Here is a 112,334-nt window from a genome sequence, read left to right on the forward strand (position 1 = left end):
GCACCTGTTCTTCAGCCTCGATCAGTGACAGCGGATACAGATGCCGCGCGCCGACCTGTTTCAAGGTGCCGAGGCGGTAACCGAACACGCCTTGCAGCTCGCTGAGAAATTCGCGCTCGCTCAACTCGGTCAGGCGCTGCGCATCCATGCCCAGTCGGGTCCAGACCAACGCGCAGCGGTTGTCCGGCAGCGGCAGCAGCGCCATCGGCCCTTCATCGGTAAAGCGCTCGAAGGCCATGCCGTTGTGCGCCTCACTCGGGGTGATGTTGGCGATCAGCGCGCTCTGGTTGTACGGGCGCTTGCGCACGTTGATGCCCAGTTGTTCGCGCAACCCGGAGCGGCCGCCATCGGCGAGCACCGCGAGGTCGCATTCCAGGGTGGTTTCATCGTTGAGGGTCAGGCGATAGCCATCGGCCAACGGCTCCATGCGCGTGACTTCCGCCGGGCAGCGCCAAGTGATCACGTCTTTGTCGAGGTGCTGCCACAGGCACTGGCCGAGCCAGGCGTTTTCCACCACGTAACCGAGCGCGGGCACGCCCTCTTGCATCGCCGACAAACGCGCGGTGGAGAAACGGCCCCGGTCGGAGACGTGAATCTGTTTGATCGGCTCGGCGCGGCGGGAGATTTCCTGCCAGACGCCGAGGCGCTGGTAAATCTGCCGCGAGCCGAAGGACAGCGCCGAAGAGCGTGCGTCGTAGCTCGGCTGCCAGCTGTCGCCGGGAGCGAACGGTTCGATCAGGACGATTTTCCAGCCTTGCGCCTTGGCTCCGGCCTGCAAGGCCAACGCCAGGCTGGCGCCGACCAGACCGCCACCGATAATTGCCAGATTGACTCGACTCATGCTGCGTGTGTCCTTGCCTGTGCCATCAGCGCTTCGATCTCGGCGACGGTTTTTGGCACACCGCTGGTGAGAATTTCACAACCGGATCGCGTTACGACCACGTCGTCCTCGATGCGCACGCCAATGCCGCGCCATTTCTTCGGCACGCTCTGATTGTCCGGGGCGATGTAGATGCCCGGTTCCACGGTCAGCGCCATGCCGACTTCCAGCACGCGCCATTCGCCGCCGACCTTGTATTCGCCAACGTCATGCACATCCATGCCCAGCCAGTGGCCGGCGCGGTGCATATAAAAAGCCTTGTAGGCTTCGCTGGCGATCAACTCGTCAACTTCGCCCTGCAACAAACCCAGCTTGACCAGACCTGTGGTGATCACCCGCACCGTGGCTTCGTGCGCCTGGTTCCAGTGCTTGTTCGGGGCGATTTCGGCGAATGCTGCTTCCTGGGAAGCCAGCACCAATTCGTAGATCGCTTTCTGCTCGGGCGAAAACTTGCCGTTGACCGGCCAGGTGCGGGTGATGTCGCTGGCGTAGCAGTCGATCTCGCAACCGGCGTCGATCAACACCAGATCACCGTCCTTGAGCAGCGCGTCATTCTGCTGGTAATGCAGGATGCAGCTGTTGCGTCCGGCGGCGACGATCGAGCCGTAGGCCGGCATCTTCGCTCCGCCCTTGCGGAATTCGTAATCCAGTTCGGCTTCGAGGCTGTATTCATACAGTCCTGGACGGCAGGCCTGCATCGCGCGGATATGCGCTTGCGCCGAAATCCGCGCAGCCTCGCGCATCACCTTCACTTCTGCCGCCGATTTATACAGGCGCATGTCGTGCAGCAGATGATCCAGGGCAACGAATTCATTCGGCGGCTGCGCACCAAGGTGCGCCTTGGAGCGGATCACGTTGATCCACTCCATCAGGTGCCGATCGAATTCCGGGTTGCTGCCCATCGCCGAATAGACCCGGTCGCGGCCTTCGATCAGGCCCGGGAGGATGTCGTCGATGTCGGTAATCGGAAACGCATCATCGGCGCCGTATTCGCTGATCGCGCCTTCTTGCCCGGCGCGCAAGCCATCCCACAATTCGCGCTCGGCGTTGCGTTCACGGCAGAACAGGATGTACTCGCCATGCTCGCGCCCGGGCATCAGCACGATGACGGCTTGCGGCTCGGGAAAACCGCTGAGGTACTGGAAGTCGCTGTCCTGACGGTAGACGTGCTCGACGTCCCGGTTGCGAATAGCGACCGCGGCGGCGGGCAGGATCGCGATGCTGTTGGGTTCCATCTGCGCCATCAGGGCCTTGCGGCGACGGCTGTATTCCGCTTTGGGGATATGGGTCATGGGCAGATGGCTTTCCCTGGCACGCGATTAATGCAGCGACGGCTTGGCGGCTGGCGGCACGTCGGCTTTCTTGGTTTCCGAGAACAGCAGCAGCGGCGCGACGCGCAGGTACTCCATGACTTCCATGTAGTCGGTTTCGCCGTCTTCGGATTCTTCCAGCGCATCCTGGACCTGGGAAATCGCCGCCAGATCCTGCAGCACTTCGTTGGCTTCCGTGCTGAGCATGCTGCTGTCGCGGCAGTTCAGGCCGAAACCGCTGAGGAAGCCCTGGCACCATTCGCCCAGAGCAGCGGCGCGGTCGGCCAGCGGTGCATCGTCGGTCGGCAGCAGCAGAACGACGGTGACATCGTCGCCGGTCAGCTCGCCCTTGACCATCTCCTGCAGGCCAATCAGGGCGTTGCGGACGTTGTCCTGGATATCGCCTTCGAGCAGTTCGGCGGCGTCGATCAGCCAGCCTTCATGATCGAAGCCGGCCCCGGCGCAACTGCGCCCGAGCAGCACGCCGTGCAGTTCGGCAGGCGAGACGTTGTGGCCGCTGGCAGTCAGCAGGGTGGCAAAGGCTTGGTACGGGGAATTCGCAATGGTCATGGGCAGCTAGGCGCCAGACGGCGCTATGTCTAGAATGAAGGCCTTGTATCCTACATCGACAGCCCCGCCAAGACCATTAAAGGCTGTCCGCCAGTCACCCCCATCAGACGAACACGTGGACCCAATGGAAGACACCGACCTGCAAGCGCTGATGGCCAGACTCGAACTGCTGATTGGCCGAGTCGAGCAACTTAAGAGTCAAAACGCACTCTTACTAGCTCAGGAAAAAACCTGGCGCGAGGAACGCGCTCACCTCATTGAAAAAAACGAAATCGCCCGGCGTAAGGTCGAATCGATGATTTCGCGCCTCAAGGCCCTGGAGCAAGACTCATGAGTTCAAGCAATAGCGTTACCGTGCAGATCCTCGACAAAGAGTATTCGATCATCTGCCCGCCGGAAGAACGCAGCAATCTGGTCAGTGCCGCCCGCTACCTGGACGGCAAGATGCGCGAGATCCGCAGCAGCGGCAAAGTCATCGGTGCCGACCGCATTGCCGTGATGGCCGCGCTGAACATCACCCACGACCTGTTGCACAAAGAAGAGCGCCCGGATATCCAGGCCAGCGGTTCGACCCGCGAACAGGTGCGCGACTTGCTCGATCGTGTCGATCTGGTCCTGGCCGACGATCAGAGTACCGCCAAGGGCTGATTCGACTGGCAGCTTCAGGTATACTCGCCCCACTCCCTGGGGTGCTTGCCAGTTGACGATGTCCCGGAGCCGATTCGCACTACCCTGGAAGTTGCACGTTGGGCTGGTGTGCATGTCCGCTAGACGGAAAGCCTTAAAGTCTACTGCTTCTTCCACCTTGAACTTTCGGGTTCAAGGGCTGAGTTGACAGCGGTTCATCCGGGGAGCCTGATTCGAATCCGATGTCGGTACATGCCGACATCGGATTTTTTATGCGTACGTTTTTGCATCCACCTGCCGAAGCCGAACCATGACCGAACCCGCCCTGCTGCCCCGCCCGCAACTCCGCCGCCTGCTGCGCAAGGCGCGCCGCGCACTGACGTCGGGCGAACAACGTCAGGCTGCCAAGGGTCTGTTCCGGCAATTGGCCCAAGACCCGCATTTTCGCCGGGCGAAACATATCTCTCTGTATTTGCCCACCGACGGTGAAATCGATCCGCGCCTGCTCCTGCGCGAAGCCCAGCGGCGCGGCAAGGCAACTTATCTGCCTGTACTCAGCGCCTGGCCACGAACGAAGATGGTTTTCCAGCGTATTCGCCCCGGCGAAAAGCTCACTCCCAATCGTTTCCGCATCCTTGAGCCCCGGGCCAATCTGGCTCGACAACGCAAGGTCTGGGCGCTGGATCTGGTGCTGTTGCCACTGGTGGGGTTTGACGATGTTGGCGGGCGCCTGGGCATGGGCGGCGGATTTTATGATCGCAGCCTCGCCTATCTGGCCCGGCGCAAGAACTGGCGCAAGCCGACGCTGCTGGGCCTGGCCCATGAATGTCAGAAGGTCGAGCGTTTGGCGCAGGCGAGCTGGGATGTCCCGTTACAAGGCACGGTCACCGACAAGGCATGGTATTTCGCAGAGTAGACGCCGCACAGAACAGCGGCGTCGAAGAGACAGGTTCAGCGTTTGAAAGCGGTCGACTGTTGCACCTGTTGCGCCACTTCGATCGGCGCGTCGGCCTTGTTGGCCCACAGGCTCTGCGCGTAACCGGTGGTTACCACGCCCAGGCCAAACAAAATTACCAAAGTCCATAGCAAATCCGGTTTGCGTTTCATCGATTGCCCCCCTCAAGGCACATCATCACGATGACAGCAGCGGTTTCCGTTCGTAGGCCGTGCAGCAGCGTCAAGCTTTAAAGGCCGGCATTTTGCGGCAACGTGAACCTGTGCGCAAACGCTGACGTCAACCGACTGTCGGTTTGTCATAAAATTGCCCGACAACCTGCCCAATGACCGCTTCAGGAGCAAATGACATGGCCTACTGGCTGATGAAATCGGAGCCCGACGAACTCTCGATCAAGGGTCTGGAAAAGCTCGGCAAGGCGCGCTGGGACGGCGTTCGCAATTATCAGGCGCGCAATTTCCTGCGGGCGATGGCGGTGGGTGACGAGTTCTTTTTCTATCATTCCAGCTGTCCGGAGCCGGGAATTGCCGGAATCGGCAAGATAATCGAAGCGGCGTACCCCGATCCGACGGCACTTGAGCCCGACAGTCACTACTTCGATCCGAAAGCTACGCCGGAGAAAAATGCCTGGAGCGCGATCGATGTCGAGCATGTCGAGACGTTTGCGCGGGTGTTGAAGCTGGATTATCTGAAGCAGCAGACGGCGCTGGCCGAGATGCCGCTGGTGCAGAAGGGCTCGCGGTTGTCGGTGATGCCGGTGACGGCGGAGCAATGGGCGGCGGTGATTGCCCTGCGCTAAAGCGCAAAAGATCGCAGCCTTCGGCAGCTCCTACAGGGGGCTTGCGTTCCAAATGTAGGAGCTGCCGAAGGCTGCGATCTTTTGATTTTATGTCTTACTGGATGATCAGGTTGTTGAACAACAGATCCTCAACCACTGGCTTGCCGGTCTCGTCATTCATGACCTGCTGGGTCTGCTTCAACGCTTCCTGACGCAGCTTTTCCTTGCCCTCGATGCTGCCCATCGCCTCGGTGGTCTGCTGAGTGAACAGCGCCACCAGTTGATTGCGGATCAGCGGCTCGTTGGCCTTGACCAGTTTGGCCGCCTCTTCGCCAGTGACGCGCAGGGCCACGTCGGCCTTGTAGACCTTGAGCTTGGCGGTGCCATCGAGGCCGTAATTGCCGACGAACGGCGGGCTCAGGGTGATGTAATTGACCTTCGGCGCCTCGCCTTCTTTGGCTTCTTCCGCCAGTGCTGCCACAGGCAGAGACAGGGCCAGCAACAACATGATCCACGCTTTCACAATTCGCTCCTTATCCGGTTTGCGGCCTAGCATAGCGACCCGCCGCGCAAGCACAAGCTTATGGCTGACTATCAGGGTCGGGCATGCTCGTTGACCCGTTGATTCACACACCTACACTTATCGGCCATCACTCCCAAAGGAATAGCCCTGATGAAAGCCGTGCTGTGCAAAGCCTTCGGCCCTGCCGAATCGCTGGTGCTGGAAGACGTCGCCAGTCCTGTCGCCAAGAAGAACGAAATCCTGCTGGACGTGCACGCCGCCGGGGTCAATTTCCCGGACACGCTGATCATCGAGGGCAAATACCAGTTCAAACCGCCCTTCCCGTTCTCGCCGGGCGGTGAAGCGGCCGGGGTGGTGCGCGAAGTCGGGGAAAAGGTCAGTCACCTGAAAGTCGGCGACCGGGTCATGGCGCTGACCGGCTGGGGCAGTTTTGCCGAGCAGGTTGCGGTGCCGGGCTACAACGTCCTGCCGATTCCGCCGTCGATGGACTTCAACATTGCCGCTGCTTTCAGCATGACCTACGGCACCTCCATGCACGCGCTCAGGCAGCGCGCCAACCTGCAAGCGGGCGAAACCCTGCTGGTTCTCGGTGCATCCGGTGGTGTGGGCCTCGCCGCGGTGGAGATCGGCAAAGCCATGGGCGCCCGGGTGATCGCCGCCGCCAGCAGCGCCGAGAAACTCGCGGTGGCCAAGGCTGCCGGGGCTGACGAGTTGATCAACTACAGCGAAAGCAATCTGAAGGACGAAATCAAACGCCTCACCGACGGCCAGGGCGCCGACGTGATTTACGACCCGGTTGGCGGCGACCTGTTCGACCAGGCCATCCGCGCCATCGCCTGGAACGGCCGCCTGCTGGTCGTCGGCTTCGCGAGCGGACGCATCCCGGAACTGCCGGTGAACCTGGCCCTGCTCAAAGGCGCGGCGGTGCTCGGCGTATTCTGGGGCTCGTTCGCCCAGCGCCAGCCCCAGGACAATGCAGCGAACTTTGCCCAACTGTTCGGCTGGTTCGCCGAGGGCAAACTCAAACCGCTGGTGTCGCAGGTGTATCCGCTGAGCAATGCCGCGCAAGCGATCGATGATCTTGGCCAGCGCAAGGCTGTGGGCAAGGTTGTCGTTCAGGTTCGTTAAGACTACGGCGCGATCCGGGCCCGCAACCCGGATCGCTTCAATACTGAGATCCGCCTCTTCAATACGTTAAGCCGCAGAAAGCCACCCGAGCCACCATTCCCTCTGCGCCGCATAGTTATCTCAGAGCGACATGTTCATAAAGGAACGCTCAACTGCGCAAATTTCCGCTGTTTTGCCGACGTGAAGCAATGCTATTTTCGGTAACGAAACTGTAACATTCGCATCCGCAGTCAAAACAAGAAAACTGGAGCTCTTGAATGTTTGCTTTCTTTCGTCCTGCCGCACATCAGGCTCCTTTGCCTGAAGAAAAAATAGACAGCACCTACCGACGCCTGCGCTGGCAGATCTTCGCCGGTATCTTTATCGGCTACGCCGGCTACTACCTGCTGCGCAAGAACTTCTCCCTGGCCATGCCTTACCTGATCGACGAAGGCTACAGCCGTGGCGACCTCGGCCTGGCGATGTCGGCGATCGCCATTGCCTACGGTCTGTCGAAGTTCCTCATGGGCCTGGTGTCCGACCGTTCCAACCCGCGTTTCTTCCTGCCGTTCGGTCTGCTGGTCTCGGCCGGGGTGATGTTCATTTTCGGTTTCGCGCCGTGGGCAACATCCAGCGTGACGATGATGTTCATCCTCCTGTTCATCAACGGCTGGGCGCAGGGCATGGGCTGGCCGCCGAGCGGACGGACCATGGTGCACTGGTGGTCGCAGAAGGAACGCGGCGGCGTGGTGTCGGTGTGGAACGTGGCGCATAACGTCGGCGGCGGTCTGATCGGCCCGCTGTTCCTGATCGGCATGGGCCTGTTCAACGACTGGCACGCGGCGTTCTACGTCCCGGCAGCGGTCGCGCTGGGCGTTGCGGTGTTTGCGTTCATCACCATGCGCGACACCCCGCAATCGGTCGGCCTGCCGCCGATCGAGCAGTACAAGAACGATTATCCGGAAGGCTACGACGCCAGCCACGAAGACGAATTCAGCGCCAAGGAAATCTTCGTCAAATACGTGCTGCGCAACAAAATGCTCTGGTACATCGCCATGGCCAACGTTTTCGTCTACCTGCTGCGCTACGGCGTGCTGGACTGGGCGCCGACCTACCTGAAGGAAGCCAAGGGTTTCACCGTGGATAAAACCTCGTGGGCCTACTTCTTCTACGAGTGGGCGGGCATTCCGGGGACGCTACTGTGCGGCTGGATGTCGGACAAGATCTTCCGTGGCAACCGTGGCCTGACCGGCATGGTGTTCATGGCGCTGGTGACCGTGGCGACGCTGGTGTACTGGCTGAATCCGGCCGGCAACCCGATGGTCGACATGATCGCCCTGTTGTCGATCGGCTTCCTGATCTACGGCCCGGTCATGCTGATCGGCCTGCAGGCACTGGAACTGGCACCGAAGAAGGCCGCCGGCACCGCAGCGGGATTCACCGGTCTGTTCGGTTATCTGGGTGGTTCGGTCGCGGCCAGTGCGGCGATGGGCTACACCGTTGACCATTTCGGCTGGGACGGCGGTTTCGTCCTGCTGGTCGGCGCTTGCCTGCTGGCGATGGCCTTCCTCGCGCCAACGCTATGGCACAAGCAGGTCGCCAGTCAGAGCCGCGAAGCGGTCGCCTGATCGCTGTGTGATTTACAGCGCTTGAGCCGCGCTTCCAGATTGCGGTCTGGCATGGCGTGGCTGCGCAGGGCGTGCACGGTCTGCTCGACATAATCGCGAGTGGTGCCGTAACGCCCGCTGGCGCTGGCGAACACCTGGCTGAGCACATGATCCGGCAAGTTGCCGGCATAACTCGGCAGGTGACGCTCCAGAACGAATCCCAAGGCCTGCACCTGAGTGCCATCTTCGAGCCGGCAATTGAGCCAGTGCGGACGATACGAGGGAAACGGCATCTCGCGTTTCCACAGCGCGTACAGCGCGGTATCGAGATTGTCTTCCGGCAAGCGGTAGGCAAAACCGCTGCAGGAACCGCCACGATCCAGACCGAACACCAGACCGGGCATCTCCGGCGTACCACGGTGCTCATGCGACCACAGGTACAAGCCGCGATGGTAACCATGCACGCGACCGCGCATACGCTCAACGGCCGTGCATTCCGGACGCCAGATCAGCGAGCCATAGGCGAACAGCCACACCGGCCCGCCCTTGTGGCGCGCCATGGTCGATTGCATGGAAGCGAGAAGTTGTTCGTGCGTCAGCTGCGGCCCAAGATCGAGCCGCGGAGGGTAAGCCAGATTCAGAATTGCGTTTTCAATGGCGCTCATGGCGAATAGCGTTCAGCTCCCCGCGGGTGAAGAATTACTTAATAGAACGCACCGCTGTAACAATAAGGCACATATGTTTCGAGGCAAATAAAGTGCCATGACACTGGCGGTGATTAATTACCTGATTGATATATAACCTAGCGGTATTTGTGCAATTACATAAATACCGATCGGCTATATACCCAGTTATAAGTATCAGCCGCGCGGGGCATAGGCGAACACGTCGGCGCGCATCTGATGCGCATCCATTCCCGCCTCAACCAGCGCGTCCAGCGTGCCATAAACCATCGCCGGCGAACCGCTGGCATAGACGTGCAGCGGCTTCAGGTCAGGGAAATCCTCGCAAACCGCCTCGTGCAACATGCCGCAGCGCCCTTCCCAGCCGCACTGGTCGCTGACGACCTTGTGCAGAAACAGGTTGGGCAGCTTCAGCCATTCGTCCCAGTGCTCGATCTGATAGAAATCTTCCGGACGGCGCACACCCCAGTACAGATGCACCGGATGCTTGAAACCTTCGGCGCGGCAATGCTCGATCAGGCTGTGAATCTGGCCCATGCCGGTGCCAGCGGCAATCAGCACCAGCGGGCCTTCGGGCAGCTCCGCAAGGTGTGTGTCGCCAAACGGCAGCTCGACACGCACCATCGGGTTGCGTTGCAGCTGTTCGATCAGGCTCAGCGCACTGGCTTCGCGCGCCAGCACGTGGATTTCCAGATCACGCCCGCCGTGGGGTGCCGAAGCCATGGAGAACGCCGATTTCTCGCCGCTCTCACGCTCGATCATCAAATACTGCCCGGCGTGATAACGCGGTGGCTTGCCCGCCGGTGCACGCAGACGCACGCGCCAGGTATCGCCGCCCACCTCGCGGCACTCGATGACCTGACACGACAGGCTGCGCACCGGCAGCTCACCCAATGCGAGCACGCCATCCCACAACAGCACGCAGTCTTCCAGCGGTTCGGCGATGCAGGTGTAGAACTCGCCGTGGTCGTGGACTTTGCCCGCCTGCTCGACGCGGCCTTCGACCAACAGCGCTGCACACACGTGGCAATTGCCGTTGCGGCAGCTTTGCGGGCAGTCATAGCCCAGGCGCCGCGCGCCGTCGAGAATCCGCTCACCGGGTTGTATCTCGAGGACCGCTCCGGAAGGCTGCAGGGTTACACGCATCAATCTATTCCTAACTGATTCCAGATGGCATCGATCCGTTGGGTGACGGCGTCGTCCTTGACGATCACGCGGCCCCACTCGCGGGTGGTTTCGCCCGGCCACTTGTGGGTGGCATCCAGGCCCATTTTCGAGCCCAGGCCGGAAATCGGCGAGGCGAAGTCGAGGTAGTCGATCGGCGTGTTATCGATCATCACCGTATCGCGCTTGGGGTCCATGCGCGTGGTGATGGCCCAGATCACGTCGTTCCAGTCGCGGGCGTTGATATCGTCGTCAGTGACGATAACGAACTTGGTGTACATGAACTGTCGCAAAAACGACCAGACGCCGAGCATCACGCGCTTGGCATGCCCCGGATACGACTTCTTCATTGTCACCACGGCCATGCGGTACGAGCAGCCTTCCGGCGGCAGGTAGAAGTCGGTGATCTCCGGGAATTGCTTCTGCAGGATCGGTACGAACACTTCATTCAGCGCCACGCCGAGAATCGCCGGCTCATCCGGCGGACGGCCGGTGTAAGTGCTGTGATAGATCGGTTTGATCCGGTGGGTGATGCGCTCGACGGTGAACGCCGGGAAGCTGTCGACTTCGTTGTAGTAACCGGTGTGGTCGCCATACGGGCCTTCGTCGGCCATTTCGCCCGGATGAATCACGCCTTCGAGGATGATTTCGGCGGTGGCCGGCACTTGCAGGTCGTTGCCACGGCACTTGACCAGCTCGGTGCGGTTACCGCGCAAGAGACCGGCGAAAGCGTATTCGGAAAGGCTGTCCGGCACCGGGGTTACAGCGCCAAGGATAGTCGCCGGATCAGCGCCAAGGGCCACCGACACCGGGAACGGCTGCCCCGGATGCTTCTCGCACCACTCGCGGAAGTCGAGAGCACCGCCACGATGGCTGAGCCAGCGCATGATCACCTTGTTGCGACCGATCACTTGCTGACGGTAGATGCCGAGGTTCTGACGTTCCTTGTTCGGGCCTTTGGTGACCGTCAGGCCCCAGGTGATCAGCGGGCCAACGTCGCCGGGCCAGCAGGTCTGCACCGGCAGCATTGCCAGATCGACGTCGTCACCTTCGATGACCACTTCCTGACACACCGCGTCTTTGACGACTTTCGGCGCCATGGAAATGATCTTGCGGAAGATCGGCAGTTTCGACCATGCGTCCTTCAAGCCCTTCGGCGGCTCCGGTTCCTTGAGGAAGGCCAGCAGCTTGCCGATTTCGCGCAGTTCGCTGACCGACTCGGCGCCCATGCCCATGGCCACGCGCTCGGGGGTGCCGAACAGGTTGCCGAGCACCGGGATGTCGTAACCGGTGGGTTTTTCGAACAGCAGCGCCGGGCCTTTGGCCCGCAACGTGCGGTCGCACACCTCAGTCATCTCCAGCACCGGCGAGACGGGAATCTGGATGCGTTTCAACTCTCCGCGCTGCTCAAGCTGCTGCACGAAATCCCGAAGATCCTTGAATTTCATTGACGATGGCACCCTCAAAATAGGCGTACATCCTACCTGCTCTGACGGGCAAACAGCAGCCCGTCAGTGCCCGGCATCGCTCAATTGTGGCTAGCACCCAGCAGCATCGGCGCAAACAACGGGCTGAGTCTGGCGCTGCCGGCGTCGGAAAGATGGTCGGCATCCTTGTACTGCGAGTGGCCGTCGACATCGATCATGCACAAGCCGTCCTTGCACATCAACGGCGTCGGGTCGATGACGTGCACCCCGGCATCCGCGGCATTCATCGAGCCGAACAGCTCGGTGAAAAACTGCTGGCGAGCCAGATGCTCGGCGAGCGGGCGGCCCAATCCTTCGGCCGAGCGGCCAATACGCGCCAGACTGGTCAAGCGGCTGATGTAACTCTTGTGCTGCAGTGGCACCTCCTTGAACAACCAGACCTGCACGCCCGCCTCACGCAATTCGCTGACCTGAGCCTTGATTGCCGCTGCCATGCGCTTTTCCGATTGCGCGACATTGCGCGAAGGGTCGAGGAGGAACTGCTTGTCGCCGTCGCCGTCCTCGCGGCCGTAGACATACAGACTCCAGTTCGCCGCCAACACCACGTCCTTGATACCCAGCTCGCGGACCAGCTGCATATTGCGCTGGTTGAACTGCTTGCATTGCGCGCGCAGGGCGTCGTCGATGATCGGTGGGCATCCGGTGAGGCTGTACAGCCAGACCGGCTGACCGTCACGCTGGCTATTGCCTTCGATGGCGGGCAGCAGCGCGGCGGTGTGGCTGTCACCCCAGAACATTTTCGTCGGCGCAATTTTCTGATCGCCGCCCACGCGACACGCCTTGTCCAGGGTTTTGTCCTTGCTCATGTGCATGCATTGCATCTGCCCGGCGTTCCACTCCTGGGACTGGGCATATTCCAGCGCTTTGCCGCTCAGACGCTCGGGCACGCCGTCCGCCGAACGGATGGCCGAACCGACCACCGCCAGGACGGCAATCGACACCAGGCCACCGACCAACACCGAGTTTCGACTGGCGAACACGCGTTTTTCGCGAAACGGCAGCTCGACAAAGCGCAGACTCAGCCAAGCCAGTGCGACCGCCAGCGCGATCCAGCCAAGCGCTTCAAGCGGCTGGATGCCGTCGATCGAGATAGCATTGGCATACACGTAGATCGGCCAGTGCCACAGGTATAGCGAGTAGGACAACAGACCGATCCACACCATTGGCCGCAGACTCAACACCTGGCCGGCCAGGGTCGGGCCGCGAGCGCCCGACCAGATCAATGCGCTGGTACCGAGCACCGGCAGCAACGCTGCCCAGCCCGGGAACACGGTGGTTTTGTTGAATGTGAAGATTGCCAATAGCACCGCCGCCAGTCCGGCCAGGCCGACGGTCTGCCGAAACCAAAGCCGCGGCGCGGGTTTTGCTGTCGGCAACACTGCGAGCATGGCGCCGCAGAGCAACTCCCAGGCGCGGGTCGGCAGGGAGAAGAAGGCGAATTCCGGGCGACGCTCGATGTAGACGATGTTCAGCCCGAACGACACCAGCAGCACGGCGAACAGCATCCAGCGCCAATGCCGGACATAGCGCATCAGCAGCACCATCATCAGCGGGAAGAAGATGTAGTACTGCTCCTCCACGGCCAGCGACCAGGTATGCAGCAAGGGTTTAAGATCGGAGGCCGGGGCGAAGTAGCCGTCCTCGCGCATGAACAGGATGTTGGAAATGAACAGCGACTGATAGCGAATCGTTCGTCCCAGATCGGACAGATCCTTGGCGGTCAGCAGCAACCAGCCCAGCGCCAGAGTCACCACTACGACCAGCGTCAGCGCCGGCAGAATGCGTCGAGCGCGACGGCCCCAGAAGTCGAGAAAGCTGAAACGCTGGGCACTGATTTCGCGAAACAGGATCGAGGTGATCAGAAACCCGGAGATGACGAAGAAAACATCCACGCCGACAAATCCGCCGCTGAACGTATTGAATCCGAAATGAAACAGCACGACGGGAAGAACCGCGAGCGCGCGTAAACCGTCGATATCACGGCGATTGCCAAACGTGTGCATGAAAAACCTTACCTGTTCTGGATACAGAATCCCTTGAAGGCGCGACGTTAGCAGCCGCGCAAACTTCAATCCAGATACAAATAATCGCGGGCAAAAAAAAGCGCCCCTCGCGGGACGCCTTTTCAACAGCGCAGAATATTACTTGCGCTTCATCGACAAGAAGAACTCGTCGTTGGTCTTGGTCGTCTTCAGCTTGTCGACCAGGAACTCGATGGCGGCAACTTCGTCCATCGGGTGCAGCAGCTTGCGCAGAATCCACATGCGCTGCAGTTCGTCGTCGGCAGTCAGCAACTCTTCGCGGCGGGTGCCGGAACGGTTGATGTTGATGGCCGGGAACACACGCTTCTCGGCAATCTTGCGATCCAGAGGCAGTTCCATGTTGCCGGTACCCTTGAACTCTTCGTAGATCACTTCGTCCATCTTCGAGCCGGTTTCAACCAGCGCGGTGGCGATAATGGTCAGCGAGCCGCCTTCTTCGATGTTGCGCGCGGCACCAAAGAAACGTTTCGGCTTCTCCAGGGCGTGGGCATCGACACCACCGGTCAGGACCTTGCCGGAGCTCGGGATCACGGTGTTGTAGGCACGGGCCAGACGGGTGATGGAGTCGAGCAGGATCACCACGTCTTTCTTGTGTTCGACCAGGCGCTTGGCCTTCTCGATCACCATTTCAGCTACCTGGACGTGACGGGTCGGCGGCTCGTCGAAAGTCGAGGCAACCACTTCGCCGCGCACGGTGCGCTGCATTTCGGTCACTTCTTCCGGACGCTCGTCGATCAACAGCACGATCAGGTGAACTTCAGGGTTGTTGCGGGCGATGTTCGCTGCGATGTTCTGCAGCATGATCGTTTTACCGGCCTTCGGCGGCGCAACGATCAGACCACGCTGGCCTTTGCCGATCGGCGCACACAGGTCGATCACGCGACCGGTCAGGTCTTCGGTGGAACCGTTGCCGGCTTCCATCTTCATGCGCACGGTCGGGAACAGCGGGGTCAGGTTCTCGAAGAGAATCTTGTTTTTCGCGTTCTCCGGACGATCGAAGTTGATCGTGTCGACCTTGAGCAGGGCGAAATACCGCTCGCCTTCCTTCGGAGGGCGGATCTTGCCAACGATGGTGTCACCGGTGCGCAAGTTGAAGCGGCGGATCTGGCTCGGCGAGACGTAGATGTCGTCAGGGCCGGCGAGGTAGGAAGCGTCTGCGGAGCGCAGGAAGCCGAAGCCGTCCTGGAGAATCTCCAGCACGCCATCACCGGAGATTTCCTCGCCGCTTTTCGCGTGCTTTTTCAGCAGGGAGAAAATCACGTCCTGCTTGCGCGAACGGGCCATATTTTCTATGCCCATCTGTTCGGCCAATTCGAGCAGTTCGGTAATCGGCTTTTGCTTGAGTTCAGTCAGATTCATATAGGAATGACGTAATCATTTATGGAGGGGGGAAATTAAGCTTTTGGCTTAATGAGGCCGCGCCGCGGAGAAGGCGACAGGATCGCGAACTAATTCGAAAAGGAGTGCGTCGGCGACGGCTAGCAGGGGGCATTGGAGAAACCAGTGCGGGGCCGAATGTACCACCTGAGTTTCGGAGCGTCCAGCCCTGAATACGCAAAAAGCCCCGCGAAGTGCGGGGCTTTTTTTCAGCGTTTTACTGCGACGCTCAGATGTTGGCGTCGAGGAAAGCCGCCAGTTGCGACTTCGACAGTGCGCCGACCTTGGTCGCTTCAACGTTGCCGTTCTTGAACAGCATCAGCGTCGGGATACCACGCACGCCATGCTTGGCCGGGGTTTCCTGGTTTTCGTCGATGTTCAGTTTGGCGACGGTCAGCTTGCCTTTATAGGTCTCGGCAATCTCGTCCAGAACCGGTGCGATCATTTTGCAAGGGCCGCACCATTCAGCCCAGTAGTCGACCAGGACAGCGCCTTCGGCCTTGATTACGTCGGCTTCGAAGCTAGCGTCGCTAACGTGTTTGATCAGATCGCTGCTCATGGAGTTCTCCAGGTTGTAAGCAAAAAAACGTGGCCCATCATAGCCGCCCTTCCCTTGTTCCGGAAGCCGCAGATGATTGAGTGTTGCTATGGCCCCTGATGAGTTTGGGTATAGCTCAAGTCACGCCGTGGCGGGAGCGATGAAGGCGATTCCGGTGCGCAGGGCGGCGTTGCGTACATGTTCCTGCATGGCTTTCTGCGCAGCCCCCGACGCGCGGCGGGCCAGGGCGCGGAGGATCTTGCGGTGTTCCTGCCAGGTTTCCATGGCGCGCTCGGCGCGGATGAACGGCAGTTTCTGGCTCTCGAGGAAGATCTCGGCGCTGGCGGTGAGAATGCTCAGCATCGCCTGATTGCCACTGGCCAGGAGGATGCGCCGGTGAAATTCGAAGTCGAGTTTCGCCGCCGCTTCGAAGTCGCCGCCGCGCAATTGCTCGCGCATCGCCGCGACATTGTCTTCCAGCGCATCCAGATCAAACGTGCTCAAGGTTGTCGCGGCAAGCCCGGCGGCAAAGCCCTCCAGCGCGTAGCGCAACTGAAAGATGTCCAGCGGCGAGGCTTGCGCCGCGAATGGCCAGCCCGGCGCTTCGCCGCGCGACAATTCGACCGGCGACTGCACGAACACGCCCTTGCCCGGCTGAATGCTGACCACGCCCAGTGCACTGAGCGACGACAGCGCTTCACGCAACGATGCCCGACTGACGCCCAGTTGCAGCGCCAGATCCCGTTGCGAAGGCAACGCGTCGCCGGCCCCGAAGCCCTGTTCGGTGATCAGTTTGCGGATCGCTTGCAGCGCCACTTCGGGTACGGCGCGGGAGATCGAATTCATGATGTGCGGACGCGTCAGTGCCAAGGTGCGGCTAGTTGTAAAGCTATTCGCCGAGTCCGGCAAGTCGTGCCCCAGCGGGGTTCGGCGCGCACTGCCGATGCGCCATCGCAGTGCGAAAACCGAGTTGACTGTTCAGACCAGTAAGACCGAACCAAGCCGCTGATGCCGCGGCCTGCCGGGGCGAAATCCGTCTGTTGGCACGGCCCATGCTCTGTCCGATCGCAGCAACCACTTCCCGCCGATCCGGAGATTGTCCATGACCCAGCGTTACAGCGCCCTCCTCGCTTCCCTGTTTGCCGGCCTGCTGCTGTGCCAGGCCCCCGCTCACGCCGACGGTCTGGACGACGTGGTCAAACGCGGCACGCTGAAAGTTGCCGTGCCCCAGGACTTCCCGCCGTTCGGCTCGGTCGGCCCGGACATGAAGCCGCGCGGCCTGGATATCGACACGGCGAAACTGCTCGCTGACCAACTCAAGGTCAAACTCGAACTGACCCCGGTCAACAGCACCAACCGCATCCCGTTCCTCACCACCGGCAAAGTCGATCTGGTGATTTCCAGCCTCGGCAAAAACCCCGAGCGTGAGAAAGTCATCGACTTCTCCCGCGCCTATGCGCCGTTCTACCTCGCCGTGTTCGGTCCGCCAGACGCCGCGATCACCAGCCTCGACGACCTCAAGGGCAAGACCATCAGCGTCACCCGGGGCGCCATCGAAGACATCGAGCTGAGCAAAGTCGCCCCCGAAGGCGTGACTATCAAACGTTTCGAAGACAACAACTCGACCATCGCCGCTTACCTGGCCGGCCAGGTCGATCTGATCGCCAGCGGCAACGTGGTGATGGTTGCCATCAGCGAGAAGAACCCCAAGCGCGTGCCGGCGCTGAAAGTGAAGCTCAAGGATTCGCCGGTCTATGTCGGCGTGAACAAGAACGAAGCGGCGCTGCTGGCCCGGGTCAACGACATCCTCAACAGCGCCAAGGCTGACGGCGCGCTGGAAAAGAACTCGCAGACCTGGCTGAAAGAGCCGCTGCCGGCCGATCTCTGATCGACTGCGTGGGAGACCTTCATGGCTTATCAATTCGATTTCCTGCCGGTGGTGGAAAACACCGACCTGCTGCTGCACGGCGCGCTGTTCACCCTTGAGCTGACGGCCATCGGCGCACTGCTCGGGGTTGGCGTCGGCATTGTCGGCGCGCTGGTGCGGGCGTGGCACATCCGCCCGTTCTCGGCGATCTTCGGCGTCTACGTCGAGTTGATCCGCAACACGCCGTTTCTGGTGCAACTGTTCTTCATCTTCTTCGGCCTGCCGTCGCTCGGCGTGCAGATTTCCGAGTGGCAGGCGGCGGTGCTGGCGATGGTGATCAACCTTGGCGCCTATTCGACCGAGATCATTCGCGCCGGCATCCAGGCGATTGCGCGCGAGCAACTGGAAGCGGCTGCGGCACTGGCGATGACTCGCTTCGAAGCGTTCCGCCACGTCGTCCTGCTGCCGGCGCTGGGCAAGGTCTGGCCGGCGCTGAGCAGCCAGATCATCATCGTCATGCTCGGTTCGGCGGTGTGCTCGCAGATCGCCACGGAGGAATTGAGCTTCGCCGCCAACTTCATTCAGTCGCGCAACTTCCGCGCCTTTGAAACCTATGCGCTGACCACCCTGATCTATCTGTGCATGGCGCTGCTGATCCGCCAGTTGCTCAACTGGTTCGGCCGTCGCTTCATTGCCAGGAGCAGCCAATGAGCGATTTCACTTTCTGGGACATCCTGCGCAATCTGCTCACCGGTCTGCAATGGACGCTGGCGCTGTCGCTGGTGGCGTTCATTGGCGGCGGCCTGGTCGGCCTGCTGATTCTGGTCATGCGCATCTCGAAAAACACCCTGCCAAGCAGCATCGCCCGCACCTGGATCGAGCTGTTCCAGGGCACGCCGCTGTTGATGCAATTGTTTCTGGTGTTCTTTGGCGTGGCGCTGGCCGGGATTGAAATTTCGCCGTGGATGGCCGCGGCGATCGCTTTGACCTTGTTCACCAGCGCCTATCTGGCGGAGATCTGGCGCGGTTGCGTCGAGGCGATTCCCCACGGTCAGTGGGAAGCTTCGTCGAGCCTGGCGCTCAATCCGCTGGAGCAACTGCGCTACGTGATTCTGCCGCAAGCGCTACGCATCGCCGTGGCGCCGACCGTGGGGTTCTCGGTGCAAGTGGTCAAAGGCACAGCGGTGACCTCGATCATCGGCTTCACCGAGCTGACCAAGACCGGCGGCATGCTCGCCAATGCCACGTTTGAACCGTTCATGGTCTATGGCCTCGTCGCCCTCGGCTACTTCCTGCTCTGCTACCCCTTGTCCCTCAGCGCGCGCTACCTGGAAAGGAGACTGCATGCCTCTGCTTAGAATTTCCGCCCTGCATAAATACTATGGCGATCATCACGTGCTCAAAGGCATCGACCTCAGTGTCGAGGAAGGCCAGGTGGTGGCGATCATCGGCCGCAGCGGCTCGGGCAAGTCGACCCTGTTGCGCACCCTCAATGGCCTGGAGTCGATCAACGATGGCGTGATCGAAGTCGACGGCGAGTACCTCGATGCCGCCCGTGCCGATCTGCGCAGCCTGCGGCAAAAGGTCGGCATGGTCTTTCAACAGTTCAACCTGTTCCCGCACCTGACCGTCGGCGAAAACGTCATGCTCGCGCCGCAAGTGGTGCAGAAAGTGCCCAAGGCCAGGGCAGCCGAACTGGCGCGGGAAATGCTCGAACGAGTCGGGCTCGGGGAGAAATTCGATGCCTTCCCGGACCGCCTGTCCGGCGGCCAGCAGCAGCGGGTGGCGATTGCCCGGGCCTTGGCGATGTCGCCGAAGGTGTTGCTGTGCGACGAAATCACCTCGGCACTCGACCCGGAACTGGTCAATGAAGTGCTCAGCGTGGTGCGGCAACTGGCCAAGGAAGGCATGACGCTGATCATGGTCACCCACGAGATGCGCTTCGCCCGGGAAGTCGGCGACAAACTGGTGTTCATGCACCATGGCAAGGTGCATGAGGTGGGCGATCCAAAGGTGCTGTTTGCCAATCCGCAGACGGCGGAGCTGGCGAACTTTATTGGCACCGTGGAAGCGACAGCCTGAAGATTTTCTGAGGCAGTGATGCCCTCTTCGCGAGCAGGCTCGCTCCCACATGGGAATGCGCTCACCTGTGGGAGCGAGCCTGCTCGCGAATGGCCGCGCCGCGATCTCCAGACTTTCTGTGCTGAATCAAGGCTTTGCGCCATGCGCGTTGGCGTCAGCGTTTGATCGTGGCACGATGTCGGGGTTATCGACCGAGACCCCCTGACCATGCCGCAATCCCAAGCCAAGAATCTGTCCCTGATCGCCGCAATCGACCTGGGCTCCAACAGCTTTCACATGGTCGTGGCCAAGGCCCGGAACGGCGAAATCCGCATCCTCGAACGCCTTGGCGAGAAGGTCCAACTGGCCGCCGGCATCGACGATGCGCGCCAGCTCAATGAAGAATCGATGCAGCGCGGCCTCGATTGCCTCAAGCGCTTTGCCCAACTGATCAACGGTATGCCCCTGGGCGCCGTGCGCATCGTCGGCACCAACGCCCTGCGCGAAGCGCGCAACCGTGGCGAGTTCATCCGCCGCGCCGAGGAAATCCTCGGCCATACCGTCGAAGTCATCTCCGGCCGTGAAGAAGCGCGCCTGATCTATCTGGGCGTCTCGCACACGCTCGCCGATACGCCGGGCAAACGTTTGGTCGCCGACATTGGCGGCGGCAGTACCGAATTCATCATTGGCCAGCGCTTCGAACCATTGCTGCGCGAAAGCCTGCAGATGGGCTGCGTGAGTTTCACCCAGCGCTACTTCAAGGACGGCAAGATCACCCCGGCCCGCTACGCCCAGGCGTATACGGCGGCGCGGCTGGAAATCATGAGCATCGAACACGCCCTGCATCGCCTGACCTGGGATGAGGCCATCGGCTCCTCCGGTACGATTCGCGCCATCGGTCTGGCACTGAAGGCCGGCGGCCATGGCAGCGGTGAGGTCAACGCCGAAGGCCTGGCGTGGCTCAAGCGCAAGCTGTTCAAACTGGGCGACGTCGACAAGATCGATTTCGAAGGCATCAAGCCTGATCGCCGGGCGATCTTCCCGGCCGGTCTGGCGATTCTCGAAGCGATTTTCGATGCCCTCGAACTGCAACGCATGGATCACTGCGACGGCGCGCTGCGCGAAGGCGTGCTCTATGACCTGCTCGGTCGCCACCATCACGAAGACGTGCGCGAACGCACCCTGACCTCGCTCATGGAGCGCTATCACGTCGATCTGGAACAGGCGGCGCGGGTCGAGCGCAAAGCCCTGCATGCGTTCGATCAGGTCGCCGTGGACTGGGAGCTGGACGACGGCATCTGGCGCGAACTGCTCGGCTGGGCGGCGAAAGTGCACGAAGTCGGGCTCGACATCGCTCACTATCACTACCACAAGCACGGTGCCTACCTGATCGAGCACTCTGACCTGGCCGGCTTCTCCCGCGAGGATCAGCAGATGCTCGCGCTGCTGGTACGCGGCCACCGCCGCAACATTCCCAAGGACAAATTCGCCGAGTTCGGCGATGACGGCATCAAGCTGATTCGCCTGTGCGTGCTGCTGCGTTTTGCGATTCTGTTCCATCACATTCGCGGAACCCAGGCGATGCCGCAGGTGGTCCTGCATGCCGAGGGTGACAGCCTGGATGTGGAGTTTCCCGAGAACTGGCTGGAGGAGAACCAGCTGACCCAGGCGGATTTCGCGCTGGAGGCGGACTGGTTGACGCGGGTGGGCATCGTTCTCACGGTGCACTGATCTGCGTTGCAGGAACTGCCGCAGGCTGCGGTCTTTGATCTTGCCTTTAAAGATCAAGATCAAAAGATCGCAGCCACGTTGCACTCGACAGCTCCTACAGGCCATTCCAGGCACAAAAAAGGCGATCCGTCGGGATCGCCTTTTTATTGGGCCCGGTTTGAGGAACTGCGTGAGCCTTGCCCCTCACCCCAGCCCTCTCCCGAGGGAGAGGGAGCCGATTTGTGGGCTTTTTAAATCCTGAGTTCGACTCGGTCAGCCCCCTCTACCTCCGGGAGAGGGTTAGGGTGAGGGGCTTTTGACTTCCAGCACTTAACTGCTAACGGGCAATATCGGGCTGCCCAACCGCTCCAGCAACGTGGCCTGCGCACTGCGCGGGTTCTGGTTGCCGGTAGGCGTGTTGCGAATGTAGCGGCCGTCCGACTGCAGGCTCCAGCTGTGGGTGTTGTCGGTCAGGTACAGCTCCAGCTCTTTCTTGACCCGGGTCAGCAGCTTCTTGCCTTCCACCGGGAAGCAGGTCTCGACACGCTTGTCGAGGTTGCGCTCCATCCAGTCGGCGCTGGAGAGGAACATCTGCTCGTCGCCGCCGTTGAGGAAATAGAACACCCGCGTGTGCTCGAGGAAGCGGCCAATGATCGAGCGCACATGAATATTGTGCGAGACCCCGGCAATGCCCGGACGCAGGCAGCACATGCCGCGCACCACCAGATCGATGCGCACCCCGGACTGGCTGGCCTTGTACAGCGCGCGGATGATCTTCGGATCGGTCAGCGAGTTGAACTTGGCGATGATGTGCGCCGGTTTGCCTTCGAGGGCGAACTGGGTTTCGCGGGCAATCATGTCGAGCATGCCCTTCTTCAGGGTGAACGGCGCGTGCAGCAGCTTTTTCATGCGCAGCGTCTTGCCCATGCCGATCAACTGGCTGAACAGCTTGCCGACGTCTTCGCACAAGGCGTCGTCGGAGGTCAGCAGGCTGTAGTCGGTATAGAGCTTGGCGTTACCGGCGTGATAGTTACCGGTGCCGAGGTGCGCGTAGCGGACGATCTCGCCAGCCTCGCGGCGCAGGATCAGCATCATCTTGGCGTGGGTCTTGAAGCCGACCACACCGTAGATCACCACTGCACCGGCCGCTTGCAGACGGCTGGCCAGTTGCAGGTTGGACTCTTCATCGAAGCGCGCGCGCAGCTCGATCACCGCGGTGACTTCCTTGCCGTTACGCGCGGCGTCCACCAGCGCATCGACGATCTCGGAATTGGCGCCGGAGCGGTACAGCGTTTGCCGTACGGCGAGCACGTGCGGGTCTTTCGCCGCCTGGCGCAGCAGGTCGACCACCGGCGTGAACGACTCGAACGGGTGCAGCAGGAGGATGTCCTGCTTGCTGACCACGCTGAAAATGTTTTCGCTGTTCTGCAGCAGTTTCGGGATCTGCGGGGTGAACGGCGTGTATTGCAGCTCCGGATGGCTGTCCAGACCGGTGATGCTGAACAGCCGCGTCAGGTTGACCGGGCCGTTGACCTGATACAGCTCGGTCTCGCTCAGGTTGAACTGCTTGAGCAGGTAGTCCGAGAGGTGTTTCGGGCAGGTGTCGGCGACTTCCAGACGCACCGCGTCACCGTAGCGCCGCGAAAACAGCTCGCCACGCAGGGCGCGGGCCAGGTCTTCGACATCTTCGGAGTCGAGGGCCAGGTCGGCGTTTCGGGTCAGGCGGAACTGGTAGCAGCCCTTGACCTTCATGCCCTGGAACAGGTCATCGGCGTGAGCGTGGATCATCGACGACAGGAACACATAGTTGTCGCCGGCGCCGCCGACTTCTTCCGGCACCTTGATGATCCGTGGCAGCAGACGCGGCGCCGGAATGATCGCCAGACCGGAGTCGCGCCCGAAGGCGTCGATGCCTTCGAGCTCGACGATGAAGTTCAGGCTCTTGTTCACCAGCAGCGGGAACGGGTGCGTCGGGTCGAGGCCGATCGGGGTGATGATCGGGGCGATTTCGTCGCGGAAATAACGACGTACCCAGGTCTTGAGCTTGGTGGTCCAGTTGCGCCGACGGATGAAGCGCACCTGATGCTTTTCCAGCTCGGGCAGGAGGATGTCGTTGAGGATCGCGTACTGGCGGTCGACGTGACCGTGGACCAGCTCGCTGATCCGCGCCAGCGCCTGATGCGGCTGCAAGCCGTCAGCGCCGGCCTGTTCACGGGCGAAGGTGATCTGCTTTTTCAGCCCGGCAACGCGGATTTCGAAGAATTCGTCGAGGTTGCTGGAGAAGATCAGCAGGAACTTCAGCCGCTCCAGCAACGGGTAGGACTCGTCCAGCGCCTGTTCGAGCACGCGGATATTGAACTGCAATTGCGAAAGCTCGCGGTGGATGTACAGGCTGCTGTCATCCAGGCCGGGAATGGCGATCGCCGGCACCGCCGCGGCAGTTTCGGCAACCGGCGCGGGTGGCGCAGGTTCCATTTCCGGCGGGGTTTCGGTGATCTGCTCGACCACCGGCTGAGCTTCTTTTACGGCAACTTCAGTGAGTCCTTCGGTATTCATGGAATGTTCCTGGGAGGGCTATTTCTGCTCTCGTAACAATTGAGCGGCACGAACGGCAAAGTAAGTCAGGATGCCATCTGCACCGGCACGTTTAAAGGCGGTCAGTGACTCGAGGATCACCGCTTCGCTCAACCAGCCATTCTGGATAGCGGCCATGTGCATGGCATATTCGCCACTGACCTGATAGACGAAGGTCGGCACCTTGAAGGCATCTTTGACCCGAAAAAGAATGTCCAGGTAGGGCATGCCCGGTTTGACCATGACCATATCCGCGCCTTCGGACAAGTCCGCACCGACTTCGTGCAGCGCTTCGTCGCTGTTGGCCGGATCCATCTGGTAAGAGGCCTTGTTGGCCTTGCCGAGATTCAACGCCGACCCCACCGCATCGCGGAACGGGCCGTAGTAGGCGCTGGCGTATTTGGCCGAGTAGGCCATGATGCGCACGTTGACGTGACCGGCTATTTCCAGCGCTTCACGAATGGCCTGGATGCGGCCGTCCATCATGTCCGATGGCGCGACGACCTGTGCGCCGGCCTCAGCGTGGGACAGCGCCTGACGTACCAGCGCATCGACGGTGATGTCGTTCTGCACGTAGCCGTCTTCGTCGAGAATGCCGTCCTGACCATGGGTGGTGAACGGGTCCAGCGCCACGTCGGTGATCACCCCCAGTTCAGGGAAGCGCTCGCGCAGAGCGCGAGTGGCACGCTGGGCGATACCTTCGCGATTCCACGCTTCGGCGGCATCCAGGGATTTCAGTTCGGGCGGAGTGACCGGGAACAGCGCCAGCGCTGGAATCCCCAGCTCGACCCACGTCGCCGCTTCTTCCAGCAGCAGATCAATCGTCAGCCGCTCGACGCCCGGCATCGAGGCTACGGCTTCGCGGCGATTCTCACCGTCGAGCACAAATACCGGCAGGATCAGGTCATCGACCGTCAGCACGTTTTCACGCACCAGCCGCCGGGAAAAATCATCACGACGATTGCGACGCAGGCGGGTGGCGGGAAACAGACGATTGGCGGGGGTAAAGCTCACGGCAGACTCCTGAGCCCGGGCAAACGGGCGAGCGTGACAGTTATAGACGGCCATTATGACCAACAGATGACAGTTGTGTGAGACCTGTGACGGGTAGCCGCTTTCCATTCTCGGTGTAGGAATTGTTCACGTCGAGACACATTTGGACACTTTCATGAATGTGCCCGAAGGGTTAGGCTGCGCGTTCATTTCGCCAGCACCCAGACAATGCTCCAACAATTTCTGCACGACTTTGGCTACTTTGCCTTGTTTCTCGGCACGTTCTTCGAAGGCGAAACCATCCTGGTGCTCGCAGGCTTCCTCGCGTTCCGTGGATACATGGACATCAACCTGGTGGTGGTCGTGGCGTTCTTTGGCAGTTACGCCGGCGATCAGCTGTGGTACTTCCTGGGGCGCAAGCACGGGCGCAAGTTGCTCGCGCGCAAACCGCGCTGGCAGATGATGGGCGACCGCGCGCTGGAGCACATCCGCAGGCATCCGGACATCTGGGTCCTGAGCTTCCGTTTCGTCTACGGCCTGCGCACGGTGATGCCGGTGGCGATCGGTCTGTCCGGCTATCCGCCGGGACGCTACTTGCTGCTCAATGGTATCGGCGCGGCGATCTGGGCCAGTGCACTGGCTGCTGCGGCTTACCACTTCGGCGCAGTACTGGAAGGCATGCTCGGCAGCATCAAGAAGTATGAGCTGTGGGTGCTCGGTGCGTTGCTGATCCTCGGCCTGGGTCTGTGGCTGCGGCGCCGCTTCAAGAATGCGCAGTTGGCGAAGAAGATCTATGAGGATGAGCAGATCGCCAAAGCCGCCGCGGCCGAGCAGTTGCGTCAGGCCGAAGCGACCCATCCCGCCGAGCCTAAAACGCCAGCCGAATAAGCCTCGCGCTGGCGGCTGACGCGCGCAGCCAAGGCAAATAATGAACACCCCGCCGCCGTTGCGATCCATTGAGAGAGCGCTCTGCCCCCGCGTGCGTCGCCCATGCCCCTATGGCAACGCGTGACGATTTAAGGGACATTGAGCGCCATGAATCTGGAGAGAAGCCCATGAGCAAAAAAGTTGCAGTGATCCTGTCCGGCAGTGGCGTGTACGACGGCGCCGAAATCCAGGAAAGTGTCATCACCCTGTTGCGCCTCGACCAGCGCGGCGCGCAGGTACAGTGCTTCGCGCCGAACATTGCGCAACTGCATGTAATCAATCACCTGACCGGCGAAGAAATGCCGGAATCGCGCAACGTGCTGGTGGAGTCGGCGCGGATTGCCCGCGGCAACGTCAAGGATATCCGCGACGCCGATGTCGAGGACTTCGATGCGCTGATCGTGCCCGGCGGTTTCGGTGCGGCGAAAAACCTGTCTAACTTCGCCATCGAAGGTGCCGGTTGCACCGTGCAACCTGAGGTGCTCGCCCTGGCCGAGGCGTTTGCCGAAGCGGGCAAACCGGTCGGGCTGATCTGCATCTCCCCGGCGCTGGCAGCAAAAATCTACGGCCCCGGGGTGACCTGCACCATCGGCAACGACGCCGACACCGCTGCGGCAATGAACAAAATGGGCGCCACCCACGAAGAGTGCGCCGTCACCGACATCGTCGAAGACAAGGCGCGCAAACTGGTGACCACCCCGGCGTACATGCTGGCGCAGACCATCAGCGAAGCGGCTTCGGGCATCAACAAACTGGTCGACCGTGTGCTCGAACTGACCCACGAAAACGACGCTTGAAATCAAAAGATCGCAGCCTTCGGCAGCTCCTACAGGTTTCGTGTCGCGCCGTGATATTGCGGCATACACCGCCCCTGTAGGAGCTGCCGCAGGCTGCGATCTTTTCAGGGCTTGCGGATGAGCCGGGTCAAAATCCGGTCCAAAGCATTGGCAAACGCCTGCTTCTCGCGCTCGCCAAATGGCGCCGGGCCGCCGCTCATCTGACCCTGTTCGCGCAAATCGGTAAACAGATTCCGCACCGCCAGACGCTCGCCCATGTTCTGCGCATCGAACTCCTTGCCGCGCGGATCCAGCGCCGCCACGCCCTTCTTCACCAGCCGATCGGCCAATGGAATATCGCTGCAGATCACCAGCTCACCCGGCACCGCGTGCTCGACCAGATAATCATCCGCCGCGTCCGGCCCGCTCGGCACTACGATCAGTTTGACGATGGCCAAGCCCGGTTTGATCTGCGGCTGCCCGGCCACCAGGACCACTTCGAACTGGCGCTTGAGGGCGAACTTCACCACCAGATCCTTCGCCGCCCGCGGACAGGCGTCGGCATCGATCCATACACGCATGTTCTTGCCTCCAAAAAATTCGCGAGCAGGCTCGCTCCCACAGGATACAGACCGAACCTGTGGGAGCGAGCCTGCTCGCGAATATGAGCGCAGCGAATGCTTTCAGGCAGCCGAAACCCGGCGCTTCTCAGCCACCCAACTACGCCCATACAACAGCACAATCGCCACGATCGCTACCGCCTGCGCAATCAGTGAATAGGCATCGGCGTGGATCCCCAGCCAGTCGAATTCAAAGAACGCCACCGGCCGCGTGCCGAAGATCCCGGCTTCCTGCAAGGCCTTCACGCCGTGCCCGGCGAAGACCACCGACAACGCGCACAGCAGCGCGGCGTTGATGCTGAAGAACAGGGTCAGCGGCAGTTTCGCCGAGCCACGCAGAATCACCCAGGCCAGACCGACCAACAAAACCAGAGCCGTCGCGCCGCCGGCCAGCACGGCGTTGTGCCCGGCAGGCCCGGCCTGCAACCACAGGGTTTCGTAGAACAGGATCACCTCGAACAGCTCGCGGTACACCGAGAAAAACGCGAGGATCGCGAAGCCGAAACGTCCACCGCCGCCGACCAGGCTGCTCTTGATGTAATCCTGCCAGGCCGCGGCATGACGCCGGTCATGCATCCACACGCCGAGCCACAGCACCATGACGCTGGCAAACAGCGCAGTGGCGCCTTCCAGCAGTTCACGCTGCGAACCGCTGACATCGATCACATAAGCCGCCAGTGCCCAGGTGCCCAGGCCCGCCAGCAATGCCAGCCCCCAACCCACGTTGACGCTGCGCACCGCTGACTGCTGGCCGGTATTGCGCAGGAAAGCGAGGATCGCCGCCAGCACCAGAATCGCTTCCAGGCCTTCACGCAGCAGGATCAGCAGGCCGGAGATGTAGCTCAGCGACCAGCTCAAGCCATCGCTGCCCAACAGGCCGGCGGATTCCTTGAGCTTGGCCTTGGCCGCGTCCAGACGCTGCTCGGCCTGCTCGACGGGCAGGCCGTCCTGCAGCGACTGCCGGTACGCCATCAAGGATTTTTCGGTGTCCTTGCGCACGTTGGCATCGACGTTATCCAGCGAGCTTTCCACCAGTTCGAAGCCTTCCAGATACGCCGCTACCGACAGGTCATAGGCCTGATCGTGCTCACCGGCGCGATAGGCCGCGAGGCTCTTGTCCAGCGTGGCGGCGGTGTAATCGAGCAACTGCGCCGGGCCGCGTTTGACCTGCGGTGGTTGCGCGCGCTGGGCACGGAATGTCGCCGCGATCTCTGCGCCCTCGGCAGCCTGCACTTCGGCCGGGGTCTGGCGGGCCAGATCGGCGATGTTGTAGACCTTGGCGGACTTGGCCGCTGCCGCATCGGCACTGAAGCCGGCGATATAAGTAGCCAGATCCCAACGCTGGCGATCATCGAGCTGATCGGCGAACGCAGGCATGTCGGTGCCTTCGACGCCTTGGCCAAGGGTGCTGTAGATCGCGTACAGGCTCAGGTGATCCATGCGCGCAGCGTCGCGCAGGTTGGCTGGCGCAGGGGTCAGGCCGACGCCGGCCGGGCCGTCGCCAGCGCCTGTATCGCCGTGGCATACCGAGCAGTTCTGCGCGTACAGCGGCGCACCGCGCGTCGGGTCCGGGGTAATGATCGGCGCTTGGCTGACTTCATACGCCACGGCCAGTTTCGCCCCCAACTGTCGGGCCTGACGCGCAACATCGGCGCCATCCTGCTTCGCACTGATCGCGGAGTGCAAAGACTTCACGCCCTGCTCCAGCGCGACTTTTTCGGGTTTGGCTGGCAATGCGCTAATCAAGCCTTGCAGAACCTGGGTGAACTCCAGCTGTTCACGGTATTCGCCATCGTCGATGACCTTGCCTGCCGCGACCGTCGGCGGGTAGTCGGCACTGATGTAATCGAGCAGGTGCAGCGCTTGCGGCGCGCCTTCCACGGTATCGGCCAGCAGCGGCAGGCTGCTCAGGGACAATAACGGGAACAGCAGCCAGGCCAGCAATCGGGACGAGGCAGTCATGAACGAATCTCAAATGGAAATGCGAAGTTACATATTGTTCACTTCGCAGACGTTTCTCTCAAGCTTTGTCGGTGCTTACAGGGAATGATTCATATCGTTGAAGCGATGTGCCACCATCGGCTCCAATAACGTAAATGCTCCCGCTTTGTTCAAGGAAGACCCCACTCAATGCGCCCTTGCCTTCTGCTTCCCCTGCTGCTGACCGCTATTGCGCAACTGGCGGGTTGCGCGGCTTATCGCAATTACGATCTGGAGCTGGAACAGACCACCGAGCAATTGAAGCAAGGCAATGTCGCCGGCTCACTGGCTTTGCTTGAAACACATAACCCGGACGAGCAAAAAGATCTGCTCTATTACTTCGAGAAAGGCGCGGTGTTGAGTGCGGGCGGCGAACTGCCCCAGAGTCAGGCGGCATGGCGCAGTGCCGAGCAAATGGTGGTCGAGCGCCAGGACACCATTGAAACCACCGGCGACAAACTCTTGGCTGCCATGGGTAATCACTGGGGCAGCATCATCAATGACAAGTTGCGCCGCTACGACGGCTATGACTATGAAAAAGTCATGCTGACCACGCAGATGGCCCTCAACCAGCTGGCCGTGAATGATTTCGACGGCGCCCGCGCCGACATCAAGAAGACCCATGAACGCGAAGCGCTGATCGCCCGGCAGCGCGAGCTTGAATATGAGCGCGTCGAAGAGGTAGCGAAAAAGCAGGGCGTGCGCGTGCACTACAAGGACCTGGAGGGCTATCCGGTAGTCATGCTGGACGCGCCGGCGGTGATCGCCTTGAAGAACGGTTACCAGAGCGCGTTCAGTCACTACCTCGCGGGCTTTACCTATGAAGCGCTCGGGGAAAAGAATCTCGCCGCGCCGGGCTATCGCCAGGCCATCGAATTACGCCCGGACCTGCCGTTCTTCCAGCAGGCATTGCGTGACCTCGACAGTCCCGGCCTCAAGGGTGACGAAAGTGACGTGCTGATCATCGTGCAAAGCGGCCTCGCTCCTGCACGCAGTTCGCTGCGTGTGCCGTACCCGGTGAAGCTGGCAGACGGTCAGGTCATTGTCGCCAACATCTCGTTCCCGGTGATGGTGCCCGACACTTCAACGCCGTCGTTCAATCAGATCGGCATCGATGGACGGCAGAAGAAACTGATACCGGTCAACAGCATCACCGACATGTCCTTGCGTACGCTGCGCGATGACATGCCCGGCATCATCCAGCGCACCACCTACCGAGCCTTTCTGGCAGCCGATGTGCAAGCCACCGACAACCGACGCGACCCGAGCAAAGCATCGTACGTGACCCATTGGGATGGTTTCGAACAGGCCGATACGCGTACCTGGCGCACACTGCCCAACCTGACTCAGGTGCTGCGCCTGCGCCTGAAGAAAGGCGAACACGCGATCACCCTGCCCCACGTCAACAACGCCGCGCCGCTGAAGATCCGGATTGATCAGAACCGCCAGGTCATCACCCTGCGCGCCCTCGGCGATCGGGTTTTCGCCAATGGCAGCGCGTTCGGACCCGGTAAAACAGCGGCCGAACGCGTCGTGAGCAACTTGCCGAAGTGATGGCACGACCGTTCGTTAAGCCATCAAAAAGACATTACATAGCCACCACCCAACGCTTATAATGCCGCGCCCTCGCCCAGCGAGCCGGCACCAAAGCTCCTCTCCCGTGAGGAATTGGCAGGAGGCCAGCGCCGCCGTCGATAGGTCACACCAGCCCGACCAGCACCCGCGGCTGCAAGTTTTCGTCACTCAGGGAAGAAGTACCCATGGCATTCCGCGCTCCCATGCTGCTCGCGCTCAGCGCCGTCACGCTGTTGTCCGGCTGTGCAGCGTTTCGCAACTACGATTCCGAACTGGCCCAGACCAACCAGCAACTGGCTTCCGGCAACGTCGACGCTGCTCTGACCCTGCTGGAAAAGAACAACACCGGCACCGATAAAGACCTGCTCTATTACTTCGAGAAAGGCGAACTGCTGCGCGCCAAGGGCGACCTGTCGGGCAGCCAGAACGCCTGGGGCAGCGCCGATCAGGTGGTCGGTCAGTGGGAAGACGCGGTCAAGCTCGACTCGGCCAAGTACCTGGCACAGTTCGGCAGCTTCATCGTCAACGACAAGGTGCGCCGCTACGAAGGCTATGACTATGAAAAAGTCATGCTGACCACGCAGATGGCCCTGAACCTGTTGGCGGTCAACGATTTCGATGGCGCCCGCACTGCGATCAAAAAGACCCACGAACGTGAAGCGGTGATCGCCGACCTGCGCGACAAGGAATACCTCAAGAGCGAAGAACAGGCCGAGAAGGAAGGCATCAAGACCCAGTACAAGGATCTGCAGGGTTATCCGGTGGCCAGTCTCGACGCACCGGAAGTGGTCGGCCTGAAAAACAGCTACCAGAGTGCGTTCAGCCATTACCTCGCCGGTTTCGTCTACGAAGCCCTGGGCGAGAAGGATCTGGCTGCGCCGGGTTATCGCAAAGCCGCCGAACTGCGCCCGAACACACCGCTGCTCGAGCAGGCGCTGGTCAATCTCGACAAGCCTTCGAAGTCTGACGACAGCGACATTCTGATCGTGGTCCAGAGCGGTCTGGCCCCGGCGCGCGACTCGATTCGCGTACCGCTGCCGCTGCCGATTTCCAACAACGTGGTGATCACCCCGTTATCGTTCCCGATCATCAAACCGGACACCTCCACCGCGCCGTTTGCGCAGATCGGCGTCGACGGCAAGCAGGTCGACCTGACCGCGCTGAACAGCACCACCGCCATGTCCCGCCGCGCCCTGCGCGATGACATGCCGGGGATCATCGTCCGCACCACCGTACGCGCGATCACCAAAGGCGTGGCGCAGAAGCAGATCAACGAAACCAACCCGCTGGCCGGCCTCGCCGTAGGCATTTCTTCAGCAGTGCTCGAAGGTGCCGATACCCGTACATGGCGCACCCTGCCGGACAACACCCAAGTGGTGCGTCTGCGCCTGAAAAAAGGTGAGCATCAGGTTACGCTGCCGAGCGCCGTGGGCGGTTCGGTGGTCAGGGTCACCGTCGATCAGCGTTATCAAGTGGTCAGCCTGCGTGCCGTGGGCAACCAGGTATTCGCTGGCGGCATCGCTGCCCACGTAATGCCGAGCGCTGGCGCGACCAACGTCGCCAGCCTCAAACAACCTTAAGAACGGAGTCTTTGCAATGCGCTTGAAGATCATCGCCGTCGCCGCCCTCGCCTTGCTGGCCGGCTGCGCCACCCCGCCACCGCCAGAGCCGGGCAGCGCCGCGAGCAAAGTCGTGGCCATGGGCCCGCAGAAACACATCGTCGTCGGCGCCATGCGCGTCGCCCGCGAAAACGGCTTCATGACCGTCAACGTGCAGCTGAGCAACACCCTCAACAGCAACAAGATCTTCTACTACCGCTTCGCCTGGCTTGGCGCCGAAGGTTTCCCGGTTGCCGAAGAAGAAGTCTGGAAAAGCCAGATGATGTACGGCGCCCAGACCAGCTTCATTCAGGCCATCGCCCCGACCCCGAAAGCCGTGGATTTCCGTTTGGAAATCAAGACGCCTTAAGCCCGCCACCCTATTTCTGATTGAGAGAGCTTTCTCATGTTTGCACGCTTTTCCTGCATCGCCGTCATCGCCCTGCTCGCCTCCGGTTGCGCCAACACCTCGCCGACTCTGGGCAGCAAGAACATCAGCTACGGCGACACCAAAGCGGTTGAAACCGTGACCAACGAATTCGGTTCGACCGACCTGCAAATGATCGCCGAGTCGATGACCCGCTCGCTGGCCCAGTCCGGCATCCTGCAGGGCCGTCCGGTGGTTCAGGTCTACGACGTGAAGAACAAGACCAGCGAGTACATCGACACTCGCGAAATCACCACCAGCATCAAAACGCAGTTGATGAAGACCGGTGTCGCGCGCTTCGCCAGCGACAACAATGCGATGCAGAGCCAGGTTGATCAGCTCAAGCTGCAGAACCAGAGCGGTCTGTACAAGAAAAGCACCGTGGCCAAGACCGGCAACATGATCGCTGCCAAGTACCGCATCGAAGGTTCGATCAGCTCGATCGTCAAGCGCAGCAGCGATTACAAGGACGTCTTCTACAAATTCAGCCTGCAGTTGATCGACGTTGAAAGCGGTCTGGCCGAGTGGATGGACGAAAAAGAGATCCGCAAAACCACGGAGCGTTAATCGATGCGCACATGGATTGGCATGATGGCCCTGGCTTGCGCGTTCAGCGTGCAGGCGGCCCCGAAAGTGGCGGTGACGGATCTGGCGTATCAGGAGCGCGTGGAGCAATACATCCACATCGTTTCGGCGCAGAGCAATCACCGCGAGAGTTACTACAGCGCCAGCGGATCTTCGAGCTACAACGAGATCGAAGCGACCACCAGCTACATCGAACAGGGCGAGTTGCGCAAATTCACCGGCGACATCAAGGGTGAAATCCTCCGTACCGGCATGTTCCAGCTGGTGCAGGGCACGCCGTACACCGCGTCCTCCAAGGGCGATGTGTATGACGTGATCAAGCGCATCAAGGCCGGCAACTTCAAAGGCGCCGACTACGTGCTGTTCGGCACCGTGTCCGACATCGATTTCACCCAGGACATCAACGAGCTGGCGCACACCGACAGCTATTCGGCAGTGCTGGGCCTGACGCTGGTGGCGGATTTCAGCCTGATCAACACCAAGACCTACGAGATCACCTCGGCCTTCACGGCGATGGGTGAAGCGCAGGACACCAAACTGGTGAACCATCGCGACATCAAGATCTCGCTGAACCGCCCTCGAGTGGTGCGTGAGGTGTCCAAAGCTTTGGGCGAGGACGTGGCCGGGCAATTGAGCATGCAGCTCGGTGGTGGCGGTTACGAGCAGCCGCGAGAGGCACCGCAGCGCAACAACTTGCCGCGCGATACCGCACCGGTGATCCTGCGCTGAATTGAAACTAAGGGCTTTTGTGGCGAGAGAGCTTGCTCCCTCGCCACAGTCGAGTGTCAATCCGATGTCTCAGCGACAGTAAAAAAGGCGACCTGTTGAGGTCGCCTTTTTTCTGCCTGCGCGCTTCAGGCCGCCGCTTTGCGCAGCGTCGCCATAAACGCCGCTGCGCCAATGAACAACCCGGCAAAGGTGCGGTTCATGCGCTTCTGTTGCTTGGGCGTGCGCAACAGGCGCAGCACCTTCGACGCCAGCCCGGTGTAGCCGGCCATGACGATCAGATCGACGAACACCATGGTCACGCCGATCACCACATATTGAATCAGCAGCGGCGCGTGAGGGTTGATGAACTGCGGCAACACCGCGAGCATGAATATCAAAGCCTTGGGGTTGCTGATGTTCACCAGAAAGCCACGGAATACCAAGGCCAGCGGCTTGCCGATCGGCCGCACCGCGGCGTCATCGCTCATGTCCATGGGCAGCGCCCGCCACTGCTTGATCGCCAGATAAACCAGATAGGCAACGCCGAACCATTTGATCGCGTGGAACGCCGTGGCCGAAGCCGTGAGCACAGCGCCAACACCCGCGCCGACAATCGCGATCTGCATCGCCAGACCGATCTGCAGGCCCAGCGCGTTCCAATAGCCGCGCCAGAACCCGTATTGCAGGCCGCTGGACATCGACGCAATGGCGCCCGCGCCCGGGGACAGACTGATCACCCAGCAGGCGGCAAAGAATGCCAGCCATGTTTGAAGCTCCATCGCATACCTCGGCTGATGCTTGTGACAAATGCCTAAGCTAATGCGGCTTCGTGAGGATGACTACCGATTTCTTGCTGAATGTTGCAGGTGTTGCTGATGGCCCCTTCGCGAGCAGGCTCGCTCCCACAGGAGAACGCATTTCGAATGTGGGAGCGAGCCTGCTCGCGAAGGCGTCCGAACCGACGACGCGAAAGCTACTTCTCGAACCCGCTCGACGGAAACACATCGGTCCCGCGCCAACGCCGCACCGAACGCTGGAAGAACAGGCTGTTGGGCACCTGCACCATGGCGCTGCCGGTGCCCAACTCTTCGGCTTCGACCAGCGTGGTGTAGAGCAGATTGATCGCGATCACCCGACCTTTGACGCCAGGCTTGTCGGTGGTGTCCACCAGCTCGACTACGTCGCCGAGGCGGAACGGCCCGACGGTGAAGATGAGAATCGCGCACAGCAGGTTCGACAGCACGCTCCACATGGCGAAGAACGCCACCGCCGCCACCGCGACAAAACCCGATAGCGCCGTCCACAACACCGTGGCGGAGACGCCAAGGCGCTCGAGCACGAAGAGCAGCGCGCTGCCCATGATCAGCCAGCGCAACACGCCGCGCAGTGGCATCAGCAATTGCGGCGGAAACGGATAGCGCTCACCCAGTCGAGTCAGGCCTTTGGCGACGAAACGCTGGGTCAGGTAACCGGCCAGCAGAATCAGCAGAATCTGCGCGGTGAACCAGATCGGCTCGACCCATACCGCCGAGAACGGCAGCTTGAAGGCTTCCATCAGGACAACGCCTCCAGCTCCGCCTGCATGCTTTCCAAGGTTTCCAGCGCTTCCATCCAGGCCTCTTCCAGCTCGGCTTCACGCACCTTCAGTTTCGCCTGCTCGGCCAGCAGATCGCGCAATTCGTTCTTGCGCGCCGGCTCGTAGATATCGCTGTCACCGAGGCTGGCATCGACCTTGGCGAGTTTCTCGTGAAGCTTGCCCAGTTCAGCTTCAAGCTTGTCGGCCTCGCGCTTGTGCGGCGCCAGTTGCTGGCGCAACGCTGCCGCTGCCTGACGCTGAGCTTTCTTGTCAGTCTTGTCCGGATTGACCGGCGTGTTGCTGACCGGCGCATTGCGCTGGCGGTATTCCACCAGCCAGCGCGCGTAGTCTTCGAGGTCGCCATCGAACTCTTCGACCTTGCCGTCGGCGACCAGATAGAAATTATCGGTGGTGCTCTTGAGCAAGTGCCGATCGTGAGACACCACCAGCACCGCACCGCTGAATTCCTGCAGAGCCATGGTCAGCGCCAGGCGCATTTCCAGGTCGAGGTGGTTGGTCGGTTCGTCGAGCAGCAGCAGGTTCGGCCGCTCCCAAGCGATCAACGCGAGGGCCAGACGCGCCTTCTCGCCACCGGAAAAATTCAGCACCGGCTCATCGATGCGCGCGCCCCGGAAGTCGAAGCCGCCGAGGAAATCGCGCAAGGTCTGCTCGCGCTCACCCGGCGCCAAACGCTGCAAGTGCAGCAACGGGCTGGCCTTGGAATCCAGCGAGTCGAGCTGATGCTGGGCGAAGTAGCCGACCACGGTGTTCTCGCCACGGGTCAGCCGCCCGGCCAGCGGTTCGAGCTCGCCGGCGAGGTTCTTGATCAGCGTCGATTTACCCGCGCCGTTCGGCCCGAGCAGACCGATCCGCGCACCTGGGGTGAGTTGCAGCTTGACCTTCTCGAGGATGGTCTTGTCGCCATAACCCAGGCGTGCATCGGACAGATCGATGAGCGGGCTGGAGATCTTCGTCGACTCGCGGAAGACGAAGTCGAACGGCGAATCGACGTGGGCCGCCGACAATTCTTCCATGCGCTCCAGCGCCTTGATCCGGCTCTGCGCCTGACGGGCCTTGGTCGCTTGCGCCTTGAAGCGAGCGATGTAGCTTTCCATGTGCGCACGCTGCGCCTGCTGCTTCTCGTAGGCCTGTTGCTGCTGGGCCAGACGCTCGGCACGGGCGCGTTCGAACGCGGTGTAGCCGCCACGGTAGAGGGTCAGTTTGCGCTGATCGACATGCGCAACGTGATCGACCACCTCATCAAGGAAATCGCGGTCGTGGGAAATCAGCAGCAAGGTGCCCGGATAACTCTTCAGCCACTCTTCCAGCCAGATGATCGCGTCGAGATCCAAGTGGTTGGTCGGTTCGTCGAGCAGCAGCAGATCCGACGGGCACATCAGCGCCTGCGCCAGATTCAGACGCATCCGCCAGCCACCGGAGAAATCGCCTACCTGGCGGTCCATCTGCTCGTTGGTGAAGCCAAGACCAGCGAGCAGCTTGCGCGCCCGCGCATCGGCGGTGTAACCGTCGGCACTGTCGAGTTCGGCATGCAGGCGCGCCAGCGCGGTGCCGTCGTGCGCCTCCTCGGCGGCGGCAAGCTCGCGCTGCACCTCGCGCAGACGCAGGTCGCCATCGAGCACATAATCGACCGCAAGGCGCTCGAGGGTGTCGACCTCCTGACGCATGTGCGCGATGCGCCAGTCGGCCGGCAGCAGGCAGTCGCCCGAATCCGGGTGCAACTCGCCGCGCAGCAAGGCGAACAGGCTGGATTTGCCGGCACCGTTGGCGCCGATGAGGCCGGCTTTGTGGCCGGCGTGCAGGGTCAGCTCGGCGTCTTCTAGCAGACGTTGCGGGCCACGCTGTAAAGTCAGGTTCTGAAGTCGGATCATAATGGCGGCGGAGTCTACCAGCTTCGCTCACAACTGGCGCGAGTAGCACGATGTCCTCTGACCTGTGGAGCTTTGCCCTTGATGTCTACGCCCGACCCGGCGTGGAAGATGCCTGCCTGCGACTGCAAACGGCGGGCGCCAATGTTTGCCTGTTGCTGTGCGGTTTGTGGCTGGAGCAGCGTGCAGTGGCCTGCGATGAACCGCGCGTGGATTTGCTCAAGGCCCTGACTGCGCCTTGGGATATCGAGGTGGTGCAGCCGCTGCGAACCCTGCGCATGCAATGGAAAGCGCGGGCCGTCGATGATGCGGTGGTAAAAGGCATGCGCGAGCAAATCAAATCACTCGAGCTGGAAGCTGAACGAACCTTGCTGTCGCGGCTTGAAGGTGTGGCGCAGGAATGGACGCGCAACGAGGGAGGTTCGGTGACCTGGCTTGAAGGTTTGGCCGGCACTGCCGCCAGCCCGGACCGCGACGCGCTGCAACTGCTGCGCGTCGCGGCAACCGGCACTTAGGAAGCGCTGGTTGGCGTGCTGCTGGCGTTCGACGAAGCGGCTGGCGCTGGCGCAGTCGAAGGGGTCGAGTGAGCAGCGGACGACGGTGCCGACGCGGCAGGAGCAGCCGGGGTTGCCGGGGTGGCTGGCTTGGCCGCTGGAGTAGTAGCCGGTTCGCTGGCAGCTGGCTTGGCAGCGGCAGGCTTTTTCACCGCTGGTTTTGCGGCTGGCTTGGCGGCTGGCTTGGCGGCCGGTTTTGCAGCAGCGGTCGCAGGCTTGGCAGCAGCGGGTTTCGCAGCAGGCTTGGCGGCCGGTTTCGCAGCGGTTTTTGCCGCAGGTTTTGCTGCGGATGTTGCGGCAGGTTTGGCAGCCGGTTTTACCGCCACTTTCGCAGCAGGTTTGGCGGTAGCCGGTTTGACTGCAGTCTTGGCGGCAGGCTTCGCAGCGGCGGTTTTGGCAGCAGGCTTGGCTGCCGGTTTCGCCGTAGGTTTGGCGGCTGCGGTTTTCGTCGGTGCAGCTTTGCTCGCGGCCGGTTTCGCAGCGGCTTTGGCAGGGGTGGCTTTCACTGCTGGCTTGGCTGCAGCAGGTTTGGCTGCGGTGGTTTTAGCCGCCGGTTTTGCCGCGCTCGCCGCCGGCTTCTTCGCTGCAGTTTTCGCCGCTGGTCTGGCAGCCGCTTTCACTGGCGCCTTGGCCGCTGGTTTGGCGGCGGTTTTCGCAACAGCAGGTTTCGCCGCAGCGGTCTTCGCCGAAGCTTTGTTTGCAGCAGGTTTGGCAGTGACTTTCTTCGCCGGCACTGCTGCCGGTTTGGCCGAGCGCGACGACAATACTTTGCCCACTGCTTCTTGAACACGGCCAACACCCTGGGCCAGTTTCAGGCTTTCCTGAGCATCACGCTTGAGTTGCAGAATGTAGCTGCGGGTCTCGGACTGACGATCTTTCAGTGCGTCGAGCAGCTCTTCGAGTTCTTTCACGGAAGACTTGGCTTTGTTCTGAGCCTTGGCTTTGCCGGCAGTGGCGGCGTCCTGCAATTTGGTGCGCGACTTATGCAGTTTTTCCTGCGCCTTGCCACGCTGTTTTTCCAGCTTGGCGAGCAATTTTTCAGCATCAGCCAAGGCTTGCGAGCAAGCGTTTTCCAAATGCTCGAGCAGACTGCCCGACAACTGTTGGAGTAGGTGCAACGGAGTATTTACAGGCTTCTTGGTGGCCGACATGGTTTACCTCCTGGCTGACGTGAGTGCGGCTCATACTAGACCTCTGCTGATACCGCCGCTAGGGCATGTTGACAGTATCTCTGCCGTTGCGTTGCACCGACGCCGAAATGTTCTGCACCGATGAAAAAGCAGTTCACCGATGCAGGCGTTCGCACTGGCATAATCCCCCGCATCTCAGGTCGGAGAGTGCCCATGTCGCGCTACATTATTTTGTCCCTCTGCGTGTTTTTTTCGGCGGCGTATGCTGATGAAAAAACTACCGCGAACGATGCTCATGACCTGGCTTACAGCCTCGGTGCCAGCCTCGGAGAACGGCTGCGCCAAGAGGTGCCGCAGTTGCAGATCCAGGCGCTGATTGAAGGTCTGCAACAGGCTTATCAGGGCAAGCCACTGGCATTGAGTGAAGCGCGCATCGAACAGATTCTGGCCGATCACGAATCGCGCAATGCCGAGCAGGCCTCACGCCAGTCGAGCGACGCCGCGATGGAAAACGAGCAACGTTTTCTCAGTGCGGAAAAAGCCAAACCGGGGGTGAAGGAACTGGCCGATGGCATCCTCCTGACCGAGCTCGTTGCGGGCAGTGGCGCCAAGGCCGGCCCCGATGGAAAAGTGCAGGTGCTGTATGTCGGAAAGCTGCCGGATGGCACCGTGTTCGATCAGAACACCCAACCGCAGTGGTTCAACCTCGACAGCGTGATCGCCGGTTGGCGCACCGCCTTGCAGAACATGCCGGTGGGTGCGAAGTGGCGGCTGGTGATTCCATCGGATCAGGCCTATGGCGCCGACGGTGCCGGCGACCTGATCGCGCCCTTCACGCCGCTGGTATTTGAAGTGGAACTGCGTGGTGCGACGAGCTGATCGGGCATAAAAAAACGGTGCGCTTTCGGGCGGACCCTTTTTGATGAAGGTCGTGGATCAGGCCTGAACCGGATCTTCTGCCTTGTGTGCCGTGTGCAGCACTTCGATCAGGCAGTCTTCAAGTTCGAAGCGCTCGTGCAGCAACCCCCCGAGCTCCTTGAATTTCTCTGCAACGCATTTGCCTTCATCGCACAGGTCGTTGAACGCGAGCAGCTTCTCGGTAATGACGTCGATGCGCGGGTAGATCGTTTCGGCGAGTTCCAGACCGCGCTTGTCGTTGAACGCCTTGGCTTCGCCAGTCAGCTGTTCATAGATTTCGAAGTGCCCCGCCGATACGTAATCGACCAGCACACCGCAAAATTCCAGCAAAGGCTTGCGGCTTTCGGACAGCGAATCAGGCTGCGCACCGAGTTTGTCGTAGGCGCCGATCAGCTCTTCACGCTCCTGCAACCAGCGGTCGATCAGCAGATGAACCCCACCCCAACGTTCCTGAGCATTCTGACAACTTTCGAGCATGGCGATCTCTCTTCCCTTGTGGGTCATGCTGCTCTACACCCGCGCCCCTGTTCTGATTTGACTGGGTGGACGATCGGGCAGAGCGTCATCGAGCAACATAAATCCAATGACACGTGCCGGCCAGATTATGCCCGCACGCCTATGGCTTCAAGGTACGCAGGAGATAAAGTTCATACAAGTGTTTAATCCCTGACCAGCGAGTGATGCGACGGTTCGTCGCTGACCGGTCGCTGCAGAGCGCTCCAGATCAGACGCAGCAACTGATAAACCGCAAGAATCGAGACACCGACAAAAAACAGCAGACTCCATTCCGGGATGCTCAGATCGAACAGCGTCCATGAGATTTCCGCGCAATCGGCGCCACCGTTGAACATCCGTTGCAAAGCACATATCCACGGCAAGCCGCTGAAAAGCGATTCCACGGTGGGCGAGCATTTGACCAGTTGCAGCATGGAGTCACTCTGGATCAACACCTGCCGCCAGGCGGCGGTGGTTCCGCCCAGACTCGCGCCCAGCGCAAACAGCCAGTACCACCACATGCCCACACGCCGCGGACCGTGAACCGCCGCCACGCCGCTGACAATGCACAGCAGAGTGAGGAACAGCCGCTGCACCAGGCACAAGGTGCAAGGCGTCAGGCCGACCACGTATTCGAGATAATAGGAAGCTCCCAGAGCAAAGGCCCCCGCAATGAAAGCCATGAAGAACAAGGAGCGTGAGCAGGCCAACGACATGGCTTTTCCGTAACAGTAGAGACAGACGGTTACGGTAGAGGAAAGCGTGTCAGCCTTTCAAGGCGAGGGCCTGCCGACAGTTCACCAGAGGTGTAGGGAAAACCCGACAGGGCCGGAGGGAAACGGTGAACCACCCTGTAGGACTTTGCCTCAGGCACCTGAAGAAGTGGAATTTTCACTCATTGAAAGTTCGCGAGGGAGCCAGCTCCCCCGCCTTTCAGACCTTCGCTGCAACCGGCAAAGGCGCCGCCAGCAGCCGTTCATCGAGCAGCCCCAGACCTTCCTGGAACAACTGATTGCTGCGCTCGGTATCGCCGAGCTGTGCAAGCAGACGCGCCAACTCCGCACAGGTTTCCGGATTGCGCTGCACACGCAGACTGCTTTCCAGATAATCACGGGCCTTGCCCCACAGACTGGTTTGCAGACACAGGCGCCCGAGGGTCAACAGCAGGCTTGGGTCGGCCGGATGCTCCTTGAGCCAGCCTTCGGCAGTCTGCAACTGACGCGCAGGATCACTGCCACGAACCAGGCCATACAGACGCGCCAGATGGCTGTCGTATTTGCGCTTGAGCGCGGTGCGCAGCACTTCTTCGGCCTCGACCTGAGCGCCAAGCTGGCGCAGTTGCTCAGCATAGGCGAGCACCAGCGGCGCTTCCTGACGCTGCGCCGAAGTCAGCTGCTCCCACGCACGCTTGAGCGATTGCAGACCGACCGTGCCGTCTTCTTCGCGATGCGCGGCCAAGGACAGGTTTTCACCCCAGGCGCGGCGCTCGAGTTCAGCCAGTTCTGCTGGCGGCAGCACTTTGTCTTTGCGCAACTCTGGCAGCAGACGAATTACCGCCGACCACTCGCCACGCTGTTGATGCAGGCGCTGCAATTGACGCAACGTTTGCGCGCTGCGCGGATGCCGTTCGTGCATCGCCTGCAAGGTCACCAGCGCACCGTCGGTGTCGCCGCGATCGGTCTGCAGTTGGGCATGACTCAAGGCAATCGCCAACTCGGCTTGCGGCTGACGTTCCAGCGCACGCTCGAGCAAACGGTCGCTTTCTTCGTACTGACCCTGTTCGTTCGCCGCACGTGCGGCGCCGAGGTAGTAAAGCAGTGGCTGGCGCTCGGCTTCCGCAGCGCGGGTCAAATGCCGTTGCGCACTGGCCCAGCGACCTTCAGCCAGATCCAGTTGCCCGTGTTCGATCGCCACTTGCACGCGACGGCTGCGATTGCGCCGCGACCACGGATTGACCACGCCGGTGGAGGTCATCACCAGTTCGACCAACACCTTGATGCCCCAAAACATCAGCCACAGCACCGCGATGACTGCCAGTGTTGCCCACAGGCTCGATTCATAGCGGAAGCTCTTGTACGCCACCAGCACGTAACCGGAATGCTCGGCGATCGCCAGGCCCAGCGCTGCCGTCGCAGCGATGACCAGAAACACGATTACATAGAGGCGCTTCATGGGGTCGCCTCCTGCGCCGGGTTGGCGGCAGGCTTGGCGAACGGTTTCACCGATTCTTCGACATTGACGTTACGCCGCTCGAGATACCCCTGGACCGCACTCAAGGTACCGGTCAGATCCGGGGTTTTGACCGTGACCGGTTCCTTGCTCAGCTCGCCCACCTGTTCCAGCATGGTTTTGCTTTGCGGGTTGTCCGGGTTGAAATTGCCCTTGAGCACATCGCGCGCCTCGGCCAGCGCCTGGGTGTAAACCGCCGCCTGACCGTTGAGCGCCGCCCACTGCGCCTGCTCCAGCGCCAGGCTCAGGGCCAGGCGCACCTGGCTCAGGCTTTGCCCGGCGAGCAGCGGTTTGACGTTCTTGTCAGCGTTGAAATCGATGCGGATATAGCGCGACACCTTGTCCCACCACTGCGCCCAGCGACTGGCGCCATCGCCGTCGGCGGTCAGGCCCAGCAGCGACTCGCCGCGATCCTTGTATTCAGGCGCCAGCTCGGTCAGCTCGATGACCTGATCGCGCAACGCGCCCAGGCGCAGGAACAGTCCGGTACGATCCGGCTGTTCGGTGCTGCGCAGGGCGACCAGGGTTTTCGCCACTTGCTCGCGCGCGGCGAAGGAGCCCGGGTCGTTCTGTTCACGGAGGATTTCGTCGGCGCCCTGCACCAGTGCCTGCGCGCTGCTGATGTCCTGTAATGCCGACAGGCGCAGGCTGGCCAGACGCAGCAAGTGCTCGGCCTCGGCCAGACGCCAGTCCTTGCGGCTGGCGCCGAGGACGGTTTCCAGACGTTGATTGAGGCGCTGCTGATCGCCCTGCAATTGCGTCACCAGACGCTGACGCTCGGCGAGCTCGTCGGCACCGGGCAACTGCGCCAGGCGCTCGGTCAGGCGTTGTTCGTTGAGCTTCAGACTCTGAGCCTGATCATTCAACGCCTGCACCTGACTCGACTGCTGCTGCGTGTTGTTCTGCAGGTGGCGCACCTGCCAGACACCCCAGCCACCGATGGCGACACCGGCGGCGCCGAGGAGCAGGGCAACAATCGCCAGTCCATTGCCTCGGCGCGGCTCTTTGGCCGGTGGTGGAGTTTCAACCTGGGCATCGAGCGCAGGCTGGACGTCATCTTTTGGCAAGGCTGTTTCGCTCACGTATCCATCCTTTGCATTAGAAAACGGCAGCGGAAATTCCCGTAATGCCGTCAGCAAAGCCGCGGCACTCGCGCCGCGGCAATCCACAACTGTTTGAGCCCCGGCGGCACGTGCCAGCTCGGCGACCCTCGGGCTTGGAACAAACAACGGCAACGGCGCGATCTGCGGCCAGGCATCGCCGGCCATCTGCCGCAGGTGCTCGAAACCCTGTCCACTGCTGACCACCAGCCCGTTCAAGCGTTCCGCTTCGATACGCCGTAGCAGCTCGTTTGGCGGGTAGGCTGGAAGGTCGCGGCGATATAACTCCAGATACTCGACACTAGCACCAAGCGCGCGCAGGCGCTCGGCAAGCAGCTCCCGACCACCCTCGCCACGCAGGATCATCACCTGCGCACCGGGTTGGCTGACCGCCTCGCGCAGACGCGGCAATTGCAGCAAGGCTTCACTGTCATCGCCATCAGCCGGGAAGTTCACATCGAGACCGTGCTCGCGCAGAATCTCTGCGGTCGCCGCGCCGACGCTGAACCACGGCATGGTCAACGGTGCCGAGCCTTCGCACTTGAGCAGATCTACCGCGATCCGCGCCGCCGGTTTGCTGACCACGATCACTGCGCTGCAATCACGTAATCGCGTGATCGCTTGATGAATACTGTCAGAGACCGGCAGCGGAACAATGTCCAAAAGCGGCAGGCAACTGCTGAAAATCTCCTGCCCGGCCAGCTGTTCGGCCAGCGCCGCACAGTCATCCGCAGGGCGCGTCAGCAGCAGGCGCCAGCCGGTCACTCGTGCCCCGCCTCGCCGTATACCGCTTTGAGAATGTCGTCGGCGCCCTGCTTGAGCAGGTCTTCGGCGACCTGCACGCCCAAGGCTTCAGCGTCAGCGCGCGGCGCGCGCGCTTCAGCACTGAGTAGCTTGCCGCCGCTTGGCTCACCGACCAGACCGCGCAACCACAACTGCTCGCCTTCGAGCACGGCGTAGCAGGCGATCGGCACCTGGCAGCCACCGTTGAGATGTTTGTTCAAGGCACGTTCGGCGTTCACCCGCGCAGCGGTATCGGCGTGATGCAAAGGCGCGAGCAAGGCGTGGATTTCGTTATCGGCGCTGCGGCATTCGATGCCGACCGCGCCCTGGCCACCGGCCGGCAGACTGTCATCGACACTGATCGCCGAGGTGATGCGATCTTCAAAACCAAGGCGGATCAGACCGGCCGCTGCGAGGATGATCGCGTCGTACTCGCCGGCGTCGAGCTTGGCCAGACGGGTGTTGACGTTGCCGCGCAGAAAACGGATCTGCAGATCCGGGCGACGCGCCAGCAATTGGGTCTGGCGACGCAGGCTCGATGTGCCGACAACGGCACCGGTCGGCAGCGCTTCAAGACTTGCGTAGGTGTTGGAGACGAATGCATCGCGCGGGTCTTCACGCTCGCAGATGCAGAACAGGCCCAGGCCTTGCGGGAAGTCCATCGGCACGTCTTTCATCGAATGCACGGCGATGTCGGCGTGGTTTTCCAGCAGCGCGGTTTCCAGTTCCTTGACGAACAGACCCTTGCCGCCGATCTTCGACAGTGGCGAGTCGAGCAGCTTGTCGCCGCGACTGACCATGGGCACCAGCGTCACCAGCAAGCCCGGGTGGGCCGCTTCAAGACGGGCTTTGACGTATTCGGCCTGCCAGAGGGCCAGCGCACTTTTACGGGTGGCGATGCGGATTTCGCGAGGGGACATGGAGCAATCCGTACTGAATAGATACGGCGGATAATAACAGCTCAGTCAATTCCACTTTGACCTGAATCAGAAAACGGCGTGGCCTCCCTGGCCTGCCATGCCGGGTAGAAGAAGTCGAAAGGCCCGGTGACGACCGGGTCAAAGCCCCTGCATCATCTTGCGCACGCCAGCGACATGCCGACGGCTGACAATCAGCGCATCGCCATTGAGGCCTTTGAGGAACAACTGGAAATGTCCCAGTGGTGTGCGCTGCAATCGCTCGATGCGGTCGCGGGCGACCAGCGCATTGCGGTGGATACGCACGAAGCGTTCGCCGAATTCGTCTTCGAGGGCTTTGAGGGGTTCGTCGAGCAGCACCTCGCCGGCTTCGTGACGCAGGGTCACGTATTTGTGGTCGGCGATGAAGTAGACCACCTGATCCAGCGGAATCAGCTCGATGCCTTTGCGGGTGCGCGCGCTGATGTGGCTGCGTGGGCCGCTGCCACTTTCGGCAGCGGGACGGGTCAGGGCCGAGAGTTGCGCCCGGTTGGGACGTTCAGCCCGCTTCAGGGCTTCATTCAAGTGTTCGGTTCGCACAGGTTTCACCACATAGCCCACGGCGCTGGCCTGCAGGGCTTCCACGGCAAATTCATCGGGACTGGTGCAAAACACCACGGCCGGCGGCGTCTCTCGTTCGCACAGTCGGGCAGCAACCTGCAGGCCGTCGAGGCCCGGCATGCGGATATCGAGCAGCACGATATCCGGCTTGTGGCTGTCGATCAGCGCTAACGCCTCCTCGCCATTCGTGGCACTGGGCTCCAGGACTGTGTAACCCTCGAGTTCGCTCACCATACGGCTTAGGCGCTCGCGAGCCAGGGGTTCGTCATCAACGATCAGGACATTCATATTGCGCTGGATTCCTGCGTGAGTCTCGCACAAGGATAGCGTAGACAGGTGTAGTGACCTGCGTCACCGCGATCCACGCTAAGACTAGCCCGAGCGCCAAAAAGTGCCGTACGTCGGCCAGCAATATTTGCCAGCGTCCGGGTCGTACCGCTCAGAGCCCACTGTTTCCTGCGTTTCTCGCGGTGGTTGACCGATGGACAACTCACCCGCCCCCTCTTCTTATAGTCGGTGGCCAGACCTTTGCATGATCCGCATGTGTACCGACCCTCATGTCCACTGTAGACGTTCGTCGGAACGATATTGCTCAATCAAAAAATATCCTTTTGTAAATCCCTTACAGACAGCGCCTGCCACGCCTGACACCTGAGGAAAAAAACCTGTCGACCGGTGCCAGCGACAGGATTGGCAACCCTGTTATCATCCGCGCCAGCGTTTCACGCCATTTCTTCAAGCCGATACGAGCGAATTCATGAGCACTGACAAGACCAATCAGTCCTGGGGCGGCCGCTTCAGTGAACCCGTCGACGCCTTCGTCGCCCGCTTCACCGCCTCCGTCACTTTCGACCAGCGCCTGTATCGCCACGACATCATGGGCTCGATCGCCCACGCCACCATGCTGGCCAAGGTCGGCGTGCTGAGCGATGCCGAGCGCGACAGCATCATCGATGGCTTGAACACCATCCAGGGCGAAATCGAAGCCGGCCAGTTCGACTGGCGTGTCGACCTCGAAGACGTGCACATGAACATCGAAGCACGCCTGACCGACCGCATCGGCGTCACCGGTAAAAAGCTCCACACCGGGCGCAGCCGCAATGACCAGGTGGCCACCGATATCCGCCTGTGGCTGCGTGATGAAATCGACCTGATCCTCGCCGAGATCACCCGCCTGCAAAAAGGCCTGCTGGAGCAAGCCGAACGTGAAGCGGCGAGCATCATGCCCGGCTTCACCCACCTGCAAACTGCGCAGCCAGTGACCTTCGGGCACTACATGCTGGCCTGGTTCGAAATGCTCAGCCGCGACTACGAGCGCCTGGTCGACTGCCGCAAGCGCACCAACCGCATGCCGCTGGGCAGCGCCGCGCTGGCCGGTACCACCTACCCGATCGATCGCGAATACACCGCGCAACTGCTCGGCTTCGACGCCGTCGGTGGCAACTCGCTGGATAACGTTTCCGATCGCGACTTCGCCATCGAATTCTGCTCGGCCGCGAGCATCGCGATGATGCACCTGTCGCGCTTCTCCGAAGAGCTGGTGCTGTGGACCAGCGCGCAGTTCCAGTTCATCGATCTGCCGGACCGCTTCTGCACCGGCAGCTCGATCATGCCGCAAAAGAAAAACCCCGACGTGCCAGAGCTGGTGCGCGGCAAGACCGGCCGTGTGTTCGGCGCGCTGATGGGCCTGCTGACCCTGATGAAAGGCCAGCCGCTGGCGTACAACAAGGACAATCAGGAAGACAAGGAACCGCTGTTCGACGCCGCCGACACTCTGCGCGATTCGCTGCGCGCGTTTGCCGACATGATCCCGGCGATCAAGCCGAAACACGCGATCATGCGGGAAGCGGCGCTGCGCGGTTTCTCGACCGCGACCGATCTGGCGGACTACTTGGTGCGCCGTGGCCTGCCGTTCCGCGATTGCCACGAAATCGTTGGCCACGCGGTGAAATACGGCGTCGACACTGGCAAGGATCTGGCCGAGATGAGCCTGGAAGAACTGCGTCAGTTCAGCGACCAGATCGAGCAGGATGTGTTTGCCGTGCTGACCCTGGAAGGCTCGGTGAATGCTCGCGACCATATCGGCGGGACGGCGCCAGCGCAGGTGAAAGCTGCAGTGGCTCGCGGTCAGGCGTTGATCGCCAGCCGCTAAAAGCCAAAAAAGCTTCGCGAGCAGGCTCGCTCCCACAGGGATTCGGGATGTTCACAAAATTTGTGTTCACCACCGATTCAATGTGGGAGCGAGCCTGCTTGCGAAGGCTTTCTTCAGAGCGCTACAAACCTCACTTCTTGGCAGCAATCATCGCTAGGAACGCCGGCATCGCTGCATCCTTGTCCGCCGCAATCCTCTGCACATGCGGATTCTGCTCAAGCCGCTCCAGCAACGCTTTCGCCTGTGGCATCTCGGCCAGCAAATCGATTCCGAACAGTTTCTGCCCAACTGCACAGGCCAGCGGCACGCTGTAGAGGAAATACAAATCGGCAATGCTCAGGCTGTCACCCGCCACATAAGGGGCGAACTTGCCGTGACGCCCCAGCGCTGCGAAGCCCAGCAGCAATTCGGAGCGGGTCTTTTCCTTGATCGCCTCAGGCAACGTCATGCCGAAAAACGCCTCGCCGTAACAGGCACGCCCCGGCAACTCGATGTACAACTCGATCTCCTTGGCAATCGCCAATACCTGCGCGCGTTCGAATGGATCGCTGGGCAGCAGCGGCGTGCCCTTCTGTGATTGTTCGAGGTATTCGAGGATGATCGCGGTTTCGTTGATGTAACCGGCGTCGACACCCAGCACCGGGACCTTGCCGCGCGGGCTGATGGCCAGTGACTCCGGGGTTTGCGTCGGATAGAAGGTCACCTCTTCGAAGGGCAGGCCTTTTTCCAGCAGCGCCAGTTTGACCATGTTGAAGTAGTTGCTGACAACGAATCCGTAGAGCTTGAACATCACAGAGCCTCCAGGCCGTGCGGGGTGGGCAGTGCCTGTTTATAGATCGCCACGACGTTTCCCGCCAGCAGCATCACGCCGCTGAATGCGGGTAAACTGGCGCCTTTCCCTGAGGAGCCTGCCATGAGCGAGCCGACAGATATCGTCAACGATGACGACGAAGAAGCATTCACCGAAGCAACGCTGCTCGAAGCCATCGAGAACCAGATCGAAAGCGATAACCCGCCGGCGGCCAGGGCGACGTTGAACAAGCTGACTTTGGTCGGCATGGACCGTGAGGAGATCCTCAATCTGATGGCTCACGTGCTGGCTTTCGAGATTGACGCGATGCTCGATGAAGACCGCCCGTTCGACACCGAATGGTACGAAACGGCATTGCGCAAGCTGCCAGAGCTGCCACCGGAAAAATAATAAAATCAAAAGATCGCAGCCTTCGCCAGCTCCTGGACGGATCCCATGTAGGAGCTGGCGAAGGCTGCGATCTTTTTTATGCGGGCTACACTGGAATTCGCCTCAAGACAAAATCCCCTGATCTGCGCACTGGACATGCCGCACCAGCGGGTTCACCTTAGAGGCGCTGTCGTCCAATTCCTAGAAAGTCTGGAGTCCTTATGTCGCTTACCCCTGAGTTGGTTGCCGAACTGGAAGTCCTTGCACTCTTCAACCTGGACAGTTCCCAGGAAGGTCTGAAAATTCATCAGACCGCTGCCCCGAAACACATCGCTGCTGCCAAGCGCCTCTTCGAAAAAGAACTTACCGACCAGCCCGATGGCGGGTATCTGACCAGCCTCGGTCGCGATGCCGCGCAAAACGTGCAGACCGTACTGACGATTCTGAGAGAGCAGGAAACCGCCTGATTTTCCCTGACTTTGCCCACGGGAACTCCTGCCACGGGATTTCCGCGGGCCCGCCCGATCGCTGTCGATAAAAATCTGCCGTCAAAAAACAAATTCAGCTTAAACGTCCTGCCACGCAGAGGCTAAACTGCGGCCATTCCGAGACCTCCACGTCCGAGCCTGCAAGCCGGTTTGAGCTGACATGACGCGCACCCACGAAATCCGCCCCGACCTGGACGAAGGCATCGACCGCAAGGTACTCAGCCAACTGCGCGCACGTTTTCTCAAACTCAATGAAGGGCGCCTCGGCCGGGCGCTTGAAGGCTTGTCGACGCGCCAGCAAAGCGTATTGGCGCTGTTGCCGCTGTTCTTCCACGTCAATCATCCCTTGCTGCCCGGTTATGTCTCGGGGAGTACGCCGGCCGGATTGTCGAATTATGAGCCGGACGCCAACGCGCTCGCTGAAGCGCAACGGCTGACCCGCTCCTTCTCCTACAAACCGCGTCACGGCAGCAATCCGCCGCGACCGATTCACGGTCTGTTCCTGATGGGCAGCCTCGGCACACTGGCCCAGGCCGATCAGAGCGATATGGACGTATGGGTCTGCCACGCGCCCGATCTTACCGACAGCGAACTCAGTGAACTGAGCAAGAAATGCCAGTTGCTCGAAACCTGGGCCGCGAGTCAGGGCGCCGAGGCGCATTTCTTCCTGATCGACCCGGCGCGGTTCGTGAAAGGCGAACGAGACTCGCAGCTGAGTTCGGAAAACTGCGGCAGCACCCAGCACTATCTGCTGCTCGACGAGTTTTACCGCACCGCAATCTGGCTGGCCGGGCGCACGCCAATCTGGTGGCTGGTGCCGGTCTACGAAGAAACGGCCTACGACGCCTACACCCACACCCTACTGTCCAAACGCTTTATTCGCGCCGACGAGACGCTTGATCTGGGACCGATGGCGACCATTCCGCCCGGGGAATTCATCGGCGCCGGGTTGTGGCAGTTGTTCAAAGGCATCGAGTCGCCCTACAAGTCGGTGCTCAAACTGCTACTGACCGAGGTTTACGCCAGCGAACATCCGCAGGTGCAGTGCCTGAGCCTGCGCTTCAAGAAGGCCGTGTTCGCCAATCAGCTCGATCTCGATGAGCTGGACCCGTACATGGTCGTGTACCGGCGTATCGAGGAATACCTGATTGCCCGCAACGAGCCGGAACGGCTTGAGCTGGTGCGCCGTGCGCTGTACCTGAAGGTCAACCGCAAGCTTACCGGCAACAGCCGCAGCCAGGGCTGGCAACGCGCACTGCTCGAACGCCTGGCCGGCGAATGGCATTGGGATCAGCGACAACTGGCGCTGCTCGACAGTCGCAGTCAGTGGAAAGTGCGGCAGGTCAGCGCCGAGCGTCGCGCGTTGGTCAACGAACTCAATTACAGCTATCGCTTCCTGACCCAGTTCGCCCGCAGCGAACAGACCGTCAGCCTGATCAACAAGCGCGACCTCAATATCCTCGGCCGGCGCTTGTATGCGGCGTTCGAGCGCAAGGCCGACAAGGTCGAGTTCATCAATCCGGGCATCGCCCCGGACCTGGCCGAAGACACCCTGACCCTGGTGCAGTCACCGAACAAAAAGGAACCGGGGCAGACCCAATGGGGCCTGTACAACGGCAGCCTCACGGCGCTGGAGTGGGAGCACTTCGCGCCGATCAAGCGCAGTCGCGAACTGCTTGAACTGCTGACCTGGTGCCACCGCAACGGCGTGATCGACAGCAGCACGCGTCTGGCCCTGCATCCGGGCACCAGCGACTTGAGCGAGTTCGAGCTGTTCAACCTGCTTGGCAGCCTGCAGCAGTGCATCGCCCTGCCCTTGCCCACCGTGGCCGAAGAGCCCTTGCTGCGCGCCGCTGTGCCCAGCGAAGTGCTACTGCTGATCAACGTCGGCGTCGACCCGCTCAAGCATCACCGCGATCTGAACATCCTGATGACCACCGAGCGCACCGACTCGCTGAGCTATGCCGGCGTGCGCGAGAACCTCGTGCTGACCCTTGATCAGATCACGCTCAACAGCTGGAACGAAGTGCTGGTCAATCGTTTCGACGGCCCGCACGCGCTGCTCGATTGCCTGCGCGATTACCTCAATAATCTGCCGCGCGGCCTCGTGCAGCCGTCGCTGAAGGTGCGCTGCTTCTGCCACAACCGTGCGCAATTCATTGCGCGCCGCGTCGAGGAAATCGTCGACACCGCCCAGACCCTGTTGCTCAGCGACTTGAATCACCGCTACCTGATCCAGGTGCAGCAGCACTATCACGTGCTGGAGCTGGTCCCAGGTCAGGTCAACCATGTTGCCCTCGCCACCCTGCCGGCGTTGCTCGATTATCTGGGCGAGGAACAACCGCGCTACAGCCCGCTGCACCTGGACCCGATGGCACTCGAGGATCACGATCTCGCGCTGATTCTGCCGATGGGTCAGCCGGAGTGCATTCAGGTGTTCTACCGCATCAGCGAACAGCAGGCCGAGCTGTACGTGCTGGATGAATTCAATGCCTTGTGGCAACAGCAGTTGCCGTACCACGACGAGCAGAGTCTGCTGGTGCCGTTGCAGCGCTTTGTGCAATCGATCCAGTATCGCCGTGAAGCACGGCTGCCGATGGAAGGTGGCCCCGCGGGCAGTCCCGAAACCTTGTATTACCAGCTGTCAGGCCCGGGGCGATCGCGCAGAGTCGAAACCCGGCCGGCGCCGCAGACGCCAGCCAACAAACCGTTCTACGACGTGCAGGCGATCATTGGCAAAGCCGCGCACGGCGAAGTGCAGGTCACCCTGTATTGCAATCAGCGGGAATTCAGCGAGCTGGAGCATGGCGACCAGCTGTTCAGCGTGGTCGCCCGGGAGATCGTCGAGCAGCGCCGAGAGACCGAGCGCTATCGCTGCTACATCACCGACCTCGACCTGTCGGGTCTGCTCGGTGACGGGCACAGTTCAAGCAATCTGTATCTGCGCTACAAGGCGGACCTGGAGCGCTCTTTGAACGATGCGCTCGAACAGGTTTGAGGCAGGGATTTATTCGGGAAAAGCGCCGCCGTTGACCGGTTGCGATTCCACTTCCAGCAAGGTCAGCTTCAGTGACTTGCCACCCGGAGCCGGCCAATCGATGTGCTGGCCGACCTTCAGACCCAGCAGTGCACTGCCGACCGGGGCCAGAATGGAAATCTTGCCCTCGTCGGCGTTGGCGTCCCTGGGGTAGACCAGGGTCAGATGGTAATCCTTGCCACTGCCTTCTTCGCGGCAATGCACGCGGGAATTCATGGTCACGACATCGGCGGGCACTTCATCGTGGCCGACCACGGTATCGGCGCGGTCCAGCTCGGTTTGCAGCGCAATCACGCCCGGCGCAGCCTGGTCTTTGTCGCTCAGGCTGTCGATGAGGCGTTCCAGACGTTGCACGTCCAGACGGGTAAGGGTGATGGAAGGTGCGGTCATGATCCAGGCAGACTCCTTTCTTCTGCACAAAAAAAGCAAAACCCCGCCAAAAAAGACGGGGTTTTCACCGTGCCTCGGTGGTTTGAGGCGTCCGCGGACACTATCACAGCTCAAAAAATATACAAGTCACGCCCTTTTTGCCTGGGTGAAAACCTGTGGCGAGGGAGCTTGCTCCCGCTCGGCTGCGCAGCTGTCGCAAGAGTTTGGGGCCGCTTCGCGACCCAGCGGGAGCAAGCTCCCGCGCCACAAGTTCGTATCAGGCTCGAGTGCGGCGCTCTGCGGCTTGCGCGCATATCACGCGACGCCGCTGATCATCCGCCGAGCGCCATTCGCGAATGTCTTCGACGTGGCGCGCGCAGCCGAGACAGACTTTCTGTTCGTCCAGTCGACAGACGCCTGTGCACGGCGAAGGCACCGCCGGACTGACGTTGCTGTAAAGCGGTTTCGGCGGGCGGAAAGTCGCTGCATCAGTCACGAATCACAGACCTTCGAAATCGAATTCAGCGCCAGCCTGCTGCTTGACGAGGCGCTGAAGCATTTCGCCGAGCTGCTCTTCGCTCTTGTCACACATCCAGCGCTCGCTTTCTTCGTCGTAGTCGAAGTGGAAGCCCCCGGACACCGCCGCCAGCCACAGCTGTCGCAAGGGTTCCTGGCGGCTGAAAATCAGCTGGCTGCCGTTTTCGAATTTGACCGTCAGCACGCCGGCCGAGCTTTCCAGATCGATGTCCAGATCGCTTTCGTCAAATATGTCTTCCAGTTTTTCCTGGGTTTCATCGACCAGATCGTGGAAACGGGCTTCGGACAAACTCATTGCGGCAACCTCAAAAATGTCTGATCAGGCTCAAGCGCCGAAAGATACGGACGCTGCCGGCCGATTGCAAAGTTTAACGACCAAGCACCTGTCGCCCATTCAACACCGCCCCTGTGGGAGCGAGCCTGCTCGCGAAAGCGGTGTGTCAGGCAACGAACGTATCGAATGTTACAACCTCTTCGCGAGCAGGCTCGCGCCCACAGGGATGATGCGCTTCTCAGGAGCACCGCCGGACGGGAACCCCCTCGCATAGGCAAGCTGCCGGGTGGCCGGTATACTCCGGCGCAATTAACGCATTTTCAAGGATTTCGCCATGAAGCGCCTGATCTCTTCCCTTGCTGCGCTCGTCGCGGTTGCCTGCCTGGTATCGGCCTGTGGTCAGAAAGGCCCGCTGTACCTGCCCGACGACGATCAGGACCCGGCCGAACAAGCCCAGTCTTCGCAAAAGCAGCCATCCAAGGCTCACAAGCACGACGTTTACTAAGGGATCGCCATGGACGCTTTTAACTACCGTGGCGGGGAGCTGTTCGCGGAAGGTGTGGCGCTGTCCGCCATCGCCGACCGCTTCGGCACGCCCACTTACGTTTACTCGCGCGCGCACATCCAAGCGCAATATCTGGCCTACGCCGATGCGCTGGCCGGCATGCCGCATCTGGTCTGCTTCGCGGTCAAAGCCAACTCCAACCTCGGTGTCCTGAATGTCCTGGCCCGTCTCGGCGCCGGTTTCGACATCGTTTCCCGCGGCGAGCTGGAACGCGTACTGGCCGCTGGCGGCAGCGCCGACAAGATCGTCTTTTCCGGCGTCGGCAAGACCCGTGACGACATGCGTCGTGCCCTCGAAGTCGGGGTGCACTGCTTCAACGTCGAATCCACCGACGAGCTCGAGCGTCTTCAACTGGTCGCCGCCGAGCTGGGTGTTCGCGCCCCGGTTTCGTTGCGGGTGAACCCGGACGTCGATGCTGGCACCCACCCGTACATTTCCACCGGTCTCAAAGAGAACAAGTTCGGCATCGCCATTGCCGACGCCGAAGACGTGTACGTGCGCGCCGCGCATCTGCCGAACCTGGAAGTGGTCGGTGTCGACTGCCACATCGGTTCGCAACTGACCACCCTGCCGCCGTTCATCGACGCCCTGGATCGCCTGCTGGATCTGGTCGATCGCTTGGGCGATTGCGGCATTCATCTGCGCCACATCGACCTCGGTGGCGGCCTGGGTGTGCGTTATCGCGATGAAGAGCCGCCGCTGGCTGCCGACTACATCAAGGCCGTGCGCGAGCGTCTGAACGGGCGTGATCTGGCGCTGGTGTTCGAGCCGGGCCGCTTCATCGTCGCCAATGGCGGCGTGCTGCTGACCCAGGTCGAGTACCTCAAGCATACCGAGCACAAGGATTTCGCCATCGTCGACGCGGCGATGAACGACCTGATCCGTCCGGCGCTGTATCAGGCGTGGATGGACGTCACGGCGGTGAAACCGCGCGACAGCGCTGCACGCAAGTACGACATCGTCGGCCCGATCTGCGAAACCGGCGACTTCCTCGCCAAGGACCGTGAACTGGCGCTGGAAGAAGGCGACTTGCTGGCGGTGCATTCGGCCGGTGCCTACGGTTTCGTCATGAGCTCCAACTACAACACCCGCGGCCGTGCCGCTGAAGTGCTGGTGGATGGTGATCAGGTTTTTGAAGTGCGTCGCCGCGAAACCGTGGCCGAGCTGTTTGCCGGCGAAAGCCTGCTGCCGGAGTAACCCATGCTGCTGCGTTTTACCAAAATGCACGGCCTGGGCAACGACTTCATGGTCCTCGACCTGGTCAGCCAGCACGCGCACATTCAGCCCAAACACGCCAAGCAATGGGGCGACCGCCACACCGGTATCGGTTTCGACCAGTTGCTGATCGTCGAAGCGCCGAGCAACCCGGACGTGGACTTTCGCTACCGGATCTTCAACTCCGACGGTTCGGAAGTGGAGCAATGCGGCAACGGTGCGCGCTGCTTCGCGCGCTTCGTGCTCGACAAGCGTCTGACCGCCAAGCGGCAGATCCGCGTCGAAACCAAGGGCGGGATCATCGAACTGGACGTACGTAACGACGGCCAGATCGGCGTGAACATGGGCGCGCCGCGCCTGGTGCCGGCAGACATTCCATTCAAGGCACCAGCCCAGGCCAGCAGCTATCAGCTGGACGTCGATGGCACCACGGTCGAACTGGCCGCTGTGTCGATGGGCAATCCCCATGCGGTCATTCGCGTGGATGACATCAACAGCGCACCGGTGCATGAACTGGGGCCGAAGGTCGAACACCATCCGCGCTTCCCGGCGCGGGTCAATGTCGGTTTCCTTCAGGTCATCGACCGCCACCGCGCGCAACTGCGCGTGTGGGAGCGCGGCGCCGGGGAAACCCAGGCCTGTGGCACCGGCGCCTGTGCGGCGGCGGTGGCGGCTATCAGTCAGGGGTGGATGGATTCGCCGCTGTTGATCGACCTGCCCGGCGGGCGTCTGTCCATCGAGTGGGCCGGCCCGGGCGAACCGGTATTGATGACCGGTCCGGCAGTGCGTGTCTACGAAGGACAAGTGCGTCTTTGAGCGAGCAGAAATCATGACCGACAAGCCCCAGGTACCCGCCCGACCAGCCGACGAATCAGCGTCCGAGAGCCTTGAGGCAGCCGCGGTTGCCGCCTACCTTGAGGCTCACCCGGACTTCTTCGTCGAGCACGAAGAGCTGCTGCCGTCACTGCGCATTCCGCACCGACGTGGCGACACCGTGTCGCTGGTCGAGCGGCAGATGACAATCCTGCGCGACCGCAACATCGAAATGCGCCATCGCCTTTCACATCTGATGGACGTGGCTCGTGACAACGATCGCCTGTTCGAAAAGACCCGGCGCCTGATCCTCGCGCTGATGGATGCGTCGACTCTGGAAGACGTAGTGATCAGTGTGGAAGACAGCCTGCGTCAGGATTTCCAGGTGCCCTTTGTCAGCCTGATCCTGCTCGGCGACAACCCGGCCCCGGTCGGCCGCTGGGTAACCCACGCCGATGCGCAAACCGCGATCGGCGGTCTGCTCACCGAAGGCAAAAGCGTCAGCGGCAGCCTGCGTGAACATGAGCTGGATTTCCTCTTCGGCGAAGAACAGCGCCAGCAGATCGGCTCGACCGCCGTGGTTGCCGTCAGCCATCAGGGCATCCACGGCATCCTGGCCATCGCCAGCCGTGATCCGCAGCACTACAAGAGTTCGGTCGGCACCCTGTTCCTGAGCTACATCGCCGAGGTCATGGGCCGCGTGCTGCCACGGGTCAACAGCTCGCTGCGCTCGGTACGCTGAGCATGGAACGACAACTGGACGCTTACTGCGAACATCTGCGCAGTGAGCGACAGGTGTCGCCGCACACCCTGTCGGCTTATCGCCGCGACCTCGATAAAGTCCTCGGCTGGTGCATCAAGCAGAACATCGGCAGCTGGGCAGCGCTGGACATCCAGCGCCTGCGCAGCCTGATCGCCCGCTTGCATGCGCAAGGCCAGTCCTCGCGCAGCCTCGCCCGCCTGCTCTCGGCAGTGCGTGGGCTCTATCACTATCTGAATCGCGAAGGCTTGTGCGACCACGACCCGGCCACCGGCCTGGCGCCGCCGAAAGGCGAACGGCGCCTGCCGAAAACCCTCGACACTGATCGCGCCCTGCAACTGCTGGAAGGTGCGGTTGAGGACGATTTTCTTGCCCGGCGCGATCAGGCGATTCTGGAGCTGTTCTATTCATCGGGCCTGCGCCTGTCCGAGCTGACCGGACTCAATCTCGATCAGCTCGACCTCGCCGACGGCATGGTTCAGGTGCTGGGCAAGGGCAGCAAGACCCGTCTGCTGCCTGTAGGTAAGAAGGCCCGTGAAGCCCTCGAACAATGGCTGCCGCTACGCGCCATGACCAATCCTGCCGACGATGCGGTTTTTGTCAGCCAGCAAGGGCGACGCCTTGGCCCGCGTGCAATTCAGGTGCGGGTCAAACTCGCTGGCGAGCGCGAACTGGGGCAGAACCTGCATCCGCACATGCTCAGGCACTCGTTCGCCAGCCATTTGCTGGAGTCTTCCCAGGACCTGCGGGCGGTGCAGGAATTGCTCGGCCACTCCGATATCAAGACCACGCAGATCTACACCCATTTGGACTTCCAGCACCTGGCGGCGGTCTACGACAGCGCCCATCCCCGGGCCAAACGCATGAAAGGCGATGATTCATGAGCATTCAGTTGATCACCTTCGACCTCGACGACACCCTGTGGGACACCGCTCCGGTGATTGCCAGCGCCGAAACCGTGTTGCGCGAATGGCTGAGCGAACATGCGTCGAATCTGGGCGCGGTACCGGTGGAGCATTTGTGGTCGATTCGCGAGCGAGTACTGGCGGGCGAGCCGGGGCTCAAGCACCGCATCAGTGCGTTGCGCAGGCGCGTGTTGTTTCATGCTCTGGAAGAAGCCGGGTACGGCCACGGCGAGGCGTCGGATCTGGCCGACAAGGCTTTCGAAGTGTTTTTGCATGCGCGGCACCAGATCGAAGTGTTCCCGGAAGTCGAGCCGCTGCTGGAGTTGCTCGCCAATCGCTATGCCCTCGGCGTCGTCACCAATGGCAACGCCGATGTACGCCGGTTGGGGCTGGCGGACTACTTCAAGTTCGCCTTGTGCGCCGAAGACATCGGCATCGCCAAGCCGGATGCACGGCTGTTTCATGAAGCCCTGCAACGCGGGGGCGTGAGTGCCGAAGCAGCGGTGCATGTCGGCGATCATCCCGGCGATGACATCGCCGGGGCGCAGCAGGCGGGCTTGCGCGCGGTGTGGTTCAACCCGACGGGCAAGGTCTGGGAAGCGGAGCGCTTGCCGGATGCAGAGATCCGCAGCCTCACGGAATTGCCAGCGGTAATCGCCCGCTGGAATGCTCCCTCGAAATGACACAGATCCCCTGTAGGAGTGAGCCTGCTCGCGATAGCGGAGTGTCATTCAATTAGATGTATCTGATACACCGCTATCGCGAGCAGGCTCACTCCTACAGGGGATTCTGGTGTCTGCTCCATTCATGTCAGGCATGAAAAAGCCCGCAGCGACGGCGGGCTTTTTCAGCAAGCGAGCGACGCGCCTCAGATAGGGCGGCTGCCGTACTTGTTGTCCGGCTTCTTGGGCGGATCGGCGACCACGTTGGCCTCCACTTCCTGAACCTTGCCGCCGCGTGCAAGGAATTCTTCCATGGCCTTGGCCAGGGCGTCACGCTCCTTGTTCTTGGCTTCGATGCTCGGCAACTCGTCGACCGATACCGCAGCCTTGGCTTTGCCTTTGGCAGCCGGGGCCGGCGTGTCGTCACCGCCATCGTCCTCGGCAACGTCTTCCGCTGCCGCTTCCAGGCCTTCCTCGGCCTCGTCTTCGTCGCCTACTTCGAGGTCGTCGTTTTCCAGATCATCGTCGCTCATGTTCTACCTCATGACTTGCCAAAAGCAGATTAGTTATAGACCAGCTTTGGCGACTGTCGAAGCCGCCGTTGAAAAATCTTCCACCGCTGCCGGGCAGCGGCTCATGCCTGCTCACCGTGCAAGGTGGCGAGGACTTTACGGGCACCGCCATGATCACGGTGCTCGCCCAGATAAATGCCCTGCCAGGTACCCAGTGCAAGGCGCCCTGCCGCAACCGGCAGACTGACCTGGCAACCCAGCACGCTGGCCTTGAAGTGCGCCGGGAGATCATCCGGGCCTTCGTCGTTGTGCTCGAAGCCGTCTGTTCCTTGTGGGATCAGGCGATTGAAAAATCGTTCGAAGTCGCGGCGGACTGCCGGATCGGCGTTCTCGTTGATGGTCAACGACGCCGACGTGTGCTGCAGCCACAAATGCAACAGACCGACCCGACAGGTCTTGAGTTCAGGCAAGCCTGCGAGCAACTCGTCGGTTACCAGATGAAAGCCCCGGGGCCTTGCCCGCAGGGTTATCAGAGTCTGTTGCCACATACAGTTCTCCGCTCGTTCGGGGCGCATTCTAGCGTGCTCTGAAAAAAAACAAAGGCCCTAATATTCCTGCAGCGATGTAAGCGATTGCCCGCAGAAAAAGCCTCGTCGTAAAGACGACCAAAGCCGTAAGAAAAATCCTTTCAGCTGCTCCTTGAATGACAAATCCCGGACAAAAAAATGCCCGGCGAACCGGGCAATTTTTTATCGCGCGTACTTACAGGTTGTAGCCACGTTCGTTGTGTTGTGCCAGATCGAGGCCGACCGACTCTTCTTCCTCGGTAACACGCAGACCCATGACGGCATCCAGCACCTTGAGGATGATGAAGGTGACGATCGCGGTGTAGATCACGGTGAAGCCGACGCCCTTGATCTGAATCCAGACCTGCGCGCCAATGTCAGTCACGGTGCCGAAGCCGCCCAGTGCCGGTGCTGCGAAAACGCCGGTGAGGATCGCGCCGAGGATACCGCCGATACCATGCACGCCGAAGGCATCCAGGGAATCGTCATAGCCGAGTTTGCGTTTCAGGGTGGTGGCGCAGAAGAAGCACACCACGCCTGCGGCCAGACCGATCACCAGTGCACCCATCGGGCCCACGGTGCCAGCCGCCGGTGTAATCGCAACCAGACCGGCGACCACACCCGAGGCGATGCCCAGGGCGCTTGGCTTGCCGTGGGTGACCCACTCGGCAAACATCCAGCCCAGTGCCGCAGCAGCGGTGGCAATCTGGGTAACCAGCATCGCCATGCCGGCAGTGCCGTTGGCGGCTGCAGCGGAACCGGCGTTGAAGCCGAACCAGCCGACCCACAGCATCGCCGCGCCCATCAGCGTGTAACCGAGGTTATGCGGAGCCATCGGGGTGGTCGGGAAACCTTTGCGCTTGCCCAGTACCAGGCACGCTACCAGACCGGCGATACCGGCGTTGATGTGCACCACGGTGCCGCCAGCGAAGTCGAGTACGCCCCAGTCCCACATCAGGCCGCCGTTACCGGACCAGACCATGTGCGCGATCGGTGCATAAACCAGAGTGAACCAGATGCCCATGAAGATCAGCATCGCGGAGAACTTCATGCGCTCGGCGAACGCACCGACGATCAGCGCCGGGGTGATGATCGCGAAGGTCATCTGGAAGGTGATGAACACCGCCTCAGGGAACAGCGCCGCCGGGCCGGTGATGCTCGAAGGCGTGACACCGGCGAGGAACGCCTTGCCCATGCCGCCGAAGAACGAATTGAAGTTGACGACGCCCTGCTCCATGCCGGTGGTGTCGAAGGCAATGCTGTAGCCATAAATGACCCACAGGATGCTGATCAGACCGGTAATGGCGAAGCACTGCATCAGCACGGAAAGAATGTTTTTCGAGCGAACCATGCCGCCGTAGAACAGCGCCAGGCCGGGAATGGTCATGAACAGCACGAGGGCTGTGGAGGTGAGCATCCAGGCGGTGTCGCCGGAATTGAGGACTGGCGCTGCCACTTCGTCTGCCGCCATGGCGATGCCGGGCATTACGATGGACAACAGGGCGCCTAGCCCTGCGAATTTACGCAGAGTCATATTGTTTTCTCCTGGGGCGTTGGGTTTGTGGCGGCGCTTAGATCGCGTCGGTATCGGTTTCGCCGGTACGGATGCGGATCGCCTGTTCCAGATTGACCACGAAGATCTTGCCGTCACCGATCTTGCCGGTGTTGGCCGCCTTGGTTATCGCCTCGATAACCCGATCCAGATCCTTGTCGTCGATGGCCACGTCGATTTTCACCTTGGGCAGAAAATCGACCACATATTCCGCGCCGCGATACAGCTCGGTGTGACCCTTCTGCCGGCCGAAGCCTTTGACTTCAGTGACGGTAATGCCCTGCACGCCGATTTCGGACAGCGACTCGCGCACGTCGTCCAACTTGAACGGCTTGATGATGGCAGTGACTAGCTTCATGAAACTCTCTCCCGAATTGGTGGACTTGCCCCAGGAAAACAAACCCGTCTCAAGTCTAAGCGCAGTGCCTGGCTTTGTAACGCATCGTTGACGCCAGCTAACCGCATCAGACGAAACTCCCCGCTTCGTCTGCCGCACTGCATTCGTCACAGCGACTGCATCAGTGCATGGGTCGAGGGTGACTAAGCAGAAACCTTGCCAGCTCGGCAAAAGCGCGGCATTTCAACCGTTTGGCCTCGGTTGCGCGCACTCGCGCAGAAAAGCGTTTACCGATACGCACAACAACGGTGCGCCACCGTCCGTCCCCCTGCGCGAAAAGCGTGCATCCGAGCAACGGGATTGACTATAGACACTGCGTGATACACTGCCGGCCATTGTTTCCAGGACATTCCCCATGCTCGCGCCCAAAGACTTCCTCGACGCCCTGAGCGGCACCGCCTCCCGCCTGTTCAGCGGCGACACGCCACTGCCGAAAGCCGAAATCGAAAGCCAGTTCAAAATGCTGCTGCAGAGTGCCTTCAGCAAACTCGACCTGGTCAGCCGTGAAGAGTTTGATAGCCAGATGGTTGTGTTGGCGCGTACCCGTGCCCGCCTCGAAAGCCTCGAAGCCAAGGTTGCCGAGATGGAAGCCAAGCTGACACCGCCCGCTGAATAATCCGCGCCCCCTGTAGGAGCTGCCGAAGGCTGCGATCTTTTGATCTCCAGCCCTTCAACCATCCCGGCAACGTCCTACAACCTGCACCACCGCCGTCCGATTGCGTCGAAAAGCCCAGGTTTCAACTAGATCGAAAACGCCCAGCCGTGGATACGGTCACACGATGCGCCGCAGATGATGGTGGAGCGGGAACAGACCAAGCGCCCAATGACGGGGCCTTGGTGGAAAAGGGCTTCGCGGATGCTGCAATCGCTATAAGCCCGCATGCCTGAGCTGGGCCCTGCGCAAATCGTAAGTCGAGTGAAGATTCATCGAGAACTCAGGCGTAGTGTTGAGATGAATGGCAAGGCTGATTGCCAGATCGGCGCAGATCCTGAGTTGGCATTTCACAAGCTTTTCGATCTCACTTTCGGGCCATTTCGTGGGCATGGCCAGCTCCATGACGGTCATGCCCAACGGCTCCATGAATTCCTTATTCAGAACCTCGCCCGATGAGTCGGGCGCATACCACTGCGGTCCATTGTTCGCCTCCAGAGGCTGCGTTGAGTGGCCAAACTGGAGCATCCGCCCCCCGGATACAAGACCTTCACACCCCCTTCGCCGGCGTCCTACAACTAAAAGGGCACGGCCCTACAAAAATCAGCGTCTGCGCCTGATTACGTGACCTTTCCTCCTTGTACTACGGTGACCAGCGAAGCATCTGTCACCCCAAAAATCGAGGTCTCAATGAAAGACAAAAAGAGAAGGGAAAAGCTGCTGGAGATTGTTGGATATCACAATGAAGCACTTCGGTTAGCCGGAGGTATTTCAGCCAAACAGCGTCGGTTTATTGAGGTAGCGGCCAACTACGGTAAAGAACTTGAACCGGATGGTTGGCTGGCCGGGGGAGGAAGCCAGGTAAAAAACCCCAAAGCAAAAAACTAATGTGGCGCCTCCACTGAACTCGGCAAGGGCACCTTGGCAACATCCAGTGAAGGTTTAGCCTCGCGTCCGTGCCACCTGCATTCGTTCTCCCAACTACCCTTAAAAAACCCGCAGGAAGCGGACCCCGATTCAGCTCAAGGAACGACCATGTCCCTCTCCATCGTCCACAGTCGCGCCCAGATTGGCGTGGATGCTCCCGCCGTCACTGTCGAAGTTCATCTGGCAAACGGTCTGCCCTCCCTGACCATGGTCGGACTGCCCGAGGCGGCGGTGAAGGAGAGCAAGGATCGGGTACGCAGCGCGATCATCAACTCCGGGTTGCAGTTTCCGGCGCGGCGGATCACTTTGAATCTGGCGCCGGCGGATCTGCCCAAGGATGGCGGGCGCTTCGATCTGGCGATTGCCTTGGGGATCCTGTCGGCCAGTGTGCAAGTGCCGTGTCTGACGCTGGACGATGTCGAATGTCTGGGTGAGTTGGCATTGTCCGGTGCGGTGCGGCCGGTGCGTGGCGTGCTGCCAGCGGCATTGGCGGCGCGCAAGGCCGGGCGGGCGCTGGTGGTGCCGCGGGCGAATGCGGAAGAGGCGTGTTTGGCCTCGGGGCTGAAGGTGTTTGCGGTCGATCACTTGCTGGAAGCGGTGGCCCACTTCAATGGGCATACGCCGGTCGAACCTTACGTTTCCGACGGATTGATGCATGCCGCCAAGCCCTATCCCGACCTTAACGAGGTGCAAGGGCAAACAGCCGCCAAACGTGCGCTGCTTATTGCCGCCGCGGGGGCGCACAATTTGTTGTTCAGCGGGCCTCCAGGAACCGGCAAGACGCTGCTGGCCAGTCGTCTGCCGGGATTGCTGCCGCCGCTTTCCGAGTGCGAAGCGCTGGAAGTGGCAGCGATTCAATCGGTCGCCAGCGGTGTGCCTCTGACTCACTGGCCGCAGCGCCCCTTTCGCCAACCGCACCACTCCGCTTCCGGGCCGGCACTGGTCGGTGGCAGTTCAAAACCGCAACCTGGTGAAATCACCCTGGCCCATCACGGCGTGCTGTTTCTCGATGAATTGCCGGAGTTTGATCGCAAGGTTCTCGAGGTGCTCCGCGAGCCCTTGGAGTCCGGGCATATCGTCATCGCTCGGGCCAAGGATCGCGTGCGTTTCCCGGCGCGCTTTCAGCTGGTGGCAGCGATGAATCCGTGTCCCTGTGGATATCTTGGCGAACCGAGCGGCAAATGCTCGTGCACACCGGACATGGTGCAGCGCTATCGCAACAAATTGTCGGGGCCGCTGCTGGATCGTATCGATCTGCACCTGACCGTGGCGCGTGAAGCAACAGCATTGAATCCGGCAGCCAAGCCCGGGGAGGACAGCGCCAGCGCTGCGGCGTTGGTGGCCGAAGCGCGGGAGCGCCAGCAAAAACGCCAAGGCTGCGCCAATGCGTTTCTCGATCTGCCGGGGTTGAAGCGTCACTGCAAGTTATCCACAGCCGATGAGAGATGGCTGGAAGGGGCCTGCGAGCGACTGATCCTGTCGCTGCGCTCGGCGCATCGCCTGCTCAAGGTCGCGCGCACACTGGCGGATCTTGAGCAGGCCGATGCGATTACCCGCGAGCATCTGGCGGAGGCACTGCAATACCGGCCGGCGACACCTTAATGCTCAGTCAGATCAACCAGCGGTGTCTGGCGCACTTCGGTGTCGCGCCCGGCCTGAATATCGGTCACACGCTTCAGGGCGTTATCCACCGCAGCTTTATCGGCCAGCAGGCTGTAGCTGATCTGGAACTGTTTGTGTTCTTTCGGCGCAATGGTCGGCACCAGATTCAACGGCCGCTGATAGCGACGGTTATAGGAAAAACTCGTCCCAGGCTCCAGCCCGGTGACGTAGCCCTGCCCTTGGGTGTCGGTGTTTTTCCACAGCGAGAACACTGGCAACTGCTGGGTATTGAAGCCAACCGCCACGCCGAGGCTACCGGCCTTGTTGTGCAGCACGGTCAGGGTATCGCCCTTCGCGTCCGCATATGGCACAACGTTGTAGACCGTTTCGTCGTAGTCCCTGGTCGGTGCGCGGTACGTCTGCCAGTCGGGCAGATCACCCTTGGCCTTGTCGTTGAACGGCGATACCTGCTTCACCGGCGCAGCAAACTTCGCGCCCTGCTCAAGAAACGGCGTACTGAAATTGCTGTGATACAGCGCCTGATATTCCTTCGCATAGTCGCCGTTATTGGTCAGGGTATCGTTGAGGACGAAGCTTGCGCTGCCCGGTTCGGTGACCAGTTCGGTTGCTACCGAGAAATCGACTTTCTTGAATGCCTGCTCTTTCAGCTCGCCACGCAGCGTGATGGCATACGGCGGTTTTTCATCGATGTGCAGAGTGACGGTGCTGGCCGGGATATTGGCGGCGCGACCATGCAGGGTCAGCAGTTCGCCGTTGTCCATGCCGGGATGGCCTACCCACTCGTAACCGCAACGGGTGACCAGTTCATTGAAGCCTTCCAGCCAGCCCAGGCCACCGCGACCGTTGAGCTCGATGAACGCCGGGTTGACCACGTCCTTGACCGGCGAATCCCAGCCCATGCGCACGTCGCCCACCGAGGCTTGCAACACGTTCATGCCACGGGTCGGCACCACCGAAAGCTTCATCGTGCCGTTATCGATATCGACGATGCTGACGCCCTCCTGACGACCGCCGTGCAGGGTGCGCAGGGTCACGGAAAACGGCTTGGTGGTTTTTACACCGAGCTGTTCACTGGTGATCGTCCAGTTTTTTGCCGGGGTGTTGGCGTCGAGCAGGACATAGTCCCAGGCCATGGCGTGGGAAGCGGCAGAGAATGCGCCGAGAGCGACGAGGAGTTTGAGCGGAGTCATGGCAGCAGCCTTTATTGGAGTTGTGCCATTTTTATAGCGCTGCGGAAACGTTTCAGCAAGTGCAAAGAAGCTGTTGGAGAAAAGCATTCGCGAGCAGGCTCGCTCCCACAGGGACATCGGGCTTTCACAACATTTGTGAGTCACACCGAAAACTGTGGGAGCGAGCCTGCTCGCGATGGCAATTTCAAAGACACATCAACGGAAGCGATCAACCTCGGATCGCAGATCCGCCGCCAGTTTCTCCAGCTCTTTAGCGGTGATGGCCAGGTTGGAAACCACCTCACGCTGCTCACTGTTGGCCATGGCAATGCTCTGCAGATTGCTGCTCAGCAACGTCGCGGTGCTGCTTTGCTCCTGAGTGGCGGTGGTGATAGCAGCAAACTGCTGGCCTGCCGAACGGCTCTGCTCATCGATCCGTGCCAGTGCCGAAGCGACATTGGCGTTACGCGACAGGCCTTCCTGCATCAGCACATTGCCCTGCTCCATGGTGCTGATCGCGTTGCCGGTCTCCTGCTGGATGCTGTGAATCATGCTGGAGATTTCGTCGGTGGCCTGACGGGTACGCGAGGCGAGGCTGCGCACTTCGTCCGCCACCACGGCAAAACCGCGGCCCTGTTCACCGGCACGGGCGGCTTCGATCGCAGCGTTGAGCGCCAACAGGTTGGTCTGCTCGGCGATCGAAGTGATCACGCCAACAATGCCGCCGATTTCCTGGGAGCGCTGGCCGAGGGTGTTGATCACCGTGGCGGTGCTGTTCAGCGCACCGGCAATCTGCTCCAGCGACGACGACGCTTCTTCCATCGAGCTGCGACCAATCTGTGTTTGCTGGGCGTTTTCCTGTGCCAGGCGCTGAGTCGCGCCCATGTTGTCAGCGATGTTCAGCGACGTCGCACTGAACTCTTCCACCGCGCCGGCCATGCTGGTGATTTCGCCCGACTGCTGCTCCATGCCTTCATAAGCACCACCGGACAAACCGGACAATGCCTGCGCGCGACTGTTGACCTCTTCCGAGGCGCGGCGGATGTGCTCGACCATGGTCGACAGCGCCTGGCTCATCTGGTTGAACGCGCGGGACAGCTGACCGATTTCGTCGTGGCTCGATACGTTCAGACGCACGCTCAGATCACCGGCACCCAAGGCCTCGGCCTGACGCACCAGATCGCCCAGTGGCGCAAGCTTGCTGCGCAACAGCCAGACCACGGAACCGACCGCGAGCAACATCGCCAGCAGGCTGCCGATCGCCAGTTGCGTACCGACGCTCCAGGTCACCGCGCGGATCTCGGCTTTCGGCATGCTCGCGACCACCGACCACGGGCCACCTTCAAACGGCACGGCGATGCTGTAGAAGTCTTCTCCCTTGTCGCTCCAGAACTCGCCCTTGCCCGGGGTTTTCACCAGGTTATTGATGGTCGGCACGGCTTGATCCAGCGCTTCTACGCCGGCAATCGGCACCAGCCATTTGTTCTGCTCGTCGAGCAGGGCCAGCGAGCCGGTCTGGCCGATGCGGAAGCGCTTGAGATTGGCGAACTGCGCGTTCTGCGCGTCGGTGTAGTCGAAGCCGACGTACAGCACGGCGATGATCTTGCCGCCCGCGTCGCGCACCGGGGTGTACTGCGACATGTAGTAGCGCTCGAACAACAGCGAGCGGCCGACATAACTCTGCCCTGCCATCAACTTTGCGTAGGCCGGGTTGGCATGATCGAGCACGGTGCCGATGGCACGGGTGCCGTCCTGCTTGCTGACGTTGGTGCTGACGCGAATGAAGTCTTCGCCGCTGCGCACGAATACCGTGGCCACGCCGGCGGTCATCTGCTTGAACTCGTCAACTTCCTTGAAGTTGTTGTTCAGCACCTCGTTGCCCAGGTGCAGGCCCGGGGTCTGCACGCCGGCCACGGTCACTGGCTGATCGGGGTGCACACTCAGGCCACTGCCGAAGCGTTTTTCGAACAGACCGCTCAAGCGCAGGGTGCTTTCGCGCAGCGTACCGTGGAAGGTACTCAGTTGATCGGCCAGCAGCCGGGCCTCACTGGCCAGATGCTCTTCACGGGTGGCGAGGTTGGCGGAATCCAGCGAACGCAAGGCGAACACCGTACTGCCGCTGATGACTATCGCCAGTATTACAGCGAGGGCAAGGCCCAACTGCGAGGCGATCCGAGCACGAGGTTGAGACATGAACAGCTCCTGGCCGAGCCACCGAATCCTCCTTGATCGCGGTAATTGCCCGGAAAATATTCTAATAATGGGGGTAGCGCGAAACCGGCACGACGGTTCCACATGCTCGTAGTCGGCGGTAAAACCGAATACTTGAGCGCATTGCGTGGGTATGGCGCAGTGGTGGCATTGTGCCGGCTCGAACGTTTCAGCTCAAGCGTGTCACTGCCGGGAGTTGCATGGCGCGGACTTCGCTCTGAAGAAAGTCGCTGAGGCGGCGCAAACGTTCACCTCCCGGGCGGGTTCTTGGCCACACCAGGTAATAATCAAGACCACTGGCAACCGCTGTCGGCCACGGCAGACTCAAGCGCCCTTGCGCGACGTCTTCGGCAACCATCAGCAAATCACCCATGGACACACCGTAGCCGCGCGCCGCCGCGATCATGCCCAGTTCGAGGGTGTCGAACACCTGACCGCCCTTGAGCGAGACCTGATCGGATAACCCCATGCGCTCCAGCCAACTGCGCCAGTCTCGGCGATCCGGGGTCGGATGCAACAGTTCGGCGCTGCCCAGGCGCGCCACGTCCCAGGGCTGATCATTGAGAAGGTTCGGCGCGCCAACCGGGATCAATTCTTCGGGAAACAGCAGGCTCGCCTCCCAGTCCGGCGGGAAATGCCCGTCGCTGAGCAACACGGCGCAATCGAACGGCTCATTGTTGAAATCCACCGAATCAATGTCCATCCACGCGCTCGTCAGTTGCACCTCATTGCCCGGCTGCAAGTGGCGGAAGCGGCTCAGCCGCGCCAGCAACCAACGCATGGTCAGGGTTGAGGGTGCCTTCATGCGCAGGATGTCGTCCTCGGCGCGCAAGGTGTTGCAGGCGCGCTCGAGGGCGGCAAAGCCTTCGCGGATACCGGGCAACAGCAGCCGGGCCGATTCGGTCAGTTGCAAGTTGCGGCCGCTGCGATGAAACAGCCGGCAGGCGAAATGTTCTTCGAGGGTACGCATGTGCCGACTGACCGCGCTCTGGGTAATCGACAATTCTTCCGCCGCGCGGGTGAACGAGCTGTGTCGCGCTGCCGCTTCGAATGCACGCAGGGCATACAGGGGCGGAAGGCGTCGGGACATACACAAAGCTCCAGTAGCGGGATGCAGCCGGTTCGGCCGAGACGTTTCAGGATGAGTATTAATCATGCCACCCATCCTTTTTATCCCTTTGTGCAACGCATGCCAAGCGCCGAGAATCGACGCTCTTCTGTTCCCTTTGATATTTGGGTGGTGATGACCATGCGGCATCCTGTGCGTACCGAACTCTGGGCCATTCTGCGGCTGGCGGGGCCGCTGATTGCTTCGCAGTTGGCGCACATGCTGATGGTGCTGACCGACACCCTGATGATGGCGCGCTTGAGTCCAGAAGCGCTGGCCGGTGGCGGCCTCGGTGCGGCCAGCTATTCGTTCGTGTCGATTTTCTGCATCGGCGTGATTGCAGCGGTCGGCACACTGGTGGCGATCCGTCAGGGCGCCGGCGACATCATCGGTGCCGCGCGCCTGACACAGGCCGGACTGTGGCTGGCCTGGCTGATGGCGCTCGGCGCCGGGCTGCTGTTGTGGAACCTCAAACCCGTGTTGCTGCTGTTTGGCCAGACCGAAACCAACGTCAACGCCGCCGGGCAATTCCTCATCGCCCTGCCCTTCGCCTTGCCGGGTTATCTGAGCTTCATGGCCCTGCGCGGTTTCACCAGTGCGATTGGCCGGGCGACGCCAGTGATGGTGATCAGCCTCGCCGGCACGGTGGCCAATTTCCTGCTCAACTACGCGCTGATCACCGGCATGTTCGGCCTGCCGCACCTGGGTCTGACCGGCATCGGTCTGGTCACGGCGATTGTCGCCAACTGCATGGCACTGGCGCTGGCCTGGCACATTCGCCGGCATCCGGCCTATAACGCTTATCCGTTACGCGTCGGTCTGTCGCGGCCGAACCGGCAATACCTGAAAGAACTCTGGCGCCTGGGCCTGCCGATTGGCGGCACCTATGCGGTGGAGGTCGGGTTGTTCGCTTTCGCTGCACTGTGCATGGGCACCATGGGCAGCACGCAAATGGGCGCGCACCAAATCGCTCTGCAGATCGTTTCGGTGGCGTTCATGGTTCCGGCCGGGATGTCCTATGCCATCACCATGCGCGTCGGCCAGCACTATGGCGCCGGGCAACTGGTTGATGCGCGGATGTCCGGCCGTGTCGGCATTGCCTTCGGCGCGGTAGTGATGCTCGGCTTTGCCCTGGTGTTCTGGCTGTGGCCGAACCAGTTGGTCGGCCTGTTCCTCGACCATAACGACCCGGCGTTTGCCGAGGTGATCCGTCTGGCGGTGAGCCTGCTGGCAGTAGCGGCGTGGTTCGAGTTGTTCGACGGCACGCAGACGATTGCCATGGGCTGTATCCGCGGGCTCAAGGATGCCAAGACCACATTCCTGGTCGGCCTGGCTTGCTATTGGCTGATCGGCGCGCCGGCGGCGTGGTGGATGGCTTTCCACCTCAATTGGGGGCCGACCGGTGTCTGGTGGGGACTGGCGCTGGGGTTGGCGTGCGCGGCAGTGAGCCTGACGCTGGGGTTTGAATGGAAGATGCAGCGGATGATTCGGCGCGAGCCGCAAGCTCAAGGTTTTAACATCCCCCAGGCCGAATGAGGTCCTCTGTAGGAGTGAGCCTGCTCGCGATTACGGTATATCAGTCAATGCAAATGTTGACTGTTGAAAAGCTATCGCGAGCAGGCTCACTCCTACAGGGGGTGGTGATCAGCCGACGATTTCCAGAGCCGGCTGCTGGCTCGATCCCGACGTCAGGTATTCCACCAGCTCCTCCAGCGGCAACGGCCGGCTGATCAGATAACCCTGCACCTGATCGCAACCGAACCCGCGCAACAAGTCCAACTGCTCCGGCGTCTCGACCCCTTCCGCAACCACTTCCAGGTGCAGGTTGTGCGCGAGGTTGATCATCGCGTGCACCAGTTTGCGGTTCTCTTCGCGCTGTTCCATGCCGCCGACAAAACTCTTGTCGATCTTCAGCAAAGTGATCGGCAGGCTGTTGAGGTGCACGAACGAAGAAAAACCGGTGCCGAAATCGTCCAGCGAGAAGCGCACGCCGAGGCGGCCGAGCGCGTCCATGGTCTGCTTGACCAGATCGCTGCGCCGCATCACCGCGGTTTCGGTCAGTTCGAACTCCAGCCACTGTGCTTCCACGCCACGCTCGGCAATCAGACGACTGAGCGTCGGCAGCAACTGGCTGTCCTGAAACTGCCGGAACGACAGGTTGATCGCCATGTGCAGCGGCGGCAGACCCTGCTCGCGCAAAGCCTGCATATCCCGCAGTGCCCGGGCAATCACCCAGTAACCCAGCGGCACGATCAATCCGCTTTGTTCGGCCAGTGGCACGAATTCGCTCGGCGGCAGCAGACCGCGTTCCCCATGGCGCCAGCGCACCAGCGCTTCGAGGCCGACGATCTGGCCATCCTCAAGATTCAGGCGTGGCTGGTAATGCAGCTCCAGCTCGTCGCGGCGCAGGGCTCGGCGCAGTTCGCTTTCGAGGTCGGCCATGCTCCGCGCATTGCGGTTGATGCGCTCGTTGAAGATATGAAAGGTGCAGCCCTGCGTGCTCTTGGCCTGCTGCATGGCGATGTGTGCGTGCCACATCAATGGGTCGGCACCGCCGTTGGCGCGGGCGTGGGCGATGCCGAGGCTGGAGCCGATCAGCAGGCTCTCACCGTCGACCCAATAAGGTTCGGCCAATGCCTCGGTAATGCGCTCGGCCATCCACTCGGCGCGTTGCGGCGCGCGGCGGGTGTCGATCAGCAAAGCAAATTCATCACTGCCCAGCCGCGCCAGTTGATCACCGGCCTCCAACTGACTTTTCAGGCGCGCGACGACTTGCAGGATCAGACGATCGCCAGCCTGATGACCAAGAGCATCATTGGCATGGCGGAAGTTATCGAGATCGAGATGGCCAAGGGCGAGGCCGCGACCGTCGCCTTCGGCAAGACGTGCGGTGAGCAGGGTCTGGAAACCCTGGCGATTGGCGATGCCGGTCAGCGGATCCTGTTCGGCGAGGCGCTGCAGGGTGTTTTCCAGCACGCCGCGCTCGCGAACATGGCGCAGACAACGCTGGAGCATGCCAGCGTCGAGGGCGTCGAAGACCAGCCAGTCGCTGACCCCGACCGGCGCGGTGGCCGGTTCATGCTCCAGCAGCAGAACGGTCGGCAGGCTGCAGCGCCCGGGCGCCGGCTGCAATGCCGGCAGGGTCAGCAGCACCGCGTGGCGGTTGTCCTCGAACAGGCGGCTGACCGAATCCCAGTTCGGCGCGCTGATCAGCACCGCCGCGCTCCCCATCGGAGCCAGACACTCACGCAACAACGCTGTCCACGCTGGCTCTTCGGCCAGTAGCAGCAAACGCAAGGGTTCGACAGGCGTAGACAAGCTGACTCCCTAGACTCTGCAATGATGTAGGCGGGGCATTATGCCGGTGTGCTGAACAATGACCAATGCGTTGTCCGATGACAACGGCAGTGAAAGGTTATTTTGTGTCACGAATGAGAACATTAGCCGCAAAATCCCCGCGTATCCTGCGTGAAAGTAACAAAACCGGCAAATCTGAATCGCGTGTTGCGTCACAAGTCGGACAGAGCAGCACAAATCGCTGAGCCTGTTAAAATGCCGGCCCATTTCGTCAACGACTCCCGAATTTTCGTATGTCCCGACTCAATCCCCGGCAGCAAGAAGCCGTGAACTACGTCGGCGGCCCTCTATTGGTGCTCGCCGGTGCTGGCTCCGGCAAGACCAGCGTGATCACGCGCAAGATCGCGCACCTGATCCAGAACTGCGGCATCCGCGCCCAGTACATCGTCGCCATGACCTTTACCAACAAGGCCGCGCGCGAAATGAAAGAGCGCGTCGGCACCCTGTTGCGTGCCGGCGAAGGTCGCGGCCTGACCGTCTGCACCTTCCACAACCTGGGCCTGAACATCATCCGCAAGGAGCATGCGCGGCTGGGCTACAAACCCGGTTTCTCGATCTTCGACGAGACCGACGTCAAAGCCCTGATGACCGACATCATGCAGAAGGAATACGCAGGCGACGACGGCGTCGACGAGATCAAGAACATGATCGGCGCCTGGAAAAACGACCTGATCCTGCCTGCCCAGGCCCTGGAAAACGCGCGTAATCCCAAAGAGCAGACCGCCGCCATCGTCTACACCCACTATCAGCGCACGCTCAAGGCGTTCAACGCGGTGGACTTCGACGACCTGATCCTGCTGCCGGTAAAGCTTTTCGAAGAACACGCCGACATTCTCGAAAAGTGGCAGAACAAGGTGCGTTACCTGCTCGTCGACGAATACCAGGACACCAACGCCAGTCAGTATCTGTTGGTGAAGATGCTCATCGGCAAGCGCAACCAGTTCACCGTGGTGGGCGACGATGACCAGTCGATCTATGCCTGGCGTGGCGCGCGCCCGGAAAACCTGATGCTGCTCAAGGACGACTATCCGTCCTTGAAAGTGGTCATGCTCGAACAGAACTACCGCTCCACCAGCCGCATCCTGCGCTGCGCCAACGTGCTGATCTCCAACAACCCGCACGAATTCGAAAAACAGCTGTGGAGCGAGATGGGCCACGGCGACGAAATCCGCGTGATCCGCTGCCGCAACGAGGACGCCGAAGCCGAGCGCGTGGCCATGGAAATCCTCAGCCTGCATCTGCGCACGGACCGCCCGTACAGCGATTTCGCGATTCTGTATCGCGGTAACTATCAGGCCAAGCTGATCGAATTGAAGCTGCAACACCATCAGGTGCCGTATCGCCTGAGCGGCGGCAACAGCTTCTTCGGCCGTCAGGAAGTGAAGGACCTGATGGCCTACTTCCGCCTGATCGTAAATCCCGATGACGACAACGCCTTCCTGCGCGTGATCAACGTGCCGCGCCGCGAGATCGGTTCGACCACCCTGGAAAAACTCGGCAACTACGCCACCGAACGCAAAATCTCGATGTACGCCGCCACCGACGAAATTGGCCTGGGTGAACATCTCGACAGCCGCTTCACCGATCGCCTGGCGCGCTTCAAGCGCTTCATGGACAAGGTCCGCGAGCAGTGTGCTGGCGAGGATCCGATTTCGGCGCTGCGCAGCATGGTCATGGACATCGACTACGAGAACTGGCTGCGCACCAACAGCTCCAGCGACAAGGCTGCGGATTACCGCATGGGCAACGTCTGGTTCCTGATCGAGGCGTTGAAAAACACCCTCGAGAAAGACGAAGACGGCGAAATGACCGTCGAGGACGCCATCGGCAAACTGGTGCTGCGCGACATGCTCGAGCGCCAGCAGGAAGAGGAGGACGGCGCCGAAGGTGTGCAGATGATGACGCTGCACGCATCCAAAGGGCTGGAATTTCCCTACGTGTTCATCATGGGCATGGAAGAGGAAATCCTCCCGCACCGCTCCAGTATCGAAGCCGACACCATCGAAGAAGAACGTCGCCTGGCCTATGTGGGCATCACCCGTGCCCGCCAGACCCTGGCGTTCACCTTTGCCGCCAAGCGCAAGCAGTACGGCGAAATCATCGACTGCGCGCCGAGCCGCTTCCTGGATGAACTGCCGCCGGACGATCTGGCCTGGGAAGGCAACGACGACACCCCGACTGAAGTCAAAGCCGTGCGCGGAAATAGCGCATTGGCCGATATACGCGCGATGTTAAAGCGCTAGAATCGACTACTTTTTAATCTACCTTCGGCGCCCATCGCGCCAACAGAGGAAGCTGTTGTGGAAGCACTGCACAAAAAAATCCGCGAAGAAGGCATCGTGCTTTCCGATCAGGTCCTGAAAGTCGACGCCTTTCTGAACCACCAGATCGACCCGGCCCTGATGAAGCTGATCGGTGACGAATTCGCCGCGCTGTTCAAGGACTCGGGGATCACCAAGATCGTCACCATCGAAGCTTCGGGCATCGCCCCAGCGATCATGACTGGTCTGAACCTCGGCGTGCCGGTGATCTTCGCCCGCAAGCAACAGTCGCTGACCCTGACTGAAAACCTGCTCTCGGCGACCGTGTACTCGTTCACCAAAAAGACCGAAAGCACCGTGGCCATCTCCCCGCGCCACCTGACCAGCAGCGACCGCGTGCTGATCATCGACGACTTCCTCGCCAACGGTAAGGCCTCGCAAGCGCTGATCTCGATCATCAAACAGGCCGGCGCCACCGTTGCCGGTCTGGGCATCGTCATCGAGAAGTCGTTCCAGGGCGGCCGCGCCGAACTGGACTCGCAGGGCTACCGCGTCGAGTCGCTGGCCCGGGTGAAATCGCTGAAGGATGGCGTCGTTACCTTCATCGAGTAACCAGCAGCACCGAGTTACCCCTGTGGGAGCGAGCCTGCTCGCGAATGCATTGTGTCAGTCACCCTGTTGAGGGAATGACACACCGCTTTCGCGAGCAGGCTCGCTCCCACAGCGGCTTCTGGGGTGGGCAGTTATTGCGTGGTGGCTTTCAGACCAGTGAGGAGCAGGCGCTGGAAAAGGTCTTCCTTCAACCCCTCCGGATTCGTCAGCTGCATCCGCTCAAGATGCTCCGGGAACGTTGAGGCCTCCGGCGCATCCAGCGCTGCCTTGCCCAGTTCCAGAATCTCGCTCAGCTTGAACTTGCTCTTCAGCCAGTTCAGCGCGCGCAACAGATCCCGTTCGATCGCGGTGAAATCACAACCTAGCGGGTACTCCGGAAACAGGTTCGGGTGCCGCGCGGCAATCGCCTGCAAGCGTTGCGGTGTGTTGTCGGCAAACCGTGGATCGATGCGGAAATCCTTCGGCAGCTTGCCGACATTCTGCGCCTGTTCGATGAGCCCTGGCTGAAAACGTGAGTCGCTGATGTTGAGCAGCGCTTCGATCACCGCCGCGTCGGATTTGCCGCGCAGGTCGGCGATGCCGTACTCGGTGACGACGATGTCGCGCAGATGCCGCGGAATCGTGCAGTGGCCGTATTCCCAGACGATGTTGGAACTGACCTCGCCGGCGGACTCGCGCCAGCTGCGCAGAATCAGAATCGACCGCGCATCGTGCAACGCGTGTCCCTGCGCCACGAAGTTGTACTGCCCGCCGACCCCACTGAGCACCCGTCCGTCTTCCAATTGATCCGCGACACCCGCACCCAGCAACGTCATGTTGAACACGGTGTTGATGAAGCGCGCATCAAGGCGCTGCAGACGTTTGAGTTCTTCCTGCCCATACAGCTCGTTGATGTAGCTGATGCGGGTCATGTTGAATTCTAGCAACCTGCTTTGCGGCAACTCGCGCAGCCGTTCATAGAAGCTGCGCGGGCCGAGGAAGAAACCGCCGTGCACGCAGATGCCGTCAGGTTGTGCCGCTTCGTCGAGGGTGCCGGCGTTGGCCTGTTCCTGCGTCGGCACATCGGGATAGACCTTGCGCCGAATGATCCCGGCATCTGCCAGCACCAGCAGACCGTTGACGAACATCTCGCTGCAACCATAAAGGCCTTTGGCAAAGGGCGCGGTGCCGCCCTCGCGCTGGATCAATTGCGCCCATTGGCTGAGGTTGATGTCATCGAGTAACGCCTGATAGCCGGCGTTATCGGCCTGACGGGCAAGCAGCGCTGCGGTCAACGCGTCACCCATCGAACCGATACCAATCTGCAGCGTTCCGCCGTCGCGCACCAACGTACTGGCGTGCAAGCCAATGAAATGATCCTGGAAGCCCACCGGCATATTCGGCGTGGAAAACAGCGTGCTGCTGTCCTTCTCGTCGATCAGCAGATCGAAGGTGTCGATGTCGACTTCAGCATCGCCGGGCATGTACGGCAGATCCGTATGCACCTGGCCGACCAGCACAATGGTCTCCCCCGCCTCGCGGCGCTTGGCGATCATCGGTAACAGGTCAAGGGTGATGTCCGGGTTGCAACTCAGGCTCAGCCGATCGGGATGTTCGCTGTTGCTGGCGAGCAACTGCGCCACCAGGTTCAGGCCTGCTGCGTTGATGTCGCGGGCGGCATGACTGTAATTGCTGCTGACGTAATCCTGCTGCGCCGGCGCGCTGTTGAGCAGGCTGCCGGGCTGCATGAAGAACTGCTGGATACGGATGTTGGCGGGCAGGCTGTCGCGCTGCAGATCGGCGAGGAAATCGAACTCCGGATAATCACCGAACACCCGCTCGACGAAGGGCTCGATAAAGCGCTTCTGCAAGCCATCGCCCAGATTCGGCCGACCGAGGCACAGCGCGGTGTAGATCGTCAGCTGCCGCTCGGGCAGATCCTTGATGCGCCGGTACAGCGCGTTGACGAAGTGATTCGGCTTGCCCAGCCCCAGCGGCAGGCCCATGTGGATGTGCGCCGGCAAGCGCGCCAGTACGTCGTCCACCGCCTGTTCGATCGAACACAACTGCACCATCTGAAGCCTCCCGCCCGTTCCGTTGATAGGGGTAGACCGAGATTGAAGGGGAATTACTTCCGAGGGAAGGCGATTAAAAAGAAAAAACCGCAAATTTCTCGATAGGCCGAAGCTCAGGCCAGGTTGCGAATACCTACAAAAAATATTTAGCAATAACAATGAATTGTCCGCGCTCAATGAATCGCCTCACAAACTTATCAGTATTTTTCCTACATCGACCCGAATTTAATCACGCACTACTACAGGACGCGTCTGAATTGAAGTTATTTCCGTCCTCGTTAGGATTCATAACGTAACACGTCAAAAACTTATGCCATCAAGGCAAACACTAATTTACGTCAAGGCTCAACTATGGAAATCGACTTCTTAGCACTCCGTCGTGCCCGAGCACACGTTTTAAACTCAACGGCACCCATCTCAACTTTGGCAATTCAAGCGTTCAGTAACTTGAGCGCTGCAAGCAGCGGTTCGCGACCGTGTACCAGCTGCTGTTCACAGTGTTGGCAAGGATGCTGCTACGCGACCTACATGTAAATAAAATTTTGGCGGCACTCGAACCGAGTGGCCGCCCTGACTTGTTAAGGATAAAACATTGAAAAATCCTAAAGATTTTTTAAGTGGAACAATGCCATTTAAACGCGGCTACACTACTGACTGCCCGGTCTGGCCCTACCTGTCTTATTACATCTTCCATATCGAAGAACAATTTCCAAAATCGTGTGAAAACGACGAAACATTTAAATCAACTGTTATCAATGGCTTTGTAACCAACCTTGCAGCCAGACTTACTAACGCCGCCAACAATGTCTTAGTAACGGAAAAAATAATATTTGAAAAGACCACCTGCAGCAAAATGGAGACTTCCGCATATTTCAAATTTATTAGTGAAAACAAAAACTACCTCCTCGACATCATTAGCGCCTACCCCGAACTGGATCGAGTTCTGACCAAACTGTCAAAAAATTTTATTGAATTCACGGCACAGTTAATCCTCGCACTTATCGAAGACAGACAAGATATCAACAAAAAATTTAATATATCGACCGATTCCAAACTTTCCTCCGTTGAGGTTTCACCCAGCGAAACTCACAATGGATCTAGAACCGTTTGCATACTTTCTTTTGATTCTATCAAGATAGTTTATAAACCGAGAAATTTGGAACTTGAGGCCGAAGCATCTGATTTACTGCTGCATTTGAGCAATGCTGCTGGAGATGATTACGAAAACTGGAAATTGCCAAGGTATCTTGTAAAAAAAGAACACGGTTGGTCAGAGCATACACCTCAAACACAGGCAGAAAGCGAAGCCGAAGTTTCATCTTATTTTAAAAGAGCTGGATTTCTTTTGGGGTACTGTACCACCTTTATGGCCGCCGATATTACCTCTGACAATTTGATTGCACATGGCCCAAGCCCTATTCCAATCGATCTCGAAACTATTTTCTACAGCACTCTTAATATTGAAACCATTCCAAAAGAAGTACGCTGGAATGTCACCCAAACAAGCATACTTCCAAATTGGACTTGGAAAGGCACAGACGGTATAGGTGTAGACCTGAGCGCATTAGGTGGACTATCGGAGCAATATGTCAGCTTAAATCTGTATCAACATTTGGAAGACGAGTGTGGACAGAGCCAGTTTGGCATGGACGGAGTGAAAATATTTCCGAACCAAAACGTTTTGCATATCAATGGAAAAGCGGCAAAGCCGTGGGACTACGAAAAAGAAATCATTGAAGGTTTGAACAAATTATTTTCCCTTGTGAATAGTAGTCAGGCTTCAATCCTCAAAATTATTGAATCACTCCGAGGAAGAAGAAATAGGTATATCCCGAGGCCGACTGCCACATATCATTACGCTATCCAATGCTCCTTGCATGCGACCTTGATGCGGTGCACTAAAAAACGTACGGCCTTTTTGGAGAACATTCTTAATAATGACACCGCCCCTGCCATAGGTTTTCTCAACGCCGAGATCGCCGCTTGCCTGGATTTAGACGTACCTTTTGCTCAAGGACTGACTGGGGCCCTTGAATTCTTTGAACCAAGATACGACGGCTCTGGGTACCTAGATAGCAATGATTATATAAATGGAATAGATAACAGCCTACAATACGTCCAAACCATGAGCAAAAATAGAGTTGCATTTGAAGAAAAATTGATTGCGAATACTTTATTAGCAATGAAAAATATGTATGAGCATGGAGATAAACTGACGGACCACACATTCAGACAACACGACGACCTGAACGACCCTCGTTATTCAAATGTAGATGAGATCCTTAACAAACTCAGGTCATCATCAGAGATCAATGCGAAGTTGATCAACGAAATGTTAGGCAGTGAAATTTCTACTAATGGACTTTGGCTAGGATTTCATTCATCACCTGGCGGCTACATGGAGTTCTCAGAGTTGGGGGACGATTTCTACTATGGACTGTCCGGCATTCTCTACGGCTGCGTGGTCGCTACAAGCCGCAGGAGCGCAATAGATAAAAACTTGGTAAGCGAACTGCTAAATGCTTGTTACAGCAGAGTAATCCAAAAACTTTCGAACAAAGGTACGCATTTAGGTGGATTTCACTTCGGTTTATCTTCTGCAATTATACCGCTATTGATAAGCCTAGACTATTTTGATGACGAAAGAGAAAACGAACTACTACAACTCTACAAGAGATATGTTGAAGAGGTACTCATTGAGCCTTGGTGGCAAAAATACTTTTGGGGCTCGGACTTTCTATCAGGTATGTTCGGAACTTTAAATGTACTAACTCATCTCTTCAGCCTCACGAAAGACAAACACTTCTCTGATTTAGCGAAATCCTTATACGACAAATTAGAAACAGAACTCACGCCTATAGCCGGCCGCAAACTAGCGACATTTGATAATGCAGTCACCACGAGAAGCGATGCTTTATTGAGTGGATTGTCCCATGGCATTATGGGGTGTGCATATTCGTTATTCTATTTTAACGATCTGATTGCACAGGACGATTCTGTCAATAATTTATTCTTAGGATTTCTATCTTGGGAGCTCGACCAATATGATGAAACCATCGAAAATTGGCATGACTACAGAAAACGTTCAGCATCAAGTGCAGGCGAGTTTTCATGGAGTCATGGCTTACCAGGAAACTACTTGGCAATAGATTATTTCGCCCAAAACGGGGTACCACTGGCGATTGAGTTCTTGGAGAAGCGCCCACCCAAAACTGTATTTTCTTACTGTGATTTAGAAAAAAGAAAGCGCCCTATTAACGATTCTTTATGTCATGGCGCTTATGGAATTCTAAATATCATTAAAAAGCTTTCACCAGAATCGCTCAATGACCCAAAAATATTTCTATGGTCCAACGTCATCAATCTCAGCGAACAGAGCAGTCGTGAACTTAGAACAAAGACTGCTGATCCTTTAGGTTTGTGGATCGGACGAGTGGGATCGTTAATCGGAGCAATAGGGCTAATCGAACATGATTATGAATTTCCATTCCTTCCCCACCAAATGGAATTCTTAAATTCATGAAAAATAATCTAATACTATGCTGCTTTGGTGTAGGCATTGCGACTCTAACAAGCGCATCACCCTATTTGATTGGCAACTCAATCAATCTGTTTTTGGGAGGCGACAGCTTGTACTTATACACCCTCGCCGGCGCTGCGTTCTTTCTTATTGCCACTCCCCCATTCAAGCTGGCAGCCAACATTTATCTACAAAAAACCGCGTCCAAAACAAGATTTATTCTGAAGAAGGCAATTCTGAATCACCTACTTGGCGGAAGCTTCGGGCATACGCAAAAACCAGGCCAGTGGATCGAACTGGTTGATGGCGACGTCGATGGTTCGATGTATCTGTATCACTCGCTATATTTTGATATTTCGTTGAACTGCAGCATCATTTCCGTTGCGCTTTTCATAACCGCCTTCTACCACCCGCTTTTGGCGCTCGCGCCACTTAGCGGTCTCCTCTATGCTTTCGTTGTATATCTTGCTACTCGAAGAGCCAGTAGGTCCTTATATGATGAGTATGTACAGCATAACACCGTAACAATCGGTGCTATCTGTGAGCATTTATATAATGCAAAACCTTATACAAACAGGGCCAAGCTAGATATAAAAAACATCGAACGCCTCGCTTTTCGCTCAAGCCTCAAAGCATCGACTTTCGAATCAATTTCATGCTCATGTTATCCGGTGGCGATAGTGGTTCTATTATTAGTTTCAGCCCATCTGCTAAGCGCCGGAAATTCCAATATAGGTGCCATTTTTGCCTCAGCCATCTATCTTGAGCGTGTGCTGAGTCCTGCGGCGTCGCTGATATCCATCTACTACTCAAGCAGAGAGGCATCTTACAGACGTAGTCGGATTCGCGGCTATGGACTACAGCACGAGAGGCATTGACCCATGCTTATATGCCTGCAAAAAAATCTGACCGTTTTTGTTCTTTCGGTCATTTGCCTCACGTTAGCAGCCGCATGTCAATTGTTGATACCATCAGTCGTCGCCAAAAGCCTGACGGCTCTCACCACCGGTGCGATTAGCACTGACGTTTATTTCGTCCTTATCGCTATTTTTTTAACCAAGCTTTCAACGCAGACTCTGGGCAACTCCTTCGCGACGCTCATGGAAGCGAGATCTCGTTTTGTGCTTATCAGTTTCATTGTGCATGATGAGCGGCCCTCTCAATTATGTTCTCGGGTGACAATGATTAAAGAAGATGCTGAGAAAATTGCTTCCGTCATTCATGACGCAATCCATCTCATAGGCTCTTGCATTTTGACAGTTTCCGCTGCCTATATTCTGCTCAGGGAAAACATCTATTTCTTCCTTCCCATCACTTCAATTATTGTATTGACGTGCGTGCAGTTAAGATTTGCCAAGCCTGTAATCCAGCGGCTATATGCAGCAGAAATGACGAAGGAAGATTTGTACAAGGAATCGCTTATCAACGCGTTTAACGTTTCCAGCGACGGCGAGCAAAGTAAAGCGCAACTCGTGAGAAGCTTTGGATATTTGAAGGGCACAGTACGAGCACGCTATCGGTATGAGAAAGCAAGCGTCATACAGTCGTTCTGGCCGGAAATGGCTATATCGGCGGGGACGGTATCGGTGATTTTCTTCAGCGCCGCTGCCACCCCGGAATTATTTGGCGAGCGTCTTATTGCCTGTCTCGGTTATATCGGAATCTTTACCATGGCCAGCACGAGCTCGATAAGACTCGGGATAGCGATGATCGGCGTGAAGGTTTCAATCGACAGAATCTTCAGAGGGCATCGATATGAATGATCTGTTTATCCAACAAATACGCCTGAAGCCAGACCTTACGGCGGCTGACCTCCTGCATGACCTCTTTCCGCTTGAATTCAGCAGCTCAATAACTGTGTTTATCGGAGAAAATGGCTCTGGAAAATCCACTTTACTTGAAGCTATTGCCATCAAGTTGGGTTGCAATCCAGAAGGCGGTGGCAGAAATTTCAATTTCTCGACCGAGAACACCCACTCGAAACTGTATGAAACCCTGACGCTCTCAAAAGGCTACCGAAGGGAGAAGGACGTTTTTTTCTACAGAGCAGAAACCTTCTACAACTTGAGCACTACGATTCGCAAGCTCGATGCAGAGCCGAGCTTTGATCCTGAAATCAAGACCTATTACGGTGGCGTAGATTTGCATTGCATGTCGCACGGTGAAGCAATGGAGGCGCTCTTCCACCACCGATTCAAAGCCCAGGGACTGTATGTGCTCGACGAGCCGGAAGCATCGTTATCCCCGTTAAGGCAATTGGTGTTTATCAACCGGATAATGGAGCTGTCGCGCGGCGGCGCGCAATTCATCATCGCGACTCACTCTCCCCTCATCATGTCGATCCCGGGCTGTGATCTGAGGCAGATATCCGCAGGGCGTTGCGAGCAAATAGCCGTCGAAGATACTGATGCTTATGCCGTCTACAAAGCCGTGCTCAATTCTGCCGGCGCCTACATCACGAAAAACATGCAGTGACATTGCAGGCACAAAAAAACCGTCCGAAGACGGTTTTTCGTTAGGAGCGTCGCTTACAGACCGGACATCTCTTTGATCGCACCTTTGAGCTCTTCATCGGAGCAATCGGCGCAGGTGCCTTTTGGCGGCATGGCGTTGATGCCGGTGATGGCCTTGGCAAGGATGCCGTCCAGACCACCCTGATGATCGGCCCGCTCCTTCCAGGCTGCCTTGTCGCCGATCTTCGGCGCGCCGAGCAGGCCCGTGCCGTGGCAAGCGTTGCAATGCTTGGCGATCACGTCTTTAGGTGCCTTCGCCCCGCCTCCGCCGCCTGCGGTCGCAGCCACTTCCATACCCTTGCATTCCTGCCCTTGAACACACACCTGGCCGACGGGCTCGATGCGTTTGGCGATGTCGTCATTCGTCGCAGCTTGAGCGCTGACAGCCCAGAGGGCCAGTACGGTTGCTGGTGCAGCCAGCATTTTCATAATTAGGTTCACGCGTTCACCCTCAATGGTGGCTATTCACGCCTGCGGCCACGGTTCGCAGGCGGCGCAAGTATAGCGGCTAGGCCGCTGTACTGAAACAACCCCATGGTTAGAGGGGTCTTGTTGCGCATCGGAAGAACGGTCCGGGTGCCTTCGCCGTAATGGTCTGGCGCCTCTTGCTTAGAAATTCGCCGGCGTCGCTGCGCTGATTAGTCGCGCCGGTACGTCGAACGGATTACGGAAACGATGCGGCTTGGTACTTTCAAAATAGTAGCTGTCGCCAGCTTCGAGGATAAAAGTTTCCAGACCCACCACCAGCTCCAGGCGACCTTCCACCAGAATCCCGGTTTCCTCGCCTTCATGGGTGAGCATTTCTTCGCCAGTGTCGGCGCCCGGCGGGTAGATTTCGTTGAGGAAGGCGATGGCGCGGCTGGGGTGGGCGCGGCCGACCAGTTTCATGGTCACGGCGCCGTCGGAGATGTCGATCAGCTCGTTGGCCTTGTAGACGATCTGGGTCGGTTGGTCCTGCAGGATCTCTTCGGAAAAGAACTCGACCATGGACATGGGAATGCCGCCGAGCACCTTTCTCAGCGAACTGATCGAAGGACTGACACTGTTCTTTTCGATCATCGAAATGGTGCTGTTGGTGACGCCCGCGCGTTTGGCGAGTTCACGCTGGGAAAGCCCTTTGAGCTTGCGGATCGATTGCAGTCGTTCACCGACGTCCAAGGCGGGAGCCTCCTGATGTTGTAAGAATATTGAGCGTTATCATGGCGACAGCGTTCAGTATTTACAACACTTGGCCCCCGTAGCGGCGTCAACCCTCGGAATAGAGCCTCGGCACCCGACGCAGGTTGCAGAATATCTGGTAAGGGATGGTGTCGGCCCACTTCGCCACCTCGCTGGCAAGGATGTTCTTGCCCCACAACTCGACGTCGGAACCGAGGCCGGCTTCCGGCACATCGGTCAGGTCGATGCAGAGCATGTCCATCGACACGCGCCCCAGCAGGCGGCTGCGTTTGCCGGCCACCAGCACCGGCGTGCCGGTCGGCGCCTGACGCGGGTAGCCGTCAGCGTAACCCATGGCGACCACGCCGATGCGCATGGGTTTGTCGGTGATGAACCTGGCGCCATAGCCAATCGGTTCGCCGGCCGGCAGTTCACGCACGCTGATGACTTTCGATGCGAGGGTCATCACCGGTTGCAGGCGCTCGGCCACTGCGTTGGCTTCTTCGAACGGGGTCGCGCCGTAGAGCATGATGCCCGGGCGTACCCAATCGCTTTTGATTTCTGGCCAGCCGAGCACGGCTGGCGAGTTGCGCAGGCTGACTTCCGCCGCCAAGCCCTGACGCGCCGCTTCGAACACTGCCACCTGCTCGGCGCTGCTCTGCGCGTGCAATTCATCGGCGCGGGCGAAGTGGCTCATCAGCACGATTTTCGCCACTTTGCCGCTGGCCAGCAGACGCTGGTACGCCGCTGGGTAATCTTTCGGATGCAGGCCGACCCGGTGCATGCCGGAGTCGAGCTTGAGCCACACCGTGATGGGTTTGCTCAGCGCCGCCTGCTCGATCGCTTCGAGCTGCCACAGCGAATGCACCACGCACCAGAAATCATGCTCGACGATCAACGCCAGCTCGTCTGCCTCGAAGAAGCCTTCCAGGAGCAGTACCGGCGCGCGAATCCCGGCAGCGCGCAACTCCAGTGCCTCTTCGATGCACGCCACGGCAAAACCGTCCGCCTCGGCTGCCAGTGCCTGGGCGCAACGCACCGCGCCATGGCCGTAGGCGTCCGCCTTGATCACCGCAAGCGCTTTGGCGCCAGTGACTTCACGGGCAATTCGGTAGTTGTGACGCAGGGCTTGAAGATCGATCAGGGCACGGGCAGGACGCATGGCGGCAGACTTCTGGGCGGTCATGGAAAGAAAAACCGGCGCTGACTGACGGCGTGAACCGCCAACAGCGCCGGGAGAGGGATCTCGGAAACGTTATGGCAGCGCGGCGACGATGGAGATCTCCACCAGAATGCTCGGCTTGGCCATCTTCGCTTCGACGGTGGCGCGGGCGGGCGCGGCGCCTTTCGGCAGCCACTGGTCCCACACTGCGTTCATGCCGGCAAAGTGGGCGTCGATGTCGTTCAGGTAGATCGTCGCCGACAACAGATGCTGCTTGTCCGTCCCCGCCAGATCGAGCAGGCGCTCGATATTGGCGAGCACGTCGCGGGTCTGCTGTTCAATTCCGGCGTCGAAGTCGTCGCCGACCTGCCCGGCCAGATACACGATGCCGTTGTGGCTGACGATCTGACTCATGCGCTCATTGGTGAGCTGGCGCTGGATTGACATGTTTTGCGGACTCCTGGGTCTGGTTGCCGTAACGGGAAATATCGAGGCCTTCGGCGCTGATCTGGGGCTTTTTCTTCGCCATCAGGTCGGCGAGCAAACGGCCGGAACCGCAAGCCATGGTCCAGCCGAGCGTACCGTGACCGGTGTTGAGGAACAGATTCTTGAATGGCGTAGCACCAACGATCGGCGTGCCGTCCGGCGTGGTCGGGCGCAGGCCGGTCCAGAAACTCGCCTCGGCCAGATTGCCGCCCTGAGGATAAAGGTCGTTGACGATCATCTCCAGGGTTTCGCGTCGACGCGGGTTGAGCGACAGGTCGAAACCGGCGATCTCGGCCATGCCACCCACGCGGATGCGGTTGTCGAAACGGGTGATCGCGACCTTGTAGGTCTCGTCGAGAATGGTTGAAGTCGGCGCCATCGCCGGATCGGTGATCGGCACGGTCAGCGAGTAGCCCTTGAGCGGATACACCGGAGCCTTGATGCCCAGCGGCTTGAGCAGTTGCGGCGAGTAGCTGCCGAGTGCCAGCACGTAGCGGTCGGCGGTTTCCAGCTTGCCGTCGATCCACACGCCGTTGATGCGATCACCGGCGTAGTCGAGCTTCTGGATGTCCTGGCCGAAACGGAATTCCACGCCGAGCTTGCGCGCCATTTCGGCGAGACGGGTGGTGAAGATCTGGCAGTCGCCGGTCTGGTCGTTGGGCAAACGCAGCGCACCGGCGAGAATGTCGGTCACGCCTGCCAGAGCCGGCTCGACGCGGGCAATGCCGGCGCGATCGAGGAGTTCAAACGGCACGCCGGATTCTTTCAGCACGGCGATGTCCTTGGCGGCGTTATCCAGCTGCGCCTGAGTCCGGAACAACTGGGTAGTGCCGAGGCTGCGACCTTCGTACGCAATGCCGGTTTCGGCGCGCAACTCATCGAGGCAGTCACGGCTGTACTCGGACAGACGCACCATGCGCTCCTTGTTCACCGCGTAACGGCTAGCGGTGCAGTTGCGCAGCATTTGCGCCATCCACAGGTACTGATCGATGTCGGCGGTGGCCTTGATCGCCAATGGCGCGTGGCGCTGAAGCAGCCACTTGATCGCCTTGAGCGGCACGCCCGGCGCAGCCCACGGCGAGGCGTAACCCGGCGAGACCTGGCCGGCGTTGGCGAAACTGGTTTCCATGGCCGCAGCAGGCTGCCGGTCCACCACCACCACTTCGAACCCGGCACGGGCCAGATAGTAAGCACTGGCGGTACCGATAACGCCGCTACCCAAGACCATGACGCGCATTTTCAATCCCTCATCGCGGCTTTTCGCCGAACTGTTTGTTAGAGCAATGATGAGCGCAGTGTAAAAAAGAAATGCCAGTGCTTTTCACTATATAAGCGCCTATATTTGGCGACAATTCTCGGCAAAAACCCTTTTCACGGAGGCGCATCCCCTATGCGTACCAACACTCAGACCAAACGTGAGCTGGACAAGATCGACCGCAATATCCTGCGAATCCTGCAGGCGGACGGGCGGATTTCCTTTACCGAACTAGGGGAAAAGGTCGGCCTCTCGACCACGCCATGCACCGAGCGCGTGCGGCGCCTGGAGCGCGAAGGAATCATCATGGGCTACAACGCCCGGCTCAATCCGCAGCATTTGAAGGGTAGCCTGCTGGTGTTTGTCGAGATCAGCCTCGATTACAAATCCGGCGACACGTTTGAAGAGTTCAGACGCGCGGTGCTGAAGCTGCCCCATGTGCTGGAGTGCCATTTGGTCTCAGGGGATTTCGACTATCTGGTGAAGGCGCGGATTTCCGAGATGGCCTCCTATCGCAAGCTGCTGGGCGACATTCTGTTGAAGCTGCCGCATGTGCGCGAATCGAAGAGTTACATCGTCATGGAAGAGGTGAAAGAGAGCTTGTGCCTGCCGATTCCGGATTGACATTTTCGGTGCCCGACCCGGCCCTATCGCGAGCAGGCTCACTCCTACACTTGCAATGCGTACCCCTGTAGGAGTGAGCCTGCTCGCGATGGCGTCAACTCGGTTCCGAGTGAACGCGTTAAACCAGCACCTGCCGATTCGCCGCCATGTATTCGAATATCTGCTTCTCCACCCGCGGATGAATCAACTCCACCGGTCGCCGCTCGTTAGGGCACGGCAAGGTCTTGGTGGTGCCGAACAATCGGCAGATCAGCGGTCGCTCTTCATACACCGTGCAGCCATTCGGCCCCAGGTGCACACAGTTGAGTTCTTCCAGCGCCGCATCCTGCTCGGCGCGGGTCTTGCGCGGCAGTCGTGCCATCTCTTCGGGCGAAGTGGTCACTGGCCCGCAGCAGTCGTGGCAGCCCGGCACGCATTCGAACGTCGGGATCTGCTGACGCAGGGCGCGGATTTTCTGGCTGTTGCAGCTCATCGAAACAGTGACCAAAGTGGCGGGACAACGATTGTGCCGCAAAAGCGCGGATCCAGACACCGCAGACCGACCGATGTTGCCCGCCTTCAGCCGCGCAGCTTATGCTCCGTCAAATTTTCTCGACACTCAGCCGTTGGATGATGCCCATGACCGCCCGCGCCCAGACCACCGCGAGCCAGCCCCACGTTGCCTCTTATTACGCCGCCAGCAGCTTGCCGCAGCCCGACCATCCTGTGCTGCAAGGCGAGGTGGCGGCTGACGTCTGCGTGGTCGGCGGCGGCTTTTCCGGGTTGAACACGGCACTGGAACTCGCCGAGCGCGGTTTCAGCGTGGTGTTGCTGGAAGCGCACAGGATCGGCTGGGGCGCCAGCGGTCGCAACGGCGGGCAGTTGATTCGCGGCGTCGGTCACGGCCTCGATCAGTTCACCAATGTCATCGGGGCCGACGGCGTGCGCGAGATGAAGCTCATGGGCCTGGAAGCAGTGGAAATCGTCCGCCAGCGCGTCGAGCGTTTCGGCATTGCCTGCGACCTGACCTGGGGCTACTGCGACCTTGCCAACAAGCCTTCCGATCTCGACGGTTTTGCCGAAGACGCCGAAGAACTGCGCAGCCTCGGTTATCGCTACGAAACCCGCCTGTTAAAAGCCAGTGAAATGCACACAGTGGTCGGCTCCAAGCGCTACGTGGGCGGCTTGATCGACATGGGTTCCGGGCATCTGCACCCGCTGAATCTGGCGCTGGGCGAAGCGGCTGCGGCGCAGCAACTGGGCGTTCAGCTGTTCGAGCGTTCGGCGGTGACGCGCATCGATTACGGCCCCGAAGTGAAAGTGCACACGGCGCAGGGCTCGGTGCGGGCGAAGACTCTGGTGCTGGGCTGCAATGCTTATCTCAACGACTTGAATCCGCAACTGAGCGGAAAGGTTCTGCCCGCCGGCAGCTACATCATCGCCACAGAGCCGCTGAGCGAAGAGCAGGCGCATGACCTGCTGCCGCAGAACATGGCGGTCTGCGATCAACGAGTAGCGCTGGATTACTATCGGCTCTCGGCGGATCGACGCTTGCTGTTCGGTGGTGCCTGCCATTATTCAGGGCGTGATCCGAAAGACATCGGCGCTTATATGCAGCCGAAGATGCTTGAAGTGTTCCCGCAACTGGCCGGGGTGAAAATTGACTATCAATGGGGCGGGATGATCGGCATCGGCGCCAACCGCTTGCCGCAGATCGGCCGGCTCGCCGACCAGCCGAACGTGTATTACGCCCAGGCCTATTCCGGTCATGGGGTGAATGCCACACACCTGGCCGGCAAGCTGCTGGCCGAGGCGATCAGCGGGCAGCATGGCGGTGGCTTTGATCTGTTCGCCAAGGTGCCGCACATCACCTTCCCCGGTGGCAAGCATTTGCGCTCGCCGCTGTTGGCGCTGGGAATGTTGTGGCATCGGCTTAAAGAGTTGGTCTGACAGAGTTGCGGTGGCTTTAAGGGCCCTATCGCGAGCAGGCTCACTCCTACAGTTGAAATGAGTTTCCCCTGTAGGAGTGAGCCTGCTCGCGATGAGGCACGCAAGAACGATACAGATCTCAAATCCGCCAGAACGGCTTCAACCCTTCCTCCCGCGCCTGCTCCCGCGTCAACCCGATATCCTTGAGCTGATCCGCCGTCAGCGCCAGCAACGCCTTGCGCGTGTGCAGACGCTGCCAGAACAGACCCCAGCGACTCAGGCCGGACGGCGCGTTACGCAGCTGATTGCGCGCGTTGTCCTTCTGCCCTGCCGCCAGTTCCTGACTGTGTAACGTCAGCCGCACATCGCTCAAGCCGTTCATTTTCGTTGCTCCTGTTTACTTGGGTAGCCAGAGATTCCATGATGCGCGGGCCGGCAAAACCATTACAGACTCAACGAACCTGTATTAACTCCATACAGATTTGCCGATTCGCTGACTGAATGATCGTTTTTTGCCGCATCTGTACTGGTTTTCATCACTGCACACCGAGACCACCATGACTCTGTATGTAAACCTCGCCGAATTGCTCGGCACCCGCATCGAACAGGGCTTCTATCGCCCCGGCGATCGCTTGCCGTCAGTGCGTGCACTGAGCGTTGAACACGGAGTCAGTCTGAGCACGGTGCAGCAGGCCTATCGCGTGCTCGAAGACAGCGGTCTGGCCACGCCAAAACCCAAGTCCGGCTATTTCGTGCCCGTTGGCCGCGAACTGCCGGAATTGCCGGCGATCGGCCGCCCGGCGCAACGGCCGGTGGAGATTTCGCAGTGGGATCAGGTGCTGGAATTGATCCGCGCCGTACCGCGCAAAGACGTTGTGCAGTTGGGCCGCGGCATGCCCGATGTCGGCTCGCCGACCATGAAACCATTGCTGCGTGGACTGGCACGGATCAGTCGGCGGCAGGACATGCCCGGTCTGTATTACGACAACATCCACGGCAACCTCGAACTGCGCGAACAGATCGCACGCCTGATGCTTGATTCCGGCTGTCAGTTGAGCGCCAGCGATCTGGTGATCACCACTGGCTGCCACGAAGCGCTGTCCACCAGCATCCACGCGATCTGCGAGCCGGGCGACATCGTCGCGGTGGACTCGCCGAGCTTCCACGGCGCCATGCAGACCCTCAAAGGCCTGGGCATGAAAGCCCTGGAAATCCCCACCGACCCGCTCACCGGCATCAGCCTCGACGCGCTTGAACTGGCCTTGGAACAGTGGCCGATCAAAGCCATTCAGCTCACGCCCAACTGCAACAACCCCCTCGGCTACGTCATGCCCGAGTCGCGCAAGCGCGCCCTGTTGACGCTGGCCCAGCGTTTCGACGTGGCGATCATCGAAGACGATGTGTATGGCGAACTGGCCTACACCTACCCGCGCCCACGTACGATCAAATCCTTCGATGAAGACGGCCGCGTATTGCTCTGCAGCTCGTTCTCCAAGACTCTGGCGCCGGGGCTGCGCATCGGCTGGGTGGCGCCGGGCCGGTATCTGGAGCGGGTGCTGCACATGAAATACATCAGCACCGGATCCACCGCGCCACAACCGCAGATCGCCATTGCCGAATTCATCAAGGCCGGCCATTTCGAGCCGCACCTGCGGCGCATGCGCATGCAGTACCAGCGCAATCGTGACGCGATGATCGACTGGGTGACCCGCTACTTTCCCGCCGGCACACGCGCCAGTCGCCCGCAGGGCAGCTTCATGCTCTGGGTGGAACTGCCGGACGGTTTCGACACGCTGAAACTGAATCGCGCGCTGCACGATCAGGGCGTACAGATTGCCGTCGGCAGCATCTTTTCCGCCTCGGGCAAATACCGCAATTGTCTGCGGATGAACTACGCTGCCAAACCAACAGCGCAGATCGAAGAGGCGGTGCGCAAGGTCGGTGCCGCGGCAATCAAATTACTCGCTGAGACCGACTGACCTTTTTTGTCAGCCCGGCGTCCAAAATGCCGACCTCAACCGCCAACCGGAACGATCCTACGTGAGCTTCAGACAGCCCCTACTCGCTTTACTGATACTCGCCTCGTTCCTCAACGGCTGCGCCAGCCTTGATGTACCGCGCGAACCGAGCCAGGCCCTGCCGGCGTCGGAATCGAGTTTCGGCCGCTCGATCCAGGCGCAGGCCGCGCCCTACAAGGGGCAGTCCGGGTTTCGCCTGCTCTCCGACAGCGGCGAGGCATTTACTGCCAGGGCCGAGCTGATTCGTCACGCCCAGGTCAGCCTCGATTTGCAGTACTACATCGTCCACGACGGCATCAGCACGCGGATGCTGGTGGAGGAAGTGCTCAAGGCTGCCGACCGTGGCGTGCGTGTGCGCATCCTGCTCGATGACACCACCAGCGACGGCCTCGACCAGATCATCGCCACCCTGGCGGCGCATCCGCAGATTCAGATTCGCTTGTTCAATCCGTTGCACCTGGGACGCAGCACCGGCTTCACGCGTGCGGCCGGGCGACTGTTCAATCTGTCCGTGCAGCATCGGCGCATGCACAACAAGTTGTGGCTGGCGGACAACAGCGCGGCCATCGTCGGCGGGCGCAATCTGGGCGATGAGTATTTCGACGCCGAACCCAACCTGAATTTCACCGACATCGACATGCTCAGCATCGGCCCGGTGGCCGAGCAGCTCGGGCACAGTTTCGATCAGTACTGGAACAGTGCGCTGAGCAAGCCGATCGACGAATTCCTCTCCAGCCAGCCGACCGCCGCCGACCTGGAGAACACGCGCACGCGCCTGGAAGAGTCGCTGGAAGAAACCCGTAGGCAGAACCACGCGCTGTATCAGCAGTTGATGAAGTTCACCACCGACCCGCGCATGGACATCTGGCGCAAAGAGCTGATCTGGGCCTGGAACCAGGCGTTGTGGGATGCGCCGAGCAAGGTTCTGTCCAAGGGCGAACCTGATCCGCACCTGCTGCTGACCACACAACTGGCGCCGGAACTGACCGGTGTCAGCAAAGAGCTGATCATGATTTCCGCGTATTTCGTGCCGGGTCAGCCGGGGCTGGTCTACCTGACCGGGCGCGCCGATGCCGGGGTCTCCGTGAGCCTATTGACCAATTCGCTGGAGGCCACCGACGTGCCGGCGGTGCATGGCGGCTACGCGCCCTATCGCAAGGCGTTGCTGGAACACGGGGTGAAACTCTATGAACTGCGGCGCCAGCCTGGGGATAACTATGGCAGCGGTCCGCGAGTGTTCTACAGCCGCTCGTATCGCGGCTCGGATTCCAGCCTGCACAGCAAGGCGATGATTTTCGATCGGCGCAAATCGTTTATCGGCTCGTTCAATTTCGACCCGCGCTCGGTGCTGTGGAACACCGAAGTCGGCATTCTGGTCGACAGCCCGGAACTGGCTGAGCACGTCCGCGCACTGGCGCTGCAAGGCATGGCGCCGACCCTGAGTTATCAGGCGAAACTCGAGGACGGCAAGGTCGTCTGGGTCACCGAAGACAACGGCCAGATGCACACCCTGACCAAGGAACCGGGGAGCTGGTGGCGGCGCTTCAACTCATGGTTCAGCACCAGCGTCGGCCTGGAGCGGATGCTGTAAGTCCGTCTGTTGGTGATCCCTTGTGGGAGCGAGCCTGCTCGCAAAAACGGTTTCACATCCAGAAATGAGCTGACTGGTGCAACGCTTTCGCGAGCAGGCTCGCTCCCACAAGAGTGCGCTCAGGCAGCTTCTGCCGTTGTGCCGAATGCCCCCTGGCGCAACAGCAAAAGCACCAATCCAAACGCGCCCGCCGCCATCAACAGCGGCAATGCATGCCCATTGATCCACTGACTGCCTGCCCCCGCCGCCAACGGCCCGACCAGGCAACCGACACCCCACAACTGCGCGATATGCGCATTGGCGCGCACCAGCGCATCGTCACGGTAACGCTCGCCAATCAGGATCAGCGACAGGGTAAACAGGCCGCCGGCACTGGCACCGAACAGCACCCACAGCGGCCAGATCAGCAGCGTGTCGAGCAACACTGGAATGGCCAGACTCGACAGCATCAACACCACCGCGCACCCGGCAAACAGCGTGCGCCGCGACAGATAATCGGCCAATGCGCCGATCGGCAATTGCAGCAGTGCATCGCCGACCACCACGGTGCTGACCATGGCCAAGGCGATTTCGGCGGTGAACCCCTGTTGCAGGCAGTACACCGGCAGCAACGTCAGGATCATCGCCTCGAACGCGGCGAACAACGACACTGCCCAGGCAATCGCCGGCAACTCCCGGGCAAAGCCCCACAGATCGCCAAATGTCACGCTGTTGGCCTCACTGCTCGGCGCGCCGCTGCGACCCAAGAGCAGGAAGGGCGAGACCGTCAGCAGACCCACCCCGACCCAAAAACCGTAATCATGCTCGGTGCCCAGCGCGCCCAGCAGCAATGGACCGGACAGTTGGCTCAGCGCATAGCTGCTGCCATACAGCGCTACCAGACGCCCGCGCCACTTTTCGACAACCAGCTGATTGATCCAGCTCTCGCCAAGGATGAACACGATGGTCAGGATCACGCCGATCAGCAGCCGCAGCAGCAACCAGATCGGATAACTCGGCAGCAATGCCAGCAAACCGATCGACAATGCCCCGGCCCACAGGCACAGACGCATCAGGTTAGCGGTGCCGAAATACGCAGCGAGATGGCTGGAAATCTTCGCACCCAGCAGCACACCGATCGCCGGCATCGCCGCCATCACACCGATGGCGAATGAGCCGTAACCCCAGCCCTCCAGACGCAACGATACCAATGGCATGCTGACCCCCAGGGCCAGGCCGACACTCAAGACAGACGCCAACACGGCGAAATAGGTCGCCCACCGCATGTTCCACGCTCCTGTGGATATTTTTATGTGCACCACAAAACCAGTGTGGGAGCGAGCCTGCTCGCGAATACGGTTTCACATTCAGCAGGTCTGCTGACTGATACACCGCTTTCGCGAGCAGGTTCGCTCCCACAGGGGATCTCTGTACGGTCGGAAGCCTGATCTACTCAGGCCCCTTAATGCATCACAGCTTGATCCACGTCGCCTTCAGCTCGGTGTACTTGTCGAAGGCGTGCAGCGATTTGTCGCGACCGTTGCCCGACTGTTTGAAGCCACCGAACGGCGCAGTCATGTCGCCGCCGTCGTACTGGTTGACCCACACACTACCGGCGCGCAAGGCCTTGGCGGTCAGGTGTGCCTTGGAGATGTCCTGGGTCCACACCGCTGCGGCCAGGCCGTATGGCGTGTCGTTGGCGATCTGGATGGCTTCTTCGGCGGTATCGAAAGCGATCACCGACAACACTGGGCCGAAGATCTCTTCCTGGGCAATCTTCATCGCATTGCTCACGCCGTCGAAAATGGTCGGCTCAACGTAAGTGCCACCGGTTTCCTGGAGGATGCGCTTGCCGCCGGCGACCAGTCTGGCGCCATCGCTATGGCCGGATTCGATGTACGACAGCACGGTGTTCATCTGCTGGGTATCGACCAGCGCACCGACGTTGGTCGCCGGGTCCAGCGGATTGCCGGGTTTCCAGGTTTTCAGCGCCTCGATCACCATCGGCAGGAATTTGTCCTTGATCGAACGCTCGACCAGCAGACGCGAACCGGCGGTGCACACTTCGCCCTGGTTGAAAGCGATGGCGCTGGCGGCAGATTCGGCGGCGGCCTGCAGATCCGGCGCATCGGCGAAGACGATGTTCGGGCTCTTGCCGCCCGCTTCCAGCCAGACGCGTTTCATGTTCGACTCGCCGGCGTAGACCATCAGTTGCTTGGCGATCTTCGTCGAACCGGTGAACACCAGCGTGTCGACGTCATTGTGCAGGCCCAGCGCCTTGCCGACGGTATGACCATAGCCCGGCAGCACGTTGAGCACGCCTTTCGGAATACCGGCTTCAATGGCCAGTGCAGCGATACGGATGGCGGTCAGCGGCGATTTTTCCGATGGCTTGAGGATTACCGAGTTACCGGTCGACAACGCCGGCCCGAGCTTCCAGCAGGCCATCATCAACGGGAAATTCCACGGTACGATAGCGCCGACCACGCCTACCGGCTCGCGAGTCACCAGACCGAGTTGATCATGCGGGGTAGCGGCGACTTCGTCGTAGATCTTGTCGATCGCTTCGCCGCTCCAACTCAGCGCCTGCGCCGCGCCTGGCACGTCGATATACAGCGAATCGCTGATCGGCTTGCCCATGTCGAGGGTTTCCAGCAGCGCCAGTTCTTCGGCGTGCTGTTTCAGCAGGCTGGCGAAGCGGATCATGGTGGCTTTGCGTTTGGTCGGCGCCAGGCGCGACCAGACACCGGAATTGAAAGTAGCGCGGGCGTTTTCTACGGCACGGTCGGCGTCGGCAGCGTCACAGCTGGCGATCTTGCCAAGCAGACGGCCATCGACCGGGCTGATGCATTCGAAGGTTTCGCCGGAGACGGCGTCGGTGTATTCGCCATTCAGGAAGGCGCGGCCTTCGATTTGCAGATCGCGGGCGCGTTGTTCCCAGTCGGCACGAGTCAGGGTGGTCATTCGGGTGTCCTCCTCTTATTGAATACGAGCACCGCAAGCGCTGCGGCGCTGTTCAAGAATTCTGCCCGGCCAGCCTGCACTTTCGGCCCGAGGCACCCGTCACCCTAAACCAGCGGCCGGGTTTGTTTCAATATATTTGACATAAGCTGGCCATACAGCCTTGCGGTGTTCATTTTAATAAACATAGACTTCGGCTCATTACAGCCCACGCGTCGTCATCAGCGGAGAAAACAACAATGAACATCCACAACGTCGTCGACATCAGCCTCGCCAGCAGCGAAGCCGAGCGCTATCGCCCGGATCCGACGAAAGTGCTCAAGGGCGACCCTGAGCAAGCGGTGTTCCATCAATACGACAGCCCTTGTGGGCAAATGGGCGTGGGAGTGTGGGAAGGCGCGGTGGGTCAGTGGACGGTGAATTACACCGAGCATGAGTACTGCGAGATTTTGCAGGGGGTTTCGGTACTGCGTGACAGCGATGGCAATGCCAAGACCTTGCGGGTTGGCGACCGGTTTGTAATTCCGGCGGGGTTTCGTGGTACCTGGGAAGTGCTGGAGGCGTGCCGCAAGGTTTATGTGATCTTTGAACAGAAGGCTTGAATTTTTGCGCTGACCTTACCGGCCCCTTCGCGAGCAGGCTCGCTCCCACATTCGAACGCATTCCATTGTGGGAGCGAGCCTGCTCGCGAAGGCGCCAGGGCAGGCAACGCCAAATCCAAGACCAAAAAAAAGGCCCGCATCTCACGATACGGGCCTTTTTCGCAGTCAGGAAAAATCAATTACTTGATTTTGCCTTCCTTGTACATCACGTGCTTGCGAACAACCGGATCATATTTCTTGATCTCGATTTTGTCCGGGGTAGTACGCTTGTTCTTGTCGGTAGTGTAGAAGTGACCAGTACCGGCGCTCGAGATCAAACGAATCAATTCACGCATGATTAGCTCCCTTAAATCTTGCCATCGCGGCGAAGTTCGGCGAGCACGACAGTGATGCCACGCTTGTCGATGATACGCATGCCTTTGGCAGATACGCGCAGACGCACAAAACGTTTCTCTTCTTCAACCCAGAAGCGGTGATGCTGCAGGTTCGGCAGGAAACGACGACGGGTTTTGTTGTTTGCGTGGGAAATGTTATTCCCAGTCACCGGACCCTTACCGGTAACTTGACATACTCTCGACATGCCTCAGCCCTCTAAAACCACATGCCCAACCCGGCATGGGTTGGCCGCTTAATCTCTCAGTCATTTGGCGCCAGGCGCCGCGTTTCTTTAGAGGTCTTACCGGCTACACCTACAGTGAAGGAACCGGGCCCCTAGAAAAGAGCGCTGCTTTATACCAGAAAGACCGGGGTGCAACAACAATCGGTGTGCAATCAATCGGAAAAGGGGCAATTTTTTCCGCCTCAGGTGCCTTGAATAAAGGCCGCGACGAGTTTTGACCACTCGTCGCAGAATTCCCGCCCTACAGGCGATTCAGACTTTTCATCTCCCTGGCGGTGCCCGAAACCGCGCAAGACTGCGCCTGAAAATACAAAAAGGGGATAGTCATTTGCAATTCAGAGCTCTAGGGTAGGACTTTTCCAGACTGCACTTGCAGATGGGCCTTCGATCTGTAAAGGAAACCGACCATGCGCCTCGCTGCCCTACCCCTGTTGCTCGCCCCGCTCCTGCTGAGCCCCCTCGCCCAGGCCGCCGCTTTGAGCGTCTGTACCGAGGCCAGCCCTGAAGGGTTCGACGTGGTGCAGTACAACTCGCTGACTACCACCAACGCTTCGGCTGACGTACTGATGAACCGTCTGGTGGATTTCGACACCGCCAGTGGCAAGGTCATCCCGAGCCTGGCCGACAGCTGGGAAGTCAGCACTGATGGCCTGACGTATGTATTCAAGCTGCACCCGCAGGTGAAATTTCATACAACCGATTACTTCAAGCCCAGCCGCGAGCTGAGCGCTGAAGACGTCAAGTTCAGCTTCGACCGCATGCTCGACCCGGCCAACCCGTGGCACAAAGTCGCCCAAAGCGGCTTCCCCCATGCGCAGTCGATGCAACTGCCGACTCTGATCAAGAAGATCGACGCCCTCGACCCGCTCACCGTGCGATTCACTCTTGATCATCCGGATTCGACCTTCCTCGCCACCCTGAGCATGGGTTTCGCCTCGATCTATTCCGCCGAATACGCCGAAAAGCTGATGAAGGCTGGCGCGACCGACAAACTCAACAGCCAGCCAATCGGCACCGGCCCGTTTGTGTTCAATCGCTTCCAGAAAGACGCGGCGATCCGCTACAAGGCCAACCCGGATTACTTCCGTGGCAAGCCTGCCGTCGACCCGCTGATCTTCGCCATCACGCCGGATGCCAACGTGCGCCTGCAAAAGCTGCGGCGCAATGAATGCCAGATCGCCCTGTCACCGAAACCATTGGACGTACAGGCCGCGCTGAAAGAACCAACACTGAAAGTCGAAAAGACTGACGCATTCATGACCGCCTTCGTGGGCATCAACAGCCAGCATCCGCCACTGGACAAGCCGGAAGTGCGCCAGGCGATCAACCTCGCTTTCGACAAGGCGAGCTACATCAAAGCCGTGTTCGAAGACACCGCCGAGGCGGCCAACGGCCCCTACCCGCCGAACACCTGGAGCTATGCGAAGAACCTGCCGGGCTATCCGCACGACGTGGCCAAAGCCAAGGCGCTGCTGGCCAAGGCCGGATTGAAGGATGGCTTCCAGACCACGATCTGGACGCGCCCATCGGGCAGCCTGCTCAACCCGAACCCGAGCCTCGGCGCGCAGATGCTGCAATCGGACCTGGCCGAGATCGGCATTCAGGCGGAGATCCGGGTGATCGAATGGGGCGAACTGATTCGCCGCGCCAAGGCCGGCGAACATGACCTGTTGTTCATGGGCTGGGCCGGCGATAACGGCGACCCGGACAACTTCCTCACCCCGCAGTTTTCCTGCGCAGCAGTGAAGTCCGGCACCAACTTTGCGCGGTACTGCAACGCCGATCTGGACAAGCTGATCAGCGCCGGCAAGACCACCAGCGAACAAGGCGTACGCACCAAGCTGTATGAACAGGCACAGGCGCAGATCCAGCAGCAGGCGTTGTGGCTGCCACTGGCGCACCCGACCGCCTACGCGCTGACCCGCAAGGACGTTCAGGGTTATTCCGTCAGCCCGTTCGGCCGGCAGGATTATTCAAAAATCAGCCTCAAGCCCTAAGCGGCAAGCGGCAAGCTAGAGCACTCCGCGCACGGCTCCAGCTTGCCGCTTGCAGCTAGAGGCTTGCCGCTGCTCTTTTACATCCAGCCACACTCCGCCATCGACAACGGCTCGCCGTCACCGACGATGAAGTGATCGAGCACCCGCACGTCAATCAACTCCAGGGTCTTCTGCAAGCGCTTGGTCAGCAGCCGATCCGCCTGGCTCGGGTCGGTGTTGCCGGACGGATGGTTGTGACACAGGATCACCGCCGCCGCGTTGTTGGCCAGCGCGCGTTTCACCACCTCCCGGGGATGCACGCTGGTGTTGTCGATCGAGCCGCGAAACAGCGCCTCGAAATTCAGCACCTGATGTTTTGAATCAAGAAACAGGCAGCCGAACACCTCGTGCGGTTCATGGCGCAGCATGGCCTTGAGGTAGTCGCGGACGACCTGAGGGTTTTCCAGCGCCGGTTTCTGCCGTGAACGTTCGGCCAGATGGCGCTTGCTCATTTCTTGCGCAGCTTGCAACTGGGCGAACTTGGCCGGGCCGAGGCCCATTTGTTTGCTGAATGCGTCCTGATCGGCCTCGAGTAGCAAACGCAGGCCGCCAAATTGCGTCAGCAGATGTCTGGCGAGGTCCACAGCACTTTTCCCGGGCAATCCGGTGCGCAGAAAAATCGCCAGTAACTCAGCGTCCGACAGACTCCCCGCTCCATGCTCCAACAACCTTTCCCGCGGGCGTTCCGCCGCCGGCCAATCGCGAATACTCATAGCACCTCCTTGTCTGTGGGCGCCGCTGTTCCGTAGCGGTCGCTGTGATATCGTAGCCCATCTTTTTGGCGGTCGATTCAACCCTGGGGAGGGGCATCGCGCCGCAGTCATCAACGAAATGAAAGGCAGACCTATGCAGCGGCTGTATCGGAAACGCATCGTTCTGGGCGTCGGCGGCGGCATTGCGGCCTACAAGAGCGCCGATCTGGTTCGCCGCCTGATCGACCAGGGTGCCGAAGTGCGCGTGGTCATGACCCACGGCGGCGCCGAATTCATTACCCCGCTGACCATGCAGGCCCTGTCCGGCCACCCGGTTCACCTCGACTTGCTCGACCCCGCCGCCGAAGCCGCCATGGGCCATATCGAGCTGGCGAAATGGGCCGATCTGGTACTCATCGCGCCGGCCACCGCCGACCTGATCGCCCGTCTGGCCCAAGGCATTGCCAACGATCTGCTGACCACACTGGTGCTGGCCACCGACGCCGTAGTGGCCGTCGCGCCTGCGATGAATCAGGCAATGTGGCGCGACCCGGCGACCCAGGCCAACCTGCAACTGCTGGAAAGCCGTGGGCTGAAGACTTTCGGCCCGGCCTCGGGCAGTCAGGCCTGCGGCGACGTCGGCATGGGCCGCATGATGGAGGCCACCGATCTGGCGCTGCTCGCCGCCGACTGCTTCCAGCGCCTGGCGCTGACCGGCAAGCATGTGGTGATCACCGCCGGCCCGACCCAGGAAAACATCGACCCGGTGCGCTACATCACCAACCACAGCTCCGGCAAAATGGGTTTTGCCCTCGCCGAAGCGGCCGTGGAAGCCGGCGCCCGCGTCACCTTGATCAGCGGCCCGGTACACCTGCCGACGCCGGATCGCGTCACCCGTATCGATGTGGTCAGCGCCCGCGACATGCTCACCGCCTGCGAATCGGCCATGCCTTGCGACGTGTTCATCTCGTCGGCAGCGGTGGCGGACTACCGCCCTGAAGTCGTCGCGCCGCATAAACTCAAGAAAGATCCTGCGAGCGGTGACGGCTTCGTCCTGCAAATGGTGCGCAACCCGGACATCCTTGCCACCATCGCGACCCGCACCGACCGCCCGTTCAGTGTCGGCTTCGCCGCCGAAACCGAACACCTGCTCGACTACGCTGCACGCAAGCTGAAGGACAAGAATCTCGATCTGATCGTCGCCAACGACGTCGCCAACCCGAGCATCGGTTTCAACAGCGAAGAAAACGCCTGCAGCGTCATCGACCGTGAGCTGCACGCCACGGTTTTCGCCCAGACCAGCAAGAGCAAGATCGCTCGCCAACTGGTCACTTTTATCGCCGAACGTCTGAACCAGGTTTAATTTACATGCACGCTTTGCAAGCCAAGATCCTCGATCCACGCATCGGTACCGAGTTCCCGCTGCCGCAATACGCCACTCCGGGCTCCGCCGGCCTCGACCTGCGCGCCATGCTGGAACAGAACATCGTGATCAAACCGGGTGAAACCGTGCTGATCCCCACCGGCCTGTCGGTCTACATCGGCGACCCGAACCTCGCGGCACTGATCCTGCCGCGCTCGGGCATGGGCCACAAACACGGCATCGTTCTCGGCAACCTGGTCGGCCTGATCGACTCCGATTATCAGGGTCCGCTGATGGTCTCCTGCTGGAACCGCGGCCAGAGCGACTTCACCATGCCCGTCGGCGAACGTCTGGCGCAACTGGTGCTGGTACCGGTGGTACAGGCGCATTTCGAAATGGTCGAGGAATTCGTCGAAACCGAACGCGGCACCGGCGGCTTCGGGCATACCGGCACCAAATAGCGCAAAGACACTATTGTGGCGAGGGAGCTTGCTCCCGCTGGGCTGCGCAGCAGACCCAAAATCTTGTGGGCGCTGCGCACCGAAGAGGGAGCAAGCTCCCTCGCCACAAAATTTGTGCAATGGGTGGCGCACGGTTAAGCGCACAAAATCAAGGTATTGCCGGTCGCAAGCCCGGTCAGCCGGGGCGTCATGGCCCTTTCATAGCACGAACTCTCTGTGGAAAACGCCGTCATACCCTTCAGTTTGAGCCTGCCGTCGAACATTTCGTCGGTCTGTCCCGCCCTTTTCGAGATGGAGCATGTCCACAGATGAGCACCCCCGCCAAGATCGCCCCGAAGCTGCCTGACAGCATTTTCCGCGCTTACGACATTCGTGGCACCGTGCCGGAATACCTCAACGGTGAAACCGCTTACTGGATCGGTCGCGCCATCGGCTCGCAAAGCCTGGCCCAGGGCGAACCGAACGTGTCGGTCGGCCGCGACGGCCGCCTGTCCGGCCCGGAACTGGTTGCGGAACTCATTCGCGGTATCGCCGAGAGCGGTTGCCACGTCAGCGATGTCGGTCTGGTACCGACGCCGGCGCTGTACTACGCCGCCAACGTGCTGGCCGGCAAGTCCGGGGTGATGCTCACCGGCAGCCACAACCCGTCCAACTACAACGGCTTCAAGATCGTGATCGCCGGCGACACCCTCGCCAACGAACAGATTCAAGTGCTGCATGAGCGCATCAAGAACAACGATCTGAGCACTGGTCAGGGCAGCGTCACCCAGGTCGAAATCCTCGATCGCTACAACACCGAAATCGTTCAGGACATCAAACTGGCCCGGCGCCTGAAGGTCGTGGTCGACTGCGGCAACGGTGCGGCCGGCGTCATCGCTCCGCAGCTGATCGAAGCGCTGAACTGCGAAGTCATTCCGCTGTTCTGCGAAGTCGACGGCAACTTCCCGAACCATCACCCGGATCCGGGCAAACCGGAAAACCTCGTCGACCTGATCGCCAAGGTCAAAGAGACCAACGCTGATATCGGCCTGGCCTTCGACGGCGACGGCGACCGCGTGGGCGTGGTGACCAACACCGGCAGCATCGTTTACCCGGATCGTCTGCTGATGCTGTTCGCCCGCGATGTGGTGGCGCGCAACCCGGACGCGGAAATCATCTTCGACGTCAAATGCACTCGTCGCCTGGTGCCGCTGATCAAGGAATACGGCGGTCGGCCGCTAATGTGGAAGACTGGTCACTCGTTGATCAAAAAGAAAATGAAACAATCCGGCGCGCTGTTGGCCGGCGAAATGAGCGGGCACATCTTCTTCAAGGAACGCTGGTTCGGTTTCGACGACGGCATCTACAGCGCCGCGCGTCTGCTGGAGATCCTCAGCAAGGAAAAATCCACCGCGGAAGAGCTGTTTGCGACCTTCCCGAACGATATTTCCACGCCGGAAATCAATATCCATGTGACCGAAGAGAGCAAATTCAGCATCATTGATGCACTGCACGATGCTCAGTGGGGCGAAGGCGCCGACCTGACCACCATCGACGGCGTGCGGGTCGATTACGCCAAAGGCTGGGGCCTGGTGCGCGCGTCCAACACCACGCCGGTGCTGGTGCTGCGCTTCGAGGCCGATGACGAGGCTGAATTGCAGCGCATCAAGGATGTGTTCCACGCCCAACTGAAACGCGTTGCACCTGATCTCCAACTACCGTTCTGATCCATCCGGAGCCCTGAATGACCCTCGAACGCGAAGCCGCCGCCAACACTGCCAAGGTCCTGTCCGAAGCGCTGCCTTACATCCGACGCTACGTCGGCAAGACCCTGGTGATCAAATACGGCGGCAACGCGATGGAAAGCGAGGAGCTGAAAACCGGCTTCGCCCGCGACATCGTGCTGATGAAAGCCGTGGGCATCAACCCGGTGGTCGTGCACGGCGGCGGCCCGCAGATCGGTAGTTTGCTCGAACGCCTGTCGATCGAAAGCCACTTCGTCGACGGCATGCGCGTCACCGACGCGGCGACCATGGACGTGGTGGAAATGGTCCTTGGCGGTCAGGTCAACAAGAGCATCGTCAACCTGATCAACCGCCATGGCGGCAGCGCCATCGGCCTGACCGGTAAAGATGCCGGGCTGATTCGCGCGAAGAAGCTCACCGTCTCCCGCCAGACCCCGGAAATGACCCAGCCGGAAATCATCGACATCGGCCACGTCGGCGAAGTCGTCGGCATCAACACCGAACTGCTGAACCTGCTGGTCAAGGGCAACTTCATCCCGGTGATTGCGCCGATCGGCGTGGGTGAAAACGGCGAGTCATACAACATCAATGCCGACCTGGTGGCGGGCAAGGTTGCCGAAGCGCTGAAAGCCGAAAAGCTGATGCTGCTGACCAACATCGCCGGCCTGATGGACAAGTCAGGCACCGTGTTGACCGGCCTGAGCACGCAGCAGGTCGATGACTTGATCGCTGATGGCACGATTTACGGCGGCATGCTGCCGAAGATCCGTTGTGCACTGGAAGCGGTTCAGGGTGGGGTTGGCAGTTCGTTGATCATCGACGGTCGTGTGCCGAACGCGATCCTGCTGGAAATCTTCACTGACACCGGCGTGGGTACGCTGATCAGCAATCGCAAACGTCCATGATGGCTGATCGCTGAAAGCAAAAGATCGCAGCCTTCGGCAGTTCCCACAGGGATTTCGCACTTACGGAAATCCGCTTTTGCAGGAGCTGCCGCGGGCTGCGGTCTTTTTTGTACGCGCAGGAAACGCCTTACTCCACACAGCGAAATGTCCGACATCCCCTCAGAACAAATCCCCCTAGGATCTTCCCTTCATCCAGCGGAGATCTTCCCATGCAAAAAGACAGCGTTCCTTACGGCAGTGACATTTCAGCAGGTACTTATGCTTGCGTGGACTGCGGCGGAGAGTATTCAGCCCCGTCACGAACATCGATGCCACCCTGCCCTGATTTCACCCAAGCCTCTCACCCTCTCAAGGGTTGGAAAGTGCTGCGTGGCCAGGGAGATGCGCCTCAGGATCCCTATCCAGCCGCCAGCGACAAATAATCCGGAGCGCCTGATCCATGCAGATCTCGTTCACGATCGACGCCGACGCTTTCGAGCAGGAACAGAAGGAACCGGTGAAAAAGACCTTGCGCATCGGCGACGCCGAAATCGCCCATGCGCTGGAGCGCATCGCCAAGGCCAGCCTGACCGAATACCTGAAAATGCTGGTCGAAGGCGGCATGCCCAGCCGGGCTGACGAAGCCAAACAGGATCGCCTGCTGTATCTGATCCAGAGTTACTTCGGGCAAACCCTGCCGACCGAATCGCAGATTTCGACGATCTTTCAACTGACCCAGAGCCAGAGCAAAACCCTGCTGAAGAACACCGTTTCGCGCTTTCGCAACCAGCTCGACGACATCCTGCAGCAGAGCATGCGCGCGGTGATCGAGTCCGCCGAACATGCGCAAAACGTATTTCTGGTGGTAATCAGCTCGGACGTGATTCGTGATGAGTTGAATATGCTCATCACGCAAAACGAGCCGACCTTCAAACCCATCACCAAACGCAAGGGCAGCGCCGGGCAGTTCGAGATCAGCGAAGACTCCCACGCATTGCTCTGCGCCACGCTGGGTCTGAATGCCGTTCAGTGACATTGTTGCGGTCAGTGGCTTGCTGCTGACCCTGACCACGTTCATGTTCAACCTGGCGTGGCCGGCGCTCAATGAAGCGCTGGCGCAGGATGAATATCAAAAGGGTTCGCAGGCTCGAAAACGCAGTCGAGACAAGATTCTGGCCACTGTCTACTGGCGAGCATTGCCATTGACCTGTGCTTTTGTGGCGCTGTTTTACGTTAACTTGCCGGCGGCAGTCGGAATCGTGCGCAGCAGCACGCTGGATCTGTGGGATTTCGATGTGGATCGCACGCTGTACGTGATGGTGGTTGTCGCGCTGTTGGTGTTTGCGCTGGTCAATATGGGGCTCGCGCTGAGGCTGCTGATCAAATGGCGAAATCTGCGTTAATCATCAACAAAAAGACCCAATTCGACTGACTGAACTGGGTCTTTTTTATTGTGGGAGCGAGCCTGCTCGCGAAAGCGGTATTCGCCTCACATCGCTCAGTGTGACGGCCATTCGCGAGCAGGCTCGCTCCCACATTGGTCACACGCCAAATTGGGCGCGATAGGCTTCCACGGCTGGCAGGTGCTGCTTGAGCTGTGGATCGTCGGCGAGGAACTCCAACACTTGATTCAGCGACACGATGCTGATCACCGGAATGCCGAAGTCGCGCTCGACTTCCTGAATGGCCGACAGCTCGCCGTTGCCACGCTCCTGACGGTTCAGCGCGATCAGCACGCCGGCGGCCTTGGCGCCGTCCTGGGAAGCGATGATCTGCATCACTTCGCGAATGGCGGTGCCTGCGGTGATCACGTCGTCGATGATCAAGACTTCGCCAGTCAGCGGTGCGCCGACCAGGCTGCCGCCCTCGCCGTGGGCCTTGGCTTCCTTGCGGTTGAAGCACCATGGCAGATCACGGTCGTGATGTTCGGCCAGCGCAACGGCGGTAGTCGCCGCCAGTGGAATGCCTTTGTAGGCCGGGCCAAACAGAACGTCGAAGGGGATGCCGCTTTCGGCGATGGCCGCAGCGTAGAAACGCCCCAGTTGCGCCAGGGCCGAACCCGAGTTGAACAGGCCGGCGTTGAAGAAGTAGGGACTGGTGCGTCCGGACTTCAGGGTGAACTCACCGAAGCGCAAAACGCCGCGATCGATGGCAAAACGAATGAAATCGCGCTGATACGCTTGCATGAAAAAAACCCCAAATACCACGGATTTAGCTAATTAGCTTGACGCCGTGTATCATACACGCACGCGATTTTTGGGGCCATTTATGCGGATCATCAGTGTGAACGTCAATGGTATTCAGGCGGCAGTCGAGCGCGGTTTGCTCAGTTGGCTGCAAGCCCAGAATGCCGACGTCATCTGCCTGCAGGACACCCGTGCCTCCGCCTTTGAACTGGATGACCCAGCCTTCCAACTGGATGGCTACTTCCTTTATGCCTGCGATGCCGAAGTCCCTGCCCAAGGCGGCGTGGCTTTGTATTCGCGGTTGCAACCGAAGGCTGTCATCAGCGGTCTCGGTTTCGAGACGGCCGACCGCTACGGGCGCTACCTGCAAGCAGATTTCGACAAAGTCAGTATTGCCACCTTGCTGTTTCCCTCGGGGATGAACGGCGATGAGGACTTGAACCAGAAGTTCAAGCTCATGGACGATTTCGGCAAGTACCTGGACAAACAGCGACGCAAACGTCGCGAGTACATTTACTGTGGCTCGCTGTACGTTGCGCAGCAGAAACTCGACATCAAGAACTGGCGCGACAGCCAGCAGTCTCCAGGCTTCCTGGCGCCGGAACGCGCCTGGATGGACGAGATTGTCGGCAACATGGGCTATGTCGATGCGCTGCGCGAAGTCAGTCGCGAAGGCGACCAGTACAGCTGGTGGCCGGATAACGAACAGGCCGAGATGCTCAATCTGGGCTGGCGTTTCGATTACCAGATCCTGACCCCGGGCCTGCGTCGCTCGGTGCGTAGCGCACGCCTGCCGCGTCAGCCACGGTTCTCGCAGCACGCGCCATTGATCGTCGATTACGACTGGACGCTGACCATCTAAGCGTTTTATCGCAGCCAAAGAAAATGCCCGCATCGTGAGATGCGGGCATTTTTTATGCGCCGTGCTTCCTAGACCGCAGCGAAGAATGGCAAGGTCAGGTACAGCTTGATCACGATGACGTTAACGATATCGATGAAGAACGCTCCTACCATCGGCACCACCAGAAACGCGATCTGCGAAGGCCCATACCGTTGCGTCACTGCTTGCATGTTGGCAATGGCCGTCGGCGTAGCACCCAGCCCAAAGCCGCAATGCCCCGCAGCAAGCACGGCAGCATCATAGTTGCTGCCCATTACCCGAAACGTTACAAAAATCGCGAACAGCGCCATGACCAGCGCCTGCACGGCCAGAATGATGAAGATCGGCAATGCCAACGCTGCCAGATCCCAAAGCTTCAGCGACATCAGCGCGATCGCCAGAAACAGGGAGAGGCTGACATTGCCGAGCACAGAAACTTCACGCTCGAATACCTGATACAAGCCAAGCGCTGATAATCCGTTACGCAACACCACACCCACGAACAGCACACAGACAAAGGTCGGCAGCTCGAACGCAGTGCCGTGGAGCAAACCATTCAACAGATTGCCAGCGAGCAGGCTGACGGCAATCAGCGCCAGTGTCTCGACGAACGAAAAGGGCGTGATCGAACGTTCTTTGTTCGGCTGTTCAAAACCTCTTGGCAGTCGCGGTGCTTGCTGGGGACTGCAGCCCGGCACCTGCACACGCTTGATCAGCAACCGCGCAACGGGACCACCGATCAGTCCCCCCAGGACCAGTCCGAACGTCGCTGAGGCCAGCGCCAGCTCCGAAGCCGAGGCCAGACCATATTTCTCGCTGAACACCGCGCCCCACGCGGCGCCCGTGCCGTGACCACCGGCAAGGGTGATCGAGCCCGTCAGCAAGCCCATCAAGGGATCAAGCCCGAGCAAAGTTGCCAACCCTATTCCCATGGCGTTTTGCACCACCAGCAAGCCAATGACTGCCAGCAGGAAGATGCCGACAATGCGCCCGCCTTTTTTCAGACTGGCAAGGTCGGCACTCAAGCCAATCGTGGCAAAGAACGCCAACATCAACGGTGTTTGCAATGAAGTATCGAAGCGGACTTCTATATCGAAAGTGCGCAATATCAACAGGAGCACGGCAACCACCAGGCCACCCGCTACCGGTTCAGGAATATTGTAACTTCGTAGAAAGCCGACACGCGTTACAAGTCCGCGCCCGAGAAGCAGCACTAATGAAGCGGCCACGAGCGTGCCGTAGAAATCGAGCTCAATCATGTGGATTATTCTTGGCTAAGTATTCACGAGGCGAGCATTTACCTGGGCCCGACGGGTGAACCGGCTGATTTTCTCAACACTGATTACTGGGGAGTTCAAGTGCCATCGTTGGCTTGAACATATCGAAATGTTTCAATCGAAACATTACACCGGGCAACTTTAACAACCAGCTTGCGCGAATAACAAGGACCGGAATATACACTTGCCCGATCAGTTGTGACCAAAGATGTAATAGAGAAATATCAGTAGATCAATGCCAAGCCGCACATCGTTAACAGACTAGTCCTACAACAAAACCCAATTATTTAGTTGCACAAATAAAAATGCCCCGATAAGTCGGGGCATTTTCATATTGCGATACAACAGACTTTCACTTGATCAATCGCCAGGTGAACGGATATCTGTAGGGGAAACCTTCGTTGGCTTTGACACCTGCAATGATCGTCAGGACCAGCGCCGCAATCGCCAGCAAACCAAACAGGAAGAAACCGATGATCAGCAGCATGAGCAGGAAGCAGATCATTGATGCAATCGCCACCGTGATCTGAAAATTCAGCGCCTCTTTGCCCTGCGCGTCGATGAAGGGGTCCTTCTCGCGCTTCATCTGCCAAAGGATCAGCGGCCCGATCAGATTGCCGAACGGAATCCAGATCCCCAGCAAGGCGGACAAGTGACAGAACATCGCCCACTGGCGAACCTCCTGGCTCGGTTTGGGCAGCAACTCTTGCTCATCACTCATCACATCCTCCTTGTGGTCAAGAACTTCAGTCGGCCAGTGCAGCCTTCTGCAATTCGAAGATCTCGTTCATGCCTTTCTTCGCCAATTCCAGCATGGCGTTCAAGTCTTCAGGCTGGAACGGCGCGCCTTCGGCGGTGCCCTGCACTTCGATGAAACCACCGGTGCTGGTCATCACCACGTTCAGGTCGGTTTCGGCTGCGGAATCTTCAAGATAGTCCAGATCCAGCACCGGCTCGCCCTGGTACATGCCCACCGAGACCGCGCCGATCATTTGCTTGAGCGGATCGCCGCCTTTCAGGCCGCCGCGCTTCTTGATCACTTTCAGGGCATCGACCAGCGCAACCATGGCGCCGGTGATGGACGCAGTACGAGTACCGCCATCGGCTTGGATCACGTCGCAATCGACGTACAGGGTCACGTCGCCGAGCTTGGACATATCCAGCGCCGCGCGCAGGGAGCGGCCGATCAGACGCTGGATTTCCAGAGTACGACCGCCCTGCTTGCCACGGCTGGCTTCACGCTGGTTACGCTCGCCGGTGGCGCGCGGCAGCATGCCGTACTCGGCAGTCAGCCAGCCCTGGCCCTGGCCTTTGAGGAAACGCGGCACGCCGTTTTCGACGCTGACGGTGCAGATGACTTTGGTATCACCGAATTCGACCAGTACGGATCCCTCGGCGTGTTTGGTGTAGTTGCGGGTGATGCGGATCGAGCGGAGCTGATCGGCAGCGCGACCACTTGGACGTTTCATAGGGATACCTGTACTGAGGACGGAAAACTGCCGAGCATTATAGAGCGCTGCACCGCGAGGGGCACTGGTTAAAACCGCCGGCCGACGACCGAAGCGCCTCAAGCGCGCATAACCGACGGGCTGCAGCGCTTTGTCACACCGTGTGTTTGGGCGCATTCGCCGCACTGCGCTACAATCCTGCGCCTTTGCTGCCAGTCGGCTTAAATTCATTGAAATCGCGCCTGCGAAACAGCGTTTCGCGCCGATCTGCATTGCGAGGTCACCGCCATGGTGCACAGCATGACCGCCTTCGCCCGCGTCGAGAAAGCCGGCGTTCAGGGCACCCTGAGCTGGGAACTGCGCTCGGTCAACAGCCGCTATCTGGAACCGCACCTGCGTTTGCCCGAATCATTTCGCGACCTCGAAGGCGCCGTGCGTGAAGCGCTGCGTCAGGGCCTGTCGCGGGGCAAACTGGAGTGCACGCTGCGCTTCACCGAAGAAAGCACCGGCAAGCCGCTGCAAGTCGACCGCGAGCGCGCCGCGCAACTGGTTGCCGCTGCGGAAACCGTGGCCGGGCTGATCAAGAATCCCGCTGCGCTGAATCCGCTGGAAGTGCTGGCCTGGCCCGGCGTGCTGGTGGCCGATGCGACCGACCCGCAAGCGCTGAACGCCGAAGCGCTGGCGCTGTTCAATCAGGGATTGAAGGATCTGAAGGCTGGCCGCGAGCGCGAAGGCGCGGAGCTGGCTCGCTTGATCAATGACCGCCTGACCTCCATCGAAGAGGACGTGGTG

109 protein-coding genes, 1 other RNA gene and 2 pseudogenes (2 of these 112 running past the window's edge) are annotated in these 112,334 nt (G+C 59.9%); 55 read left to right on the top strand and 57 right to left on the bottom strand.

Features of this window, described 5'->3' with window-relative positions:
• The 3 genes in view from ubiH to LIS66_RS25780 are tightly spaced (at most 27 nt apart) and all read right to left on the bottom strand, a layout consistent with a single transcriptional unit that may run on beyond the window.
• Window positions 1–841, bottom strand: partial view of a 2-octaprenyl-6-methoxyphenyl hydroxylase gene (ubiH, locus tag LIS66_RS25770; protein WP_227973278.1) — the 5' portion only. The gene continues 347 nt to the left of window position 1, outside the view; 841 of the gene's 1,188 nt are visible here — the first part of the coding sequence; it begins with the start codon at window positions 839–841; its stop codon lies beyond the left edge, outside the window.
• Window positions 838–2,172, bottom strand: coding sequence for a Xaa-Pro aminopeptidase (pepP, locus tag LIS66_RS25775; protein ID WP_227973279.1), 1,335 nt, complete (start codon window positions 2,170–2,172; stop codon window positions 838–840). The genes ubiH and pepP overlap by 4 nt, the downstream gene beginning before the upstream one ends.
• A 27-nt stretch (window positions 2,173–2,199) precedes the next feature.
• Window positions 2,200–2,760, bottom strand: coding sequence for a YecA family protein (locus LIS66_RS25780; protein WP_065616333.1), 561 nt, complete (start codon window positions 2,758–2,760; stop codon window positions 2,200–2,202).
• Between the two features lie 124 nt (window positions 2,761–2,884).
• On the opposite strand from LIS66_RS25780, the gene LIS66_RS25785 reads away from it, so the two are divergent.
• The 4 genes from LIS66_RS25785 to LIS66_RS25800 all read left to right on the top strand — a co-directional run bounded on the left by LIS66_RS25785 (window position 2,885) and on the right by LIS66_RS25800 (window position 4,303).
• Window positions 2,885–3,094 (top strand): TIGR02449 family protein, encoded by a 210-nt coding sequence (locus LIS66_RS25785; protein ID WP_007911197.1) that lies wholly within the window; start codon window positions 2,885–2,887, stop codon window positions 3,092–3,094.
• Window positions 3,091–3,408 carry a cell division protein ZapA gene (locus LIS66_RS25790; protein WP_042607079.1) on the top strand — a complete coding sequence of 106 codons (318 nt, stop codon included), beginning with the start codon at window positions 3,091–3,093 and terminating at the stop codon, window positions 3,406–3,408. The genes LIS66_RS25785 and LIS66_RS25790 overlap by 4 nt, the downstream gene beginning before the upstream one ends.
• A gap of 30 nt (window positions 3,409–3,438) precedes the next feature.
• Window positions 3,439–3,617, top strand: a non-coding RNA gene (gene ssrS, locus LIS66_RS25795) — 6S RNA.
• 80 nt (window positions 3,618–3,697) lie between these two features.
• Entirely contained in the window at window positions 3,698–4,303 is a 606-nt protein-coding gene (locus tag LIS66_RS25800) for a 5-formyltetrahydrofolate cyclo-ligase (RefSeq protein WP_065616334.1), read from the top strand.
• A 35-nt stretch (window positions 4,304–4,338) separates the two neighbouring features.
• Here LIS66_RS25800 and LIS66_RS25805 read toward each other — a convergent pair whose 3' ends face one another.
• Window positions 4,339–4,494 (bottom strand): hypothetical protein, encoded by a 156-nt coding sequence (locus tag LIS66_RS25805; RefSeq protein WP_007911192.1) that lies wholly within the window; start codon window positions 4,492–4,494, stop codon window positions 4,339–4,341.
• A gap of 197 nt (window positions 4,495–4,691) precedes the next feature.
• Between LIS66_RS25805 and LIS66_RS25810 the strand changes: the two genes are divergently transcribed.
• Window positions 4,692–5,141, top strand: a complete 450-nt coding sequence (locus LIS66_RS25810) for an EVE domain-containing protein (RefSeq protein WP_042607080.1) — start codon at window positions 4,692–4,694, stop codon at window positions 5,139–5,141.
• A 94-nt stretch (window positions 5,142–5,235) separates the two neighbouring features.
• On the opposite strand, the gene LIS66_RS25815 is transcribed toward LIS66_RS25810, so the two are convergent.
• Window positions 5,236–5,643 carry a flagellar basal body-associated protein FliL gene (locus LIS66_RS25815; RefSeq protein ID WP_227973280.1) on the bottom strand — a complete coding sequence of 136 codons (408 nt, stop codon included), beginning with the start codon at window positions 5,641–5,643 and terminating at the stop codon, window positions 5,236–5,238.
• 150 nt (window positions 5,644–5,793) lie between these two features.
• Between LIS66_RS25815 and LIS66_RS25820 the strand changes: the two genes are divergently transcribed.
• Together LIS66_RS25820 and glpT are read left to right on the top strand one after the other, a co-directional pair.
• Complete coding sequence (locus tag LIS66_RS25820) at window positions 5,794–6,771, top strand: NADPH:quinone oxidoreductase family protein (RefSeq protein WP_042607081.1); 978 nt, start codon at window positions 5,794–5,796, stop codon at window positions 6,769–6,771.
• A gap of 257 nt (window positions 6,772–7,028) precedes the next feature.
• A complete protein-coding gene (gene glpT, locus LIS66_RS25825) occupies window positions 7,029–8,378 on the top strand; it encodes a glycerol-3-phosphate transporter (protein ID WP_039757430.1) in 1,350 nt (449 codons plus the stop codon).
• Here glpT and LIS66_RS25830 read toward each other — a convergent pair.
• The 7 genes from LIS66_RS25830 to LIS66_RS25860 form a co-directional block, all read right to left on the bottom strand.
• Window positions 8,354–9,022: a gamma-glutamylcyclotransferase gene (locus LIS66_RS25830; protein WP_042607082.1), complete on the bottom strand. Its 669-nt coding sequence runs from the start codon at window positions 9,020–9,022 to the stop codon at window positions 8,354–8,356. The genes glpT and LIS66_RS25830 overlap by 25 nt on opposite strands.
• Window positions 9,023–9,217: 195 nt before the next feature.
• Window positions 9,218–10,186 carry a CDP-6-deoxy-delta-3,4-glucoseen reductase gene (locus LIS66_RS25835; protein ID WP_064364680.1) on the bottom strand — a complete coding sequence of 323 codons (969 nt, stop codon included), beginning with the start codon at window positions 10,184–10,186 and terminating at the stop codon, window positions 9,218–9,220.
• Window positions 10,186–11,652: a 4-hydroxy-3-polyprenylbenzoate decarboxylase gene (ubiD, locus tag LIS66_RS25840; RefSeq protein ID WP_227973281.1), complete on the bottom strand. Its 1,467-nt coding sequence runs from the start codon at window positions 11,650–11,652 to the stop codon at window positions 10,186–10,188. The genes LIS66_RS25835 and ubiD overlap by 1 nt, the downstream gene beginning before the upstream one ends.
• A gap of 80 nt (window positions 11,653–11,732) precedes the next feature.
• Window positions 11,733–13,694, bottom strand: coding sequence for an acyltransferase family protein (locus LIS66_RS25845; RefSeq protein WP_227973282.1), 1,962 nt, complete (start codon window positions 13,692–13,694; stop codon window positions 11,733–11,735).
• 138 nt (window positions 13,695–13,832) lie between these two features.
• Window positions 13,833–15,092, bottom strand: a complete 1,260-nt coding sequence (gene rho, locus LIS66_RS25850; protein ID WP_003229334.1) for a transcription termination factor Rho — start codon at window positions 15,090–15,092, stop codon at window positions 13,833–13,835.
• 247 nt (window positions 15,093–15,339) lie between these two features.
• Window positions 15,340–15,669 carry a thioredoxin TrxA gene (gene trxA / locus LIS66_RS25855; protein ID WP_042607086.1) on the bottom strand — a complete coding sequence of 110 codons (330 nt, stop codon included), beginning with the start codon at window positions 15,667–15,669 and terminating at the stop codon, window positions 15,340–15,342.
• A 120-nt stretch (window positions 15,670–15,789) separates the two neighbouring features.
• Window positions 15,790–16,494 (bottom strand): FadR/GntR family transcriptional regulator, encoded by a 705-nt coding sequence (locus LIS66_RS25860; RefSeq protein ID WP_064364764.1) that lies wholly within the window; start codon window positions 16,492–16,494, stop codon window positions 15,790–15,792.
• A 256-nt stretch (window positions 16,495–16,750) separates the two neighbouring features.
• Here LIS66_RS25860 and LIS66_RS25865 point away from each other — a divergent pair, with 256 nt between their 5' ends.
• From LIS66_RS25865 to ppx, 5 genes are all read left to right on the top strand, one after another.
• A complete protein-coding gene (locus LIS66_RS25865; RefSeq protein ID WP_042607087.1) occupies window positions 16,751–17,536 on the top strand; it encodes a transporter substrate-binding domain-containing protein in 786 nt (261 codons plus the stop codon).
• 21 nt (window positions 17,537–17,557) lie between these two features.
• Entirely contained in the window at window positions 17,558–18,226 is a 669-nt protein-coding gene (locus LIS66_RS25870) for an amino acid ABC transporter permease (protein ID WP_227973283.1), read from the top strand.
• Entirely contained in the window at window positions 18,223–18,873 is a 651-nt protein-coding gene (locus LIS66_RS25875; RefSeq protein WP_016772621.1) for an amino acid ABC transporter permease, read from the top strand. The genes LIS66_RS25870 and LIS66_RS25875 overlap by 4 nt, the downstream gene beginning before the upstream one ends.
• Entirely contained in the window at window positions 18,860–19,597 is a 738-nt protein-coding gene (locus LIS66_RS25880) for an amino acid ABC transporter ATP-binding protein (RefSeq protein ID WP_042607089.1), read from the top strand. The genes LIS66_RS25875 and LIS66_RS25880 overlap by 14 nt, the downstream gene beginning before the upstream one ends.
• Before the next feature lie 207 nt (window positions 19,598–19,804).
• A complete protein-coding gene (ppx, locus tag LIS66_RS25885) occupies window positions 19,805–21,307 on the top strand; it encodes an exopolyphosphatase (protein WP_227973284.1) in 1,503 nt (500 codons plus the stop codon).
• Between the two features lie 309 nt (window positions 21,308–21,616).
• Here ppx and ppk1 read toward each other — a convergent pair whose 3' ends face one another.
• A complete protein-coding gene (ppk1, locus tag LIS66_RS25890) occupies window positions 21,617–23,842 on the bottom strand; it encodes a polyphosphate kinase 1 (protein ID WP_042607091.1) in 2,226 nt (741 codons plus the stop codon).
• Between the two features lie 18 nt (window positions 23,843–23,860).
• A complete protein-coding gene (gene hemB, locus LIS66_RS25895) occupies window positions 23,861–24,874 on the bottom strand; it encodes a porphobilinogen synthase (protein WP_227973285.1) in 1,014 nt (337 codons plus the stop codon).
• A gap of 207 nt (window positions 24,875–25,081) precedes the next feature.
• Between hemB and LIS66_RS25900 the strand changes: the two genes are divergently transcribed.
• Both LIS66_RS25900 and elbB read left to right on the top strand, forming a co-directional pair.
• Complete coding sequence (locus LIS66_RS25900; RefSeq protein WP_042607093.1) at window positions 25,082–25,741, top strand: DedA family protein; 660 nt, start codon at window positions 25,082–25,084, stop codon at window positions 25,739–25,741.
• Window positions 25,742–25,908: 167 nt separating this feature from the next.
• Window positions 25,909–26,577 (top strand): isoprenoid biosynthesis glyoxalase ElbB, encoded by a 669-nt coding sequence (gene elbB, locus LIS66_RS25905; RefSeq protein ID WP_042607094.1) that lies wholly within the window; start codon window positions 25,909–25,911, stop codon window positions 26,575–26,577.
• 104 nt (window positions 26,578–26,681) lie between these two features.
• Here the strand turns inward: elbB and LIS66_RS25910 are convergent, their stop codons facing one another.
• Window positions 26,682–27,137 (bottom strand): YaiI/YqxD family protein, encoded by a 456-nt coding sequence (locus LIS66_RS25910; RefSeq protein ID WP_064364673.1) that lies wholly within the window; start codon window positions 27,135–27,137, stop codon window positions 26,682–26,684.
• A 102-nt stretch (window positions 27,138–27,239) separates the two neighbouring features.
• Window positions 27,240–29,138, bottom strand: coding sequence for an FTR1 family protein (locus LIS66_RS25915; RefSeq protein ID WP_227973286.1), 1,899 nt, complete (start codon window positions 29,136–29,138; stop codon window positions 27,240–27,242).
• 168 nt (window positions 29,139–29,306) lie between these two features.
• Between LIS66_RS25915 and LIS66_RS25920 the strand changes: the two genes are divergently transcribed.
• From LIS66_RS25920 to LIS66_RS25940, 5 genes are all read left to right on the top strand, one after another.
• Window positions 29,307–30,710: a COG3014 family protein gene (locus LIS66_RS25920; protein WP_227973287.1), complete on the top strand. Its 1,404-nt coding sequence runs from the start codon at window positions 29,307–29,309 to the stop codon at window positions 30,708–30,710.
• 206 nt (window positions 30,711–30,916) lie between these two features.
• Window positions 30,917–32,311 (top strand): COG3014 family protein, encoded by a 1,395-nt coding sequence (locus tag LIS66_RS25925; RefSeq protein ID WP_042607098.1) that lies wholly within the window; start codon window positions 30,917–30,919, stop codon window positions 32,309–32,311.
• A gap of 16 nt (window positions 32,312–32,327) precedes the next feature.
• Window positions 32,328–32,699 carry a YcfL family protein gene (locus LIS66_RS25930; protein WP_016772611.1) on the top strand — a complete coding sequence of 124 codons (372 nt, stop codon included), beginning with the start codon at window positions 32,328–32,330 and terminating at the stop codon, window positions 32,697–32,699.
• A gap of 36 nt (window positions 32,700–32,735) precedes the next feature.
• Entirely contained in the window at window positions 32,736–33,323 is a 588-nt protein-coding gene (gene lpoB / locus LIS66_RS25935) for a penicillin-binding protein activator LpoB (RefSeq protein ID WP_039757415.1), read from the top strand.
• Window positions 33,324–33,326: 3 nt separating this feature from the next.
• A complete protein-coding gene (locus LIS66_RS25940) occupies window positions 33,327–34,070 on the top strand; it encodes a hypothetical protein (protein WP_042607099.1) in 744 nt (247 codons plus the stop codon).
• 125 nt (window positions 34,071–34,195) lie between these two features.
• Here the strand turns inward: LIS66_RS25940 and LIS66_RS25945 are convergent, their stop codons facing one another.
• The 3 genes from LIS66_RS25945 to LIS66_RS25955 all read right to left on the bottom strand — a co-directional run bounded on the left by LIS66_RS25945 (window position 34,196) and on the right by LIS66_RS25955 (window position 37,514).
• Window positions 34,196–34,828 (bottom strand): LysE family transporter, encoded by a 633-nt coding sequence (locus LIS66_RS25945; protein WP_083353802.1) that lies wholly within the window; start codon window positions 34,826–34,828, stop codon window positions 34,196–34,198.
• Between the two features lie 194 nt (window positions 34,829–35,022).
• Window positions 35,023–35,604: a mechanosensitive ion channel family protein gene (locus LIS66_RS25950; RefSeq protein WP_083353803.1), complete on the bottom strand. Its 582-nt coding sequence runs from the start codon at window positions 35,602–35,604 to the stop codon at window positions 35,023–35,025.
• Window positions 35,604–37,514, bottom strand: a complete 1,911-nt coding sequence (locus tag LIS66_RS25955; protein ID WP_016772606.1) for an ATP-binding cassette domain-containing protein — start codon at window positions 37,512–37,514, stop codon at window positions 35,604–35,606. Before LIS66_RS25955 ends, LIS66_RS25950 begins: the two co-directional genes overlap by 1 nt.
• Window positions 37,515–37,564: 50 nt before the next feature.
• Here LIS66_RS25955 and LIS66_RS25960 point away from each other — a divergent pair, with 50 nt between their 5' ends.
• A complete protein-coding gene (locus tag LIS66_RS25960; protein ID WP_042607101.1) occupies window positions 37,565–38,026 on the top strand; it encodes a TIGR02444 family protein in 462 nt (153 codons plus the stop codon).
• On the opposite strand, the gene LIS66_RS25965 is transcribed toward LIS66_RS25960, so the two are convergent.
• Window positions 38,023–39,216: an AlgP family protein gene (locus tag LIS66_RS25965; protein ID WP_227973288.1), complete on the bottom strand. Its 1,194-nt coding sequence runs from the start codon at window positions 39,214–39,216 to the stop codon at window positions 38,023–38,025. The two genes, LIS66_RS25960 and LIS66_RS25965, sit on opposite strands and share 4 nt — an antisense overlap.
• Window positions 39,217–39,408: 192 nt before the next feature.
• Here LIS66_RS25965 and LIS66_RS25970 point away from each other — a divergent pair, with 192 nt between their 5' ends.
• A complete protein-coding gene (locus tag LIS66_RS25970; RefSeq protein WP_042607103.1) occupies window positions 39,409–40,074 on the top strand; it encodes an FKBP-type peptidyl-prolyl cis-trans isomerase in 666 nt (221 codons plus the stop codon).
• Between the two features lie 57 nt (window positions 40,075–40,131).
• On the opposite strand, the gene LIS66_RS25975 is transcribed toward LIS66_RS25970, so the two are convergent.
• The 7 genes and pseudogenes from LIS66_RS25975 to LIS66_RS26005 form a co-directional block, all read right to left on the bottom strand.
• Window positions 40,132–40,590, bottom strand: a complete 459-nt coding sequence (locus LIS66_RS25975; RefSeq protein WP_039757408.1) for an Rsd/AlgQ family anti-sigma factor — start codon at window positions 40,588–40,590, stop codon at window positions 40,132–40,134.
• 182 nt (window positions 40,591–40,772) lie between these two features.
• Window positions 40,773–41,324, bottom strand: a complete 552-nt coding sequence (locus LIS66_RS25980; RefSeq protein WP_227973289.1) for a disulfide bond formation protein B — start codon at window positions 41,322–41,324, stop codon at window positions 40,773–40,775.
• 217 nt (window positions 41,325–41,541) lie between these two features.
• Window positions 41,542–42,780 carry a heme biosynthesis protein HemY gene (locus LIS66_RS25985; protein WP_227973290.1) on the bottom strand — a complete coding sequence of 413 codons (1,239 nt, stop codon included), beginning with the start codon at window positions 42,778–42,780 and terminating at the stop codon, window positions 41,542–41,544.
• Complete coding sequence (locus LIS66_RS25990) at window positions 42,777–43,919, bottom strand: uroporphyrinogen-III C-methyltransferase (protein WP_227974550.1); 1,143 nt, start codon at window positions 43,917–43,919, stop codon at window positions 42,777–42,779. Before LIS66_RS25990 ends, LIS66_RS25985 begins: the two co-directional genes overlap by 4 nt.
• Before the next feature lie 84 nt (window positions 43,920–44,003).
• A pseudogene (locus LIS66_RS25995) lies at window positions 44,004–44,702 on the bottom strand (uroporphyrinogen-III synthase); the annotation flags it as partial.
• Window positions 44,699–45,640 carry a hydroxymethylbilane synthase gene (gene hemC / locus LIS66_RS26000; protein WP_227973291.1) on the bottom strand — a complete coding sequence of 314 codons (942 nt, stop codon included), beginning with the start codon at window positions 45,638–45,640 and terminating at the stop codon, window positions 44,699–44,701. The gene hemC and the pseudogene LIS66_RS25995, both read right to left, overlap by 4 nt.
• A 138-nt stretch (window positions 45,641–45,778) precedes the next feature.
• The gene (locus tag LIS66_RS26005) at window positions 45,779–46,525 is read right to left on the bottom strand and encodes a LytR/AlgR family response regulator transcription factor (protein WP_042607107.1); all 747 of its coding nucleotides are present in this window, start codon (window positions 46,523–46,525) and stop codon (window positions 45,779–45,781) included.
• 469 nt (window positions 46,526–46,994) lie between these two features.
• Here LIS66_RS26005 and argH point away from each other — a divergent pair, with 469 nt between their 5' ends.
• Entirely contained in the window at window positions 46,995–48,389 is a 1,395-nt protein-coding gene (gene argH / locus LIS66_RS26015) for an argininosuccinate lyase (RefSeq protein ID WP_227973292.1), read from the top strand.
• A gap of 130 nt (window positions 48,390–48,519) precedes the next feature.
• Here argH and LIS66_RS26020 read toward each other — a convergent pair whose 3' ends face one another.
• Window positions 48,520–49,179, bottom strand: a complete 660-nt coding sequence (locus LIS66_RS26020; RefSeq protein ID WP_227973293.1) for a glutathione S-transferase — start codon at window positions 49,177–49,179, stop codon at window positions 48,520–48,522.
• A 123-nt stretch (window positions 49,180–49,302) separates the two neighbouring features.
• On the opposite strand from LIS66_RS26020, the gene LIS66_RS26025 reads away from it, so the two are divergent.
• From LIS66_RS26025 to LIS66_RS26035, 3 genes are all read left to right on the top strand, one after another.
• Entirely contained in the window at window positions 49,303–49,590 is a 288-nt protein-coding gene (locus tag LIS66_RS26025; RefSeq protein ID WP_064364660.1) for a hypothetical protein, read from the top strand.
• Window positions 49,591–49,790: 200 nt separating this feature from the next.
• Entirely contained in the window at window positions 49,791–50,036 is a 246-nt protein-coding gene (locus LIS66_RS26030) for a TIGR02647 family protein (RefSeq protein WP_003229392.1), read from the top strand.
• Window positions 50,037–50,217: 181 nt separating this feature from the next.
• Entirely contained in the window at window positions 50,218–53,055 is a 2,838-nt protein-coding gene (locus LIS66_RS26035) for a class I adenylate cyclase (protein WP_227973294.1), read from the top strand.
• Between the two features lie 9 nt (window positions 53,056–53,064).
• On the opposite strand, the gene rnk is transcribed toward LIS66_RS26035, so the two are convergent.
• The 3 genes from rnk to cyaY all read right to left on the bottom strand — a co-directional run bounded on the left by rnk (window position 53,065) and on the right by cyaY (window position 54,295).
• The gene (rnk, locus tag LIS66_RS26040; RefSeq protein WP_042607112.1) at window positions 53,065–53,484 is read right to left on the bottom strand and encodes a nucleoside diphosphate kinase regulator; all 420 of its coding nucleotides are present in this window, start codon (window positions 53,482–53,484) and stop codon (window positions 53,065–53,067) included.
• A 256-nt stretch (window positions 53,485–53,740) separates the two neighbouring features.
• Window positions 53,741–53,959 (bottom strand): DUF1289 domain-containing protein, encoded by a 219-nt coding sequence (locus tag LIS66_RS26045; protein ID WP_227973295.1) that lies wholly within the window; start codon window positions 53,957–53,959, stop codon window positions 53,741–53,743.
• 3 nt (window positions 53,960–53,962) lie between these two features.
• On the bottom strand, window positions 53,963–54,295 hold the full coding sequence (cyaY, locus tag LIS66_RS26050; RefSeq protein WP_041476930.1) for an iron donor protein CyaY: 333 nt from the start codon (window positions 54,293–54,295) through the stop codon (window positions 53,963–53,965).
• A gap of 313 nt (window positions 54,296–54,608) precedes the next feature.
• Between cyaY and lptM the strand changes: the two genes are divergently transcribed.
• From lptM to LIS66_RS26080, 6 genes are read left to right on the top strand one after another with little or no spacing between them, the layout of a single operon-like run.
• Window positions 54,609–54,779 carry an LPS translocon maturation chaperone LptM gene (gene lptM / locus LIS66_RS26055; protein WP_016772589.1) on the top strand — a complete coding sequence of 57 codons (171 nt, stop codon included), beginning with the start codon at window positions 54,609–54,611 and terminating at the stop codon, window positions 54,777–54,779.
• A 9-nt stretch (window positions 54,780–54,788) separates the two neighbouring features.
• The gene (gene lysA / locus LIS66_RS26060; RefSeq protein ID WP_064364657.1) at window positions 54,789–56,036 is read left to right on the top strand and encodes a diaminopimelate decarboxylase; all 1,248 of its coding nucleotides are present in this window, start codon (window positions 54,789–54,791) and stop codon (window positions 56,034–56,036) included.
• 3 nt (window positions 56,037–56,039) lie between these two features.
• Complete coding sequence (gene dapF / locus LIS66_RS26065; protein ID WP_227973296.1) at window positions 56,040–56,870, top strand: diaminopimelate epimerase; 831 nt, start codon at window positions 56,040–56,042, stop codon at window positions 56,868–56,870.
• Between the two features lie 13 nt (window positions 56,871–56,883).
• Window positions 56,884–57,609, top strand: a complete 726-nt coding sequence (locus LIS66_RS26070) for a DUF484 family protein (protein WP_042607115.1) — start codon at window positions 56,884–56,886, stop codon at window positions 57,607–57,609.
• A 2-nt stretch (window positions 57,610–57,611) separates the two neighbouring features.
• Window positions 57,612–58,511, top strand: coding sequence for a tyrosine recombinase XerC (gene xerC, locus LIS66_RS26075; protein WP_039757393.1), 900 nt, complete (start codon window positions 57,612–57,614; stop codon window positions 58,509–58,511).
• Entirely contained in the window at window positions 58,508–59,215 is a 708-nt protein-coding gene (locus tag LIS66_RS26080) for an HAD family hydrolase (RefSeq protein ID WP_065616354.1), read from the top strand. Before xerC ends, LIS66_RS26080 begins: the two co-directional genes overlap by 4 nt.
• Window positions 59,216–59,400: 185 nt before the next feature.
• On the opposite strand, the gene sutA is transcribed toward LIS66_RS26080, so the two are convergent.
• The 4 genes from sutA to glnK all read right to left on the bottom strand — a co-directional run bounded on the left by sutA (window position 59,401) and on the right by glnK (window position 62,182).
• Entirely contained in the window at window positions 59,401–59,727 is a 327-nt protein-coding gene (sutA, locus tag LIS66_RS26085) for a transcriptional regulator SutA (RefSeq protein WP_016772583.1), read from the bottom strand.
• Window positions 59,728–59,828: 101 nt separating this feature from the next.
• Window positions 59,829–60,254: a secondary thiamine-phosphate synthase enzyme YjbQ gene (locus LIS66_RS26090; protein WP_042607117.1), complete on the bottom strand. Its 426-nt coding sequence runs from the start codon at window positions 60,252–60,254 to the stop codon at window positions 59,829–59,831.
• A 214-nt stretch (window positions 60,255–60,468) separates the two neighbouring features.
• The gene (locus tag LIS66_RS26095) at window positions 60,469–61,806 is read right to left on the bottom strand and encodes an ammonium transporter (protein WP_041476939.1); all 1,338 of its coding nucleotides are present in this window, start codon (window positions 61,804–61,806) and stop codon (window positions 60,469–60,471) included.
• 37 nt (window positions 61,807–61,843) lie between these two features.
• Window positions 61,844–62,182 (bottom strand): P-II family nitrogen regulator, encoded by a 339-nt coding sequence (glnK, locus tag LIS66_RS26100; protein ID WP_002555808.1) that lies wholly within the window; start codon window positions 62,180–62,182, stop codon window positions 61,844–61,846.
• A 394-nt stretch (window positions 62,183–62,576) separates the two neighbouring features.
• On the opposite strand from glnK, the gene LIS66_RS26105 reads away from it, so the two are divergent.
• Window positions 62,577–62,837, top strand: a complete 261-nt coding sequence (locus LIS66_RS26105; protein WP_007920416.1) for an accessory factor UbiK family protein — start codon at window positions 62,577–62,579, stop codon at window positions 62,835–62,837.
• A 252-nt stretch (window positions 62,838–63,089) separates the two neighbouring features.
• Here the strand turns inward: LIS66_RS26105 and LIS66_RS27775 are convergent, their stop codons facing one another.
• Entirely contained in the window at window positions 63,090–63,287 is a 198-nt protein-coding gene (locus LIS66_RS27775; protein WP_265583205.1) for a helix-turn-helix transcriptional regulator, read from the bottom strand.
• A 276-nt stretch (window positions 63,288–63,563) separates the two neighbouring features.
• Between LIS66_RS27775 and LIS66_RS26115 the strand changes: the two genes are divergently transcribed.
• Together LIS66_RS26115 and LIS66_RS26120 are read left to right on the top strand one after the other, a co-directional pair.
• Complete coding sequence (locus tag LIS66_RS26115) at window positions 63,564–63,761, top strand: hypothetical protein (protein ID WP_042607119.1); 198 nt, start codon at window positions 63,564–63,566, stop codon at window positions 63,759–63,761.
• A 147-nt stretch (window positions 63,762–63,908) separates the two neighbouring features.
• Window positions 63,909–65,402 carry a YifB family Mg chelatase-like AAA ATPase gene (locus tag LIS66_RS26120; protein WP_042607120.1) on the top strand — a complete coding sequence of 498 codons (1,494 nt, stop codon included), beginning with the start codon at window positions 63,909–63,911 and terminating at the stop codon, window positions 65,400–65,402.
• Here LIS66_RS26120 and LIS66_RS26125 read toward each other — a convergent pair.
• The 3 genes from LIS66_RS26125 to LIS66_RS26135 all read right to left on the bottom strand — a co-directional run bounded on the left by LIS66_RS26125 (window position 65,399) and on the right by LIS66_RS26135 (window position 69,893).
• Window positions 65,399–66,613 (bottom strand): aldose 1-epimerase family protein, encoded by a 1,215-nt coding sequence (locus LIS66_RS26125; protein ID WP_065616356.1) that lies wholly within the window; start codon window positions 66,611–66,613, stop codon window positions 65,399–65,401. The two genes, LIS66_RS26120 and LIS66_RS26125, sit on opposite strands and share 4 nt — an antisense overlap.
• A gap of 195 nt (window positions 66,614–66,808) precedes the next feature.
• Window positions 66,809–68,785, bottom strand: coding sequence for a methyl-accepting chemotaxis protein (locus LIS66_RS26130; RefSeq protein WP_042607122.1), 1,977 nt, complete (start codon window positions 68,783–68,785; stop codon window positions 66,809–66,811).
• Between the two features lie 187 nt (window positions 68,786–68,972).
• Window positions 68,973–69,893, bottom strand: coding sequence for a LysR substrate-binding domain-containing protein (locus LIS66_RS26135; RefSeq protein WP_042607123.1), 921 nt, complete (start codon window positions 69,891–69,893; stop codon window positions 68,973–68,975).
• Window positions 69,894–70,052: 159 nt separating this feature from the next.
• Here LIS66_RS26135 and LIS66_RS26140 point away from each other — a divergent pair, with 159 nt between their 5' ends.
• Entirely contained in the window at window positions 70,053–71,447 is a 1,395-nt protein-coding gene (locus LIS66_RS26140) for a NorM family multidrug efflux MATE transporter (protein ID WP_042607144.1), read from the top strand.
• Between the two features lie 108 nt (window positions 71,448–71,555).
• Here the strand turns inward: LIS66_RS26140 and LIS66_RS26145 are convergent, their stop codons facing one another.
• Window positions 71,556–73,229 carry a putative bifunctional diguanylate cyclase/phosphodiesterase gene (locus tag LIS66_RS26145; protein ID WP_042607124.1) on the bottom strand — a complete coding sequence of 558 codons (1,674 nt, stop codon included), beginning with the start codon at window positions 73,227–73,229 and terminating at the stop codon, window positions 71,556–71,558.
• A gap of 272 nt (window positions 73,230–73,501) precedes the next feature.
• On the opposite strand from LIS66_RS26145, the gene rep reads away from it, so the two are divergent.
• Window positions 73,502–75,511, top strand: a complete 2,010-nt coding sequence (gene rep, locus LIS66_RS26150) for a DNA helicase Rep (protein WP_016772574.1) — start codon at window positions 73,502–73,504, stop codon at window positions 75,509–75,511.
• 57 nt (window positions 75,512–75,568) lie between these two features.
• Window positions 75,569–76,141, top strand: a complete 573-nt coding sequence (locus tag LIS66_RS26155) for a xanthine phosphoribosyltransferase (protein WP_042607125.1) — start codon at window positions 75,569–75,571, stop codon at window positions 76,139–76,141.
• Between the two features lie 131 nt (window positions 76,142–76,272).
• On the opposite strand, the gene LIS66_RS26160 is transcribed toward LIS66_RS26155, so the two are convergent.
• Window positions 76,273–78,195: an acetyl-CoA hydrolase/transferase C-terminal domain-containing protein gene (locus LIS66_RS26160; protein WP_227973298.1), complete on the bottom strand. Its 1,923-nt coding sequence runs from the start codon at window positions 78,193–78,195 to the stop codon at window positions 76,273–76,275.
• Between the two features lie 592 nt (window positions 78,196–78,787).
• On the opposite strand from LIS66_RS26160, the gene lanM reads away from it, so the two are divergent.
• Genes lanM through LIS66_RS26180 form a run of 4 tightly spaced genes read left to right on the top strand, consistent with a single transcriptional unit; the run spans window position 78,788 to window position 84,190 of the window.
• Window positions 78,788–81,718 carry a type 2 lanthipeptide synthetase LanM gene (gene lanM / locus LIS66_RS26165; RefSeq protein ID WP_227973299.1) on the top strand — a complete coding sequence of 977 codons (2,931 nt, stop codon included), beginning with the start codon at window positions 78,788–78,790 and terminating at the stop codon, window positions 81,716–81,718.
• On the top strand, window positions 81,715–82,593 hold the full coding sequence (locus tag LIS66_RS26170; protein ID WP_042607128.1) for an ABC transporter transmembrane domain-containing protein: 879 nt from the start codon (window positions 81,715–81,717) through the stop codon (window positions 82,591–82,593). The genes lanM and LIS66_RS26170 overlap by 4 nt, the downstream gene beginning before the upstream one ends.
• Window positions 82,594–82,596: 3 nt before the next feature.
• A complete protein-coding gene (locus LIS66_RS26175) occupies window positions 82,597–83,478 on the top strand; it encodes a hypothetical protein (protein ID WP_227973300.1) in 882 nt (293 codons plus the stop codon).
• Window positions 83,471–84,190: an AAA family ATPase gene (locus LIS66_RS26180; protein ID WP_155400877.1), complete on the top strand. Its 720-nt coding sequence runs from the start codon at window positions 83,471–83,473 to the stop codon at window positions 84,188–84,190. Before LIS66_RS26175 ends, LIS66_RS26180 begins: the two co-directional genes overlap by 8 nt.
• A 53-nt stretch (window positions 84,191–84,243) precedes the next feature.
• Here LIS66_RS26180 and LIS66_RS26185 read toward each other — a convergent pair whose 3' ends face one another.
• The 5 genes from LIS66_RS26185 to dadA form a co-directional block, all read right to left on the bottom strand.
• Window positions 84,244–84,657 (bottom strand): c-type cytochrome, encoded by a 414-nt coding sequence (locus tag LIS66_RS26185; RefSeq protein ID WP_042607130.1) that lies wholly within the window; start codon window positions 84,655–84,657, stop codon window positions 84,244–84,246.
• 180 nt (window positions 84,658–84,837) lie between these two features.
• Window positions 84,838–85,386, bottom strand: coding sequence for a cupin domain-containing protein (locus LIS66_RS26190; protein WP_016772566.1), 549 nt, complete (start codon window positions 85,384–85,386; stop codon window positions 84,838–84,840).
• An 88-nt stretch (window positions 85,387–85,474) separates the two neighbouring features.
• Window positions 85,475–86,548: an alanine racemase gene (gene alr, locus LIS66_RS26195; protein WP_042607131.1), complete on the bottom strand. Its 1,074-nt coding sequence runs from the start codon at window positions 86,546–86,548 to the stop codon at window positions 85,475–85,477.
• Window positions 86,549–86,641: 93 nt separating this feature from the next.
• A complete protein-coding gene (locus LIS66_RS26200) occupies window positions 86,642–86,995 on the bottom strand; it encodes a RidA family protein (protein WP_042607132.1) in 354 nt (117 codons plus the stop codon).
• Complete coding sequence (gene dadA / locus LIS66_RS26205; RefSeq protein WP_042607133.1) at window positions 86,967–88,271, bottom strand: D-amino acid dehydrogenase; 1,305 nt, start codon at window positions 88,269–88,271, stop codon at window positions 86,967–86,969. The genes LIS66_RS26200 and dadA overlap by 29 nt, the downstream gene beginning before the upstream one ends.
• A 153-nt stretch (window positions 88,272–88,424) precedes the next feature.
• Between dadA and LIS66_RS26210 the strand changes: the two genes are divergently transcribed.
• Window positions 88,425–88,913, top strand: coding sequence for an Lrp/AsnC ligand binding domain-containing protein (locus LIS66_RS26210; RefSeq protein ID WP_010465173.1), 489 nt, complete (start codon window positions 88,425–88,427; stop codon window positions 88,911–88,913).
• A 118-nt stretch (window positions 88,914–89,031) separates the two neighbouring features.
• On the opposite strand, the gene LIS66_RS26215 is transcribed toward LIS66_RS26210, so the two are convergent.
• Window positions 89,032–89,385 (bottom strand): YkgJ family cysteine cluster protein, encoded by a 354-nt coding sequence (locus LIS66_RS26215; RefSeq protein WP_042607134.1) that lies wholly within the window; start codon window positions 89,383–89,385, stop codon window positions 89,032–89,034.
• A gap of 146 nt (window positions 89,386–89,531) precedes the next feature.
• Here LIS66_RS26215 and LIS66_RS26220 point away from each other — a divergent pair, with 146 nt between their 5' ends.
• Window positions 89,532–90,842: an NAD(P)/FAD-dependent oxidoreductase gene (locus LIS66_RS26220; RefSeq protein WP_042607135.1), complete on the top strand. Its 1,311-nt coding sequence runs from the start codon at window positions 89,532–89,534 to the stop codon at window positions 90,840–90,842.
• Window positions 90,843–90,960: 118 nt separating this feature from the next.
• Here LIS66_RS26220 and LIS66_RS26225 read toward each other — a convergent pair whose 3' ends face one another.
• The gene (locus LIS66_RS26225) at window positions 90,961–91,203 is read right to left on the bottom strand and encodes a DUF1127 domain-containing protein (protein ID WP_064364649.1); all 243 of its coding nucleotides are present in this window, start codon (window positions 91,201–91,203) and stop codon (window positions 90,961–90,963) included.
• A 175-nt stretch (window positions 91,204–91,378) separates the two neighbouring features.
• On the opposite strand from LIS66_RS26225, the gene LIS66_RS26230 reads away from it, so the two are divergent.
• Window positions 91,379–92,800, top strand: coding sequence for a PLP-dependent aminotransferase family protein (locus LIS66_RS26230; RefSeq protein WP_064364648.1), 1,422 nt, complete (start codon window positions 91,379–91,381; stop codon window positions 92,798–92,800).
• 61 nt (window positions 92,801–92,861) lie between these two features.
• Window positions 92,862–94,430: a phospholipase D family protein gene (locus LIS66_RS26235; protein ID WP_227973301.1), complete on the top strand. Its 1,569-nt coding sequence runs from the start codon at window positions 92,862–92,864 to the stop codon at window positions 94,428–94,430.
• Between the two features lie 119 nt (window positions 94,431–94,549).
• Here LIS66_RS26235 and LIS66_RS26240 read toward each other — a convergent pair whose 3' ends face one another.
• Window positions 94,550–95,695: an MFS transporter gene (locus LIS66_RS26240; RefSeq protein ID WP_042607138.1), complete on the bottom strand. Its 1,146-nt coding sequence runs from the start codon at window positions 95,693–95,695 to the stop codon at window positions 94,550–94,552.
• Window positions 95,696–95,879: 184 nt separating this feature from the next.
• Complete coding sequence (locus tag LIS66_RS26245) at window positions 95,880–97,373, bottom strand: aldehyde dehydrogenase (protein WP_065616363.1); 1,494 nt, start codon at window positions 97,371–97,373, stop codon at window positions 95,880–95,882.
• 236 nt (window positions 97,374–97,609) lie between these two features.
• On the opposite strand from LIS66_RS26245, the gene LIS66_RS26250 reads away from it, so the two are divergent.
• Window positions 97,610–97,972, top strand: a complete 363-nt coding sequence (locus LIS66_RS26250) for a cupin domain-containing protein (RefSeq protein WP_042608123.1) — start codon at window positions 97,610–97,612, stop codon at window positions 97,970–97,972.
• A gap of 179 nt (window positions 97,973–98,151) precedes the next feature.
• Here LIS66_RS26250 and rpmG read toward each other — a convergent pair whose 3' ends face one another.
• On the bottom strand, window positions 98,152–98,307 hold the full coding sequence (gene rpmG, locus LIS66_RS26255; protein ID WP_016772554.1) for a 50S ribosomal protein L33: 156 nt from the start codon (window positions 98,305–98,307) through the stop codon (window positions 98,152–98,154).
• 11 nt (window positions 98,308–98,318) lie between these two features.
• Complete coding sequence (gene rpmB / locus LIS66_RS26260; RefSeq protein WP_007920377.1) at window positions 98,319–98,552, bottom strand: 50S ribosomal protein L28; 234 nt, start codon at window positions 98,550–98,552, stop codon at window positions 98,319–98,321.
• A 446-nt stretch (window positions 98,553–98,998) separates the two neighbouring features.
• On the opposite strand from rpmB, the gene LIS66_RS26265 reads away from it, so the two are divergent.
• Window positions 98,999–100,588: an ABC transporter substrate-binding protein gene (locus LIS66_RS26265; RefSeq protein WP_227973302.1), complete on the top strand. Its 1,590-nt coding sequence runs from the start codon at window positions 98,999–99,001 to the stop codon at window positions 100,586–100,588.
• 77 nt (window positions 100,589–100,665) lie between these two features.
• Here LIS66_RS26265 and radC read toward each other — a convergent pair whose 3' ends face one another.
• Window positions 100,666–101,340 (bottom strand): RadC family protein, encoded by a 675-nt coding sequence (gene radC / locus LIS66_RS26270; protein ID WP_042608121.1) that lies wholly within the window; start codon window positions 101,338–101,340, stop codon window positions 100,666–100,668.
• A 133-nt stretch (window positions 101,341–101,473) separates the two neighbouring features.
• Here radC and coaBC point away from each other — a divergent pair, with 133 nt between their 5' ends.
• The 6 genes and pseudogenes from coaBC to LIS66_RS26300 all read left to right on the top strand — a co-directional run bounded on the left by coaBC (window position 101,474) and on the right by LIS66_RS26300 (window position 107,154).
• Window positions 101,474–102,682 (top strand): bifunctional phosphopantothenoylcysteine decarboxylase/phosphopantothenate--cysteine ligase CoaBC, encoded by a 1,209-nt coding sequence (gene coaBC / locus LIS66_RS26275; RefSeq protein ID WP_042608120.1) that lies wholly within the window; start codon window positions 101,474–101,476, stop codon window positions 102,680–102,682.
• Between the two features lie 5 nt (window positions 102,683–102,687).
• Window positions 102,688–103,143, top strand: coding sequence for a dUTP diphosphatase (dut, locus tag LIS66_RS26280; RefSeq protein ID WP_042608119.1), 456 nt, complete (start codon window positions 102,688–102,690; stop codon window positions 103,141–103,143).
• Between the two features lie 302 nt (window positions 103,144–103,445).
• Window positions 103,446–104,849 (top strand): annotated as a pseudogene (locus tag LIS66_RS26285) (phosphomannomutase/phosphoglucomutase); the annotation flags it as partial.
• A gap of 17 nt (window positions 104,850–104,866) precedes the next feature.
• A complete protein-coding gene (gene argB / locus LIS66_RS26290) occupies window positions 104,867–105,772 on the top strand; it encodes an acetylglutamate kinase (protein WP_042608117.1) in 906 nt (301 codons plus the stop codon).
• A 439-nt stretch (window positions 105,773–106,211) separates the two neighbouring features.
• Window positions 106,212–106,784 carry a hypothetical protein gene (locus LIS66_RS26295; RefSeq protein ID WP_042608116.1) on the top strand — a complete coding sequence of 191 codons (573 nt, stop codon included), beginning with the start codon at window positions 106,212–106,214 and terminating at the stop codon, window positions 106,782–106,784.
• Window positions 106,771–107,154: a hypothetical protein gene (locus LIS66_RS26300; protein ID WP_116658670.1), complete on the top strand. Its 384-nt coding sequence runs from the start codon at window positions 106,771–106,773 to the stop codon at window positions 107,152–107,154. The genes LIS66_RS26295 and LIS66_RS26300 overlap by 14 nt, the downstream gene beginning before the upstream one ends.
• A 138-nt stretch (window positions 107,155–107,292) precedes the next feature.
• Here the strand turns inward: LIS66_RS26300 and pyrE are convergent, their stop codons facing one another.
• Window positions 107,293–107,937, bottom strand: a complete 645-nt coding sequence (gene pyrE, locus LIS66_RS26305) for an orotate phosphoribosyltransferase (protein WP_042608114.1) — start codon at window positions 107,935–107,937, stop codon at window positions 107,293–107,295.
• 82 nt (window positions 107,938–108,019) lie between these two features.
• Between pyrE and LIS66_RS26310 the strand changes: the two genes are divergently transcribed.
• Window positions 108,020–108,799, top strand: coding sequence for an exodeoxyribonuclease III (locus tag LIS66_RS26310; protein WP_016772543.1), 780 nt, complete (start codon window positions 108,020–108,022; stop codon window positions 108,797–108,799).
• 68 nt (window positions 108,800–108,867) lie between these two features.
• On the opposite strand, the gene gltS is transcribed toward LIS66_RS26310, so the two are convergent.
• The 3 genes from gltS to rph form a co-directional block, all read right to left on the bottom strand.
• On the bottom strand, window positions 108,868–110,076 hold the full coding sequence (gltS, locus tag LIS66_RS26315) for a sodium/glutamate symporter (protein ID WP_042608113.1): 1,209 nt from the start codon (window positions 110,074–110,076) through the stop codon (window positions 108,868–108,870).
• A 370-nt stretch (window positions 110,077–110,446) separates the two neighbouring features.
• Window positions 110,447–110,815, bottom strand: a complete 369-nt coding sequence (locus LIS66_RS26320; protein WP_016772541.1) for a DUF4870 domain-containing protein — start codon at window positions 110,813–110,815, stop codon at window positions 110,447–110,449.
• A 25-nt stretch (window positions 110,816–110,840) separates the two neighbouring features.
• Window positions 110,841–111,563, bottom strand: coding sequence for a ribonuclease PH (gene rph, locus LIS66_RS26325; RefSeq protein ID WP_027610407.1), 723 nt, complete (start codon window positions 111,561–111,563; stop codon window positions 110,841–110,843).
• Between the two features lie 267 nt (window positions 111,564–111,830).
• On the opposite strand from rph, the gene LIS66_RS26330 reads away from it, so the two are divergent.
• On the top strand, window positions 111,831–112,334 hold the 5' portion of the coding sequence (locus tag LIS66_RS26330) for a YicC/YloC family endoribonuclease (RefSeq protein WP_016770639.1). Its footprint extends 360 nt past the window's final position; 504 of the gene's 864 nt are visible here — the first part of the coding sequence; it begins with the start codon at window positions 111,831–111,833; its stop codon lies beyond the right edge, outside the window.

The organism is Pseudomonas sp. HN2, from assembly GCF_020736465.1.
In the GTDB taxonomy this organism is placed as follows: domain Bacteria; phylum Pseudomonadota; class Gammaproteobacteria; order Pseudomonadales; family Pseudomonadaceae; genus Aquipseudomonas; species Aquipseudomonas moraviensis_A.

Excerpts from the sequence above, each read along its gene's own strand:
- pepP (WP_227973279.1), bottom strand. The coding sequence starts at position 2,172 with ATGACCCATATCCCCAAAGCGGAATACAGCCGTCGCCGCAAGGCCCTG.
- LIS66_RS25780 (WP_065616333.1), bottom strand. The coding sequence starts at position 2,760 with ATGACCATTGCGAATTCCCCGTACCAAGCCTTTGCCACCCTGCTGACT.
- LIS66_RS25785 (WP_007911197.1), top strand. The coding sequence starts at position 2,885 with ATGGAAGACACCGACCTGCAAGCGCTGATGGCCAGACTCGAACTGCTG.
- LIS66_RS25790 (WP_042607079.1), top strand. The coding sequence starts at position 3,091 with ATGAGTTCAAGCAATAGCGTTACCGTGCAGATCCTCGACAAAGAGTAT.
- LIS66_RS25800 (WP_065616334.1), top strand. The coding sequence starts at position 3,698 with ATGACCGAACCCGCCCTGCTGCCCCGCCCGCAACTCCGCCGCCTGCTG.
- LIS66_RS25805 (WP_007911192.1), bottom strand. The coding sequence starts at position 4,494 with ATGAAACGCAAACCGGATTTGCTATGGACTTTGGTAATTTTGTTTGGC.
- LIS66_RS25810 (WP_042607080.1), top strand. The coding sequence starts at position 4,692 with ATGGCCTACTGGCTGATGAAATCGGAGCCCGACGAACTCTCGATCAAG.
- LIS66_RS25820 (WP_042607081.1), top strand. The coding sequence starts at position 5,794 with ATGAAAGCCGTGCTGTGCAAAGCCTTCGGCCCTGCCGAATCGCTGGTG.
- glpT (WP_039757430.1), top strand. The coding sequence starts at position 7,029 with ATGTTTGCTTTCTTTCGTCCTGCCGCACATCAGGCTCCTTTGCCTGAA.
- LIS66_RS25830 (WP_042607082.1), bottom strand. The coding sequence starts at position 9,022 with ATGAGCGCCATTGAAAACGCAATTCTGAATCTGGCTTACCCTCCGCGG.
- LIS66_RS25835 (WP_064364680.1), bottom strand. The coding sequence starts at position 10,186 with ATGCGTGTAACCCTGCAGCCTTCCGGAGCGGTCCTCGAGATACAACCC.
- ubiD (WP_227973281.1), bottom strand. The coding sequence starts at position 11,652 with ATGAAATTCAAGGATCTTCGGGATTTCGTGCAGCAGCTTGAGCAGCGC.
- LIS66_RS25845 (WP_227973282.1), bottom strand. The coding sequence starts at position 13,694 with ATGCACACGTTTGGCAATCGCCGTGATATCGACGGTTTACGCGCGCTC.
- rho (WP_003229334.1), bottom strand. The coding sequence starts at position 15,092 with ATGAATCTGACTGAACTCAAGCAAAAGCCGATTACCGAACTGCTCGAA.
- trxA (WP_042607086.1), bottom strand. The coding sequence starts at position 15,669 with ATGAGCAGCGATCTGATCAAACACGTTAGCGACGCTAGCTTCGAAGCC.
- LIS66_RS25860 (WP_064364764.1), bottom strand. The coding sequence starts at position 16,494 with ATGAATTCGATCTCCCGCGCCGTACCCGAAGTGGCGCTGCAAGCGATC.
- LIS66_RS25865 (WP_042607087.1), top strand. The coding sequence starts at position 16,751 with ATGACCCAGCGTTACAGCGCCCTCCTCGCTTCCCTGTTTGCCGGCCTG.
- LIS66_RS25870 (WP_227973283.1), top strand. The coding sequence starts at position 17,558 with ATGGCTTATCAATTCGATTTCCTGCCGGTGGTGGAAAACACCGACCTG.
- LIS66_RS25875 (WP_016772621.1), top strand. The coding sequence starts at position 18,223 with ATGAGCGATTTCACTTTCTGGGACATCCTGCGCAATCTGCTCACCGGT.
- LIS66_RS25880 (WP_042607089.1), top strand. The coding sequence starts at position 18,860 with ATGCCTCTGCTTAGAATTTCCGCCCTGCATAAATACTATGGCGATCAT.
- ppx (WP_227973284.1), top strand. The coding sequence starts at position 19,805 with ATGCCGCAATCCCAAGCCAAGAATCTGTCCCTGATCGCCGCAATCGAC.
- ppk1 (WP_042607091.1), bottom strand. The coding sequence starts at position 23,842 with ATGAATACCGAAGGACTCACTGAAGTTGCCGTAAAAGAAGCTCAGCCG.
- LIS66_RS25900 (WP_042607093.1), top strand. The coding sequence starts at position 25,082 with ATGCTCCAACAATTTCTGCACGACTTTGGCTACTTTGCCTTGTTTCTC.
- elbB (WP_042607094.1), top strand. The coding sequence starts at position 25,909 with ATGAGCAAAAAAGTTGCAGTGATCCTGTCCGGCAGTGGCGTGTACGAC.
- LIS66_RS25910 (WP_064364673.1), bottom strand. The coding sequence starts at position 27,137 with ATGCGTGTATGGATCGATGCCGACGCCTGTCCGCGGGCGGCGAAGGAT.
- LIS66_RS25915 (WP_227973286.1), bottom strand. The coding sequence starts at position 29,138 with ATGACTGCCTCGTCCCGATTGCTGGCCTGGCTGCTGTTCCCGTTATTG.
- LIS66_RS25920 (WP_227973287.1), top strand. The coding sequence starts at position 29,307 with ATGCGCCCTTGCCTTCTGCTTCCCCTGCTGCTGACCGCTATTGCGCAA.
- LIS66_RS25925 (WP_042607098.1), top strand. The coding sequence starts at position 30,917 with ATGGCATTCCGCGCTCCCATGCTGCTCGCGCTCAGCGCCGTCACGCTG.
- LIS66_RS25930 (WP_016772611.1), top strand. The coding sequence starts at position 32,328 with ATGCGCTTGAAGATCATCGCCGTCGCCGCCCTCGCCTTGCTGGCCGGC.
- lpoB (WP_039757415.1), top strand. The coding sequence starts at position 32,736 with ATGTTTGCACGCTTTTCCTGCATCGCCGTCATCGCCCTGCTCGCCTCC.
- LIS66_RS25940 (WP_042607099.1), top strand. The coding sequence starts at position 33,327 with ATGCGCACATGGATTGGCATGATGGCCCTGGCTTGCGCGTTCAGCGTG.
- LIS66_RS25945 (WP_083353802.1), bottom strand. The coding sequence starts at position 34,828 with ATGGAGCTTCAAACATGGCTGGCATTCTTTGCCGCCTGCTGGGTGATC.
- LIS66_RS25950 (WP_083353803.1), bottom strand. The coding sequence starts at position 35,604 with ATGGAAGCCTTCAAGCTGCCGTTCTCGGCGGTATGGGTCGAGCCGATC.
- LIS66_RS25955 (WP_016772606.1), bottom strand. The coding sequence starts at position 37,514 with ATGATCCGACTTCAGAACCTGACTTTACAGCGTGGCCCGCAACGTCTG.
- LIS66_RS25960 (WP_042607101.1), top strand. The coding sequence starts at position 37,565 with ATGTCCTCTGACCTGTGGAGCTTTGCCCTTGATGTCTACGCCCGACCC.
- LIS66_RS25965 (WP_227973288.1), bottom strand. The coding sequence starts at position 39,216 with ATGTCGGCCACCAAGAAGCCTGTAAATACTCCGTTGCACCTACTCCAA.
- LIS66_RS25970 (WP_042607103.1), top strand. The coding sequence starts at position 39,409 with ATGTCGCGCTACATTATTTTGTCCCTCTGCGTGTTTTTTTCGGCGGCG.
- LIS66_RS25975 (WP_039757408.1), bottom strand. The coding sequence starts at position 40,590 with ATGCTCGAAAGTTGTCAGAATGCTCAGGAACGTTGGGGTGGGGTTCAT.
- LIS66_RS25980 (WP_227973289.1), bottom strand. The coding sequence starts at position 41,324 with ATGTCGTTGGCCTGCTCACGCTCCTTGTTCTTCATGGCTTTCATTGCG.
- LIS66_RS25985 (WP_227973290.1), bottom strand. The coding sequence starts at position 42,780 with ATGAAGCGCCTCTATGTAATCGTGTTTCTGGTCATCGCTGCGACGGCA.
- hemC (WP_227973291.1), bottom strand. The coding sequence starts at position 45,640 with ATGTCCCCTCGCGAAATCCGCATCGCCACCCGTAAAAGTGCGCTGGCC.
- LIS66_RS26005 (WP_042607107.1), bottom strand. The coding sequence starts at position 46,525 with ATGAATGTCCTGATCGTTGATGACGAACCCCTGGCTCGCGAGCGCCTA.
- argH (WP_227973292.1), top strand. The coding sequence starts at position 46,995 with ATGAGCACTGACAAGACCAATCAGTCCTGGGGCGGCCGCTTCAGTGAA.
- LIS66_RS26020 (WP_227973293.1), bottom strand. The coding sequence starts at position 49,179 with ATGTTCAAGCTCTACGGATTCGTTGTCAGCAACTACTTCAACATGGTC.
- LIS66_RS26025 (WP_064364660.1), top strand. The coding sequence starts at position 49,303 with ATGAGCGAGCCGACAGATATCGTCAACGATGACGACGAAGAAGCATTC.
- LIS66_RS26030 (WP_003229392.1), top strand. The coding sequence starts at position 49,791 with ATGTCGCTTACCCCTGAGTTGGTTGCCGAACTGGAAGTCCTTGCACTC.
- LIS66_RS26035 (WP_227973294.1), top strand. The coding sequence starts at position 50,218 with ATGACGCGCACCCACGAAATCCGCCCCGACCTGGACGAAGGCATCGAC.
- rnk (WP_042607112.1), bottom strand. The coding sequence starts at position 53,484 with ATGACCGCACCTTCCATCACCCTTACCCGTCTGGACGTGCAACGTCTG.
- cyaY (WP_041476930.1), bottom strand. The coding sequence starts at position 54,295 with ATGAGTTTGTCCGAAGCCCGTTTCCACGATCTGGTCGATGAAACCCAG.
- lptM (WP_016772589.1), top strand. The coding sequence starts at position 54,609 with ATGAAGCGCCTGATCTCTTCCCTTGCTGCGCTCGTCGCGGTTGCCTGC.
- lysA (WP_064364657.1), top strand. The coding sequence starts at position 54,789 with ATGGACGCTTTTAACTACCGTGGCGGGGAGCTGTTCGCGGAAGGTGTG.
- dapF (WP_227973296.1), top strand. The coding sequence starts at position 56,040 with ATGCTGCTGCGTTTTACCAAAATGCACGGCCTGGGCAACGACTTCATG.
- LIS66_RS26070 (WP_042607115.1), top strand. The coding sequence starts at position 56,884 with ATGACCGACAAGCCCCAGGTACCCGCCCGACCAGCCGACGAATCAGCG.
- xerC (WP_039757393.1), top strand. The coding sequence starts at position 57,612 with ATGGAACGACAACTGGACGCTTACTGCGAACATCTGCGCAGTGAGCGA.
- LIS66_RS26080 (WP_065616354.1), top strand. The coding sequence starts at position 58,508 with ATGAGCATTCAGTTGATCACCTTCGACCTCGACGACACCCTGTGGGAC.
- sutA (WP_016772583.1), bottom strand. The coding sequence starts at position 59,727 with ATGAGCGACGATGATCTGGAAAACGACGACCTCGAAGTAGGCGACGAA.
- LIS66_RS26090 (WP_042607117.1), bottom strand. The coding sequence starts at position 60,254 with ATGTGGCAACAGACTCTGATAACCCTGCGGGCAAGGCCCCGGGGCTTT.
- LIS66_RS26095 (WP_041476939.1), bottom strand. The coding sequence starts at position 61,806 with ATGACTCTGCGTAAATTCGCAGGGCTAGGCGCCCTGTTGTCCATCGTA.
- glnK (WP_002555808.1), bottom strand. The coding sequence starts at position 62,182 with ATGAAGCTAGTCACTGCCATCATCAAGCCGTTCAAGTTGGACGACGTG.
- LIS66_RS26105 (WP_007920416.1), top strand. The coding sequence starts at position 62,577 with ATGCTCGCGCCCAAAGACTTCCTCGACGCCCTGAGCGGCACCGCCTCC.
- LIS66_RS27775 (WP_265583205.1), bottom strand. The coding sequence starts at position 63,287 with ATGACCGTCATGGAGCTGGCCATGCCCACGAAATGGCCCGAAAGTGAG.
- LIS66_RS26115 (WP_042607119.1), top strand. The coding sequence starts at position 63,564 with ATGAAAGACAAAAAGAGAAGGGAAAAGCTGCTGGAGATTGTTGGATAT.
- LIS66_RS26120 (WP_042607120.1), top strand. The coding sequence starts at position 63,909 with ATGTCCCTCTCCATCGTCCACAGTCGCGCCCAGATTGGCGTGGATGCT.
- LIS66_RS26125 (WP_065616356.1), bottom strand. The coding sequence starts at position 66,613 with ATGACTCCGCTCAAACTCCTCGTCGCTCTCGGCGCATTCTCTGCCGCT.
- LIS66_RS26130 (WP_042607122.1), bottom strand. The coding sequence starts at position 68,785 with ATGTCTCAACCTCGTGCTCGGATCGCCTCGCAGTTGGGCCTTGCCCTC.
- LIS66_RS26135 (WP_042607123.1), bottom strand. The coding sequence starts at position 69,893 with ATGTCCCGACGCCTTCCGCCCCTGTATGCCCTGCGTGCATTCGAAGCG.
- LIS66_RS26140 (WP_042607144.1), top strand. The coding sequence starts at position 70,053 with ATGCGGCATCCTGTGCGTACCGAACTCTGGGCCATTCTGCGGCTGGCG.
- rep (WP_016772574.1), top strand. The coding sequence starts at position 73,502 with ATGTCCCGACTCAATCCCCGGCAGCAAGAAGCCGTGAACTACGTCGGC.
- LIS66_RS26160 (WP_227973298.1), bottom strand. The coding sequence starts at position 78,195 with ATGGTGCAGTTGTGTTCGATCGAACAGGCGGTGGACGACGTACTGGCG.
- LIS66_RS26170 (WP_042607128.1), top strand. The coding sequence starts at position 81,715 with ATGAAAAATAATCTAATACTATGCTGCTTTGGTGTAGGCATTGCGACT.
- LIS66_RS26175 (WP_227973300.1), top strand. The coding sequence starts at position 82,597 with ATGCTTATATGCCTGCAAAAAAATCTGACCGTTTTTGTTCTTTCGGTC.
- LIS66_RS26180 (WP_155400877.1), top strand. The coding sequence starts at position 83,471 with ATGAATGATCTGTTTATCCAACAAATACGCCTGAAGCCAGACCTTACG.
- LIS66_RS26185 (WP_042607130.1), bottom strand. The coding sequence starts at position 84,657 with ATGAAAATGCTGGCTGCACCAGCAACCGTACTGGCCCTCTGGGCTGTC.
- alr (WP_042607131.1), bottom strand. The coding sequence starts at position 86,548 with ATGCGTCCTGCCCGTGCCCTGATCGATCTTCAAGCCCTGCGTCACAAC.
- LIS66_RS26200 (WP_042607132.1), bottom strand. The coding sequence starts at position 86,995 with ATGTCAATCCAGCGCCAGCTCACCAATGAGCGCATGAGTCAGATCGTC.
- dadA (WP_042607133.1), bottom strand. The coding sequence starts at position 88,271 with ATGCGCGTCATGGTCTTGGGTAGCGGCGTTATCGGTACCGCCAGTGCT.
- LIS66_RS26210 (WP_010465173.1), top strand. The coding sequence starts at position 88,425 with ATGCGTACCAACACTCAGACCAAACGTGAGCTGGACAAGATCGACCGC.
- LIS66_RS26215 (WP_042607134.1), bottom strand. The coding sequence starts at position 89,385 with ATGAGCTGCAACAGCCAGAAAATCCGCGCCCTGCGTCAGCAGATCCCG.
- LIS66_RS26220 (WP_042607135.1), top strand. The coding sequence starts at position 89,532 with ATGACCGCCCGCGCCCAGACCACCGCGAGCCAGCCCCACGTTGCCTCT.
- LIS66_RS26225 (WP_064364649.1), bottom strand. The coding sequence starts at position 91,203 with ATGAACGGCTTGAGCGATGTGCGGCTGACGTTACACAGTCAGGAACTG.
- LIS66_RS26230 (WP_064364648.1), top strand. The coding sequence starts at position 91,379 with ATGACTCTGTATGTAAACCTCGCCGAATTGCTCGGCACCCGCATCGAA.
- LIS66_RS26240 (WP_042607138.1), bottom strand. The coding sequence starts at position 95,695 with ATGCGGTGGGCGACCTATTTCGCCGTGTTGGCGTCTGTCTTGAGTGTC.
- LIS66_RS26245 (WP_065616363.1), bottom strand. The coding sequence starts at position 97,373 with ATGACCACCCTGACTCGTGCCGACTGGGAACAACGCGCCCGCGATCTG.
- LIS66_RS26250 (WP_042608123.1), top strand. The coding sequence starts at position 97,610 with ATGAACATCCACAACGTCGTCGACATCAGCCTCGCCAGCAGCGAAGCC.
- rpmG (WP_016772554.1), bottom strand. The coding sequence starts at position 98,307 with ATGCGTGAATTGATTCGTTTGATCTCGAGCGCCGGTACTGGTCACTTC.
- rpmB (WP_007920377.1), bottom strand. The coding sequence starts at position 98,552 with ATGTCGAGAGTATGTCAAGTTACCGGTAAGGGTCCGGTGACTGGGAAT.
- LIS66_RS26265 (WP_227973302.1), top strand. The coding sequence starts at position 98,999 with ATGCGCCTCGCTGCCCTACCCCTGTTGCTCGCCCCGCTCCTGCTGAGC.
- radC (WP_042608121.1), bottom strand. The coding sequence starts at position 101,340 with ATGAGTATTCGCGATTGGCCGGCGGCGGAACGCCCGCGGGAAAGGTTG.
- coaBC (WP_042608120.1), top strand. The coding sequence starts at position 101,474 with ATGCAGCGGCTGTATCGGAAACGCATCGTTCTGGGCGTCGGCGGCGGC.
- dut (WP_042608119.1), top strand. The coding sequence starts at position 102,688 with ATGCACGCTTTGCAAGCCAAGATCCTCGATCCACGCATCGGTACCGAG.
- argB (WP_042608117.1), top strand. The coding sequence starts at position 104,867 with ATGACCCTCGAACGCGAAGCCGCCGCCAACACTGCCAAGGTCCTGTCC.
- LIS66_RS26295 (WP_042608116.1), top strand. The coding sequence starts at position 106,212 with ATGCAGATCTCGTTCACGATCGACGCCGACGCTTTCGAGCAGGAACAG.
- LIS66_RS26300 (WP_116658670.1), top strand. The coding sequence starts at position 106,771 with ATGCCGTTCAGTGACATTGTTGCGGTCAGTGGCTTGCTGCTGACCCTG.
- pyrE (WP_042608114.1), bottom strand. The coding sequence starts at position 107,937 with ATGCAAGCGTATCAGCGCGATTTCATTCGTTTTGCCATCGATCGCGGC.
- LIS66_RS26310 (WP_016772543.1), top strand. The coding sequence starts at position 108,020 with ATGCGGATCATCAGTGTGAACGTCAATGGTATTCAGGCGGCAGTCGAG.
- gltS (WP_042608113.1), bottom strand. The coding sequence starts at position 110,076 with ATGATTGAGCTCGATTTCTACGGCACGCTCGTGGCCGCTTCATTAGTG.
- LIS66_RS26320 (WP_016772541.1), bottom strand. The coding sequence starts at position 110,815 with ATGAGTGATGAGCAAGAGTTGCTGCCCAAACCGAGCCAGGAGGTTCGC.
- rph (WP_027610407.1), bottom strand. The coding sequence starts at position 111,563 with ATGAAACGTCCAAGTGGTCGCGCTGCCGATCAGCTCCGCTCGATCCGC.